This window comes from Azospirillum baldaniorum (genome assembly GCF_003119195.2).
Classification (GTDB): domain Bacteria; phylum Pseudomonadota; class Alphaproteobacteria; order Azospirillales; family Azospirillaceae; genus Azospirillum; species Azospirillum baldaniorum.
On sequence record NZ_CP022253.1, the window covers coordinates 1,364,298 to 1,475,890 of the forward strand.

Sequence of the window (111,593 nt, forward strand, 5' to 3'; positions counted from 1 at the left end):
AAGGTGAAGTCCGACAAGGCGCTGCCGGCACTGGACTGGGGCGACAGCGACGCCGCCCGCGTCGGCGATTGGGTGATGGCCGTCGGCAACCCCTTCGGGCTGGGCGGAACGGTGACCAAGGGCATCATCTCGGCCCGCGGTCGCGACATCCACAGCGGTCCGTATGACGACTACCTGCAGCTCGACGCCGCCATCAACCGCGGCAACTCGGGCGGCCCGACCTTCACCCTGGACGGCCGGGTGATCGGCATCAACACCGCCATCTATTCGCCAAACGGCGGCTCGGTCGGCATCGGCTTCGCCATCCCGTCGAACATCGCCAAGCAGGTCGTCGCCCAGCTCAAGGAGAACGGCCATGTCGAGCGCGGCTGGCTGGGCGTGAAGATCCAGGAGATCTCGCCGGAGATCGCCGAGTCGGTCGGCCTGTCCCAGACCAAGGGCGCCCTGGTCGCCGAGGTGACCCCGGACAGCCCCGCCGCCAAGGCCGGCGTGCGCCAGGGCGACGTGATCCTGGCCTATGGCGGCAAGCCGGTGAACACGCTGCGCGACCTGACCCGCCGGGTGGCCGACACCAAGGCCGGCGACACGGTGGACATGATCGTGGTCCGCAAGGGCAAGGAAACGACCCTGACCGCCCACATCGCGCCGCTGCCCGCCGAACAGCGCATGGCCGCCGCGGAAGGGACCGGTCCCGCCGCCGAGAGCGCGGTGGAGACCGTCAACGGGTTGAAGCTGGCCCCGCTGGACGGCGCCGCCCGCAGCCGCCTCGGTCTGGGCGAGGGCGTCAAGGGTGTGGTCGTCACCTCGGTGTCGCCGCAGGCCGGTGATCTGCCCGTCCGTCCGGGCGACGTGATCGTCAAGGTCGGCGACCACAGCGTGACCTCCCCCGCGGAGGTGACCAAGAGCCTGCACGAGGCCGAAAAGGATGGCCGCAAGGCGGTCCTGCTGCTGGTCAACCGCGGCGGCAACGAGAGTTTCGTCCCGCTGAAGCTCGTCAAGGCGTGACGCAGGGTAACACCGGCGATCCTCCCGTCTCCGGTGTGATGGGGTGGAGGATGTCCGCGGTGCGAACCCCCGCCGCGCGGACGTCCTCCCCCTTCGTGTCGTTTGGCCCTTTCCCCTCTCCGGAGGGGCGGGGGCATTCACCTTTGGACTCGCGGAAGGATGCGGTAGACTCATGCTCATGAAAGTCCTCGTCATCGAAGACGACCAGCAGGCCGCCTCCTATCTGGCCAAGGGGCTGAAGGAGGCCGGGCATGTCGTGGACGCCGCCAACGACGGCAAGGAGGGGCTGTTCCTGGCCGGCTCCGAGCATTACGACGTCATGATCGTCGACCGCATGCTGCCGGGCCGCGACGGGCTGTCGCTGGTCGAGATCCTGCGCGCCACCGGCAACGACACGCCGGTGCTGTTCCTCTCCGCGCTGGGCAGCGTCGACGACCGGGTGAAGGGGCTGAAGGCCGGCGGCGACGACTACCTGACCAAGCCCTTCGCCTTCTCCGAGCTGCTTGCCCGGATCGAGGTGCTGGTGCGCCGCCGCAGCGCCGCCCAGCCGCAGACCCGCCTGGCGGTCGCCGACTTGGAGCTGGACCTGCTGTCGCGCACCGTCCGGCGGGCCGGCAAGTCCATCGACCTGCTGCCACGGGAATTCGCCCTGCTGGAGTATCTGATGCGCAACGCCGGCAGCGTGGTGACCCGCACCATGATGCTGGAGAATGTGTGGGACTATCACTTCGACCCGCAGACCAACGTCATCGACGTGCACATCGCACGCCTGCGGCAGAAGATCGACAAGGATTTCCCCACGCCGCTGATCCACACGGTGCGCGGCGCCGGCTACAGCCTGCGGGCGCCGCAATGAGGATGGCGGGCCGGGAAGCGTGAAGGCGGCGATTCCCACCTTGCGCCTTCTGCGCACGACGCCGTTCCGGCTGGCCCTGCTGTATCTGGGCCTGTTCATCATTTCGGTCGGGGTGATCCTGGCCGTCGTCTACCGCTCCACCGCGGGCTTCCTGGAGGAGGAGATCGGCGCCACCATCGCGCTGGAGGTCGCCGGGCTTCAGGACCAGTACCGCAGCGCCGGCCTGCGCGGGCTGGTCGATTCCGTGCGCGAGCGCAGCGGCTATTCGCACACCAACTCCATCTACCTGCTGACCACGCCGGGCGGCGTCATCCTGGCCGGCAACCTGTCGGGCTGGCCCGACGCCACGGCGGGACCGGGCGGCTGGACCCATTTCAAGATTTCCGACTATGGCGGGGTGAACAACCGGCCCTCCACCGCGATGGCGGTCAGTTTCGTCCTGCCCGGCCAGTTCCGCCTGCTGGTGGGCCGCGACATGAGCGAGTTGGACCAGCTCCGCGGGCGCATGGTCGTGTCGCTGCGCTGGGTCTTCCTGGTGACGGTGGTGCTGGGGCTGGGCGGCGGCCTGCTGCTGGCGCGCGGCGCCATGCACCGGATCGAGGCGATCAACCGCACCACACACCGCATCATGGCCGGCGACCTGTCGGGCCGGGTGCCGCGCGGCGGCGGCGGCGACGAGATCGACCGGCTGGCCGGCAACCTGAACGCCATGCTGGACCAGATCGAGCGGCTGATGACCGGCATGCGGCAGGTGACCGAGAGCGTGGCGCACGACCTGCGCACGCCGCTGTCGCGCCTGCGCGCCCGCGTCGAGCTGGCGCTGATCCGCGAAACCGACGACCCCGAGGTCTACCGCGGCGTGCTGCAGGACACGATCCTGGAGGCCGACCGGCTGCTCGCCACCTTCACCGCGCTGCTGTCCATCGCCGAGGCCGAGTCCGGCGCCAACCGCAAGGGACTGGAGCCGGTGCGGCTGGCCGACGTGGTCCGGCTGGCCGCCGACCTCTACGAACCGGTGGCGGAGGAGAAGGGGCTGACCCTGGTCACCGACATCCGGGCGGAGCCGACCGTGCGCGGGAACGAGCAGCTGTTGGCCCAGGCGGTGTCGAACCTGCTGGACAACGCCATCAAGTACACGCCGGAGGGCGGACGCATCACTCTGCTGCTGGAGGGCGCCGGGCCGGGGCAGGTCGCCCGTGTCACCGTGGCGGACAACGGCCCCGGTATCCCCGCCGACATGCGGGAGAAGGTGCTGGAGCGCTTCGTCCGGCTCGATACCGCGCGGGCCTCGCCGGGGAACGGGCTGGGCCTCAGCCTCGTGGAGGCGGTGGCGCGGCTGCACGACGCGTCGCTGCGGCTGGAGGACAACGAACCGGGCCTGAAGGTCGGCATCGTCTTCCCGCCGGACGCCGGTTGAGGCGCTCCACAAGAAAAGAGCCCGCCGTTTCCGGCGGGCTTTTGAGGTGACATCAGCGAGAATGACTCCTTGGCGTCAGACATTATATGGGGCGCCAACCGTCCGCGCGCATTCGGATAAGCGTATTAGCACGAAGGTGCTAGTGGGCTGACGGTGCAACACTTTCCTGCGGGCGGCGTTTGTCCATCGGACCGGCATGCCGGTGGCAACACGGCGGGAAGAAACGATGGACGCGACCAGACAGGCTCCCCTTCATGCCTCTGCGCAAGCTGGGGAGCCGGCGACCGCCGGGCGGAACACCGCGACCGAACTGAAGCTGTTCACCTGGAAGATGCTGATCGCCGCCGGCGTGGTGGGGACGCTGTTCCTGGCTTGGCAGGTGGCCGACGCGCTGCTGCTGGTCTTCGCCGGCGTGCTTCTGGCGATCCTGTTCCAGCGCATCGCCGGGCTGGTGCGACGCTTCACCGGATTGCCGCAGGGCTGGTCGCTCGGCGTCGTTCTGCTGCTTCTGGCGGCGCTTCTGATCGGCGGTGGCGTCCTGATGGGCCAGTCGGTGGTCAGCCAGTTCGACCAGCTCTCCCAGCAGATCAGCGGGGCCGTTCAGCAGCTTCCCGGTTCGCTGCGCGACCAGATCATGAAGCAGGGGCAGGACGCCTCCTCCTGGCTGAACCGGCTGCAGACGGTCGCGTCCAGCGTGATGTTCTTCCTGGGCGATCTGGTGGTGGTGATGTTCACGGCCATCTACCTCGCCGCTTCGCCCGGCGTCTACCAGCGCGGCGTCATCCTGCTGGTGCCGCCGCGCGGCCACGAGCGGGCGCGGGAGGTGATGGACGTGATGGGGGACTCGCTGTGGAAGTGGCTGATCGGGCAGCTTTCAGCCATGGCCATCGTCGGCGTGCTGACCACCGCGGGCCTGCTGCTGCTGGGCATCCCGAGCGCTCCGGCGCTGGGCCTGCTGGCGGCGCTCCTGGAATTCGTTCCGCTGATCGGCCCGTTCCTGGCGGCGGTCCCGGCGATTCTCATCGCCTTCGCCCAGTCGCCCCAGGACGCGCTGTGGGTGGCGCTGCTCTACCTGGCGATCCAGCAGGTCGAGGGCAACGTCGTCATGCCGCTGATGCAGAAGAAGGTGGTGGACCTGCCCCCGGTCATCACCATCGCGGCCATCGCGGCGGGGGGCGTGCTGTTCGGGCTGATGGGCATGTTCCTGGCGACGCCCTTCGCGGTCGTGATGCTGGTGCTGGTCAACATGCTCTACATCGAGGACAAGCTGGGCGAGGGGCGGCACTTCCCCAGCGAGGACAAGGCGTAGGCTGTTCCCAGTCCTTAGACCACCTCCGCCCCGGCCTTGCCGGCGTCGGCGGCGGAACGCAGGGGAAGCTCCTTCAGGAACAGGGTCAGCACGAAGGACACCACGGCCAGCCCGGCGGCCAGCAGGAACAGCGTGGAGAAGCCGTGCTCGAACACCGACTGGGCGGCGGCACGGGCGACGGGGGCCAGATTGGCCAGGGCGGACGGGCCGCGTTCCATCACTTCGCGCCCGCTGATGCCGGGCAGGCCGGCGGCGTTCAGCCGGGCCTCGACATCGGCGGCGAAGACCGCGCCGAACACCGCCACCCCGACCGACCCGCCGAGCGAGCGGAAGAAGCCGACCGAGGCGGTGGCCGCACCCAGGTCGCGCCGGTCCACCGCGTTCTGCACGGCGACCGTCATCACCGGCATGACCAGTCCCAGCCCGATGCCCAGCGGCACCAGGATCAGCGTGGACCACAGCCCGCTTTCCGACACCGTCGGCGACAGGCCGAGCGCCAGATACATCAACGCGGCCAGCGCCAGCCCGGCCAGCGGGAAGACCTTGTAGCGGCCCGACTTGGAAATCAGCCTCCCGCCGCCCCCGGCGCCCAGCACCATGCCCAGAACCATCGGCAGCAGCAGGAAGCCCGACGTGGTGGCGCTGGTCCCGGCGACGAGTTGCGAGCGCAGCGGCAGATAGACGATGCCGGCGAACAGCACCATGGCCGACACCGCCACCACCGGGTTGGCGACGGCCACCACCGGCTCACGGAACAGGTGGAGCGGCAGGATCGGTTCCTCGACCCGCCGCTCGTGCCACAGGAAGACCCCGAGCATCATGAGGCCCAGGACGCACAGGCCGAGGATCGTCGGGGAGGTCCAGGGCAGGGCGACCCCGGCGCGCGACACCACGAACAGCAGGGAGGTCACCGTGCCCATCAGCAGGGCCGCCCCGAGATAGTCGATGGTCGGCTTCGTCCGTCCCGCCGGCAGGCGGTCGAGCGCCCGGCTGGTCATCAGCAGCGCCGCCGCCCCCAGCGGCAGGTTGATGAGGAAGATCCAGTGCCAGCTCAGCCGTTCCGTGAAGATGCCGCCCAGCAGCGGCCCGGCCACGCTGGACAGGGCGAAGATGCCGCCGATGTAGCCCTGGTAGCGCCCGCGCTCCCGCGGGGCGACCACGTCGCCGATGATGGTGAAGGCCAGCGCCATCAGGCCGCCGCCGCCCAGCCCCTGGATGCCGCGGAACAGGATGAGCTGCCCCATGCTCTGCGCCAGCGCGCACAGCACCGACCCGACCAGGAACAGGAAGATCGCCACCTGGAGCACCCGCTTGCGCCCGTAGAGGTCGCTCAGCTTGCCGTAGATCGGGGTGGTCGAGGTCGAGGCCAGCAGATAGGCGGTGACCACCCAGGGCAGGTTTTCCAGGCTTCCCAGGTCGTGGGCCATGGTCGGCAGGGCCGTCGCGACGATGGTCTGGTCCATCGCCGCCATCAGCATGGCGAGCGCCACCCCGCTGAACACCCGCATGATTTCGCGGTGGGTAAAGACGGCGTGGTCGTTGGAGGCGTCGGTCATGGTCTCGGTTCAGGCCGGAATGAGCGGTGGGGCGTACCATAGCCCCCGAGACGTTCCGCGCAAGGACTCCGCCATGAATGGCTGCTAATCTCCCTTTCCACCTTCCGGAATAGTCGCCGTACCCCGCCATGCTGAGCGTGCACAACCTGTCCACGACCGTGCTGAAGCCCGCCAGTTTCCAGGTGGAGGCCGGCGAGTGCGTCGCCGTTCAGGGGAAATCCGGATCAGGGAAATCCGTGCTTCTGCGCGCCCTGGCCGACCTCGACCCATCGACCGGAGAGGTGCGGCTGAACGGCGATCTTCGGGAGGACATGCCCGCGCCGCTCTGGCGCCGCCGGGTGACCTACGTCGCCGCCGAGTCGGGCTGGTGGGAGGATCGGGTTGGCGCCCACTTCGCCCAGCCGGACCGCGCCGCCGCGCTCGCCGGGGCGCTGGGCCTGCCGGGGGAGGTGATGGACTGGCCGGTGGTCCGCCTGTCCACGGGGGAGCGGCAGCGGCTGGCGCTGGTCCGCGCGCTGGTCCAGAGGCCGGAGGTGCTTCTGCTCGACGAGCCGACCGGCCCGCTGGACGCCGAGGCGACGGAGCGGGTGGAGGCTTTGCTGCGCGCTGAACTGGTCCGCGGGGCCAGGGTGCTGATCGTCACCCACGCGCCGGAGCAGGCCGTCCGCCTGGCCCGGCGGCATCTGCACGTGGCAGATGGAGTGGTGGCGGACGGCGTGGTGACGGAGGGGTAGGGCGATGCTGGTGACCCTGCATTACACCGACCTCGCCGTGGCGGCGCTGCTCCTGCTGGTCAACGGCGGCCTGTCCATGGCGCTGGATCTGGGGCTGGCGCGGCCGCTGCTGGTGGCGGCGCTGCGGATGGTGGTCCAACTGTCCTTGGTCGGGCTGGTGCTGACCCGGCTGTTCGCCCTGGAGTCGCCCTGGTTGACCCTGGTGGCGGCGCTGGTCATGCTGCTGTTCGCCGGCCAGGAGACGATGGCCCGGCAGGAGCGGCGGCTGACCAGCTGGTGGTCCTACGGCATCGGCACCGGGGCGATGGGGACCGCGGCGGGGATCGTCCTGCTGCTCGGCCTGTCCACCGCGGTGCGGCCCGATCCATGGTGGGACGCGCGCTACGCCATTCCGATGCTGGGCATGGTGCTGGGCAACGCGATGAGCGGGGTCGGGCTGGCCCTCCACACGCTGACCGCGACGGCGGCGCGGGAGCGGGCGGCCATCGAGGCGCAACTCGCGCTCGGCCAGACCCGCTGGACGGCCCTGCGGCCCATCCTGCGCCACGCGCTGCGCACGGCGCTGATGCCGACGATCAACAGCATGGCGGCCATGGGGGTGGTGGCTTTGCCCGGCATGATGACCGGCCAGATTCTCTCCGGCGTCGATCCGGGGGAGGCGGTGAAGTACCAGATCCTCATCATGTTCCTGATCTCCGGCGCGACCGGGCTGGGCGTGCTGGCGGCCTCGCTGGCGACGGTGCGGCGGCTCAGCGACCGGAGGCACCGGCTGCGGCTCGACCGGCTGGTGCGGCGGAAGCAAGCGTAAGGAACCCGGACGGGACCGCCGCCGTTGAACACCGATGGTGTTCACCAACGACGGTGGGGGAGCGGGTCATGGCGCACATCGTGGAAATCCGGAACGGCGCGATCATCGGCAACGACGAGGCCACCGACGAGTATCTGCCCGTCGGAACCCACATCGCCCAGGCCGATGGTTTCTATGTGAGCTTTGGCATGGATGTGGAGGGCCCCTACGCCCGCAACGAGGCCGAGGAGCGGCTGAACCACCTGAAGCGCGCCACCCAGGCGGATTTGGAGCGTCCGTAATAAGGCAGCGTCTTGCCCCCACCCCGGCCCTCCCCCGCTTCGCAGGGGAGGGTGCCTTCTGCGAAGCGGTACCGGTCCCCTCGCCTGCGTCAGCGGGGGAGGTAGGGTGGGGGCAAAACGCCGCTACGTCGCCTCCGTCTCCACGTCGCGGTGCTCCAGGCTGGCGCGCACGGTGCGGCGCAGGTCGTCGGGCTGGATGGGCTTGTGCAGCAGGGCGCATTGCGCGCCGGCGGCCTCGCGCAGCCGGTCCGACGAGGTGTCGCCGGTCAGCAGCACCCCCGGCAGGTCGGGTCCGAAGCGGCGGCGCAGCGTGTCCATCAGCATCAGACCGGTGTCGCCGTCCGGCAGGCGGTAATCGGTCAGCACGAGGTCGGGCGCCAGCGTGCCGTCCACCAATTCCAACGCTTCCGCCACCGAGCCGGCCTCGGTCACGCGGTAGCCCCAGCCGTCCAGCATCAGGGCCAAGGCCATGCGGATCACCGCATCGTCCTCGACCAGCAGGACGGAGGCGTCGCCGTCCACTTCGCCGCTTCCCGCGGCGGAGTCGTCCGGCGAGTCGCCGCAGTGCCGCTCGTCGAGAATGGCCCCCTGCGGCAGGGTGACGGCGAAACAGGACCCCTTGCCCGGCGCCGAGGTCACCTCGATGGTGCCGCCCAGCATGTGGACGAGGCGCCGCGCGATGCTGAGCCCCATGCCCAGCCCCTCCCGCCGGTCGCGGGCGACGTTGCCGATCTGGTAGAAGTCCTGGAAGATGCGGTCGATCTGGCTCTCCGGAATGCCGATGCCGGTGTCCCACACCTCGAACCGCAGGGCGCCGCCGCGGCGCCGCGCCCCGAACAGCACCCGTCCCTGCCGCGTGTAGCGTATGGCGTTGGTCAGCAGGTTGCGCAGCACCCGCTCCAGCAGGCCGCCGTCGGTGCAGACGCCCAGCCGCACCGGCACGGTGCGCAGCGTCAGCCCGGAGGAGGCGGCCACCGCCCGGAACTCCCCATGCAGCCGCTCCATGATCGATCCCACCTCCACCGGAGCGGAGTGGGGGGTGACGAGACCGGCTTCCAGCTTGGAGATGTCCAGCAGGCAGTCGAGCAGCCCGCCCAGCGAGGCCACGGTGTCGCGGAGCTGGGTGGCGATGCGCCGCGCGTCCTCGGGGATCGGCTCCTTCAGCAGAATCCCGGACAGCAGGGTCAGGGCCTGGGCCGGCTGGCGCAGGTCGTGGCTGGCCGCCGCCATGAAGCGTTCCTTGGCGTCCAGCGCCACGTTCAGGTCGCGCTCCATCGACTTGATGGCCGAGATGTCGGTGACGCTGGACACCACCGCCTCGGGCTGTCCGTCCGGGCCCGGCACGGGGTGGCTGGAGACGCGCAGCCAACGGGTGGGGGCCGCCGCCTCGTCGCCCTCGGCGATGCCGACGATCTGTTCGATGACCGGCTTCCCGCTGTCCACCGCCTTTGCGGCGGGCGGCAGCCCGGTCAATCGGGCGCCGTCGGCGCCGATGAAGCGCCGCCGGGCCGCGCGGCCCGCCCGGTCGCCCGGCTTGCGGCTTTCGAAGGGGCGGGCAATGGGATCGAGCAGCACGCCCGCCGGGCCGGCCATCAGCCGCTCCGCCATGGCGTTGGCGACCATCACCGTGCCATCGCCCGAGCGCATCACCAGCCCTTCGGACAGGGACTGGACCAGCGTGCGGTGCCGCCGCTCGCTCTCGGCCAGCGCCTGTTCCGCGGCGCGGCGGGCGGTCACGTCGCGGAAGGCCACCACCGCCCCGGTGATCGCCCCGTTCTGGAGGATCGGGGAGACGGTCAGCTCCGCCACGAAATCCTCGCCGCCCTGGCGGCGCAGGCGTCCGTCGCCCACCTGCCGGACCAGCCCGTCGGCCAGCGACAGCGTCAGGGCGCGCCGCCCCTCCTCCTCGGCGTCGCCGCCGATCAGCGCGGCGAAGGAACGGCCGACCAGTTCGCTGGCCCCGAAGCCGGTCATCGACTGGGCCGCGGCGTTCACGAAGGTGACGGCGCCGCGCGCGTCCAGGCCGCAGATGCCGTCGGCCACCGCCTGCAGGATGTGGTGGTAGGCGGCGCGGGTGCGCTCAGCTTCGTCGCGGGCGTCCTGAAGCTCGCTGACCCAGGCGTTGCGCTCCGTCACGTCGGTGATGGTCAGCAGCACGTCGCCCTTGTCGACGCCGTCCGGCCCGGCCTCCAGTTCGACGACGCGGGCGTCGGTCAGCCCGTCGATGGCGCTGTGGGCGCCGACGAAGGCGTATTCCTGGCGCGTCCATTGTCCGGAATCGCGCAGCCGGGCCAGCGCCGTGAACAGGCGCCCATGGTCCAGCGACTCCACCATCAGGGTCAGCGGGCGGCCCTTCAGCCGGCGCAGCGGCAGGCCGAACTGCCGCTCCGCGGCGACGTTGGCCTCGCAGATGATGCCTGCGGCGTTGACGGTGAAGCAGGCCAGCGGCACCGACTGGAAGAGTTGGAGATACTGGATGCGCGAGGCTTCCAACGCCTGCTGGGCGGTGCGCAACTCCTCGTTCTGGATTTCCAGCTCGGCCTGATGGACGTACAGCTCGTGCAGAACCTCCTTGAGCGTGGTCGCCGAGACCTCCGCCCCTTCGAAGCCGCCTGAGTTGAGAGCCTGTTCCGCGCGCTTGCGAAGCCGTTCGTTGCGGAATCCGTTCACGCCGCGCCTCCGGCCGCCGCGTCCTTGCCGGAGGGGGCTCCAGCTTTTTTCGGGCCGTTCCGCCGTCCGCTCGCGCGCAGTTCCATACGTTTCCGGTTGGTGATGTCGATGTGGCTGACCACCGCTCCCCCTGACAATCCGGCCAGACGGCAGGCGTGCATCATGAACCAGCGCTCCTCCTTGTCGGAATGACAAGGGTATTCGATGGTGAACTGCTCGATGTCGCCGGACAGAATCCGGCGCAGCCCGTCGTTCACGGCACGGGCGATGTCTTCGCCTTCGGTTCCTTCCTCGGCGTTGCAGACATCAAGATAATTGGTTCCCGGCCCGCAACGGTCCAGCGCCGGAGCGCCGTTCTTCTGGCCGAACATGCGCCAGGCGTGGTTGACCATGGTGATGGCGCCATCGGAATCGATGACCGCCACATGCTCGGGCAGGCTGTCCAGCACCGTCTGGAGACGGTGTTCCGCGGCCTTGGCGGCGGTGACGTCCACGAAGGTGACGACCACCCCGGCCACCTGGTTCTTCTCGGTCAGGTAGGGAAGGATCCGCGTCTGGATCCAGCGGTCGCCGCGCACCGGAACGTGGCGTTCCACCGGCTTGTGGTCGTGGAAGACCCGCTCGATGTCCTTGAGGAAATCCGGATAGTCGATGTTGGTGGACAGGTGCGAGATCGACCGGCCGACGTCGCGCGGGATGATGTTGATGAAGCGCGCCGCCGCCGGAGTGAAGCGCCGGATCACCATGCCGCTGTCCAGGAACACCGTGCCGATCTCGGTCGAGCGCAGCAGGTTGTCCAGGTCGTTGGTGACTTCCGTCAACTCCTCCACCTTCGCCTGATACTCGGCGTTGACGGAATACAGCTCCTCGTTGACGGACTGCAGCTCTTCGTTGGTGCTCTGCAATTCTTCGTTGGAGGCGAGAAGCTCCTCGTTGGTCGCCTGCAGTTCCTCGTTGGCGGTTTCCAGCTCCTCGATGGTGGCCTGGAGGTTCTCGCCGCGGGAAACCAGCTCCTGCTCCAGCCCGCGGATGCGCTCCGCGGTGTCGGTGTCGAAGTCGAAGTCGCTGTCCGGCAGGGCCAGCGCCGGGGCGCTGGGGTCGAGCACGATCAGAGCGAAGCGCCGGCCCGTCTTGCGCGCGACGAAGGGCTTGACGCGCAGGCTGACGGCGGGCAACCCCTCGCGGTCCTTCACCGGAATGTTGGACAGGGCGAACTCCTCGCCGGAGCGGAAGGCCCGCGTCAGCGCGGTTCCCACCACCATGGAGACCGAGGAGGGCAGCAGCTTCAGCGCGTTCAGCGTGGCCTCGCCCGGTGGCACCTTCAGGATCGCCGACGCCTCGCCGAACACATGCATGATGTTCATCTGCTCGTTGACCAGCAGGCTGGGCGGCACATAGGCCCGCATCAGGGTCGAGATCGCCTCGTCGATGGCGGCCCCTTCCTCCTGCGCCTGCGACATGGTCTCGTCGCCATGGCGGTGCACCGGCGCTGCGACGGTGGGGACGAGCAGCCGCGACAGCCGGTGGGTGCCGGTGCGCAGGCTTTGGAACAGCTTGTTCCGGCTGTCCAGGACGTGGAACTCCGCCGACAGGTCGCCCAGCGTCTCGCTGGTGCCGAGGAACAGGAAGCCGCTTTGCCGCAGCGCGTACTGGAACAGGCTGAGCACCTTCCGCTGAAGCGGCGAGTCCATGTAGATCAGCAGGTTCCGGCAGCTCACCAGATCGATCTTGGTGAAGGGCGGATCGCGCATGATGTTGTGCGCGGCGAAGACCACCATGCGGCGGATGTCGCGCGACACCAGATAATGGTCGCCGCGGGCGATGAAGTAGCGGGTCAGCCGCTCGTTCGACACGTCCTCGGCGATGGAGCGCGGGTACTCGCCCAGGCTGGCGATCTCGATGCTGTCCTGGTCGATGTCGGTGGCGAAGATCTTGACGTCGAAGGACCGCCCCATCCGTTCCTGCGCCTCGGCGAACAGGATGGCGATGGAATAGGCCTCCTCGCCGGTCGCGCAGCCGCAGACCCAGACGCGCACCATGTCGGTGGGGCTGCGTTTGGCCAGCAGGGTGGGGATCACCTTGTCGGCCAGCGAGGCGAAGGCCCCCTCGTCGCGGAAGAACCGGGTGACGCCGATCAGCATCTCCTTGTAGAGGCTGACCGTTTCGGCGCTGTTGCGGCGGAGCAGGGCGGCGTAGTCACTCATCGAATCGAGGCCGGCGGTGTGCATCCGCCGTTCGATCCGGCGGAGCAGGGTCGCCAGCTTGTAGTGCGAGAAATCCACCCCGGTGACGGAACGGATGGCCGCCACGATCTGCGCCAACGGGTCGTTGTCGCGGTCCTGCGGCTTGGCCGGGACGGGCAGGTTGCGGGACAGCACCCGGCCGGCGTGTTCGATCAGGCAGCCCGGCAGCTTGTCCGGCGTCTTCACGGCGTCGACCTGCCCGGTGGCGATCGCGCTGCGCGGCATGCCGTCGAACTGCGCCGATTCGGGGTCCTGGGCGGCGGCGAAGCCGCCCGCCGATTTGATCGCCAGCAGGCCGCGCGTTCCGTCCGATCCGGTGCCGGACAGCACCACCCCCAGCGCCCGCGGCCCCTGGTCCCTGGCGAGAGCGGTGAAGAAGATGTCGATGGGCAGGCTCATGCCGCCGGTGGTGTCCTTGGCGGTCAGGATCAGCCGCCCGTCCTCGATCGACAGATGCTTGGCGGGGGGCAGCAGATAGACGGTGTTGCGCTCCACCGCCATGCCGTCCGCGGCTTGCACCACCGACATGGCGGTGTGCTTGGCCAGCAGATCGACCATCAGGCTCTTGTGGACCGGCGAGAGATGCTGGACCACCACATAGGCGAGGTCGCTTTCCCCCGGCACATTGTCGAAGAAGCGCTGGAGCGCTTCCAACCCGCCGGCGGAGGCGCCGATGCCGACGATGCAGCAAACCCGATCCTGGCCTTCCGGATAGGGACCATAGACGGAAACCGTGTCCGCGCCCTCATCGGGTGACGTGGGCGCGTCGGCGATGGTGTGATCGTTGTCTTCTGGTTCCACGGAGCACTTCAGGTCTGCGGGAGTAAAGGACGGCCTACTGAATTATCTGCCGTCTGACCGTGACATTCAAACCCTCCCTCGCGCGGTGTCTTTCCTTTTCCGTGCGCACCGGCGGTTTTGAAACGGCGAAGGGTTAAGCGGCTATATAGGAAGCGTTCATGCCAGTCAATCCGGACAATCCGCCCCTTGAGGAGCCGCATCGCGCCGGCATTCGAAAGATCAGGCGTGGGGCGGGGTGTGTTCTGTCCTTGACGTTGCGCATATGACCAATGGATTTATGGCAATGTGTTTAATGATCTTCGATTTCAGCTTCGGCAGAGCGCTGAATCGAGACTTTCGAATGTGCGGTAATTTTCCATATCCATTTCCTTTCAACGCCCTGAGAGCGATTGCGTGAATTCGTTGTGTTCTGGTGTCTCATTCCTTTTTGCGATCGCCGGCTTCATGGCGGGGTTGAAAGATAAAAATCGATGGGATTTGCCACCAGCGCACAGCTTACCCAGAAGGTATGATGTGATACGGGCACAACACTGTGCAGGATCTGTTGCCTCGTTCGCTTATGTCGCTTTACGCGATTGGCGCTTTGCGCAATCTTTAATCCGTAGCCACTAATCATGAGAAACGTAGGAAAGGAGTGCGCCAGATGGAGCGCGAGGACGAATGTGCTCTCGACCGATATATCGCGGCGATTCCGCTTAATCTGAGAGTAGTGGCCAGGGCTGCTTACGAGGAGCTGTCGAACAATCCCTTCCTGCCGGTCTTTTCCAAGGACGAAATCGCGCGGTTGGTCTGCTCGCCAGGATTTCAGAGTTACTTGGAAAGTGAGAACCGGACCAGCGCCGGTTCGCTGATGATGCTCTGTTCGGCGGGGTTTGCGACGCGTCATTGACGATGCACTTGTGACGAGGCGCAGTTGTCACAACGCGACGCAGCCACTCTTCTGCAGGCCGGCGGTTGTCCCGCCGGCCTGAATTTTGTCCGAACGTTTTACCGTTCGAGGCCCAGCGGCGGCATGCGGGCCTCCACCGCGCCGCTGCGGGCCGCCTTGACCAGCGGGGCCAGTTCGGCCAGCGCCGGACGCAATCCGGCCAGCACCGCCACGGCTTCCACCAGATCACCCTTGCCCGAGGCGAGGTCGAGGATTTCCCGGATCAGCGGCTTCGGGCGCGGATAGCCGGTCACGGTGACCGGAGCATCAGGCGCCAGCTTCGCCGCCTGCTTGGCGAGCGTCAGCGCGGTGTCGACCCCGCCCAGCTCGTCGATCAGCCCGAGAGTCTTGGCCTGGGTCCCGGTCCACACGCGGCCCTTGGCGGCGTCCCGCGCCTGTTCGGGGGTAAGGTGCCGGGCCTCCGCGACGTGGGACAGGAAGGTGGAATAGCTGCTGTCGATGATGGCGTTCAGCCGCTCTTCCCCGGCGGGGCCGAAGGGGCGGAAGGGCGACCACAGCCCGGCGTTGGGCGCGGTGTCGAGGACGCCCCAATGCACGCCCAGCCGCTCCGACAGGCCGGCGACCGACATCTTGCCGGCGACCACGCCGATGGAGCCGGTCACGGTGGCGGGGGAGGCGACGATGCGGTCGGCGGCCAAGGCGATCCAGTAGCCGCCGGACGCCGCCGTGCCGCCCATGGTGGCGATCACCGGCTTGCCCGACTGGCGGGCCTTGACCAACGCGCGGCGGATCGTCTCGGATGCTGTCACGCTGCCGCCGCCGCTGTCGATGCGGAACAGGATGGCCTTGACGTCGGGATCGTCCACCGCGTCCTCGATGGCCGACACGATCGTCTCCGACCCGGCGGTGACCTCGCCCAGCCCGGGCTTGCCGCTGTCGCCGCCGGTGATGGTGCCGGTGGCGTGGATCAGCGCGATGGTCGGGCCGCTGCGGTTGGGCGGGCCGGCGATGTCCAGGTAATCCGCCGCCTCCATGGTGTCGGCGCCGGGCGCCGCCCCGGCGCGGCGCAGCGCCTCCTCCCGCGCCTCGTCGGCGTAGCCCAGCCGGTCGACCAGCTTGGCGTCCACCGCCTCGCGGTCGATCAGGGGGGCGCGGTCCATCGCCGCCTTGACGGCGGCGGAGGGGAGGCGGCGGCTCACCGCCACCCCGTCGACGATCTGGTTGGTCAGGTCGCCGAGCAGGGACTCCATCATCTCGCGGTGGGCGGGCGTGAAGTCCGTCCGCATGACGCTGTCGGCGAGGCTCTTGTACTCCTCGCGCTGGAGGACCTGCGGCTGGATGTCCAGCTTGTCCAGCGCGCCGCGGGCGAAGGGGATCTGGGCGGACAGGCCGGTCAGGCCGAGCAGCCCCAGCGGTTGCATCCACACCTCGTCGAAGGCGCTGGCCAGCAGGTAGGAGCGGTTGCCCGCCCCGGTGTCGCCGTAGGATTCGGCGAAGGCGATGGCGAAGCGGCCCGACGCGCGGAACCGCTCCACCGCCGCCCGCAACTCCTGCACCTGGGCGAAGCTGGCGCCGTCGCCGCCGAAGCGGGCGAGCATGCCCTTCACCCGCGGGTCGGTGCGCCCCCGCTCCAGCGCGTCGAGCACCTCCTGGAAGGTCGTCTCGTGGCCGAGGAAGCTGCCCAGCCGGTCCACGCTCCCTTCCGCCAGCGGGTCGCGGAGGTCCAGCTCCAGCACCACGGTCTCGGGCAGGGAGGGCTCGTGCCGGACCGCCAGGACGACCCCGGTGACCACGGCGGCCACCACGAGGAAACCGATGAGGGCGAACAGGCGGACAAAGAACCTCAGCATCCGGGGGGCTCCGGTGGTTGCGCGGCGTCAGCGGCCCAGCGTTTGGCGGTCGGGCGTTTAGCGGTCCTGCTTGTGGTAGTCGCGGTTCGGCATCATGTCCACCGCCGAGGCGACGCGGTTCGACATGTTGTAGAAGGCGGCGGTGTCGGCGATGTCGAAGATGTCCTCCTCGCCGAAGCCGGCGTCGCGCAGCGCCTGCCGGTCCGGCTCGCCCATGGTCCAGGGCTCCTTGGTCAGCTTCCACGCGAAATCGAGCATGGCGCGCTGGCGCGGCTCCAGCTTGGCCGCGCGGTAGTTGAAGGCGAGCATCTCGCCCAGCTCCGGATCGCCGGACAGCTTGCGCACCGCCTGTCCATGGGCGACGAGGCAGTAGTAGCAATGGTTGGCCGAGGACACGACCACCGCGATCATCTCGCGCTCCAGCTTGGACAGGCCGCTCTCGCCGACCATCAGCTCGTTGTAGAGCTGGGCGAAGGTGCGCAGCTTCTTCGGGCGCAGGCTGTAGGCGCGCAGCACGTTGGGGACGAAGCCCAGCTTCTCCTCGCACTTGGCGAAGAGGGCGGCCATGTCCGGGTCGAGGTCGGGCGTTTCTGGAACGGGCAGGGCCATGACGTGATCGGGCTGCGGCATCGCGGTGGTCTCCTCCGGCGTGTTCGGTTCGTTGCGGTCAATGCTGTTTTGGCCGACAGGGTAGCCGGGCGGCGGCGCTTCGCAAAGCCCCACCTCCGGTCAGGGCGACAGGACGCTTCGCCGGGGAGTTGCAACCCAGCCTTTCCTAAGTTGTGTCTCGCCAAGCGGCCGTTGCCCGTGCGAAGACTGCATCCCCTTGCAACGCAGTGGTCCCAGCGATGAACGATCCGGGTGGCAAAGGCGCGCCCAAGCTCGGCCTCCTCTCGGTTCTGGTGGTCGAGGACAGCGCCTTCATCCGCAACGTGCTGACCGCGACCCTGCGCACCATCGGGGTCGGCGCGGTGCATGCCGAGCCGGGTGGGGCGGAAGCCATCCGCTTCCTGGAGGAGCGGCGTGCCGCCCTGCCGCCCGGCACGGCGCCGGTGGACGTGATCATCACCGATCTGGTGATGCCGGAGGTCGACGGGCTGATGCTGTTGCGCTGGCTGCGCTGCAGCCCGAAATCGCCGGACCGCTTCCTGCCCGTGCTGATGCTGTCCGGCGCCGCCGACCGCCATTACGTGGAGCAGGCGCGCGACTTGGGCGCCACCGACTTCATCGCCAAGCCCTTTTCGGCGGCCATCATCGCCAGCCGCCTGCTGGCGGCCATCGCCCGGCCGCGGCGCTACGTGCTCGCCAAGGGCTATTTCGGGCCGGACCGGCGGCGGACGCAGCGGCCGGTGGCGATGGATTGCCGGATGACCGGCCCCAGGGAAATCCTGGTGGTGCACAGCGCGTCCAAGGCGGTGGGCATCGATCGCTTTCCGGTGGTTCATTTCGACCTGCCCAACCGGCTGGGCGCCAAGATGGGCATCGCGCCGAAGGACCCCGTGCCGACCCTGCCCGAGGAGGTGCTGGCGGCGGCGGAGGCGGAGATCCAGAACCGGGCCGGCGATTACGCGACCTGGATCGCTGGAGAGGTGGACGAGCTGGCCCGCCGCGTCGACCGGCTGGGCGCGGACTCCGCCGCGGTCCCGGCGCTGATGGCGCAGATCAACCGCTCCGCCCATGAGATGCGCGGGCAGGGCGGCATCTTCGGCTACCCGCTGATCACCCGTATCGCCAAGTCGCTCTACGAGGCGACGCAGGGCGGCTTCCCCGCCGCCACCGGCAACGAGCGCCTGCTGCTGAAGGCCCATGTGGACGCCATCAAGGCGGTGATGGCCGGGCGGATCAGCGGCGACGGCGGGGCCATCGGCCAGCAGCTTCTCGCCTCGCTGGACCGCGCCAAGAAAAAGTACGCCAAGCTGGAGAGCGAGGGCGATCCGGTCTGAGCGCCGTGTCTATTTCCAGCGTACGCCCGCCTCGCGGCGGATCTCCTCCATGCGCTCCAACGCCGGGTTGAAGCCGGTCAGGGAGAAGCGCACCTCCGCCTTGCCGCCCGCCGGGGCGGAGCCGACGGCGGAGACCTCCTTGCCGGGAGTCAAGCGTTCGATCAGCTTGGCGTTGGTCTCCGGATCGACCACCGCGCAGGTGTTGGTCTCCCACTCGAAGCGTTCGCACGGGTATTCGGGACGGAACAGTGCCCGGTCCACCCAGACGCGGACGATCTTCGACAGGTCCATCGTCTGCTCGTCCAGACGGAAGCGCATCCCCTCCAGCCAGCGCTCGCTGGAGCGCAGCCAGACGAGGCGCGACCGCCGGTCGCTGCCGGGGCGGGAGAGCAGTTCGCATTCGGCGCGACGCGGCTCGCTCCAGACCTGGCAGTAGAGGCGCCAGTCCTTGAAGGTCTCCGCATGCTCGCGGTAGGCCGGGGCTTGGGCTTGGGCTTGGGCGGCGGCGGGAAGGGCGGCGACCAGCAGAAACCCCGCGATCACCCCGCCACGCCACGCCGCCGTCCTGCGTCCCCGCATCGGGCTCAGCCCCGCGCGTAGGCGCGGTGGCGCAGCAGATGGTCGGCCAGAACGCAGGCCATCATCGCCTCGCCGACCGGGACGGCGCGGATGCCGACGCAGGGGTCGTGGCGGCCCTTGGTCAGGATGTCGGTATCCTTGCCCTGCAGATCGACCGTCTGACGCGGGGTGAGGATGGAGCTGGTCGGCTTCACCGCGAAACGCACCACGACGTCCTGCCCGGTGGAGATGCCGCCGAGGATGCCACCGGCGAGGTTGGATCGGAACTCCGGCTCGCCGTCGGGTCCGGCGCGCATCTCGTCGGCGTTCTGCTCGCCGGTCAGGGTGGCGGCCTCGAAGCCGTTGCCGATCTCCACGCCCTTGACGGCGTTGATCGTCATCATGGCGTGGGCGAGATCGCCGTCCAGCTTGTCGTAGAGCGGGTCGCCGAGCCCGGCGGGCAGGCCGGAGGCCACCACCTCGACCACCGCGCCGATGGAGGAGCCGCTTTTGCGGATGCCGTCCAGATAGTCGGCCCATTCGGCGGCGGCCTGCGGGTCGGGGCAGAAGAAGGGGTTGTTGTCGACCTCGGCCCAGTCCCAGCGGCTGCGGTCCACCTTGTGCGGGCCGATCTGCACCAGCGCGCCGCGCACGGTGACGCCGTCGCCCAGCACCTTGCGCGCCACGGCACCCGCCGCCACGCGGCAGGCCGTCTCGCGCGCCGAGGAGCGCCCGCCGCCGCGGTAATCGCGGATGCCGTACTTCTTCCAGTAGGTGTAGTCGGCGTGGCCGGGCCGGAACTTGGACGCGATCTCGCTGTAGTCCTTGGACCGCTGGTCGGTGTTCTCGATCATCAGCGAGACCGGCGTGCCGGTGGTCCGCCCTTCGAACACGCCGGACAGGATCCTGACCTGATCGGGCTCCTGGCGCTGCGTGGTGTAGCGCGACTGGCCGGGGCGGCGCTTGTCGAGCCAGGGCTGGATGTCCGCCTCGGTCAGGGAGAGCAGCGACGGGCAGCCGTCCACCACCACGCCGATCGCCGGCCCATGGCTCTCGCCCCAGGTGGTGAAGCGGAAAAGCGTTCCGAAGCTGTTGCCGGCCATGGCGAGGACTCCCGATGCGACACGATGTTACCGCAAGTTTTGCGGTCGAGCGCGTTTCTTGCGGCGTTTCGGCCGGCGCGTCAAGCGCGAGGGGACTTAGAACGCTCCCTTCTGCTCACGCCGGCGGTCGAGCGCGACCTCGAACTGGCGCAGCAGCTTGTGCGTGGCTTCGAAGTAGAGCTTGCGCTGCGGGTTGTTCTTCATGCAGCGGGCGTCCAGGTGGGACACGCTGGTCAAGGCGGAGACGCAGTAGCCCAGCAGCCAGTAATGGGATCGGATCTTGCGCAGATAATCGCGGAAGGGTTCCGGCTGGCCGGCCATGAAGGCGGAGAAGCTCGCCTCGTAATCGGCGAGAATCTGCCGGATGTCCATCAGCGTGGTTTCCAGCAGCTTGCCCACCTTTTCGATGTGCATCAGAAGCTGGGTCTCATAGGGCTTGTGCATGCGGATATCGACCGGAATGCATTCCCGCAACTTCAGCCAGTTCAGGATGACCCGCGCCCGCGGCGCGATGCGGCGGAGCTGGTACTCGTAGAAGGTCGTGCCCTTCCAGGCGCTGAAGATCTGGTCCGCTTCGCTGCGGTCGATGCCGAAGGCCGAGACGAACAGGCCGGCCTCCTCAAGCTCGGGATTCCAGATCGCTTCCAGGAAGCGTTCGATGCTCTGGGCGCCGTTGCCGCCGCCGTCGATGGCCTTGCGGACGATGGGCTCGATGCGCGCCCGGATCAGGCGGCGGAGCTGCTGGTCCTCGGTGTCGCTGATCGCCCAGTGACGCTTGTCCACCGGGACCTTTTCACCTTCGAAGCACGCCTTCAGCAGGAAAGCGTCCAGCGACGGCACGCTGTCGATCAGGGTGAGGGTGCGCAGGTCCGCGGCTGCGGCTTCGCTGTTGGCCTCGCCGATGCCGAATTGTTCGGCCAGCAGGAGGTTGCTGTTGCGGGCGCGCAGATAGATGGCGAGGCCACCCGCTTCGGTGTGTTCGACGCTGTGCGGAATGTAGATGCCGGTTTCGACCGGGCGCGACGCGGCGTCGCCGTCCTCATCCTCGTCGGCGATGGGGTTGGCGTAGTCGTCGGCGTCTTCGTCGAAATTCGGATACTTGAAGAGAATGGCCTTGTTCAACCCACGGGCACGGAACAGGCGGTTTTCTTCGGGGATCTCGCGGGTGATGGTGATCAAATTCATCGAGACGCTGGAGCCGCCGTAGAGAATTTGCTCCAGAATCGGGGACACCGAATCCGATTGACGCCGTGCACGCATCCGACCGTCACCTTCCGCAACCTTCCGTATGTGTGAAGAATAGCGGTATGCTGCGGCGCGCAAAAGTAGGTAATACGACGTTCGGTAAAAAATGTCTCAAATGGGGTAAGGACGTTTCCGGCGGGCGTTCCGGAACGAACCGGACGCGCCCGCCGTCGCCATGGCCTGGGATCAGGCGGGCTTGCCCGCGCCGCCCAGCGACCCCAGGAGCTGCGACACCTCGGCCGCCGCGTCCACCGCGACCATGCCGACGGTGTGGTAGCCGGAGTCGACGTGCATGACCTCGCCGGTCACGCCGGTGCCGAGATCGCTCAGCAGGAACAGGCCGGCGCCGCCGACCTCGCCGATGGTGACGTTGCGCTTCAGCGGGGCGTTCAGCTCGTTCCACTTCAGAATGTAGCGGAAGTCGCCGATGCCGCTGGCGGCCAGCGTCTTGATCGGACCGGCGGAGATGGCATTGACGCGGATGTCCCGACCGCCCAAATCGACCGCCAGGTAACGCACGCTCGCCTCCAGCGCGGCCTTGGCGACACCCATCACGTTGTAGTGGGGCATCACGCGCTCGGCGCCGTAGTAGGAGAGGGTGAGGAGGCTGCCGCCGTCCTTCATCAGCGGGACGGCGCGCTGCGCCACCGCGGTGAAGGAGTAGCAGGAGATGTCCATCGTGCGCAGGAAGTTGGCCCGCGTCGTGTCGAGATAGAGGCCGTCCAGCTCGTTCTTGTCGGAAAAAGCGATCGCATGAACCAGGAAGTCCAGCTTGCCCCATTCCTTCTCGATGGCGGCGAAGGTCGCGTCGACGCTGGCCTCGTCGGTGACGTCGCAGGGCAGCAGCAGCGGGGCGTTGACCTGCTCGGCCAGCGGCTTCACACGCTTCAGCAGCGCGTCACCCTGATAGGTGAAGGCCAGCTCGGCGCCGTGCTGCGCCAGCGTGGAGGCAATTCCCCAGGCGATCGACCGATCGTTCGCCACGCCCATGATCAGGCCGCGCTTGCCGTCCATGAGCGGCTTCGGGTTGGACATCCGTACCTCGTGCATCCAGAGTATGCTTTGAAAAGTGGGCCGCATCCTACACGAAAGACCGGCCCGGTCAAACCAAGGCGGGAGGCGTCCTGTGGCTGAAACCGAAGGCACTTCGAAAGGGGCGTGGAACCCCTTTGTGCGCGTTCGGGAAATCGGCGGCTTCATCGCCTATTCCTCCATGCGCTTCTACAACGACAACTGTTTCCAGACCGCGGCGTCGCTGACCTACACCTCGCTGCTGGCGCTGGTGCCGCTGATGACCATCGGCTTCGCGATCTTTTCGGCCTTTCCCGCCTTCAACGCGCTGCAGTCGCGCATCCAGACGCTGCTGTTCAAGAATCTCGTGCCGGAGAACAGCGACGCCATCCTGCAATATCTGGCGGCCTTCATGGCCAACGCCGGGCAGATGCCGGTGTTCGGCATCGTCGGGCTGGCGATGTCCGCGGTCCTGCTGATCTGGACCATCGAAGGGTCCTTCGCCACCGTCTGGCGGGTGCGGGAGCCGCGCTCCTACGTCACCCGCATCCTGTCCTTCTGGGCGGTGGTGTCGTTGAGCCCGCTGTTCGCCGGCGCCAGCCTGTCGCTGTCCAGCACCCTGTGGGCGGTGCTCCAGTTCGCCCATCTGGAGGGCTTCGCCGACCCGCTGGTGGGGATCGGGGCGATCCTGCCCTTCATGCTGCAGCTGGTCGGCTGCACGCTGCTCTACGTCATCATCCCCAACCGGGACGTCGGCTGGATGGACGCCGCCTGCGGCGGGGCGGTCGCCTCGCTGCTGCTGGAGACGTCCAAGGCGGGCTTCGCCATGTACATGAAGGAGTTTCCGGCCTACCAGACCATCTACGGCGCGCTGGCGACCGTGCCGATCTTCCTGTTCTGGCTCTACATCGCCTGGTCCACGGTGCTGTTCGGCGCGGTCATCACCGCCTCGCTGCCCGAATGGCGGGCCGGCAAGATCACCCGCGGCGGGCCGGAGGGGCTGCTGCCCGCGCAGCGGCTGGGGCTGGCGTTGGCCGTCCTGCACGAGCTTCTGGAGGGCACGCGGCTCGGCGTGGGCTTGCGGCGGCGGACGCTGGTCGGGCGCGTGCCGGTCGGCACGGTGCTGATCGACGGCATCCTGGAGCAGCTCCGCGACGCCCATTGGGTGGCCCACACCACGCACAACGCCTGGGTCGTCACCCGCGACCTCAGCGAGGCCACGCTGTACGACCTGATGAAGGCGCTGGGCATCGGCCTGCGCGGCTCCGTCCGCGGGCTGGGCGGGCTGGAACTGCCTTGGCAGGATCGCACGGCCCAGCTGCTGGAGCAGGCGGAGCGCGACCAGGAGGAGACCCTCGGCGTGCCGATCAAGGACCTGCTGTCCGACCGGCCGCTGGAGGTGGAGCCGCTCGAAGCGGGGGCTCGGGAACCGGACCCGCAGGATTCCGGGACGGTAACGGGGGAGGGGTCCGGTGCGGTGCCGCTGCGTGCGAAGCGCTGGCCGTAAACGCCGGCATTGTGGGCGCTTAAACCCGGTACTTGGCGATGAGGTCCGCGGCGAAGCCGTCCAGGTTGTTGTCGGCGGGCAGGGTCTGGACGTAGGAGCAGCCGCGGCAGGCCTCGATCTCGTCGCGGCGGCCTTCCAGATGCTTCAGCCGGAAATCGCGCAGCCGCTCGCCGTTCCAGATCTCGCGCAGCGACTCCTCGGCGACGTTGCCGACGATGGTCCCCATGCGCCAGTCGGCGCAGCAGACCGACACCTCGCCGTTGAAGTTGATGGCCAGCTTCAGGAAGGGCTCGGAGCACACCTTGCGGGCGGTGTCGGGGGCGGCGGCGAAGGCGCTCTCCTCGGCCAGAGCCTCGCCGTGCAGGGGATGGACGAACAGGCTGTCGGCGATCGGCGTGAAGGTGTCGATGAAGCTCTGCCGCTCCTCCTCCGTCAGCTCCACGTTGATGATCTTGCAGTGCAGGTGGAAATCGCGGCCCAGCTCCGTCTTGCGGCGGTAAAGATAGGCCACGTTGTCCACGATGGTCTGGAAGCGGTCGAAGCGCCGGGTGACCCGCTTGTACATGGCGTCGCTGGCGCCGTAGACGGAGACGCGCATGGCGTCCAGCCCGGCGGCCAGCAGCGCGTCCGCCCGCTCCGGCGTCAGCAGGGAGCCGTTGCTGGTCATCTCGACATGGCGGGCGAGTCCCTGCGATTTCAGACGATGGACCATGTGTTCGATCCGCGTGTTCACCAGCGGCTCGCCGTCCTTGTAGAGATGGACGGATTTGATCGGCGCGTCGAATTCGGCGATGTCGTCGGCGATCTTGCGGAACAGGTCGAACTTCATGGCGCCGCGCGGCCGGCCGACTTCCTTCAGCAGGTCCGGGTTGCCGGTGGCGCAGAAGACGCAGCGGAAGTTGCAGCCGTTCGACGGGTCGATCAGCAGCGAGAAGGGCGTGGTCAGCGGCAGCACCTGCGACAGGTCGTTGCGGTCGCGATGGCGGCCGTAGGGAATGTTCGCGGGGGCGGCCGTTTCGGTGCTCACTTCGGTCATGACCTTCGCCGGGCAAGGCTGCGGGAAGCGTGTGACTAGCAAGGGATCACGCGCACCGTAAAGGAATCCTTCATTCCGGCAACCGGACATTGGCCGGGCGTCCCCAATGCCGCGGGCGCAAGGTGGATTCCAGGAGCATGCTCGACAGTCTTTCCCATCGCGTCGTCTACAGCGACCGCCGTTTCTACGCCTCCTTCCCCTCCGCGGCGACGCTGGCCGACGGGCGGGTGCTGGTGGCCTTCCGGCGCGCCCGCGATCACCGCTGGCTGCACGGGCAACCGGCGGAGGGCAACGGCGATTTCACCAGCGTCGACCATGTGGATTCGCGCTCCCACCTCGTGATCCAGCCTTTCACCCCGGATTTCGAGCCGGAGGGCGCGCCGCTGCCGCTGCCCACCGACCCGGAGGCGGGCGACCAGGACCCCAGCCTGCTGGTCCTGCGCTCGGGGCGGATCGTCCTGGGCAGCTTCGGCTGGTACCCGATGTCGGCGCGCCACGGCCTGCGGCTGCGCGAGAAGGGCGTCCACCTGCTGGGCAACGTCGAGACGTCGGGCACCTTCTTCCTGTTCTGGGGCGGCAGCACCCGGGTCAGCGACGACGGCGGGCGGCACTGGTCGGCGCACCGCTACCTGCCGGAACTGCCGGACCAGGGGCCGATCCTGCCCGGCCTGCGCCCGATGCTTGGCGGCGCCGTGCGCGGGCGGGCGGTGGAGGCGCCGGACGGCACGCTGCTGATGGCGACCTACACCGGCGGCCCCTACACCAGCTACCTGTTCGCCTCCCGCGACCGGGGGGAAAGCTGGACCTTGCGCAGCACCATCGCGCGCGACCCGGCGGGCCGGGCCGGCTTCTGCGAGACCGCCCTGCACCTGACCGCGGACGGGCAGTTGGTTGCCTTTCACCGCACCACCGGGCTGGGCGACCGCCTCGCCACCTCCGTCTCCCACGATCTCGGGGAGAGCTGGGCGCCCTGGATCGAGAGCGCGGTCATCGGGCATCCCTACGACGCCTGCCCGCTGCCGGACGGGCGGCTGTTCGTCGTCTACGGCTACCGCCACCAGCCCTACGGCGTGCGCGCCCGCGTCTGGGACAGCCGGCGGGAGACGCTGGAAAGCGCGCCGGAGATCATCGTCCGCGCCGACGCGCCGTCGCCCGACGTCGGCTATCCCTGGGCGACCGTGCTGGCGGACGGGCGGTTGGCGGTCTGCTACTACATCTGCGACGCGGCGGGCACGCGGCACATCCAGGCGACGCTGCTGCGCGTGAGCGGCTGATTGACGGACTCCCGCGCACCTCCTATCGTCCCCGGCCATACCGCAATCCCATGTTCCGGGGAGTAGAGTGTCCATGAAGCCCGCCCGCCGGCCGTCGAACCCGCTGTTTTCCTCCGGCCCCTGCGCCAAGCGGCCCGGCTGGTCGCTGGACGCCCTGGACGGCGCGCTGCTCGGCCGCTCCCACCGCTCGAAGCCGGGCAAGGCGAAGCTGAAGGAGGTCATCGACCTGACCCGCGCCGTCCTGGCGATCCCCGGCGACTACCGCATCGGCATCGTCCCGGCCTCTGACACCGGGGCGGTGGAGATGGCGCTGTGGAACCTGCTGGGTGAGCGCGGCGTCGACATGATGGCCTGGGAGAGCTTCGGCAAGGAGTGGGTGACCGACGTCACCAAGCAGCTCCGCCTGTCCGACGTGCGGACCATCCAGGCCCCCTACGGCGAACTGCCGGACCTGTCGCAGGCCGATTTCAGCCGCGACGTGGTCTTCACCTGGAACGGCACGACGTCGGGTGTGCGGGTTCCGGATGGCGACTGGATCCCGGCGGACCGCGAGGGACTGTCGATCTGCGACGCCACCTCCGCCGCCTTCGCCATGGACATTCCCTGGAGCAAGATCGACGTCGCCACCTGGTCCTGGCAGAAGGTGCTGGGCGGCGAGGCCGCGCACGGCATGCTGGTGCTCAGCCCGCGCGCCGTGGCGCGGCTGGAGAGCTTCCAGCCCGACCGCCCGCTGCCCAAGATTTTCCGACTGACCAGTGGCGGGAAGCTGATCGAGGGCGTCTTCGTCGGCGACACCATCAACACGCCGTCCATGCTCTGCGTCGAGGACGCCATCGACGGGCTGCGCTGGTCGCTGTCGGTCGGCGGCCTGACCCAGCTCATCCGCCGCTCGGAGCAGAACCTGCGCATCGTCTCGGAGTGGGTGGCGGCCTCGACCTGGGCCGGCTTCCTGGGGGACGATCCGGCGACGCGCTCCTGCACCTCGATCTGCCTGCGCTTCACCGACCCCGAGGTGACCGCCCTGACGCCGGAGGCCCAGGCCGACTTCGCCAAGAAGCTCGCAGCGCTTCTGGAGAAGGAGGAGGCCGCCTTCGACGCCGGTTCCTACCGCGACGCTCCTCCGGGCCTGCGCCTGTGGGGCGGTGCCACGGTGGAGAACGAGGATATGGAGGCGGTCCTGCCCTGGCTCGACTGGGCCTTCGCCACGGTCAAGGCGGAGACCTTCGGGCGCTGAGCCGCTGATGTTGCGTGAAAAAGGCCGCGCCATGGAGGCGCGGCCTTTTTCATGGCCCACTCAATCCCGCCAGAAGCTCGGCAGGATCAGCACCAGCACGGTGAAGACCTCCAGCCGGCCCAGCAGCATGGCGAAGCTCAGCACCCATTTCGCAGCGTCGGGCAGGGGGGCCATGGTGCCCGACGGGCCGACCACCGGCCCCAGCCCCGGTCCGGCGTTGGCGAGCGCGGAGGCGACGGCGCTGGCCGCGCTCAGGTAGTCCACGCCCATCGCGGCGACCAGGAGCGACAGGATGCCGAAGGCCGCCATGAAGGCGAAGGCGAGGTTGATGACCGAGCCAACCACATCCTCGTCCAGCACCTTGCCCTGATAGAGCGGGACCAGCACGCGGTTCGGCTTCAGCATCCGCTGCATCTGGTTCAGCATCGACAGCGCCAGCACCTGCCAGCGGAAGACCTTGATCGACCCCGCCGTCGATCCGGTGCAGCCGCCGATGAAGTAGAAGAAGAAGAAGGCGACGACGGCAAAGCTGCCCCAGGTCGAATAGTCGGTGGAGACGAAGCCGGTCCCGGTGATGATCGAGGTGACGTTCACCGCCGAATGGCTGAGCGCGTCCCGGAAGGGCAGGCCGACCACGGCGAAGGCCCATAGGGTCATGGCGACGCCGGCCACCAGAAGGATCGCCAGCAGCGCGTTCACCTGGCTGTCGCCGAAAACCGGCGCGTTGCGCTGGCCGCGCAGCAGGCGGATGTACCAGGTCAGGGGCAAGGCCCCGGAGATCATCGAAAAGGTCGCCACCCACAGCACCGCGTGGGAATCGAACCAGCCGAGCGAGGCGTCCTTCGTCGAGAAGCCGCCGGTGGCGATGGAGGCCATGGCGTGGTTGATCGCGTCGAACCACGTCATGCCAGCCAGATGGTAGGCCACCGCCGACAAGATGGTCAGCGCCAAGTAGATCATGGCGATGGCGCCGGCGGTGTCCTGCACCGTGGCGAAGGGCTTGTCGCCCTTGTCGGAGGACTCGGTGCGGAACAGCTGCATGCCGCCGACCCGCAGGATGGGCAGCACCGCGATCGCCATGACAATGATGCCGACCCCGCCGAACCAGTTGAGCAGCGAGCGCCACAGCAGGACCCCTGGCGGGGCGTCGTCCAGCCCGACGATCACCGTGCCCCCGGTGGTGGAAAGGCCCGACATCGCCTCGTAATAGGCGTCGGTGAAGGACAAGTGGGCGGCGGAGATCATGAAGGGCAGGGCGCCGAAGGTCGCCAGGACGCACCAGGACAGCGTGGTCAGCAGAAAATGCTGCTTCACGGTGAAGCGCGCGTGCTCCTTGCTCGACGTCGCCAGCACCATGCCGCCGCTGACCGCCAGCGTCGCCGCGCTGGAGCCGACGAAGGCCGTCCAGTCGCTGTTGCCCACGGCGGCATCGGCCAGGGCCGGCACCAGCATGCCGAGCCCGAGGATGGTCAGAAGGATGCCGATGATGTGGAAGACCGGTCCCAGCGCAATTCCATTGCCGACGCCATTGCCCAAGGCTGTGCCCTTCGCCGCCGCGGGGGCCGGTTGCGGCGCCCCGTCTTTTGCCGATGTGATGCGCTGATTATCCAAAGGGGCGGGTGCTGTCCATCCGCATCGGTGCGGCAAGCCAGTCCAAGGCTCACACGAAACCGGCTTCTCCCAACATGCGGTAGAACTCCCGCAGGGCGCGCTGCTGCGCCGCCGCGTCGGGCAGGTCCTCCACGTATTTCCGGTCGAACTGCGGCTGGCGGAGATGCTCGACCACGCGGCGTCGGACCATCTCCAGGGCCCGCCGGCTGCGCAGGATTCCCGGCGCGCAGACCTGCAGAAGGCGGTTCGCGCGCAGCCGCAGCGCGTCGCCGGGATCGTCCAGCCGCTCCACCACCCGGTCCTCGGTGATGTAGGCCACCAGAAGCGCGTCGAGGTCGCCGGTCAGGCGGGTCCGCGCCTCCTCCGGCAGCGCCGAGTCGGCGGCCTGGCAATAGAGCAGGGTCAGCGCTTCCAGATTGTCGCGCGGCGGCAGGCGGGGGTGGATGAAGCGGCCATAGCTCGCCGGGTTGCCGGTCAGCGCGTGCAGCAGCCGGGCGATGTCCCCGGCGTGTCCATGGCCGAGGTCGGAGTCGGCCAGCGCCAGCAGGAAGCGCACCCGGTCCTGCGCGTCGGGGATGCGGCCGGCCACTTCCGTGATGGCCTGCCTGCGGCCCGGCGCCCCGCCGCCCTCCAGGAAGCGCAGGTAGCGCAGGACCAGTGCCTCGGCCATCGGCCCGCCCCCGGCCGGCCCGTCGGGGCCGAGCGTGCGCTTCAGGATCTCCAGGAAGGCGTCCATCTCCAGCGACGGGTCGGAGCGGTAGAGCGGCTGCGTGCCCTTCAGTTGCCGGCGCACCAGATCCAGGATGACCAGCCGCGTCTGGTCGAGGTCGTGGAAGGCGAGAAGCTCGTTCAGTTGGACGGCGCGATCATCCTCCGCCCGTTTGGCCGGGGACAGGCGGCCCCGCGACAGGTCGATCAGGTTGCACAGCGCTTCCGCGAGGCTGCCCTGGACGCCCAGAAGCTCCTGCGCGACGGAGGGGGCGCCCAGGACGTCGGCGATCACCCCGTCAAGCAGCCCCAGCGGGCGGTCGGCCGCGGTCCCGCCCTCCCGCGCCAGTTCCCCCAGGAAGTCCAGCTTGGCCAGCCAGTTGCGCATCTGCACCAGCTCGCGCGACAGGACCACGCGGGCGAGGAAGTCGCGCTCCGCCGCCGGCAGGCTCGAATCCAGCCGGTCGAACATGGGGCGGAAGCCGGTGGCGGCGATGGCCGGCAGGTCCTTGCGCGCGGCGGCGACGCGCGCCCGGTCGGTCAGTTCGTGCATCAGCAGGTTCAGCGCGTCGCGTCGCCCGCGCCCGTCCGTCCCGGCCTTTTCCGCCTGGAGCGCGGCGACCCGACCGACTGCGGTGGGCACGAGGTTGTCGGTGTTGAGAAGCCGCGCCAGTTCCGCGTGGTTGTGCAGCACCTCGGTCGGGGTGACCACCGCGCGCTCCACGTAATTGCGCAGGACACGGTTCATCGCCATGCGGCTTTGCACGCCGTAGCAATGGTCGAGCGTGAGGCAGAGCGCCGGCGCCTCGTCGATGGGGGAGGCGGCCACCGTGCGGGAGACCTGACGGAACTCCACATGGACTTCGGTCTCGACATGGCGGCCGTCCGGGCGCCGCCAGTCGCGCACCACCCGCATGCCCTCGACCTTGCCGCCGGACAGCGCTTTGCGGCCGAAGACCAGCGCCTCCGCCTCGGTGTCGAAGCGGCCCTCCAGGACCCAGTGGTCATGGACGTAGATCTGCACTTCGTAGCTGGCGGACGCGCGTGCCATGGTGCCATTGCCCCGCTGCTGCCGGCACGGTTCGTACACAGGATGCCGGAGATTTCGCATCAAACTCAACAAAGATTCGATTGGAATGCATTCATGTTTCGAACCGTGCCGGACGGGCGCCTGTCGTCGGCGCAGGGGAGACGGGCATGGGCCGCGGGGCTTTTCCGTTTGCATGAGGAAGGGGGGTGGGGTATTGACCCGCTCCGTATGCCCGAGCACCGCATGCCCACCGGACGTGCGGGCTCTCGCCATGCCGACGGTTTGCCACCCATTCGACGAGACGACGCAGGCCATGCCCGCTGATTCCCTGAGCTCCGCCCTGTTGCCCGCCGGCCTGCACGACGTGCTGCCGCCCGAAGCGGCGCACGAAGCGGCGGCGGTGGCGCGCCTGCTGGCGGACTTCACCGCCCACGGCTACGAGCGCGTCGAGCCCCCGCTCGTCGAGTTCGAGGACAATCTGCTGTCCGGCTCCGGCGCCGCCATGGCGAAGCAGACCTTCCGGCTGATGGACCCGCTGTCGCAGCGCATGATGGCCGTGCGCGCCGACATCACCCCGCAGATCGTGCGCATCGCCACCACCCGGCTGAAGAACGGCGCCCGCCCGGTGCGGCTGTGCTACGCCGGGCCGGTGCTGCGCGTGAAGGGCTCGCAGCTCCGTCCCGAGCGGCAGATCACCCAGGTCGGCGTCGAGCTGATCGGTCCGCTGGAGGCTGAGGCGGACGCCGAGGTGATCCTGCTCGCCGCCCACGCCCTGGAAGGGGTCGGGGTGCGGCATCTGTCGGTGGACCTCTGCGTGCCGACCATGGTGGCGCGGGTCTGCCGCGGCCTGGGTCTCGGCGAGGAGGAGACCGCCCGCCTGCGCGAGGCGCTGGACAAGAAGGACGCCGCGGCGGTGAGCGCGGTCGGCGGTCCGGCGGCCTCGCTGCTGCAAACGCTGATGGCCGCCTCCGGCCCGGCGGAGCGCGCCATGGAGGTGCTGTCGGCGTTGCCGCTGCCGGAAACGGCGGAGAAGGACCGGCGCCGCCTGACCGACGCCCTGCGCCTGCTGCGCGCCGCGCGCCCCGATCTGACGATCACCGTCGATCTGGTGGAGCACCGCGGCTTCGAATACCAGACCGGCCTCAGCTTCACCCTGTTCGCGCGCGACGTGCGCGGCGAGCTGGGGGCGGGTGGCCGCTACCGCGCCGGGGTGCGTCCGGGCGTGGAGGAGGAGGGCGAGCCGGGGACCGGCTTCACCCTCTACATGGACACGCTCCTGCGCGCCGTTCCGGCGCCGGAGCCGGCCAAGCGCGTTTATGTGCCGCATGGCACCTCCTGGGCCGCGGCGGGCAAGCTGCGCGCCGAGGGCTGGATCACCGTGGCGGGGCTGGCCCCCGTGGCGGACGCGGCGGCGGAGGCCCGGCGGCTGGATTGCGGCCACCGGCTGGACGGCGGCACGGTCACGCCGCTGACCTGAGACTTCACGAGTGGCGACCCCCGCGCCGCGGGGGCGCCTTTGCATGGGCAACGTTTCTTTCTGCCTTCTTTTTTTGCGGAGACACACATGGCCAACGTGGCGGTGGTCGGCGCCCAGTGGGGCGACGAGGGCAAGGGCAAGATCGTCGACTGGCTGTCCAGCCGGGCCGACGTGGTGGTGCGCTTCCAGGGCGGTCACAACGCCGGCCACACGCTGGTGATCAACGGCGTGACGTACAAGCTGAGCCTGCTGCCTTCGGGCGTGGTTCGCTCCAACAAGCTGTCGATCATCGGCAACGGCGTCGTCTTCGACCCCTGGGCCTTCATCCGCGAAGTGACGGCGATCAAGAGCCAGGGCGTGGACGTGTCCCCCGCCACGCTCCAGGTCGCCGAGAACGTTCCGCTGATCCTCCCGGTCCACAGCGCGCTCGACAAGGCGCGCGAGGAGGCCCGCGGCGCCGGCAAGATCGGCACGACCGGCCGCGGCATCGGCCCGGCCTATGAGGACAAGGTGGCCCGCCGGGCCATCCGCCTCTGCGACCTCGGCGACGAGGCGGTGCTGAAGGAGAAGGTGGACGCCCTGCTGGCCCACCACAACCTGCTGCTCCGCGGTCTGGGCGCGCCGGAGATGACCCCGGCCGACATCCTGGACCCGCTGCGCGAGATCACCCCGCAGGTGCTGCCCTACGCGTCGGTCGTCTGGAAGACGCTGGACGAGCTGCGCCGCGCCGGCAAGCGCATCCTGTTCGAAGGCGCGCAGGGCCAGATGCTCGACATCGACCACGGCACCTATCCGTACGTCACCTCCTCCAACACGGTGGCCGGCAACGCCGCCGCCGGCAGCGGCATGGGTCCGCGCGCCGTCGGCTATGTGCTGGGCATCTGTAAGGCCTACACGACGCGCGTCGGCTCCGGCCCGTTCCCGACCGAGCTGTTCGACGACGTCGGCGAGCTGATCGGCCAGCGCGGCAAGGAGTTCGGCGTGGTCACCGGCCGCAAGCGCCGTTGCGGCTGGTTCGACGCCGTGATGGTGCGCCAAGCGGTGAAGACCGGCGGCATCGACGGCATCGCCATGACCAAGCTGGACGTGCTGGACGGCTTCGACGAGATCAAGGTCTGCGTCGGCTACCGTCTGGACGGGCAGGAACTGGATTACTTCCCGGCCAACGCCGGCGCCCAGGCCCGCGTCGAGCCGATCTACGAGACCTTCGAGGGTTGGAAGGACAGCACCCAGGGCGCCCGCTCCTGGGCGGAGCTGCCGGCCCAGGCGGTGAAGTACGTCCGTCATGTGGAAGAGCTGATCCAGGCCCCGGTGGCCCTGCTGTCCACCAGCCCGGAGCGCGACGACACCATTCTGATGAACGACCCGTTCCAGGATTGAGGATTGTCGGGTGGGTGGTTGGGTGGTTGAATTGAGCCCCCCTCCCGACCTTCCCCCGCTTTGCAGGGGGAGGAGAATAAGCCCTCCCCTGCGGAGCGGGGGAGGGTTGGGTGGGGGGCCGATGCGACCACTTTCCCCGCGTTAACAATTTGTTTGCCCTTTTCGAGCGACTAAGGCTGGCACACGCTCGCAGGCTCCGGGGATTCGAACGCCATGCCATCCGATGCCATGACCGCAGCCGCCGCGGATCGGATGATGGCGAACGCCGAGCCGGTCAAGCTGGCCGAGCGGTACGAAATCCACCCCAGCGCGCCGCTCGCCGCGCTCAACGCCATCGGCGGCAACGCCTACACGGCCAAGCCGCTGCGTGACAAGCGGTCCGAAGCCTTCGCCATCATCGGCCACGGCGCCACGCTGGCCCGCACCGACATCGCCGCCACCATCGCCAGCCTCGACAACCAGGCCCACATGCGCCTGCTCGATTGGGGCATGGTGGACTGGCCGGCGAGCCAGGGGCGCCGCCTCTGCATGATCTTCGAGCGTCCGGCGGGCAAACGGCTGATGAACAGCCTGACCGAGGCCACGGACCCGATCCCCGAAGACCATCTGACCCGGCAGATCATCCACCCGCTGGTCGCGGCGCTGAAGGAGCTGTCGAGCCGCGGCGTGGTCCATGGCGCGATCCGCCCGACCAACCTCTATTACCGCGATCTGGCTTCCAGCAGCCTGATGCTGGGCGAATGCCTGTCCACCCCGCCGGGCTACGGCCAGACGGTCCTGCTGGAGACGGTGGAGCGCGGCATGGCCTCGCCGGCCGGGCGCGGCACCGGCACCATGGCCGACGACCTCTACTCGCTGGGCGTGACGCTGCTGCTCCTGCTTCTGGGGCGCAACCCGGTGGGGGCGGCGGAGGACGAGGCGATCCTCCAGGCCAAGATCGAGCGCGGGTCCTACCCGGCGCTGGTCGGTCAGATGCGCCTGCCGCTGGCCATCAGCGAGGTGATCCGCGGTCTTCTGGTGGACGATCCCAAGCAGCGCTGGACGCTTCAGGACCTCGATCTCTGGGTCGCCGGGCGCCGCCTCAGCCCGAAGCAGCCGCAGGTGCCGCGCCGCGCCGCCCGGCCGCTGGAGTTCCAGGGACAGGACTACTGGCATTGCCGGACGCTGGCCCGCGCCTTCGCCCGCCATGTCGCGCCCGCCGCCACGGTCATCGAGGGCGGCGAGCTGGACAAGTGGCTGCGCCGCTCCATGGGCGACGACGCGCGGGCCGAAGCGGTGGCGAACGCGGTGCAGACCGCCTCGACCACCGGCAAGGGCGGCAGCATGGCCGAACGGCTGGTCGCCCGCGTCTGCATGGCGCTGGACCCCGGCGCGCCCATCCGCTACCGCGGCAAGGCGATGATGCCCGACGGCATCGGCACCATGCTGGCCGAAGCCTTCCTGCGCGGCGAGTCGCCGCAGCCGTCGGCCGAGGTCCTTGCGAACCAGCTTCCCATGTTCTGGGTGAGCGTGCAGAGCGACTTCAAGCCGGAGTTCGTGCCGATGGTGCAGAACTTCGATCAGGTCCGCGGTCTGCTGGACCGCACCGGCCACGGGCTTGGGGTGGAGCGCGTGCTCTACGAGATGAACCCCACCATGCCCTGCATCAGCCCGCTGGTCGCCAAGCAGATGCCGACCAATCCGGCGGAGCTGCTGCGCGCGCTTGACTGGATGGGGGCGGGGAGCGAGCGGCACAAGGACCCCATCGACCGCCACGTCGCTGCCTTCCTGGCGGTGCGGCACCGGCGGACCGACGAGATGCTCTACACCCAGCTCGGCTCCAGCATCGAGCCGATGCGCCGGGTGATCGCCATGCTGACCATCCTGGCCGACGTGCAGGCGCGCACCGGCACCGACGGGCTGTCGCACCTCGCCGCCTGGGTGGTGTCGCTGCTCGATCCGGCCTTCCGCCGCTTCCACAGCCGACCGCACCAGGACAATGTGCGCAAGCTGGCCGACTCCGCGGCCCACAACGGGCGCCTTGGCGACTTGCTGAAGATCGTCGACGATCCGGAGGCGCTGCGCCGCGACAAGCTGGAGTTCGAGGCCGCCCAGATCGCCTACCGCGAGGCCGACGCCGAGATCAACAAGCTGCGGCAGAGCATCGGCGACCGGAACAGCATCATCGAATCGTCCGGGCGGCAGGTGGCGGCCATCGTGTCGAGCCTGCTGTCGACCCTGCTGGTCGGCGGCATCATCCTCTTCTTCGCCTTCTGACGGCGGCCTTCAAACCAAGGATCGGGTGCACCCATGGCGCGCGGCGGCAAGAGCGGCGGAAAGAAGAAGAAGCGCAAGGGCAGCATGCTGACGCTGATCCTGCTGATCATCCCGGCGGGTCTGGTGGTGCTGCCCACCTCGATCCTGTTCGGCATCGGCATGATCCCGACCATCGTTGCCTACGTCACTGACCGCGACCCGGAGAAATCGGCGCCGATCACCGTCGGCGGGCTGAATTTCTGCGGCTGCATGCCCTACGCCATCGAGCTGTGGAAGCACAACCACACCATCGGCGCCGCCGGCAAGATCTTCATGGACCCGCTGGCCTGGCTGATCATGTACGGGTCGGCGGCGATCGGCTGGGCGCTCTATTTCGGCATTCCGCCGATGGTGGCGAATTTCGAGGTCATGCGTGCCGAGAAGCGGGTGAGCGCGCTGAAGGACGTGAAGGTCGGGCTGGTCCAGGAATGGGGACCGGAGGTCGCCGGCGACCTGTTCGACGAGGCCGGCGGCCTGTCGCCGGACGAGCAGGACCAACTGGCCGAACCCGCGGGGGCGTGAGGCCGCCCCCGCCCGCCATTGGCGGACGGGGGTAAAGGCTCAACCGGCCAGCTTCTGCTCCACCGCGGCGTTGCGGATGGCCTTCTGGAGCTTCTCGAAGGCGCGCACCTCGATCTGGCGGACGCGCTCGCGGCTGATGCCGTACTTCTGCGACAGGTCCTCCAGCGTGGTGGGGTTGTCGCGCAGGCGGCGCTCCACCAGGATGTCGCGCTCGCGCTCGTTCAGATTCTCCATGGCGGCGGTCAGCAGCTTGCGCCGCTTGCCCAGTTCCTCGTTCTCGGCGAGCGAGATTTCCTGGTTCGCCGTCTCGTCGACCAGCCAGTCCTGCCACTCGCCCTCGCTGTCGGCGCGCAGCGGCGCGTTCAGCGAATGGTCCGGGGCGCTGAGGCGGCGGTTCATGTTGACGACGTCCTGCTCCGGCACGTCGAGGGTCGTGGCGACGTGGCGCACCTGCTCGGGCGACATGTCGCCCTCCTCGATGGCCTGCATCTGGCCCTTGAGGCGGCGCAGGTTGAAGAACAGCTTCTTCTGGGCCGCCGTGGTGCCCATCTTCACCAGCGACCAGCTGTGCAGGATGTATTCCTGGATGGCGGCGCGAATCCACCACATGGCGTAGGTCGCCAGCCGGAAGCCGCGGTCGGGGTCGAACCGCTTCACCGCCTGCATCATGCCCACGTTGCCCTCGGAGATCAGCTCCGACAGCGGCAGGCCGTAGCCGCGGTAGCCCATGGCAATCTTCGCCACGAGCCGGAGATGGCTGGTCACCAGCTTGTGCGCGGCGTCCGAATCCTCGATCTCCTGCCAGCGCTTGGCCAGCATGTACTCCTCCTCCGCCGCGAGCATGGGGAACTTGCGGATTTCCTGGAGGTAGCGCGAGAGGTTGCTTTCGGAACTGATGACCGGAACGCTGGATATCGTCGCCATGTTGGACCCTCTCCGACGGCTGTTGTTCGTGCCTTCTGACGGGCACACGGCCGTTCACTGTTCTGCGCCGCCTCGCCGTCCGCTTGCCCGTTCGATCCGCCGGGGATGGTCCCGGATGCAAGCGTGAGCTTTGGTGGCTGTTGACGCGAAGAATAACCGACTTCTGCGCGCGGGTATAGTGGATTACAGCGATTCTAAGAAATCTGACAAATCTTTAATATCCGTGGGTAGCGGCGCCTGGAAGCGCACCGTCTCCCCTGTTGCGGGATGGCGGAAGGTCAATCCCACGGCGTGCAACGCCTGCCGTGGAAAGCCAACAAACCGCTCGCGATCGGGTTCCGGCAGGGCTGAGGCGTGCTTGCCGCCGGCGCGTCCGGCACGCCCCTTGCCATAGAGCGGGTCGCCCACGATGGGGTGGCCGATGTGCGCCATGTGCACGCGGATCTGGTGGGTGCGCCCGGTCTCCAGCGTGCATTCGACCAGCGCCAGCGCGGTGCCGAAGGAGCGGACGACGCGGTAGCGGGTGGCCGCGTGCTTCCCGCCGCCGGTGACCACGGCCATTTTCTTGCGGTCGGTGCTGCTGCGCCCGATGTTGCCCTCGATCCGCCCCTCACGGGGGGAGGGGACGCCCCAGACGAGCGCCTGGTAGGTGCGGCTGAGCGTGCGGCCGGAGAACTGCTCTGTCAGCGCGTGGTGCGCGCGGTCATTCTTGGCGACGACCATCAGGCCGCTGGTGTCCTTGTCGAGCCGGTGGACGATCCCCGGACGCCGCACGCCGCCAATCCCCGACAGGCTGTCGCCGCAATGGGCGAGCAGGGCGTTGACCAGCGTGCCGTCCGGATTGCCGGCGGCGGGGTGGACCACCATGCCCGCAGGCTTGTCGATCACCAACACGTCCTCATCCTCATAGACCACGTCCAGGGGTATGTCCTGGGCCTCGGGCTGTGCAGGTTCAGCTTCGGGGATGAAAACGTCGAAAGTTTGTCCGGGCTTGACCTTCATCGACGGGTCCGTGACTGTCCGCCCGGTGCCGTCCTGCACGCAGCCCTTCTCCAGTAGCGCCTGCACGCGCGAGCGCGACAGGCCGGGAAGCCCCGAAGCCAGGGCCTTGTCGAGCCGCTGGCCGCCGGCATCGTCGGGAACGCTCCAGCGCTGTCGCGTGCCTTCGCCGGTTTCGCCATCCTGCGTTCCGGTGTATTCGTCCTCATCGTCGTCGAATTCGGTGCGTTCGGGCATCGTTCGGCAAAACTCCTCACATTCGCGCGAGAGTGGACCCCAAACCGTGCAGTTCCTCAAGGCACTCATCGTCATCATGGGCGTGATGATCATCGCCGGCTTCGCGTTCCTCGGCGTCGAACTCTACAAGCGCATCAGCGATCCGGAGCGCCGGGCCGGCGCCGACACCGAGCGGGCCGCCGCCCCCGCGGGCCGGATGGAGGAGGTCACGTTGGGCCTGCCGGCGGGCGCGCGCCTGGGCGACCCGGTGGCGGTTGGCAACCGCGTCGTCTTCCGCGTCACCATACCGGACGCCGCGGACCGCCTCTATGTGATGGACCCGCGCACCGGCGCCATCGCCGTGACCGTCACCGCCGGAACCGCCGCGCCATGACCAACACTTTCATCCATGACTTCCGCAGCGACAATGTGGCCGGCGCCGCGCCGGAGGTGGTCAACGCCTTGGCCGCGGCCGCGATCGGGTCCGCCGACCCCTATGGGCAGGACCCGTTGACCGCCAGCGTCACCCGCCGCCTGTCGGCCCTTTTCGAGGCCGAGGTGACGGTGTTCCCGGTCGCCACCGGGACGGCGGCCAACGCGCTGGCCCTGTCGGCCCTGGTCCCGCCCTACGGCGCGGTCTACTGCCACCAGGAAAGCCACATCCACGTCGACGAGTGCGGCGCGCCGGAGATGGCCACCGGCGGGGCCAAGCTGGTGCCGCTGGCCGGGGACGGCGGCAAGCTGACCCCCGCCGCCCTGACCGCGGCGCTGGCAGGGGCGGGCATCGGCGTGGTGCACCGGGTGCAGCCCGCCGCCCTCAGCCTGACCCAGGCGACGGAGGCCGGCACGGTCTACCGCCCGCAGGAGGTGGCGGCCCTGTCCGACGTTGCGCACGCCCATGGCATGGCGGTGCACATGGACGGCGCGCGCTTCGCCAACGCGATGGCCCGGCTGGGCTGTGCCCCGGCGGAGGTGACCTGGAAGGCCGGGGTGGACGTGCTGTCGCTGGGCGGCACCAAGGGCGGCTGCCTCGCCGCGGAGGCCGTGGTGTTCTTCAACCCGGCGCTGGCCGAGGATTTCGGCTTCCGCCGCAAGCGGGCCGGGCACTTGGTGTCCAAGGGCCGCTTCCTGTCGGCGCAGCTCGACGCTTGGCTGGCCGACGATCTGTGGCTGCGGCTGGCCCGCCACGCCAACGCCATGGCCGACCGGCTGTCTCAGGGCCTCGCCGCCCTGCCGGGGGCGGAGCTGGCTTATCCGGTGGAGGCTAACGAGGTCTTCGTGCGCCTGCCCGCCGCGGTGGCCGACGGGCTGGAGGCGGCGGGCTACCGCTTCTACCGCTGGGAGGGCGATCTGCTGCGTCTGGTCACCGCCTTCGACACGCCGCAGGCCGTCGTGAACTCTTTTCTGAAAATCGCCAAAGATCTGTCAGAAAAGGCTTGATCGGGCAGGGTGGGTTCGCTAAAAACCCGCCACGCCGACGACGCCACGTCGTCAGACGACGAAAGACTGTCCCCTTCGTCTAGAGGCCTAGGACACCGCCCTCTCACGGCGGTAACAGGGGTTCGAATCCCCTAGGGGACGCCACTTTCGTTCGGCTGGCAACCGAGCATCGCCCGATGAAGGTCCCCTTCGTCTAGAGGCCTAGGACACCGCCCTCTCACGGCGGTAACAGGGGTTCGAATCCCCTAGGGGACGCCATCCTTACCGGCATCAACGATCCACGGCCCGCCTTTTCGGCGGGCCGTCGTCGTTTCCGCACCATGCACCGGCGCGATGCCGCCGCGTCCTCCTCAGGTCTTGCGGATCAGGAAGGACATGGAATCCGCGGTCTCGTAGAGCGCAACGCCGCAGCGGCAGCGCATCGCCGTGTAGTCGTAATCGTTGCCGCCGCATTTGTAGCAGTGCAGGGGTAGGCGGGCGCGCCGGTACAGCTCGATCCCGGCGATGTCCGCGTGCAGCGCCTTCACCTCCTCCGCCGTGAAGAAATCCTTGGACGCCAAGCCGGCGGCCAGCGCCTCGGTGAAGGGAACCCCCGTCGCCCGGATGTGCTGGAAGGCGAGCAGCACCTGGAGGCTGGTGGCCGGCGGCTGGGCGTAATCGGAACAGTAGGCCCGGTAGAGGTCGTGGTCCGGGTGGGAGGTGTGGACGTCCTCCAGGATGTACAGGCCGCCGCTGCGCAGATGGGGCAGGGACTGGGTCAGGCACCACGCCTGATGCTGGGGGATGTGGCTGCCGTCCTCGATGATGAGATCGAACCGGATGCCGTTGGCCCGCAGGCTGCGCCCGATGTGGTCGGGGTCGTTCTGGTCGAACCGCACATACTGGATGCGGTCGTCCTGCGGCCAGTCCGGCTGCGGCTCCAGGATGTCGGCGCCGATGATGAAGGCGTCCGGGAACTGGGAGCGCAGCCAGCGGATCGAATCGCCCCGGAACACCCCGTATTCCAGGATGATCCGCACCGGCCCCAGCGTCCGGAAGGCCTGACGGTAGGTGTCGATGTACTGATGCCAGTAATGCTTGTCGGAGTTCGTTCCGTCCGCGCTGCTCATCGGTGGTCCCCGCTGTCGGCAATGCCCGATCATACGGGAAATCGCCGGGCGGGGCCGCCGAATTGAGCGCGGAAGACGGTCGGCGTCAGCGTTTCGAAGCGCCGCCGGAGCGGGAGATGCTCAGCTCGGCGACCTCCTCCTGCTTGGCGGCGGGCAGGCCGGCCGAGCGCACCACGCCGGGGTCGTGGGGATGGACGCGACGGGGGTAGACGCTGTGGACCTTGACCACATAATCCTGCGTCTCGCGGTAGGGCGGGACGCCCTTGTACTGGAGCACCGCCCCTTCGCCCGCGTTGTAGCCGGCGAGCGCCAGCGTCACGTTGCCGTCGAAATAGGCCAGCAGCCAGCGCAGATACTTCATGCCACCGCGCAGGTTCTGCTCGGGGTCGAAGGGCTTGGTCACGCCGAAGCGCTCCGCCGTCTCGGGGATCAGCTGCATCAGCCCCATGGCGTTCTTTTCCGACACCACATCCACGCGGTAGCCGGATTCCACGGCGATGACCGCCAGCACCAGATCGGGGTCGAGCCCGTAGCTGGGGGCCATCTTGGTGACCATGGCGCGAATTTCCTTGGGCGGCATGCGGATCACGCCCCAGCGCACGCTCGGCGGTTCGCAGCGGTCGGGCGCCTTGCTCGCCGTGCTCCTGCTTGAGGCGCTGGCTGGCTTGACCATCTGCGCCGCGTCCTCGTTGCCCAGCTGGGCGGCGCGGCGCAGCCAGGAGCGGCCAAGCTCCTCGTCCTTCGACACCGCGCCACGCCCGGCCATGTGCATGCGCCCGGCGCGGTAGGCCGCCTCGGCGTAGTCCTGGCGGGCCGCCCGGCAATAGAGGGAGAGGGCCATCCGCTCGTCCCGGTTCACGCCTTTGCCAACCTCGTAACGCATGGCCAGCTCATACTGGGCGCGGGCGCTGCCCTTGCCGGCGAGCGCCTCCAGCGCGCGGATCGTGCGCTCGCCCGAGTTCTGGAAGACGGGGGGTGGGGCCGCCGTCTGCGCCGATGCGTCCTGGACCGATGCATTCTGGGCCGTGGCCGGCAGCGCCGTCAGAAAGGAGGCGATCAGCCCGCCGGCGGCCAGGGCCACCGCGCTTTTCACCGTCTTGACGCAGCTTTTGCCGATTGGTGAAGCCGTCCGGTCTTTCGGCGTATGCGGGAAGATCGGCGCGCTAGCGCCAACGTCCGGCTGTCCACGAAAGACGTAATGCGATATGGTTCCGGCCCAGAGAGGAAGCGGACCACAATGAAATAAGACTTCCGCTAAGGGACGGAAACGCCGCCTATACAGAGAAGAAGAACCGCTGACAGCGGACCTGCGGATGGATGAATGAGCGAATTCATCGTTGGCCATAGACATGGCTATCCCGCAAAGGAGATTTGAGGTCGGTTGGTGAAAGCCAGCCGGCCTTTTCCTTTTGAGCAAAGTCATGAAGCCTCCCGTATGTCCGGAGACGATACCTCATCCCCGATCGAATGCTACGGGAGCAATCGGACGATTCATGGCATTTAGGGGTAATCTCGCCAAATTGTTAAGGGGCTTAGCCTTTTTCCCAACTGGCAGCCCCTGTGGTGCGCCATTACGTACTGATGGACCGACGATTGTCGTTGGAGAATCCGGTTATGCCCCGCGCGCATTCGGCGCAAGGCGGGGTCCGGAGCGATGGTTCGGGCGTTTCCAGACGCGCCCGGCATGATCGGGACATCTTTCGGTACACAGGGAGGCAGCGTTCCACCGATGGCGAACCACGTCGCGAGTTCCTTGCGCCGTCCGGCAAGCAGCCCCGCGCCGCTTGACCCCGTCGCCCTCAAGCCGGTGATGGGAAGCCGCCGTGCGGACGAGGACGAGTTGAACGTTGCGGTCGAAGCCGACGATCCGGCCGTCGAAGACGCGGCGGAGGCGTCCTCGGCGCCGCTGGCGCCCCCCGATCCGGCGATCATCGCGCAGATCGAGGCGGAGATTCCCCGCCTGCGCCGTTTCGCCCGCGCCATGGTGCGGGACGCCACGCTGGCTGACGACCTCGTGCAGGAATGTCTGGAGCGCGCCTTGTCGCGCCTGCATCTCTGGCGGCCCGGCAGCAACCTGCGTGCCTGGCTCTTCACCATTCTGCGCAACCTGCACATCAACGGCATCCGTCGCCGGCAGGCGGTCGTGGACATCGACGGGGAAGGGCAGGCGGCGATCGGCGCCGCCCATGGCGGCCAGTTCGTCCGGTTGGAGCTGCGCGACCTGAAGCGCGCGCTCGGCCTGCTGCCGACCGAGCAGCGGGAGGTGGTCCTGCTGATCGGGCTGGAGGGCATCTCCTACGGCGAGGCCGCCGACATTCTGGGCATCTCCATCGGCACCGTGAAGTCGCGCCTGTCGCGCGGCCGTCGTGCCCTGCGCCAGCTCATGGAAGGGCACAGCCCGACCGATGACGATTGATCCGGATGATTGATCCGTCCGCGTTCCATAGCCGTTCATACCCTTAGCCGCTCATGCCGGGCGCACAGAGAAACCGGCAACGCTCCGGATGGGGCGTTGCCGGCCAGGTGCGAGGCTAACATCGAGAGGCTTTCGGGGTACTCGCGAGCCCGGCCCTTCGAGACGTGAAAGGCCGGACACGGGCGCGCTGCGGGAAACGCCCGCCCGGACGGTTCCGGGCGGGTGCTGGGTCTAGCGGCGCCTGACCAGGCCCAGAATCAAACTCGCTGCGAACAGGATCAGGAAAAGGAAGAACAGGATTTGCGCAATGCCCGAAGAGGCTGACGCAATTCCGCCGAAACCGAGTGCGCCGGCGATCAGCGCGATCACGAAGAAAACAAGTGCCCAATAGAGCATCCTAACCTCCCCCGCTCGGTCCGAAGCGCGTTACGGCTCGTCCGGCGCGCAGTCTGTTGAACGTCCTACTCTGTGAAGAGCGTGTCAGTACTGTGCAGAACACGCCTCCGCTCTGAAAGGTTCCCGCACCCCGTTCCAGTAAAGAGCTTTTTTTGGGTAGGGTCGGTTCCAAAAGGGGGAGGGGCATCCCGATAACGCTGGCTTGACCGCAACAACGGCCGACGAGCGCTGTTGTCCGGGTCGCCAGCCTGCTCGGTTCCGGCCGGGCGGGCGAAAAGGCGCAGCGCCGCTGCGGCGGTGCGAGACGCCGTATCGAGAGAAGAGGATGCCATGAACGCCAAACTGTCCCTCGCCGTTCTCGCCGCGACCCTGGCGGCCGCTCCCGCCGCGATGGCCCAGACCTATCAGAACAGCGCGCCGCAGGTTCCTTACGAGCGCTCCAGCCCGTCGGGCCTGCCGACCACCAGCCCGCAGGTGGAAAGCCTGCCCGGCGAGCGGGCCGACCCGTGGAGCGACCGGACCCAGAACCGGATGCCGGACGGCCGCATGCCCGACCGTGTGACCAGCGGCACCGCCGAATCCACCGTTGGATCCGGCGCCGCGGGCACCTACGGCAGCACCGGCACCTATGCGACGCCCGGCACCTACGGTTCGACCGGAAACATGAACAACAGCATGCCGAGCAGCGGCGCGATGGGGACCACCGGCTCGGCCACCGGCACCATGCCCAACACCATGCAGGGCAACCGGCAGGTCATCATGAACGTCGACCCGAACACCGCCCAGCGTGCCGAGCGGGGCCAGAACCGCAAGGAGCTGATGCAGACCTCTCTGCTGAACTACTTCAGCGCCGCCGGCTTCACCTCGGTCCGCGACTTCCGCAAGCAGGGTGAGAACTACGTGGCGGAGGCCCAGTCGGCCAACGGCACCTGGAGCACCGTGCTTCTCGATGCCAAGACCGGCACGATCTCCGAAATCCGTTGATCACTGATCCGCCGCGGCTCACTCCATCAGCCGCGGCCATGATCCGGTCAGGCGGCCGTAACCCGCCGTAACCGACGCGTCGTACAGGGGCAATGGCTGGCGCAGCCGTTGCCCCGCGTCGCGTCCAAGGGTGCGCACCGCGGTCGCCAGCCGTCCGTCCGGCGGCCAGGAGCCGCCGGGGCTGAAAGGCGCCGTCAGCGCGATGCCCTGCTCCAACCGCCCGCCGTAGCGGCTCTGCGCGCCCTCCGGACCCTCGGTCCAGGTGACCTGGGCGGACAGGCGGACGCCGCCGTCGAAGGCGCGCAGCAGTTCGAGCGTGCCGCCCCAATCCCCGCCGAGATAGCGCCCCAGCCGCAGCACACCCGTGGTGGCGGCCCCCGGTGCTTCCCAATAGAGGCTGGCGTGGCCCGTGTTCCGCCCGCTTTCCGGGGCAAGGCGCAGCGCGTCGTCGGGCGGACGCTTCCAGACGCGGTTGAGGTCGAGCCCGAGCGCCCAGCGCGCCGTCAGGGGGCGGTACAGCGCCTCGGTTCCCACACCGCCGAACATCTCCTCGAAATGGCCGACGGACAGGCGGGTGCTCCAGGTCTCGGAGGGCGTGGCCAGCCACGCCGCGTACAGCCGCTCGACCGTGGCGAGGCGGTCGGCGTAGCGCGGCAGGTCGCTGCGCACCGGATCCGCCGCCGGGATGGCGTTGGTGTCGAGAAGGTGGAGGTTGTGGCTGACGTTCACCCGCAGCCCACCGCTGAGAACCAGCCCGCGCAGCGGTTCCGCGGTCAATAGGGTGTCGCCGTAGGTCCTCTGCAACAGCGGCGCGCTCTGTTCGAACAGGCTGGCTTCCAGGGTCGGCGTGACGGTCAGGGCGAGCCGCGCCGGCCAGTCCGGCGGAGGGCCGGCGGAGCGGTCGATGCGGGCCGTCCGCCAGATTTCCTCGGGGCTGCCGCGGTGGCCGGCTGCCTGCTCCACGGCGCGACGCGACAGGGTGACGGCGGTGCCGTCCAGCCCGGCGTTGCCGGTGACGACGGTGAGCCATTCGACGTCCGGGGTCGCGCTGTCGGCCAGCAGGCGGGCGGCGCGACCCACCTCCTGCGCCAGCGGAGCGGTGCCGGCGCCTGCCGGGTCCAGCCACAGGGCCGCCCGGTCGCCGTCGACCAACGCGGTGCGGGCGGGCAGCCGGTGCAGCCGGGCCAGAGCCGCGATGTCCGGGGCGGGCAGCGCGGTGTCCGGCGCAGCGGGGCGGGCGCCGACCACAGGCGGCGGCGTGAGCGCGGTGGCTTCTCCTTCCTCCTGCGGGTCGAAGCGCGCGGCGAGGCGCAGCATGGCGCGCGAACCCTGCTCGACCCCGGCGCCCAGTTCCAGCCAGTTCAAGGGACGGTAGGCCAGACCGGCGTTCAGCGGCAGGCCGGGCTGGAAGTTCGGATCGTCCTGCTGTTGGGCGCGGAAGCTGTCGGCGCTGTATTCCAGCTTGACGCTGAGCCCCTCCAGCGGCGTGTGCCACTCGACGCCGCCGAACAGGGCCGCGCGCTCCCCGGTGAACCACGCCTCCGGCCCGCGGGACGACGCCTTCGCCGGGTCGCGGTCACGCTTGAATCGCCCGCCGAGAAAGCGCAGCGGGTTGCGGACATGCCCATAGTCGCCGAGCCCACCCCAGCCGATGCCCAGGCTGAGATCGACGTTCCACCAGCGGCGCGAGGCGACCAGATACTCTCCCGCGAAGCGGCCCTTGCCCGGCAGGTCCAGCCCGCTGCCGGTAACGTCGCGCCCGCCGACCGCCAGCGACGGCCACCACGGCCCTTCGCGCAGCAGGCGCAGCTTGGCGTCCACCCCCGGCTCGCTGAGGCCGTGCCAGCTCGGGTAGGTGCTGTCGCGGAGGGTGACCTCAAGGCCGGGAAGGAGCTGCGCCCTGGCGAAGACATGCCGGTGCAGGCCACCGAGAGCGGTCAATCCCGCAGTGACGGTGCCGTCTGGCATGCCGCGCGCGGTTGGTGTCTGAAGCAGCCCAACGGCTCCCCAGTCGGACAGGGTCGCCTCAAGCCCCTCCGCCCAAGCGGGCAGGGCGGTGAAGGACAGCGCGAGGACGAGGAGAACGCGATTCACGCCATGGTGGAGATGGTCGGGGAAAGTTCCCGATCCATGGCATCTTCATGCGTATGAATGCAACCTTTATCCCTCTCCCCTCTGGGGAGAGGGTGTCCGCGAAGCGGGCGGGTGAGGGGGATGCGCGTGGCGGAAGGTTCGGCAAAAGCTCAACCCCCTCACCCCAACCCTCTCCCCGGAGGGGAGAGGGGGCAAGCGGGCTGATGCATGAGAAGCGTTACAGCGGTTCGGCGGTGCAGGTCAGGCCCATCGTCTCCGCGGTGTTGGCAATGGCGGACAGGCAGGTGCCGGCGCGCTCCGGCGGGATCGAAACGGCGAAGCGGATGGTGTAACGGCCTCCCTCCCGCTCCGGCAGGGTCTGGGCGTCCAGCCGGACGATGTTCGCCTCGAACTGGGTGAAGATTTCCGACAGACGGGCGATCAGGCCGGGCTGGTCGCCGCCCGACACCTCCACCCGGTGGGTGATGCGGGCGAGCGGGCCGGGGTTGGGATCGAAGTCGAAGGGCGTCACCTTGATCTGCGCGCCGGCCAGCTCGGGCAGGCTGGCCAGCCCCTCCTGCACCTCCCCGACGGGGACGTCGTCGGGGAGTTCGCAGACCGCCGAGAACTCCGCCCCGGACCCCATCACCGCGAAGGTCGCGTCGCGCAGGTTGGCCCCCAGCCCGAAGAGATGGCCGGTGACCGCCGAGACGAGACCGACGCGGTCGGGGCAGAAGGTCGAAACCAGGGCGAGGGACGACACGGGCGGAACCTCCGATGCGGGAAAGAGAAGCGGCGGCGGTCAGGCCGCCGTGCCGCCCACGGTCAGGCCGTCCAGGCGCAGGGTCGGCTGGCCGACGCCCACGGGAACGCCCTGGCCGTCCTTGCCGCAGGTGCCGACGCCGGGGTCCAGCTTGGTGTCGTTGCCGATCATCGACACGCGGGTCAGGCTGTCCGGGCCGTTGCCGATCAGGGTCGCGCCCTTCACCGCCGGGCCGAGCTTGCCGTCCTCGATCAGATAGGCCTCGTTGGCGGAGAAGACGAACTTGCCGCTGGTGATGTCCACCTGCCCGCCGCCGAAGTTCTTGGCGTAGAGGCCCTTCTTGACCGACTTGATGATCTCCTCCGGCTCATAGGCGCCGGGGCGCATCACGGTGTTGGTCATGCGCGGCATGGGATGGCAGGCGAAGCTCTGGCGCCGCCCGTTGCCGGTCGGGCGCATCCCCATCAGCCGGGCGTTCATGCGGTCCTGCATGTAGCCGACCAGGATGCCGTCCTCGATCAGCGTCGTGCACTGGCCGGGGGTGCCCTCGTCGTCCACGGTGATCGAGCCGCGGCTGTTCTCGATGGTGCCGTCGTCCACGATGGTCACACCGGGGGCGGCGATGCGCTGGCCCATCAGCCCGGCGAAGGCCGAGGTCTTCTTGCGGTTGAAGTCGCCCTCCAGCCCGTGGCCGATGGCCTCGTGCAGCAGGATGCCCGGCCAGCCGTTGCCGAGAACGACGGTCATCTCGCCCGCCGGGGCCGGAACCGAGGACAGATTGACGAGCGCGGAGCGCAGCGCCTCGTCCACGAAGGCGCGCCACGTCTCCGGCTGCATGTAGTGCTCGTAGGTGACGCGCCCGCCGCCGCCGTGGCCGCCCGTCTCCATGCGGTCGCCCTCGGCCACCACGACGGAGACGTTCAGCCGGACCAGCGGGCGCAGGTCGGCCACCCGCACGCCGTCGGCGCGGATGATCTGCACCGCCTGCCACTCGCCGCTGATCGAGCAGGAGACCTGCCGCACCCGCGGGTCCTTGGCGCGGGCGTAGGCGTCGATCTCCGCCAGCAGCTTCACCTTGGCCTCGAAGGGGACCAGGGGCAGGGGGTTGTCGGGGATGTAGAGCGCGCGGTTGGTGCCGGCGGGCGGCTCGGCGAAGGTGCCGGCGTGCCCGGCCTGGACGGCGCGCACCGTCGCGGCGGCGCGACGGATGGCGTCCTCGGACAGGCTGGAGGCGTGGGCGAAGCCGGTCGCCTCGTCGGCGATGGCGCGCAGGCCGAAGCCCTGGGTGGTGTCGAAGCTGGCCGCCTTGAGCTTGCCGTCGTCCCAGCCCAGCGATTCGCTCTGCGAATATTCCAGATACAGTTCGCCGTCGTCCGCCCCCCGCAATGCGTCGGCCACCACCCCCTCGACACGGGAACGGTCCAGGCCGGCGCGGTTGAAGAACAGATCGTCGGTGACGGCAAGCGCGCTCATGGGGACTCCGGGGTATCGGTCTATCGTAGGACAACGATGCGGCACCGGCGCTCTCGCACCCGCACGCGCGATGTGGTCTAAAGATCAGACTTATAGTGTGGCGACGGGCGGCCCATCCGGCAAGGCTCGTCGTCCATGGGCGGATGGGGCTCGGAAGGGGAATGGCCACTATGACCGACGACGCGCTGGCGATGGGCCGCACCGGCAACGGAGACGCGCGCTCCCTGGCCCACCCCCTGAAGAACCACGCCCTGCGCGTGACCCTGACCAACGAGGTGCACACCCGCCCGCCGGAGGTCCTGTCCACCCCGGTGCGCGCCACCATGCTGGCGATGCTGTCGGGGGAGGGCGCGTCGGAGGCCGACCGGCTGCATCTGGAGAAGCTGTGCGACTGGGCCGGCGTGCCGCGCCCGCCCGCCGGGGCCACCCATTACAGCGGCTCCTTCGGCAGCTTCCGCCTGAAGTGGGAGCGGCACACCGAATTCTCCACCTGGACCGTCTTCCGCCCCAACGCCGTGTCCCCGGCGAACGTGTTGGTCGATCCCTTCCTGGAACCGGCGCTGAACGCGGTGCCCAAGGAATGGCTGGCCGGGTTGCCGGGCGAGTTGATGGTCGGCGTCCATGTCGCCGTCCTCGACGCCGAATCGCCGGAGCCCTCGGCCAACATGCTGGCGGCGATGTTCGGCTCGCCGAGCTACATCGGGACGCGGATCTCCGGGCGGGCGGCGACGGCCTGGACCGACTTCCGCATCCATGGCGACGGCTTCTCGCGCATCCTGATCGCCGACCATGCGATGACCTCCAACCAGGCGGGCCGCGTCGTGCAGCGCCTGCTGGAGATCGAGACCTACCGGGTGATGGCGCTGCTGGCCTTGCCGGTGGCGCGCGGCGTGCTGCCGCGCATCGGCCCGATCGAGGCCGATCTGGCCGACCTGACCACCCGCATCGCCACCCTGCGCGGCCTGGACGACGAGCGCGAGTTGCTGGACCGGCTGACCCTGCTGGCCGCCCAGACCGAACAGATCGCGGCGGAGACCGCCTACCGCTTCGGCGCGGCGCGGGCCTACTACAACCTCGTGGAAAAGCGCATCGTCGAGCTGCGCGAGATCCGCATCGAGGGGCTGCCCACGGTGGGCGAGTTCATGGACCGCCGCCTCGCCCCGGCGATCCGCACCTGCGAAGCGGTGGAATCGCGCCTGCAGGCGCTGTCCCAGCGCGTGGCCCGCGCCAGCGACCTGCTGCGCACCCGCGTGGAGATCGCCGTGGAGGGGCAGAACGCCGAGCTTCTCCTCTCCATGGACAAGCGGGCGCAGCTCCAGCTCCGCCTGCAGGAGACGGTGGAGGGGCTGTCGGTGGTGGCGATCAGCTACTACCTCGTCGGCATCGTCGGCTACGCCGCGAAAGGCGTGAAGGGACTCGGGATGAAGGTCGATCCCGACCTGCTCGTCGGGCTGATGATTCCCATCGTCATCGCCTTCGTCTGGTCCGGCGTGCGCCGAATCCGCAAGGTCATCACCAGCGGACACTGACGGCTCCGGAGCTTTTCCGTTCTAACACGGTGGTGGGTTACCGCAGCGCAAACGGCGGCCGGATGGCGCCGTCCGCGCAAGGTCGCTTGCGTCCCACACCAGGGACGTGCAAGCCTAAAAACTTGATTTTCCGAGACAATTCGCTGTACCATCAAACTGCGACAGCTTGTCGCAGTGCGAAGCCGATACGGAAGCTCAACTTCTGTTCTGATGCGGGCTTGAAACCGGCATTGCGCCTATGTCCTTCGTGTAGGGACGCCTGACTTGTACCCAAGCGCAGTGCAGGGTTAAGCTCGCGCTGCGGGGACCGCGCCGCCCACAAACGGCACGATCCCTGCATAGACCGGCACCGTCGCAACGCCCGGACGCGCAACCGCCCGACAGGGGTGGAACGCACCAGGGAAACAGGGGCGAAGGCGGGTCCGGCGGGAAGGGACGACCGCCGTCCGCGACCGTGGGCGGCGGGCAACGAAGAGGGTGGGGATGAAGACGCAGACCCTGAACGCTGCCGTTCTGGCGGCGCTGACATCTTTGTGTGGATTTGCCGCGACCGGTTCCGCCGCCGAACCCCACCCCTGGCAATTGGGGCTTCAGGAGGCGGCCACCCCGGTCAAGCACGCCATGGACTCGTTCCACGACCTGCTGACGGTGATCATCGTCGCCATCGTCATTTTCGTGGCGGGGCTGCTGGGCTGGGTGGCGCTGCGCTTCAACGCCAAGAAGAACGCCGTGCCGTCCACGACCTCGCACCACACGGTGCTGGAGATCGCCTGGACGGTCATTCCGGTCATCATCCTGATCGTCATCGCGGTGCCCTCCTTCAAGCTGCTCTACCAGGCGGAGCGGGTGCCGGAGTCGGAGATGACCATCAAGGTCACCGGGCGGCAGTGGTACTGGGACTACGAGTATCCCGACCACGGCAACATCGCCTTCTCCAGCTACATGATCCAGGATTCGGAGCTGAAGCCCGGCCAGAAGCGCCTGCTGGAGGTCGACAACCGCGTGATCCTGCCGGTCGGCACGACCGTGCGCGTGCTGGTCACCGCGGGCGACGTCATCCATTCCTGGGCGGTGCCGAGCTTCGGCGTGAAGAAGGACGCCGTGCCGGGCCGTGCCAACGAGACCTGGGTGCGGATCGAAAAGGAAGGCGTCTATTATGGCCAGTGTTCCGAGATCTGCGGCGTGAACCACGCCTTTATGCCGATTGCGGTCGAGGCCGTGTCGAAGGAGGCCTTCAACCAGTGGGTCGAGAAGGCCAAGACCGCTTACGGGACCCCCGACACCAAGCGCGACGTCGCCCAAATTCCATCCGCTGGGCTGCCGTCCGCCGGGGCCGTCCAGTAAGCCTCATGCTTTGGATGCAGCGGCACCTCAAAGAAAAATCATTCCGCCGACGCGAGGGTTAGAGACATGGCAAACGCCAATCCGGGGGAAGCGCAGGGACACGGCCACGGGCATGACCATGACCACCACATGCCGGGCTTCGTCGAGCGTTGGTTCTTCTCCACGAACCACAAGGACATCGGAACGCTCTACCTGATCTTCTCGGTGATCGCCGGGCTGATCGGCGGGCTGTTCTCGGTCATCATGCGGCTGGAACTTCAGTCGCCGGGTCTGCAGTTCGTCAGCGACGGGCAGGTCTGGAACGTGCTGATCACCGCGCACGGCCTGATCATGGTGTTCTTCGTGGTGATGCCGGCGCTGATCGGCGGCTTCGGCAACTGGTTCGTGCCGCTGATGATCGGCGCGCCCGACATGGCCTTCCCGCGGCTGAACAACATCAGCTTCTGGCTGATCGTCCCGGCCTTCCTGCTGCTGCTGGGCTCCGCCTTCGTGGGGCAGGGCGCGGGCACCGGCTGGACGATCTACCCGCCGCTGTCCTCGCCGCTGGGCCACAGCGGGCCGTCGGTGGACATGGCGATCTTCGCCCTTCACCTCGCCGGCGCATCGTCGATCCTGGGCGCGGTGAACTTCATCACCACCATCTTCAACATGCGCGCGCCGGGCATGACGCTGCACAAGATGCCGCTGTTCGTCTGGGCGATGCTGGTGACCGCCTTCCTGCTGCTGCTGGCCGTGCCGGTCCTGGGCGGCGCGATCACCATGCTGCTGACCGACCGCAACTTCGGCACCAGCTTCTTCAACCCGGAGGGCGGCGGCGACCCGATCCTGTTCCAGCACCTGTTCTGGTTCTTCGGCCACCCCGAAGTCTACATCATGATCCTGCCGGCTTTCGGCATCATCAGCCACATCGTCTCGACCTTCTCGCACAAGCCGGTGTTCGGCTACCTGGGCATGGCCTACGCAATGGTCGCCATCGGCGTGGTCGGCTTCGTGGTGTGGGCGCACCACATGTACACGGTGGGCCTGGACGTCGACACCAAGGCCTACTTCACCGCCGCCACGATGATCATCGCGGTGCCGACGGGCGTGAAGATCTTCTCCTGGATCGCCACCATGTGGGGCGGGTCGATCGAGTTCCGGGTGCCGATGCTGTGGGCGCTCGGCTTCATCTTCCTGTTCACCGTCGGCGGCGTGACCGGCGTGGTGCTGGCCAACGGCGGCATGGACATCGTGCTGCACGACACCTACTACGTGGTCGCGCACTTCCACTACGTGCTGTCGCTGGGTGCGGTCTTCTCGATCTTCGCCGGCTGGTACTACTGGATCGGCAAGATGTCGGGGCGCCAGTATCCGGAGTTCTGGGGCAAGGTTCACTTCTGGACGACCTTCATCGGCGTGAACCTGGTCTTCTTCCCGCAGCATTTCTTGGGTCTGGCCGGCATGCCGCGCCGCATCCCGGATTACCCGGACGCCTTCTGGGGCTGGAACATGATCTCCTCCTTCGGGGCGTATCTCTCCTTTGCGTCCACGCTTCTCTTCGTGTGGATCGCGTACAAGACCCTGCGCAGCGGCGAGAAGGTCGAGGCCGCCTATTGGGGGCCGCAGGCCGGCACGCTGGAGTGGACCGTGAGTTCTCCCCCGCCGTTCCACGCCTTCGAGACGCTGCCGCAGGTGAAGTGACGCATCGTTCGTGACCATGACGCCGGGGGAGCCTGGGAGGCTTCCTCCGGCCGGAGGATAGTGAAGTATGACGGACCTGAGCATTGAACGGGTCTCGACAGGTCCGGTCTCCGGATCGACGCCGGGTGACTACATCGAACTGCTCAAGCCGCGGGTGATGTCGCTCGTGGTGTTCACCGGGCTGGCCGGCATCGTTCTGGCGCCCGGTCACATCCACCCCGTGCTGGCGGCGGTGGCGGTGCTGTGCATCGCGGTCGGGGCCGGGGCCTCGGGTGCCATCAACATGTGGTACGACCGCGACATCGACGCGGTGATGTCGCGCACCATCCGCCGCCCGATCCCGTCGGGGCGGGTGGAGCCGGAGAACGCGCTGGCCTTCGGGGTGATCCTGGCGGCAGCGTCGGTCGTGGTGATGGGGCTGGCGGTCAACTGGGCGGCGTCGGCGCTGCTGGCGATGACCATCGGCTTCTACGTCTTCATCTACACGATGTGGCTGAAGCGGCGGACGCCGCAGAACATCGTGATCGGCGGGGCGGCCGGCGCCTTCCCGCCGATGATCGGCTGGGCGGCGGTGACGGGCGGTGTGGAGTTGCCCTCCATCCTGCTGTTCCTGCTGATCTTCCTGTGGACGCCGCCGCATTTCTGGGCGCTGGCGTTGTTCCGCAACGGCGACTACACGCGCGCCGGGGTGCCGATGATGCCGGTGGTCGCCGGTCCGGACGCGACCAAGCGGCAGATGCTGGCCTACACGCTGGTTCTGCTGCCGGTCGCCGTGGCGCCGTACTTCCTGGGCATCGGCGGTCCTGCCTATCTGATCGGGTCGAGCCTGCTGGGCGCCTTCTTCGTGCTGTGCGCGGTCCGCGTGCTGCGCGCCACCGACGACAAGCCGGCCAAGCAGATGTTCGGCTTCTCGATCCTCTACCTGTTCCTGCTGTTCGCCCTGCTGATGGGCGAGCATCTGGTGACCGGAATCCTGACGACCGGAGGCGGGGCATGACGATCATGGATGAGTCTTACGAGGAACGCCGCAAGCGGCTGCGCGGGCGCAACTACGCGGTCCTGGCCGCGCTGATCGGGCTGGTGGTGATGTTCTATGTCATCACGCTGGTGCGGATGGGTGGGCACTGACCACGGGACGTCAAGCTGACAGACGGCAGGGAGGAAGCGGCGCCATGAACGACCGGCGAGAAGGCGACAAAGGGCTCCGGCGGAAGAACCGCCTGTTCATGGCCGGGCTGTTCGGCCTCGTCTTCGGGATGGTCGGGCTGGCCTACGCCTCGGTGCCGCTCTACGCGCTGTTCTGTCAGGTGACCGGCTTCGGCGGCACCACCCAGCGGGCCGACGCCGCGCCCGCGCGGCAGGTCGACCGCGTCATCAAGGTCCGCTTCAACGCTGACGTCAACCAGTCGCTGCCCTGGCGCTTCAAGCCGGAGCAGAAGGAACTGACGGTGAAGCTGGGCGAGATGGGGCTGGCCGCCTATCAGGCCGCCAACCGGACCGACCGGCCCACCGTGGGCACCGCGCTCTACAACGTCACGCCGGACAAGGTCGGCAAGTACTTCAACAAGATCGAGTGCTTCTGCTTCACCGAGCAGGTGCTGGAGCCCGGTCAGTCGGTGGACATGCCGGTGGCCTTCTTCGTCGATCCGGCCCTGGCCGACGATCCGGCGATGGAGGATGTGACCACCATCACCCTGTCCTACACCTTCTTCCGCGCCAAGGACGAGACCCAGGTGCTGGCGCAGCACGCGACGCAGGCCGCGGGTGCGAAAGGCACCGGGACCGCGGCGAACTGAAAAAAGAGACAGTCTGAACGAAGAAATCGGGCGAAACAAACCGGGGTTGGAAAGAGACGATGGCCGACATCACGCACGCGCAAATGCCGCATCCCCCAGCCTCCGCGCACGGCGCGGGCGAGGGCGCCGGCATCCCGCATCCCTACCATCTGGTGAAGCCGAGCCCGTGGCCTCTGCTGGGCGCCTTCGCGGCCGGTCTGTTCGCGACGGGCATGGTCATCTACATGCACGGCGGCGGCTGGCTGCTGGCAGCCCTCGGCTTCCTGTCCATCCTGGGCGTGATGTTCGGCTGGTGGCGCGACGTCATCAAGGAGGCGGTGCGCGAGAAGGCGCACACCCCGGTGGTGAAGATCGGCCTGCGCTACGGCATGGCGCTGTTCATCGCCTCGGAGGTGATGTTCTTCGCCGCCTTCTTCTGGGCCTTCTACGACGCGGCGCTCTATCCGAAGGTGTTCGCCGAGAACCCGCACGGCGTCTGGCCGCCGCCGAACATCACGGTGCTGGAAACCTTCCACCTGCCGCTGATGATGACGCTGATCCTGCTGCTGTCGGGGGTCACCGTCACCTGGGCGCACCACGCCATCCTTGAGGGCCGCAACAAGGAGGCGTCGCGCGCGCTGGGCCTGACCGTCCTGCTGGGGGTGATGTTCACCTTCTTCCAGGGTTGGGAATACGCCCACGCCGCCTTCGGCTTCAAGCAGGGCATCTACCCGTCGACCTTCTACATGGCGACCGGCTTCCACGGCTTCCACGTCATCATCGGGACCATCTTCCTGGCGGTCTGCTGGTTCCGCACCATGAAGGGCCACTTCACCCCGCGGAGCCATTTCGGCTTCGAGGCGGCGGCTTGGTACTGGCACTTCGTGGACGTGGTCTGGCTGTTCCTGTTCGTGTCGATCTACTGGTGGGGTTCGCTGGGCGCCGCCAGCGGCCACTGATCGATCTCCCCTGTCGCCTTGCGAAGCCCTTCTCCTCCACCGGGGGAGAGGGGCTTCCCATTCCTGGAAGGAGGCGAATGATTTGAGCACGTACTACTCCAGCCCATCGCCCCTGACCGCGGGCCTGCGCTGCGCCTGCCCGCGCTGCGGACGGGGCAAGCTGTTCCACGGTTATCTGACGGTCAACGAGCGCTGTTCGGTGTGCAACCTGAACCTCGCCCGGCAGGACAGCGGCGACGGGCCGGCGGTCTTCCTGATCTTCATCCTGGGTTTCCTGGTCGTGCCGGTGGCGCTGTGGGTGTCGATGACGGTGGACTGGCCTTTGTGGCTGCACGCCATCGTCTGGAGCATCGTCGTGCTGGGGCTGGCGCTCGGCATGCTGCGCCCGGCCAAGGCCTATGTGGTGGCGCTGCAGTACCGCCACCGCCGCAACGAGCTGGAGGACCCGGACGAGTGACCATGACCGCCGCCGCCGAACCCCGCCGCTTCCGCCCCTCGCTGTGGGCGACGCTGATCACCGTTCCCGCCGTGCTGGTCATGCTGGGGCTGGGGACATGGCAGATGCAGCGGCTGGCGTGGAAGGAGGATCTGGTCCGCCGGGTGGAGCAGCGGCTGCACGCCGCCCCCATCCCGCTGCCCCCCACCATCGCCGATCCGGAGGCGTTGGAGTTCCGTCCGGTGACCGTCACCGGGCGCTTCCTGAACGACAAGGAACTGCTGCTGGTGGCCCGGCCCCGGCAGGGGCAGGCTGGCTACGAACTGCTGACCCCGCTGCAGCGCCCGGCGGAGGAGGGCGGCGGCGTGGTGCTGGTCAACCGCGGCTTCCTGCCCATGGACAAGCGCGACGCGGCCAGCCGCCCGGAGAGCCGGGTGGAGGGGCCGGTGACCGTCACCGGTCTGGTCCGTCTGCCGCAGCCCGCCGGCTGGCTCCAACCGGGCAACCGGCCGGGGGCGGAGTCCTGGATGCGTCTGGACCTGCCGGCCATGGCCGCTGCCGTGAAGCTGGAGAGTGTCGCCCCGCTGGCGGTCGAGATGACTCCCGACCCGGCGCGCGGCAACGCGCCGCTGAACGGAATTCAGCCCTTGGTCGAGCTGCCCAACAACCATAGGCAATACGCGTTCACCTGGTATAGCCTCGCCGCGACGCTGGTCGTCGTCTATGTGCTGTCCCAACGCCGGAGGACCAACCCGGCATCCTAGGAGTTGCGCCTCATGACAGCCGCCTATCGGGAGTTGGAACGCCGCTTCGCCCGCATCGCCGCCATCGGCGACGCCCTGGGCATCCTGAGTTGGGACAGCCAGACCATGATGCCCGACGGCTCCAGCGACGGGCGGGCCGAGCAGACCGCCACCCTGACCGTGCTGGCCCACGAGCTGCAAACCGACCCCCGCGTGGCCGACTGGCTGGCGACGGCGGAGGGCGCGGGCGGGCTGGACGCATGGCAGGCGGCCAACCTGCGGGAGATGCGGCGCACTCACCGCCACGCCACCGCCGTTCCCGCTGACCTGATCGAGGCGACCAGCAAGGCGATCTCGGCCTGCGAGATGACGTGGCGCAGCGCGCGGGCGGAAAGCGATTTCGCCAAGCTGCTGCCCAGCCTGTCGGAGGTGCTGTGCCGCGTGCGCGAGTGCGGCGAGGCCAAGGCGGCGGCCATGGGCCTGTCGCCCTACGACGCCATGCTGGACGAGCACGACCCCGGCGCCCGCTCGGAGCGGATCGACGCCCTGTTCGCCGGTCTGGCCGGCTTCCTGCCGGAGCTGATCGGGCGCGTCCTCGACCGGCAGGCCGCCGAACCGGCGCCGCTGCGGCCCGTGGGGCCCTTCGCCGTCGCCAACCAGAAGGCGCTGGGCGAGCGGCTGATGCGCGCGGCGGGCTTCGACTTCACCCGCGGACGGCTGGACGTGTCGCTGCATCCCTTCTGCGGCGGCGCCACCGGCGACGTGCGCATCACCACCCGCTACGACGAGGACGACTTCACCAAGGCCCTGATGGGGGTGATGCACGAGACGGGCCACGCCCTCTACGAGCAGGGCCGCCCGCGCGACTGGTTGAACCAGCCGGTCGGGCTGGCCCGCGGCATGGCGGTGCATGAGAGCCAGTCGCTGATCGTGGAGATGCAGGCCTGCCGGTCGCCGGAGTTCCTGTGCTGGCTGGCCCCGGTCGCGCAGGAGGCGTTCGGCGGCTCCGGCCCGGCCTGGGAGCCGGACAACCTGCGCCGCCTCTACAGCCGGGTGGAGCGCGGCTTCATCCGGGTGGACGCCGACGAGGTGACCTACCCGGCCCACATCATCCTGCGCTATCGGCTGGAGAAGGCGCTGATCGCCGGGGATTTGGCGTTGGCCGACCTGCCGGGCGCCTGGAACGACGGCATGAAGGAATTGGTTGGGGTTGTACCGCCGGACGACCGGCTGGGCTGCCTTCAGGACATTCACTGGCCGTCCGGTGCCTGGGGCTACTTCCCCAGCTACACACTGGGCGCCATGACCGCCGCCCAGCTGTTCGAAGCCGCGGCGAAGGCCGATCCGGACATCCGCCCGGCGCTGGCGCGCGGCGACCTCGGGCCGCTGGTGGCGTGGCTGGGGGCGAATGTGCACGGCAAGGGGTGCCTGTACGCATCGGGCGACGAGTTGCTGATTGCCGCCACCGGGCGCCCGCTCGACGCGGCGGTGTTCCGGCGGCATCTGGAAAGCCGGTATCTGGGCGCTTGAGCGGAGCCTTTGCCCCCTCCCTAACCCTCCCCCGCTGCGCAGGGGAGGGGACTGCCGCCGCTTCGCGGAAGGCACCCTCTCCCGCGAAGCGGGGGAGGGCCGGGGTGGGGGCAAGGGGGCGCCGAAACATGTTCGCTGATGCGGAAGAATCCGCAAAATCCACCGAACGCAAAAGGCTGACCCGTAACCCTCCTTCGTTTCGGCACGGCGCTTCGCGCCATCAAGCAATCAATCCGAAAAACAGCCTCAAAACAGCGCAAGCACTCGACGCGCCTTCATTGTCTCAAATGTCTTCAAAATCCGCTCTTCCGGACATGGTCACACATGCCTTGGATTGCCGGAATTAAGCAACATTCCTGGAAATATTTCGTTAACCATAAACCGCCAGCTTCCGGCCCAACGCGAATGGCAACGAGGGCTGAGCACAATGGGCATCGCCAAGGGCTTCCTGCACACGGACGGCAACCAGATCGTCGATTCGTCGGGTCAGAACGTCAAGCTGACGGGCGTCAACTGGTTCGGCGGCGAGGGCTTCGTCTTCAACCCCAACGGCATGGACATGCGCGGGTACTGGGGGATGATGGAGCAGATGAAGGAGCTGGGCTTCAACACCATCCGCCTGCCGTGGAGCGACGCGGCTCTGGACGCCGACCGGGCGACGGGCATCGACACCTCCAAGAATCCCGACCTCGCGAATAAGTCCCCGCTTGAGGTCATGGACAAGGTGATCGACTACGCCGGGCGCATCGGCATGAAGGTCATCCTCGACCACCATCGCTCCAGCGACGGTGCGTCGGCCAACGAGAACGGCCTGTGGTACGACGACAAGTACCCGGAGTCGAAGATGATCGAAAACTGGAAGATGCTGGCCGAGCGCTACAAGGGCAACGACACGGTGGTCGGCGCCGACCTGCACAACGAGCCGCACGGGCAGGCGACCTGGGGCGGTGGCGACAAGGCCACCGATTGGGCCTGGGCCGCGGAGCGCATCGGCAACGAGATCCAGTCGGTCAACAAGGATTGGCTGCTGCTGGTCGAGGGCGTCGAAATCCACCAGAATCAGTGGGAGTGGTGGGGCGGCAACCTGCGCGGCGCCAAGGACCGCCCGATCGAATTCGATCATCCGGACAAGCTGGTCTACTCGGTCCACTCCTACGGCCCGTCCATCCACGAGATGGAGTGGTTCAAGGCCAGCGACTACCCGAACAACCTGCCGGGCCAGTACACCGACAATTGGGGCTGGCTGCTGAAGGAAGACAAGGCGCCCGTGCTGGTCGGCGAGTTCGGCGGCAAGCTGGAGACCGATCAGGACAAGGCCTACATGGCCAAGCTGATCGATTACATGAACGGCGACCTGGACGGCAACGGCACCAACGATCTCGGCGCCGGCAAGGAAGGGGCGAGCTGGACCTACTGGTCGTGGAACCCGAACTCGGGCGACACCGGCGGCATCCTGAAGGACGATTGGCAGACGGTCGACCAGACCAAGTACAACGCCATCAAGGAAGGCCTGTTCGACGGCGGCAGCCCGGCCAAGGCCGCCTGGGCTCCGGCCAAGGCCCAGGCGCTGGGTGAGGGCGACATCAACGTCCTGTCCCACACGGTGACCCAGCCGCAGGCGGCGGACCACAGCACCGCCGCGTCGGTCAACGCCGCGCTCGCCGCCCAGACGGTGGAGCTTCCGCCGGTCGATGCCGCGCACGATCCGTCGGCGCTGCACCACGACCCGCTGGACGTCCACACCGGCGCCTGATCGGGAGCCTGACAATCCCCTCTCCCACCGCGGGAGAGGGGTTTTGTTTGCAACGCATCCGGAACCCGCCGCTTGCACGGCGTGTGGTAGGGCGCTAACTATGCCCGTTCCACAAGAGTCGCCGGCCCGTCACAGCGTCGGCCACCTTCAGGCGTCGGAGAGTGTGCGTTGAAGTACGTCAGCACGCGGGGCCAGGCCCCGGTCCTGGGTTTCGAGGAAGTCCTTCTGGCCGGTCTCGCGCGTGACGGCGGCCTCTATGTCCCGGATAGCTGGCCGCAGTTCTCGGCCGACGAGATCCGCGCGATGCGCGGCCTTCCCTACAGCGAGATCGCCGTGCGCGTCATGCTGCCCTTCCTGGGCGGCGCCATCGCCGAGGACGACTTCCGCGCCATCGTGAAGGACGCCTACGCCAGCTTCGACCACGCCGCGGTGGTGCCGCTGGTGCAGCTCGACCAGCGCACCTGGGTGATGGAGCTGTTCCACGGCCCGACGCTGGCCTTCAAGGACGTGGCGCTGCAACTGCTCGGCCGCCTGTTCGACCATGTGCTGGCCAAGCGCGGCAAGCGGGTGACCATCGTCGGCGCCACCTCAGGCGACACCGGCTCCGCCGCCATCGAGGCGTGCCGCGACCGCCAGAACGTGGACATCTTCATCCTGCACCCGAAGGGCCGCACGTCGGAGGTGCAGCGCCGCCAGATGACCAGCGTCCTGTCGGACAACGTGCACAACATCGCGCTGCACGGCACCTTCGACGACTGCCAGGATCTGGTGAAGGCGCTGTTCAACGACATGGCCTTCCGCGACAAGATGGGCCTGTCGGCGGTGAATTCGATCAACTGGGCGCGCATCATGGCCCAGATCGTCTATTACTTCGCCGCCGCGGTGGCGCTGGGCGCGCCCGACCGCAAGGTGGCCTTCACCGTGCCCACCGGCAATTTCGGCAACGTCTACGCCGCCTACGGCGCGCGGGCGATGGGGCTGCCGGTGGAGCGGCTGGTCGTGGGCTCCAACGCCAACGACATCCTGGCGCGCTTTTTTGCCAGCGGCACCATGTCGGCGGCTCCGGTCGTGCCCACATTGAGTCCCAGCATGGACATCCAGATCTCCTCCAACTTCGAGCGGCTGCTGTTCGACCTGCTGGGCCGCGACGGCGCCGCCGTGCAGGCCGCCATGGACGGCTTCCGCGCGGAGGGCAAATTCGCCGTCACCGACGCGCAGCTGGCCGAGGCGCACGCGATCTTCGCCGCGGGCCGCGCCGACGACGCCCGGACCATGGACGTCATCAAGGAGGTCTGGGAGAAGACCGGCGGCTATCAGGTCGATCCGCACACCGCCGTCGGCATCCATTCCGCGGCGACCGCCCCGGTCGATCCGTCGGTGCCGGTGGTGGTGATGGCGACCGCCCACCCCGCCAAGTTCCCCGACGCGGTGGAGACGGCCACCGGCCGGCGCCCGGTCCTGCCGCCGCGCCTCGCCGACCTCTACGAGCGGGAGGAGCGGCTGTCCGAGCTGCCCAACGACGTGGCGGCGGTCCAGGAGTTCGTCGTCGCCCGCGCCCGCGCCGCCAAGGAGGCCGCATGAGCATCCGCGTGACCACGCTGCCGAACGGGCTGCGCGTCGCCACCGACACGATGCCCGGCGTGCAGTCGGTCTCGCTCGGCTGCTGGGTCGGGGTCGGCACGCGCAACGAGTCCGCGAGCGTCAACGGCGTGGCGCATCTCGTCGAGCACATGCTGTTCAAGGGCACCGAGCGGCGCTCCGCCTTCCGCATCTCCGAGGAGATCGAGAATGTCGGCGGCCAGCTCAACGCCTATACGACGCGCGAACAGACCGCCTATTACGCCAAGGTCCTGCACGAGGACGCGGCGCTGGCGCTCGACCTCATCGCCGACATGCTCCAGAACTCCGTCCTCGACAGCGAGGAGCTGGTGCGGGAGCGCACGGTGGTGCTTCAGGAGATCGGCCAGTCCGCCGACACCCCCGACGACATCATCTTCGACCATTTCCAGTCCACCGCCTATCCGGGGCAGGCGCTTGGCCGGCCCGTGCTGGGGTCGGCGGACATCGTCGGCGCCCTGTCGCGCCCGGCGCTGGTCGACTACATCGACGGCCATTACGGCGCGCCGGGCATCGTCCTGGCCGCCGCGGGGCGGCTGGAGCACGACCGGCTGGTCGACATGGCCCTGTCGGCCTTCGACGGGCTGTCCTCCCGTCCGGCGCCGGAGTCCGAGGACGCGCGGTACGCCGGGGGCGACTTCCGCGAGGCGCGGGACCTGGAGCAGATGCACCTCGTCCTCGGCTTCGACGGGGTGGGGGTGCACGATCCCGATTATTACGCCCATTCGGTGATGTCGACGCTGCTCGGCGGCGGCATGTCCTCCCGCCTCTTCCAGGAGGTGCGGGAGAAGCGCGGGCTGGTCTATTCCATCTACACCTTCTCCGGCGCCTACCGCGACGGCGGGCTGTTCGGCGTCTACGCCGGCACCGGCGAGGACGAGGTGGCGGAACTGGTCCCGGTCGTCTGCGACGAGCTGATGCGGGTGACCGAGGACGTGACCGAGGAGGAGGTGGCCCGCGCCGCCGCCCAGCTCCGCGCCGGGACGCTGATGGCGCTGGAAAGCTCCATGTCGCGCTGCGAGCAGCTCGGCCAGCAGCTTCTGGTCTACGGGCGCCCGGTGCCGGTGGAGGAGATCGTCGAGAAGATCGGGGCGGTCGACCGCGAGTCCATCGTCCGCGTCGCCCGGCGCCTGCGCGAGAGCCGCCCCACCGTGGCGGCGCTCGGCCCGATCGGACGGCTGGAGGAGTATGACCGCATCGCCGCGCGGTTCCGGTAAGGGACGCGCCAGGGTGGGAGGGGCAGCATGATCCGCCTGCTCGGCAGTGGTCTCATCAGCCCGCCGGCGGTCCGGCTCGACGGGCCGATCTGCTACATCCGCCCGCCACTGCCGCGGGACTGGCGGGAATGGGCCGACCTGCGGGCGGATTCCCGCGCCTTCCTGACCCCCTGGGAGCCGACCTGGCCGGCGGACGCCCTGACCCGCGCCGCCTTCGGGCGTCGGCTGCGGCGGCAGGCGCAGGAGTGGCGCGACGACCAGGGCTACAGCTTTCTCGTCTATGACCGCGCGACCGACCGGCTGGTCGGCGGGCTCGGGCTGACCAACCTGCGGCGCGGCGTGGCCCAGATGGCGACGCTCGGCTACTGGGTGGGGCAGCCCTACGCGCGCAACGGCTACATGTCCGGCGCGACCCGGCTGGTTCTGGATTTCGCCTTCGGGCAGTTGGGGCTGCACCGGGTCGAGGCGGCCTGCCTGCCGACCAACGCGCCCAGCCGCGGCCTGTTGGAAAAGGTCGGCTTCACCCATGAAGGCTACGCGCGCGGCTATCTGCGCATCGACGGGGTGTGGAGGGACCATGTCCTCTACGCCATCCTGCGCGAGGAATGGCGGGGTTAGCCCGTCCGGTCGGGGTGCCCGCCTCCGAATTCCCAAGAGGTCGTCCCGGCCGGCTTAACCCGCGGTTAAGGGAGCGGGCGCAGGCTGACGGCATGTCCTTCGCATCGCATGAGGCGGATATGTCGTCGAACCCCACCTATCCGAACGCCACTTGGACGAAAGAAGATTCCCTGACCTACGCCGTCGAACTGGACGGACGCCGCGTCGATCTGCGCTATGAGGCGTCGGGTTTCCAAAGCGGCTGGGCGGTCTACGCCGGTGACGAGCTGGTCGAACGGTGCAGCGAACTGATGCAGGCGCGCGGTCTCGCCTTGGCGATCGCCAGCAAGGGTGCGTGAATTATAAATTCCGACATGAGATCCCGCCGCTTGCGGTGCGGCGGGTCGTGTTCGTAATCGGGAGCGGACGCCGTCAGGCGTGCCCGGCCTCCGCCGACAGCATGGACAGGCTGACGCCGAGCTTGGCGATCGAGCGTTCCCACTTGGTGTCCAGTTCGGGATCGAACAGCAGGGTCTCGTCGCAGGGCACGTTCAGCCAGCCGTTCGCCTGGATTTCCGCATCCAATTGTCCCGGCCCCCAGCCGGCGTAGCCGAGCAGCAGGATGTTGCGGCGCGGCCCGCGGTCCTCGGAAATCGCGCGCAGGATGTCGATGGTCGCGGTCAGCGCCACCTCGTCGTCCACCACCAGCGTGCCATCCCGCACATAATCGGTCGAATGCAGGACGAATCCGCGCCCGGACTCCACAGGCCCGCCATAATGGACGGGCATGTTGGCGATCGGCTCCTGGATTTCGATCTCGAGCTGCTCCAGCAAATCCTCGAAGGTGACCGACCCGAACAGGCGATTGACGACGAGGCCCATGGCGCCGTCTTCGTTGTGGGCGCACATATAGATCACGGTCCGCTGAAAACGCGGGTCCGTCATGCCCGGCATGGCGATCAGCAACTGGCCGGTCAGATAGTCCGAGGACTTGGTCAGGTGCGGCATGGGCGCTATCCTTAGTGTCGGGGGACGGGCGGGCCGTTGGGCGGCCACCCGAAGCCGTCTTCGCCCGAGTGTGACAGCACGGGCCAAGCTTTGTCATCCATATACAGCCGCGGCCGATGGGCGGCCCGCTGCGTCTTGATATGAGAACAGTCGGTGCGATGAAAAGGTTTGTTCCGTTCCTGCTCGCCATCCTGGCCTTGGCCGCACCCGGAATGGGGAGGGCGGAGACCGGCTCCTGGGTCAAGTCCGGCCCGGTGGAGGCGCGGCTCGTCGCGTCGGTCCAGGGGGTGGGCGATCTCGCCAAAATCCCCCTGGGGCTGGAGGTCCGGCTGGAACCCGGCTGGAAGACCTATTGGCGCACGCCGGGCGACGCCGGCTTCGCGCCGCGGCTGGACTGGTCGGAATCGCGGAACCTCAAGGCGACGGAATTGATTTACCCGGCCCCGCACCGCTTCACCGTGCTGGGCTTCGAGACGGCGGGCTACGACGCGGAGGTGCTGTTCCCCATCGCCGCCACCCCGGCGGAGCCCGGCAAGCCGCTCGATCTCGCGCTGAAGGCGGAGCTGCTGGTCTGCTCGACCATCTGCGTGCCGGAGATGGTGGCGCTGTCCCTGTCCATCCCCGAGGGGCCGGCGACTCCGGGGGCGTCGGCCAACGACATCGCCCGCGCCCAGTCCCTGGTGCCCGGCGACGGGCGGGCGTCCGGCCTGACCGTCACGGCGGTGCGCGGCCAGGGCGCCGTGCTGGAGGTCGAGGTCACCGCCCGCGAGCCGATGGTCGCCCCCGACGTGTTCGTGGAGACCGACCCGCCGGTGACCTTCGCCGCGCCCAAGAGCCAGTTCCTCGACGGCGACCGGCGCGCGATCCTGCGGATGGACGCGACCGACCCGACGCCCGGCCTGGACCTCGCCGGACGGGCGATGACGCTGACCGTGGTGGACGGCAACCGGTCCGTGGAGGCTCCGGCGACCGCCGCGGCGGGGCTGGGTGGAGGTGCCGGGGCGGCTCCGGCGGGGCTGCTGGCCATGCTGGGCGTCGCCCTGCTGGGCGGGCTGATCCTGAACCTGATGCCCTGCGTGCTGCCGGTGCTGTCGCTGAAGCTGCTGTCCATCGTCCAGCACGGCGGACGGGCGCCTGCGGCGGTGCGCGCCGGCTTCCTGGCCTCGGCGGCGGGGATCCTGACCTCCTTCCTGATCCTCGCCGGGGCGCTGGTCGCGGTGAAGGCGGCGGGCGGTGCAGTGGGCTGGGGCATCCAGTTCCAGCAGCCGCTGTTCCTCGTCTTCATGGTCGTGCTGGTGACGCTGTTCGCCGCCAATCTGTGGGGCCTGTTCGAGCTTCCGCTGCCGCGCGCCGTGGCCGACCGGCTGGGTGGGCCAGAGGGACAAGGATTGGGTGGACAGTTCGCCACCGGCGCTTTCGCCACGCTGCTCGCCACGCCCTGCTCCGCGCCCTTCCTGGGGACGGCGGTGGGCTTCGCGCTGTCGCGCGGGGCGCCGGAGGTGTTCGCCATCTTCGCCGCGCTCGGCGTCGGGCTGGCGCTGCCCTATCTGCTGATCGCCGCCTTCCCGCGCGCCGCGCGCCTGCTGCCGCGCCCGGGGCGCTGGATGGTGGCGCTGCGCCGGGTTCTGGGCGGAGCGCTGGCCCTGACCGCGTTGTGGCTGCTGTCGGTGCTGGTCGTCCAGGTGGGCGAGGTGCCGGCGCTGGCCGTCGCCGTGCTGATGGGCGGGCTGGTCGCCGCGCTGTGGCTGGGCCGCCGGCTGGCGGAGACGGCACGCTGGGCCGGGGCGGCGCTGGCCGGGTTGCTGGCCTTGGTGGCCTTCGCCGTTCCCGCCGTCTTCGGCCCCTCCGCCGGGGCGGCTCCGGTGGCCGAGAGCACGGCGGCGCGCTGGACCGTCTTCGACGAGGCGGCGATCCGCGAGCAGGTGGCCGTCGGGCGCACCGTCTTCGTGGACGTCACCGCCGATTGGTGCATCACCTGTCAGGCGAACAAGAAGCTGGTGCTGAACCGCGGCACCGTCGCGCAGCGGCTGGAGGACGCCGGGACGGTGACCGCCATGCGCGCCGACTGGACCCGACCGGACGAGAGCATTGCCCGCTATCTTGCCCGACACGGCCGCTATGGTATTCCCTTCAACATCGTCTATGGTCCGGGGGCTCCGGACGGCATCGCGCTTCCGGAGCTGCTGACCGAGGGCGCCGTCCTCGACGCGCTCGACCGGGCGTCCGGCAAGATCAAAAGCTGAAGCACAAAAAATTTGGGAGTTCAGGAGACATGACCATTCAAGTGGGTGACGCCATCCCGTCCGTCACGCTGAAGCATCTGACCGACAACGGGATGCAGGACGTCACCACCGACGCGCTGTTCAAGGGCAAGACGGTGGTGTTGTTCTCGGTGCCGGGCGCCTTCACACCGACCTGCTCCGCCAAGCATCTGCCGGGCTTCGTCCAGAAGGCCGAGGACCTGAAGGCCAAGGGCGTGGACGACATCGTCTGCCTCGCCGTCAACGATCCCTTCGTGATGCGCGCCTGGGGCGAGAAGAACGGAGTCGGCGGCAAGGTCACCATGCTGCCCGACGGCAACGCCGCTCTGACCCAGGCGCTGGGCCTGACGATGGACGGCACGGGCTACGGCCTCGGCCTGCGCGGCCAGCGCTTCGCCCTGGTCGCCAAGGACGGCAAGGTCACCCACCTCGCCGTGGAGAAGCCGGGCCAGTTCGAGGTGTCCTCGGCCGAAGCGGTGCTGGGCGCGCTGTAAGGGCGGTTTTAGCCCTCTCCCCTCCGGGGAGAGGGTGGCCCGGAGGGCCGGTGAGGGGGATGTGCGTGTCGGTGCGTCCGGCAAATGCGCAACCCCCTCACCCTGACCCTCTCCCCAGAGGGGAGAGGGAATTGTGCATAGGTTCTCGTTCAAGTCACCTTCGTACGGTCCCAGGTGGTGTCGGCCACGCCGCGCTCCCTGAGCTTCGCCTTCTGCACCTTGGCGGTCGGCGTCTTGGGGAAAGCGTCCACGATGTCGATGTAGCGGGGCTGGGCGTAGCGCGGCAGTTCGCGTTCGGCGAAGGCGGCCACGGCCTCGGGCGTCAGGGTGGCGCCCGGTGCGGCGACCAGCGCGACCATGATCTCGTCCTCCGCCCCCGGAATGCCCGCCGGCACGGCATAGGCTGCGACCTCCGCCACACCCTCCAGCCGCGACAGCACGGTCTCCACCTCGTAGGACGAGACGTTCTCGCCGCGGCGGCGGATGCAGTCCTTGATGCGGTCGACGAAGGTGACGTAGCCCTCCGCGTCCATCACCGCGGCGTCGCCGGTGTGGAACCACAGATTCCGCCACGCCTCCACCGTCTTGTCGGGCATCCGGTGATAGCCGGACAGGAAGCCGAAGGCGGCCTTCGGGCGTACCATGACCTCGCCGACCTGACCGCGCGGCACCGGGAGGTCGGTCTGCGGGTCGCGGATCTCCACATCGAAGTAGCGGTCGTAGACCTTGCCGCAGGTGCCGGGGCGCGGCTTGCCCATCTCGGCGTAGAGCGGGATGTTCACCTCGGTCATGCCGTAGAGGCTGATGACGTCGCGGACGCCGAAGCGCTCACGCAGCACCCGTTCGGTGTCCGCCGGGTTGGGGGCGGCGCCGACGAGGCGCAGGGGGTGGTCCCGGTCGTCGGGGCGCGGCGGTTGGGCCACCACGAAGGCAGTGACGGCGCCCAGCGAGTTGGTCACCGTGCAGCCGTGGCGCCGGATGTCGTCGAGCCAGGAGGACGCGCTGAACCGCTCGCGCAGCACCGCCGACCCGCCGGAGATCATCGCGGCGTAGAGCTGCATGTAGAGCCCATTGGCGTGGAACAGCGGCAGGCAGATGTAGAAGCGGTCCTCGTCGGTCAGCGCGAAATTGTCGATGGAGCCCAGCCCGAACAGGAAGCCATGGCCGTGCGGCATCAGCACGCCCTTCGACAGGCCGGTCGTGCCCGACGTGTACATGATGCAGGCGTCGTCGCCGGCGCGGGGCAGGGGGCCGTCGTAGGGGGCGGCGTCGCGCCAGCTCTCCAGCGCCGTGTGCGGCGATCCTTGGGCGGCGCCGGGCACCACCAGCCCACGCAGCGCGGTCAGGCGTGGCGTGATGTCGGTGATGCGGTCGGCCAGGGCGGCGTCGACCACCGCCAGGGCGGCCCCGGCGTTCTCCAGCTGGTGCTCCAGGAAGCCGCCCTTCAGCTCGGTGTTCAGCGCGACCATGACGGCGCCCAGCCGTCCCAGCCCCAGCCACACGCGCACGAAGTCCAGTCCGTTCGGCAGCATCACCGCCACCGTGTCGCCCGGCTTCACGCCCAGCCCCGCGAAGAAGCCGGCCACGCGGCCCGCCTGCTCCTGGGCCTCGGCGTAGGTCAGCGAATCGCCGTTGTTCTCTTTGCCGGCGATCATCGTGACGAAGGTTTTGCCGCCGCGTTCGGCGGCCTGATGGGCCAGCACCTCGGGCAGCACCCAACGGGCTTCGTTCCGCAAATGCGGATACATCTCGGTCTCCTCCCAACGATCTTTCGTCGTTTGTTGTCGGAGGGAGCCTAGCGGGGCGGTGGGGCCGCCGTCCACAAACCCTTGAGGATGGCGGCCATTCGCCGGACGGGTCAGCCCCGCCCGGTCTGCCGGACCTCGGCGACGCCCTGGCGGGCCAGCGCGTCGGCCCGCTCGTTCTCCGGGTGGCCGGCATGGCCACGGACCCAGTGGAACTCGATCCGGTGCTGCCGCTTCGCCTCGTCCAGGCGGCGCCACAAATCCTCGTTCTTCACCGGCTTCTTGTCGGCGGTCTTCCAGCCACGGGCCTTCCAGCCGTGAATCCACTGGGTGATGCCGTTCTTCACATACTCGCTGTCGGTGTAGAGCCGCACCTCCATGGGCCGCTTCAGAGCTTCCAGCGCCTGGATGGCGGCCATCAGCTCCATGCGGTTGTTGGTGGTGGCCGGCTCGCCGCCGTACAGCTCCTTCTCCACCCCGTTGTAGCGCAGGATGGCGCCCCAGCCGCCGGGGCCGGGGTTGCCGCTGCACGCGCCGTCGGTGAAGATGTCGACAACCTTCGGCGCGCTCTTGTCACCGTCGGTGCCGGTCTCCGTGGTGTCCGTCATGGCGTCAGACCTGATAGCTGCCGCCGTCGTCGAGCGCGTAGTCGCCGAGCCCGCGGACGGTCTGGTGGAAGCGCAGCTTGCGCAGATACTCCAGCGGGTCCTTCGGACGCACGAAGGCCCCCGGCGGATGGTTCAGCCAGTCGTAGAGGCGCGTCAGCAGGAAACGCAGGGCGCTGCCGCGGCACAGCCAGGGCAGGGCGGCCATCTCCGCCGGCGACAGAGGGCGGACCTTCTGATAGCTGGTCAGCAGCATTCGCGCCTTGGTGGCGTTGAACGACCCGTCGACCTCGAAGCACCAGGCGTTCATGCAGATCGCGATGTCGTAGGCCAGGAAGTCGTTGCAGGCGAAGTAGAAGTCGATCAGGCCGGACAGCCCGTCGCCGCGGAAGAACACGTTGTCGGGGAACAGGTCGGCGTGGATGACCCCGGACGGCAGGCCGGCAGGCCAGTTGGCCTCCAGTGCTGCAAGCTCCGCCTCCAGCGTCGCGCGCAGGTCGCGGGCCACCTCGTCGGCGCGCGGCGCGCATTTGCCGGCAAGATCCTTCCAGCCGTCCAGGGACAGGGCGTTGGGGCGCTCCATCCGGAAGTCGGCGACGGCCAGATGCAGGCGGGCCAGCGCCGTCCCCAGTTCCGCGCAGTGGTGCGGCGTGATGCGGCGCGGCCACATGCCGGCCAGGAAGGTGACGATCACCGCCGGGCGCCCGGCCAGCTCGCGCAGGGCCAGCCCGTCCGTCCCCTGGACCGGCAACGGGCAGGCGATGCCCTTGTCGGCGAGATGCTCCATCAGACCCAGGAAGAAGGGCAGATCCTCCCGCCGGGTGCGCTTCTCGTAAAGCGTCAGGATGTAGGGGCCGCGCTCCGTCACCAGGAGGAAGTTGGAATTCTCCACCCCCTCCGCGATGCCCTTGCAGGACAGGACGGCGCCCAGATCGTACTGGGCGATGAAAGCGTTCAGCTCGTCGTCGGTGACTTCGGTGTATACGGCCATGCCAGCGCCTTACCGGGATTCGGGACGCCGGTCAATGCCGCCGCGGCCGTTCACAACACGATGCCGTCGTAAAGCGCCGCGAGAGGAAGCTCCGCCCCGATGGAGGCCAGCGGCAGCGTGGCGTCCTCCGTGAAATCCTCGACGATCCAGCGCCGTCCGTCGCGGCGCCAGAGCTGCGCCCGGACGGCACGGCTGTCCACCAGCAGCACCTCCTGCACGGAGGGGATCTGCATGTAGTCGGGCACCTTGGTGCCGCGGTCGTGGCTGGCCGTGCTGTCGGACAGGATCTCGACCACCAGCACCGGATTCGGCGTCGAGCGCTGGCCGGGCTGGTGGGGCGAGCAGGTGACGGCGATGTCGGCCTCGTAAAAGCGGTCGTTGCGGTCGTCGCGTTCGATGGCCGTTTCCGTCAAGACTCGACAGGGTGGGCGGAGACGCATGCCGATAGCAATGATGATCGCCGCCGTCAGCCGGCTGTGCGCCTGGGAGCACGCGTTCATCGCCCGCGGCTGTCCACCGACCAGCTCGTAGCGGGTGTCCGGCTCCTGCCGGTCGGCCCAGGCCAGGAACTCGTCGATGTCCATCTTCTGGATGGCGGGCGCGCCCATGAACGTCTCCTTCGCGAAGGCCGGTCCCTGGATTATGCGGGTCTTTGCATTATGCGTCTGCCGGGACCGGACGGGAAGGGGCGCCGCCGTCCAGCAGCGGCTTCGGCAGCTTGAAGGTGATGTCCTCGAAGGCGGTGCGCAGCTCCTCCACCGTCACGGCGTAGCGGGCGCGGGCGGCCTCCATGACCTCCTCCACCAGCACTTCGGGGGCCGACGCTCCGGCGGTGATGCCCAGCGTGGCGACTCCGTCGAGCGCCGACCAGTCGATGTCCGCCGCGCGCTGGACGAGCTGGGCGCGCTGGCAGCCGTGAATCTTCGCCACCTCGACCAGCCGCTTGGAGTTGGAGGAGTTCGGCGCGCCTAGTACCAAGAGGGCATCCACCTTCGGCGCGATGGCCTTCACCGCCTGCTGGCGGTTGGTGGTGGCGTAGCAGATGTCCTCCTTCTTCGGTCCGCCGATGGACGGGAAGCGGGCCTGGAGGGCGGCGACAATACTCGCCGTCTCGTCCACCGACAGGGTGGTCTGGGTGGCGTAGGCGAGGTTCTCCGGGTCGTCCACTTGGACCGTCGCCACATCCTCCACCGTCTCCACCAGCACCACGGCGCCCGGGGGTAGTTGGCCCATGGTGCCGATCACCTCCGGATGGCCGGCGTGGCCGATCAGGACGATCTGGCGCCCCTCGTTGAAGTGGCGCTCGGCCTCGCGGTGCACCTTGCTGACCAGCGGGCAGGTGGCGTCGAGGTAGAACAGGCCGCGCTGCTCCGCCGCCGCCGGGACCGACTTCGGCACGCCGTGGGCGGAGAAGACCACCGGCACGCCGTCGGGGACCTGATCCAGCTCGTCCACGAAGATGGCGCCCTTGGCCTCCAGGCTCTGCACCACGAATCGATTGTGGACGATCTCGTGCCGGACATAGACGGGGGCGCCGAACCGCTCCAGCGCCACCTCCACGATCTGGATCGCGCGGTCCACGCCGGCGCAGAAGCCACGGGGGGCTGCGAGCAGGATGGTCAGGGGCGTCTGGGTCATGCGCGTCGTTCCGGTGTCTCGAAAAAGGGGTGTAAGGGTTCGTTCGTCGCAGCGGCGGCGTGGCCTTGTGCCGGCCCCACCGCTTCTCTAAAGTCGTGGCAGAACACACCCTTCCAACCGTTAGGCCAGACCGATGGACCGCCGCCGCGACCGTAATATAGGAACCCCCGCCCGGAAAAGCCCGCGGGCGCTTGCATTCGCGAGTCTCGGTGTTCTGGTGCTCACCGGCTGCTCTGGACTCGGGGGCGGATCGAACACCGCGGCGGACGCGGCCCTGGCCTGTCCGAAGGTGTCCATCGTCCGCGATCTGGCGGAGGTCACCCAGTTCCGCAACGGCGGCGGGCGCGACCTGACGGACGTGACCTCCCGCGCGGCGCTGGCCGACTATTCCGGCAATTGCGACTACACCAGCGACGGCGTCACGGTGAACGTGAACGTCTTCCTGATCGCGGAGCGCGGGCCGGCCATGCAGGGCAACACGGCGAACTACCGCTATTTCGTCGCCGTCGCCAAGCCGGGCGAGGAGGCGCCGACCACCAAGACGGAGTTCGACACCTCCGTCACCTTCGATGCTGGCAAGCTCCGCTCCGGCAGCCGCGAGGAACTGGCCCCGAAGATTCCGCTGCCCAAGGACGCCAACGGCAAGGATTGGAAAATTTTCCTGGGCTTCCAGCTGACGCCGGAACAGCTCGCCTTCAACCGGGCGCAGATGAAGCAGTAATGTCGAAGGGATGGCGGCAACGCCCGCCCCGGGCGGGCGTTGCCTGTCTTATCACTTCAAATGGAACTTGCCTTGCACATTTGAAGAATCCAGCTTTGCTGGATAAGATCTAATCACTGTGTCATTGCGCTTTCAGCCTAGAAAGGATGCGACCAGAAATGTCGCGTTCTTATTTCCATAGAATGTGGTCGCAGCGTTGCTGTTGACGGCGTACATTTCGACGTAGTCAGTGCTGCCATTCAGATAGAGAATGTCTTCGACCGCTGCTGTATGACCGGTTTGCATGGAGGCAGACCCACCCCAATATGCCCCGCCCACTCCATTTTTATAAATCATGACGCCGTAGTTGTGTCCGGAGGCAATCGCCACATTTGTTTGGGCGCGGATGCGGTAATAACCGGAAACCGACGGTTTGAACCATTTGTTGGCCACATCGAATCCATTGCCATCGTTGAAGTCGACGCTGGAAAGATTGACTTTTGTCCAGCTGTTGGCTGCGATGCCGGTCTGGTCGGTGCCGCCCAAGTGCGCACGGCAATACACCTTTGGGTTCTCGTGCATCTGGTCGAACAGGGCACGTTCGTCCGCGATGGCTTCGTTGCTGATCGTTACGGTGGTGCTGTCCAGGAACACGCGCGCAACGGGAAGCTTGCCGGAGGGGATGGTCGGCGGGGTCAGGCTGTTGGCGGTGCCGGCCACGACGCTGGCGGTGCCTGTCGTGCGGTCCACCACCACGCGGTCGATGCGGAAGCCCGACGCCGGAGGCGCGAAGGGGCCGACGACCTGTGCCTTCACCTCGGTCAGGGTCGTGCCGTTCAGCAGGTAGCCGGGGTCGAGCGCGATGGTCAGGTCGGGCGACACCTGGGCGTGTGGGGCGAAGGGGCCGACGATGCGCTGGGCGACGGCCCAGTTGGCGGTGCTCTGCGACAGATCGGTCGGGTTGAAAGTCTGGACGGACATGGAACGCTCCTTGGCGAATTTGGTGGCGCGGCGAGGGGCGGTTCGGCAGGGGATCTCGCTGCGGACGAGTGAAGGACTATCATCCTATTACTGAACAATGAAGACTATAATCCTCGAAATTTTAGATTAAATTCCTTGACATGCTGCGCGTGAGGCGGGCTCATCCCATGTCCGATTCGCTTGCAGGTGGCTGGCAAATGGCTGAAGCGATGCGGAGCGAAGGACACTTGCGTTGTGTCCCGGGTCGGTTAGCCTTCGATGACGCGCACAGAAATCAGCGCTCGAAGGAGAAGGCCCATGCCCAGCGCACCGGTCGCCGCGACCAAGGAACCCATCGTCATTGAGCTGGAAGCCGGCAAGACCTACTGGTGGTGCCGCTGCGGGCGCAGCGCCAAGCAGCCGCTGTGCGACGGCAGCCACGCCGGCACCGGGCTGGAGCCGATGAAGTTCGCCCCCGCCACCTCCATGAAGGCGCGCTTCTGCGGCTGCAAGGCGACCAAGAAGCCGCCCTTCTGCGATGGCAGCCATCTGGACCTGACGTGAGCGTTGCCGGGACCCCGGCGAACCCCGATTGACATTCGCAAAGGTCCCGGTAGGTTAAACGGCACAAGCCGACGATCCCTCGCGGGAGAGATCATTGCCCGGCCACCGGAAAGCCGGATGCCGGGCAATGGCGCCGAAGGAGCAACCGCCCCGGAAACTCTCAGGCAAAAGGACCGCAAGGGGGATAAGGCAACTCTGGAAAGCAGCCCGGTCCGCGCATCGCGGGGAACGGCTCACCGAAGGAGTAAACCGGTCGTTGAGGGTTGGACCTCGCCGGTGAATCTCTCAGGTCCAGGACAGAGGGGGCAGGACTCGCGCCAATCCCGGCGCGGGTTGTGCGACCCTATGTCGGAGGACCCGCGTGACCGAGGCTTCTGAGTCCCTCAAGACAACGCCGCTGCACAGCCTCCATCTGGAGCTGAAGGGCAAGATGGTGCCCTTCGCCGGCTACGACATGCCGGTGCAGTACCCGCTCGGCATCCTCAAGGAACACCAGCACACCCGCGCCAAGGCCGGGCTGTTCGACGTGTCGCACATGGGGCAGGTGCGCCTGACCGGCGAAGACCCGGCCGCCGCGCTGGAGTCGCTGGTTCCCGGCGACATCAAGGGGCTGGCCCGCGGGCGCATGCGCTACACCCTGTTCCTGAACGAGCAGGGCGGCATCCTGGACGACCTGATGGTCACCAACGCCGGCGACCACCTGTTCCTGGTCGTCAACGCCGCCCGCAAGGACCACGACGTCGCCCACATGCGCGAGCGCCTGAAGGGCAAGGCCGAGGTGGAGCTGCTGGACGACCTCGCCCTGATGGCGCTGCAAGGGCCGGAGGCCGCGGCGGTGCTCGGGCGTTTCATCCCCGAAGCGGCCACCATGAAGTTCATGAGCTACCTGCCGACCACCTTCGACGGCATCCCGGTCATCATCACCCGCTCCGGCTACACGGGCGAGGACGGCTACGAGATTTCCTGCGACAAGTCCGACGCCGAGACCATCGCCCGCGCCCTGCTGGCCGAGGACGAGGTCGAGGCCATCGGGCTGGGTGCCCGCGATTCGCTGCGGCTGGAGGCCGGCCTCTGCCTCTACGGCCACGACATCGACGAAACGACGACTCCGGTCGAATCCGGGCTGGAATGGGCGCTGTCCAAGCGCCGCCGGGAGGAGGGTGGCTTTCCCGGCTACGCCATCATCAAGGACCAGCTCGCCAACGGCGCCCCGCGCCGCCGTGTCGGCCTGCAGCCGGAAGGCCGCCAGCCGGCCCGCGAGCACACCGACGTCTGCGACGCGGACGGACAAAAGATCGGCGAGGTGACCAGCGGCGGCTTCGGCCCCACCGCCTCGGCCCCGGTCGCCATGGGCTATGTGGACCGCGCGCACGCCGCCGTGGGCACGCCGGTGCAGCTCATGGTCCGCGGCAAGCCGCTGGCCGCCAAGGTCGCCGCCATGCCCTTCGTGCCGCAGCGCTACTACCGCGGCTGACCAAACAAACACCGAATGAACAGGGGACAATCATGACCATCAAGTACACCAAGGACCATGAGTGGGTCCGCGTCGAGGGCGATGTCGGCACCGTCGGCGTCAGCGACCACGCCCAGCACCAGCTCGGCGACGTCGTGTTCGTCGAGCTGCCGGACGTCGGCCGCCAGCTCGCCCAGGGCAAGGAAGCCGCCGTCGTGGAGTCGGTGAAGGCCGCCAGCGACGTCTTCGCCCCGGTCTCCGGCGAGGTGATCGAGGCCAACGCCGATCTGGAGAACGACCCGTCGCTGGTCAACGCCGGGGCCGAGACCACCGGCTGGTTCTTCAAGCTTCGCCTCAGCAACCCATCGGAGCTGGACGGGCTGATGGACGAAGCCGCCTACAAGGCCTTCGTGGAAGGGCAAGCCTGAGATGCGTTATCTGCCCCTGACCGAGGCCGACCGGCGCTCCATGCTGGAGGCCATCGGCGTGCCGTCGGTGGACGAGCTGTTCCGCGACGTGCCCGAGGCGGCCCGCCTCTCCGGCCCGATCGAGGGGCTGTCCAACCATATGGGCGAGCTTGAAGTCGATCGCGCCCTGTCGGCGATGGCGGGGAAGAACCTGCCCGCCGGCAGCGTGCCGAGCTTCCTCGGCGCCGGCGCCTACCGCCACCACATCCCGGCGACGGTGGACCATCTGGTGCAGCGCGGCGAGTTCCTGACCGCCTACACCCCGTACCAGCCGGAGGTGAGCCAGGGCACGCTGCAGGTCCTGTTCGAGTTCCAGACCCAGGTCTCGCTGCTGACCGGCATGGACGTCGCCAACGCCTCCATGTACGACGGCGCCACCGCCTGCGCGGAAGCCGTGATGATGGCCAACCGCGTCACCCGCCGGAAGAAGGCCGTGCTGTCCGGTGGTTTGCACCCGCATTACCGCGACACGACGACGACCGACGCCCGCTTCATCGGCTTCGAGACGGTGGTGATGCCGCCGGCCCCGACGGGCGGCGAGGACCTGCTGGCCGCGGTCGACGGCGACACCTCCTGTGTCGTCGTGCAGAACCCGGACGTGTTTGGCCATGTCCGTGACTACACCGAGCTGGGCAAGGCCTGCCAAGCCAAGGGCGCCCTGCTGATCGTCGTGGTGACGGAGGCCGTGTCGCTCGGCCTGCTGACCCCGCCGGGCGATATGGGCGCGGACATCGTGGCGGCTGAGGGGCAGTCGCTGGGCAACGCGCTGAACTTCGGCGGCCCCTATGTCGGGCTGTTCGCGGTGAAGGAGAAGCTGGTCCGCCAGATGCCGGGCCGCCTCTGCGGCCAGACGGTGGACGCCGACGGGCGGCGCGGCTTCGTGCTGACGCTCTCCACCCGCGAGCAGCACATCCGCCGCGAGAAGGCGACCTCGAACATCTGCACCAACTCCGGCCTGTGCGCGCTGGCCTTCTCCATCCACCTCAGCCTGCTGGGGGAGGAGGGCTTCACCCGGCTTGCCGAGATCAACCACGCCAAGGCCGTTCAACTGGCCGACAAGCTGGCCGCGGTGACGGGTGTCGAGATCGTCAACGACAGCTTCTTCAACGAATTCACCGTCAAGCTGCCGAAGCCGGCCGCGGAGGTCGTGGAAGCTCTGGCGCAACGCGGCATCCTGGGCGGCGTTCCGGCCTCCCGCCTGTTCGGCGGCGGGCTCGACGACCTGCTGATCGTGGCCGCCACCGAGACCAACACCGAGTCCGACATGGACGCCTTCGCCACCGCCCTCGCCGAGGTTCTGTGATGAGCATGAACAACCAAGGTCGCCCGACCGGCCTCGCCGAAGGCTCTGACAGCGCCGTTCCGCAGACCGTCACCGGCAACCGCGGCCTCCAGATCGAGGAGCCGTTGATCTTCGAACAGGACAGCGTCGGGCGGTGCGGCGTCGACTTGCCGGAGGTTCCGGCGGTGGCGTCGCGCCTGGGTGCCGTCAAGCCGCGCGGCCGGATCGGCCTGCCGGGCCTTGCCGAACCGCAGGTGGTCCGCCACTACACCCGCCTGTCGCAGAAGAACTACGCCATCGACAGCGGCCTGTATCCGCTGGGCTCCTGCACGATGAAGCACAACCCGCGCCTGAACGAGAAGATGGCACGGTTGCCGGGCTTCGCCGATGTGCACCCGCTCCAGCCCGAAAGCACGGTGCAGGGTGCCTTGGAACTGATGGCGGAGCTGGGCCGCTGGCTCGCCACGCTGACCGGCATGGCGGCGGTGACGCTGGCCCCGGCGGCGGGCGCGCACGGCGAGATGTGCGGCATCATGGCGATCCGCTCCGCCCATGACGCCAAGGGGGATAAGGGCCGCACCAAGATCCTCGTCCCGGAAAGCGCCCACGGCACCAACCCGGCGACCGCCGCCGCCTGCGGCTACGCCGTCGAGGCGATCCCGGCGACCGAGGACGGGCGCGTCGATCTGGAGGCGTTGAAGGCCAAGCTCGGCCCCGACGTCGCCGGCCTCATGCTGACCAATCCGAACACCTGCGGCCTGTTCGAGCGGGACATCATCACCATCGCCGAGGCAGTGCACGCGGCGGGCGCCTATTTCTACTGCGACGGCGCCAACTTCAACGCCATCGTCGGGCGGGTGCGCCCGGCCGACCTCGGCATCGACGTGATGCACATCAACCTTCACAAGACCTTCTCCACCCCGCATGGCGGCGGCGGTCCGGGCTCCGGCCCGGTGGTCTTCGCGGAGTCGCTGGCCCCCTTCGTCCCGGTGCCCTACGTGGTGCAGGACAAGGACGGCGCCTTCCGTCTGGTCGAGCAGGCCGGCGACGGCCCGGCCTTTGGGCGGATGAAGGCGTTCCACGGCCAGATGGGCATGTTCGTCCGCGCGCTCGCCTACATGATGAGCCACGGCGCCGACGGTCTGCGGCAGGTGGCGAACGACGCGGTGCTGAACGCGAACTACCTGCTGGCCCGCCTTCAGGACGTGATGACGCCCTCGTTCGAGGGGCCGTGCATGCACGAATGCCTGTTCGACGACCGCTTCCTGAAGGGGACGGGGGTGACCACGCTCGACATCGCCAAGGCGCTGATCGACGAGGGCTTCCACCCGATGACCATGTACTTCCCGCTGGTCGTGCACGGCGCCCTGCTGATCGAGCCGACCGAGACCGAGTCGAAAGCCAGCCTGGACCAGTTCGTCACCGCCCTGCGCGCCCTGGCGGAGCGGGCCAAGTCCGGCGACGTGGCCTATTTCCAGGGCGCCCCGCGCCTGACCCCGCGCCGCCGCCTCGACGAGACCGCCGCGGCGCGCAAGCCGGTGCTGCGGTGGAGCCCTGCGGTGGAGCCGGAAAAGGTCGCGGCGGAGTAGAGCTTTGCCCCCTCCCTAACCCTCCCCCGCTGCGCAGGGGAGGGGATAAAACTCCCTCCCCTGCGCAGCGGGGGAGGGAAGGGGCCCGTGCGAAGCATGGGAAGGGTGGGGGCAACAGGCAAGCGCGGTGGGGGGCAACGCGCCCCTCACCGCTGATCCAGCTTCACCTCGATGCGCCGGTTGCGGGCCAGCGCGTCGTCGCTGGTGCCGGGGTCGAGCGGCTGATACTCGCCGAACCCGGCGGCGGCCAGACGGCCCGCCGGAATCCCCTGGTCGATCAGGTACTTCACGACCGAGATCGCGCGCGCTGCCGACAGCTCCCAGTTCGAGGCGAACTGGATGCGCACCGGGCGCGCGTCGGTGTGGCCGTCCACCCGCAGCACCCAGTTGATGTCCGGAGGGATGGTCCGGCCGATCTCGATCAGCGTGCGCGCCAGTTCCGCCAGCCGTTGCTTGCCGGCCTCCTCCAGAGTCGCGGAGCCGGAGGGGAACAGAAGCTCCGACTGGAAGACGAAGCGGTCGCCGACGATGCGCACGTCGGGCCGGTTGCCCAGAGCCTCCCTTACCCGCCCGAAGAACTCCGAGCGGTAGCGGGCGAGGTCCTGCACCTTGGCGGCCAGCGCCTGGTTCAGCCGCGAGCCGAGTTCGGCGATCTGGACCTGCTGCTCCTCCGCCTTCTTCTCCGAGATCTCCAGCACAGCGCCGATGCGGGCGAGCTGCTCGCGCAGGGCGGCCATCTGCCGGTTCAGCAGGTCGACCTGCTCGTTCGCCTTGCCGGTCGCGCCTTGCTCGGCGGATAGGGAGGTCATCAGCTCAGTGATTCGGATGTCGCGCTTCTCGATGTCCTTCTGCGCGAGCATCGTCTTCTCATCGGCGCTGGCGAGCCGCGTTTCCAGCGCCTTGGAGCGGTCGCGCTCCCCGCCCAGCTCGGCCAACAGGGCTTGGCGCTGCTCCTCGGTCAAGCGCTGTTGCGCGGCGGCGGCGGCCAGTTCGCCTTCCAACTTGGTCCGGGCCTCGCGCAGCGCCTTCAGGTCGGCCTGGAGGCTGGCGGCCTCGGCCAGCTTCAGCTCGATGGTTTCCTTGTCGGCGCGGATTGTGCGCTGCAACTCCTCCGCCGCGCGGGTGGCGTGGTCGAGGTCGCCCTGCAGCGTGGCGATGCGGCCGGTCATGGTGTCCCGCGCCGCGACGGAGCCCTGAAGCTCCGCGGAGAGCTGGGCGACGTTGATGCGCAGGTCGGCGTTGGCGTCCCGCTCCAGAGCCAGCAGGTCGTTCAGCTCCGCCACCTTGCGGTTCAGGCTGCCGAGCTGCTCGTCACGCCCGGTCAGGGCGGTCGCCATGTAGAACTGGGCGACGACGAAGATCATCAGCAGGAAGATGACCACCATGACGAGGGACGACAGCGCGTCCACCCATCCGGGCCATGCGCTGGCCTCGCGGTGGCCGTTGCGGCGGCTGATGCTGGGCATGGCGGGGTGTCCCTCCGGCGATTGCAACCCCTCTCCCGCCGCGGAAGAGGGGAGACAGGTCAGCGCTGTTCCGATTCCTCGGCCAGGGCGGCGATGGTGCGGGCCAGCAGCTTGATCTCGCTGCGGATCTCCTGCACCGCCTGGACCCGGCCGGTGGACGACTCCTCGACCATGCGGGCGAGGTAGATGTCCATGTTGCGCAGATGCTGGCGCGAGGCGTCGTCGAAGCCGCCGATCGCCGCGTCGGACAGCCGGTCGAGCAGTCCCTTCATCTCAAGCTGGCTCTCGCCGAGCCGCAGGAGGAGCTGCTGTTCGGCGCGCATCTGGTCGGTCAGGGTGCTCAGCCGTTCGGTCAGGGCCATCAGGTTGGCGTTGGCCGAGCGGCGGCCCTCCTCGGCGGTGGCGACGGTGCGCTGCAGCGAGTCGAGGTTTTCCGCCGTCTGCTCCAGGAGCGCCGTCAGATAGGCGGGCATCGACTGGTCGCCGGTCTCCAGGCTGCCGCCGGCTCCGCTCGATAGGCGGGTGGCGCCGGACAGCCAGTCCTCGACATCCTGGAAGAAGCGGTTGTGCGCCTGGCTGGCCTGAAGCTCCAGGAAGCCCAGCACCAGTGAGCCCGCCAGACCGAACAGCGAGGAACTGAAGGCCGTGCCCATCCCGGTCAGCGGCGCCTCCAGCCCGTGCTGGAGGTTGCTGAACATCGCCCCGACGTCGCCGCCCTGCACCGACAGCCCGCCGATCACCGAGCCGACCGACTGCACCGTGTGCAGCAGGCCCCAGAAGGTGCCGAGCAGGCCGAGGAAGATCAGCAGACCGATCAGATAGCGCGACAGCTCCCGCGACTCGTCCAGCCGCGAGGCGATGCCGTCGAGCAGCGAGCGCATCGACAGCGCCGACAGGGTCAGCCGGCCGCGCCGTTCCCGCAGCATGCGCGCCATCGGGGCGAGCAGCACCGGCTCCGGCGCGGCGACGGCGGGGTTGCCGGACTGGAAATGCTCCAGCCACGCCACCTCGGGCCGCAGCATCAGAACCTGGCGGAAGATGAACAGGATGCCGGCGAGCAGCGTGCCGAGGATCAGCCCGTTCAGCGCCGGGTTGTTCATGAAAGCGGCGCGCAGGGCCGGGAACAGCAGGGCCGTCACGCTTCCCACGACCACCAGGAAGAGGATCATCCGTGTCAGGAAGCGCTCCGGGCGCGTCATCGGGGAAGGCTCCTCAAGAGGGTGGGACGACGGGGCGATGGCGGCCATGGGCACTCTCGTCCAGGGAAGGGGGCAGGCGGTACGGCTTACAGAGAACAGCTCACTGATTCAGGAACTCGACGTCCAGCCGGTCCGGCGCGCCGCCAGCCGCCTCCATGCCCATCGCGCGGATGTCGACGCGCGTGCTGGCGATGCCGGCGGTCCCCAGCCGTTCGCGGACGGCCAAGGCGCGGGCCAGCGACAGCTGCCGCGCCTCGCGCGCCGTCTCCGGCGTGCCGCTGGCGTAGGAGCGGATCTGCAGGCGAAGCTGCGGGTTGGCGTTCATGCGCTCCGCGATGGCGTTCAGACGGGTCTGGGCCGGTTCGGGCAAGGCGGTGGCGGTGCCGTCGAACAGCACGGTCAGCGGCTCCATCCGGGGCAAGGCGGGCGCCGCGGGCGCCTTCGGAGTCGGCGGCGGCAGGGCGGCGGTCTGCGTCCGGTCGGGAGGCGGCGATGCCGCCGGCCGGTTCGCGGCCGGCACCGGCGGCGCGCCTTCCGGCATGGCCGGCGGGGGCGGGCTGGCGCCCACGGAAATCTGCGGCAGATCCGGCGCCGTCATCAGGGTCGGGGCCTTGAAGACGGGCGGGGCCGGCGGGGCCGGCGGCGGGAAGATGTCGGGCCGCGGCGGGATCGGCAACGGCTGCGCGTTCTCCAGCGTCAGGCCACCCGCATTGGCGGCGTTGGCCGGGGCCGGGGCGGCGGTGCTGGTCGGGGGCGGCGCTGTGCCCGGCGAGGAGCAGGCGGTCACCGCCAGGGACAGAGCCACGGCCGCGGCGGCGGAGAGGACGCGTGGGGGTACCGACCGCCCGGCGGGCGCGTTCGGAGAACGGCTCATGCGTCCGACAATCCTCATGGTGACCAGCGCGTTGTTCCCAGTGACACGGAAAAGCGTTGGTACCATAGCCCTTCGATCGGCGTAGGGACAACGCCCTTTGGGCCGCGCGGCGTGTTTCCCCACCAAAGCGCGGCCCTCGCTACCCCAACGTCATGAAGGGCTTATGGCTCGGCCGGAGGTCAGCCCTGACCGGCGTCCGCCGCACCGGCCGTCCCGGCGGGGGCTGAGCGCACCTTGCGTTCCGTCGCACCGCGCAGGATCTTGGCGATCGGCAGATGGAAGTGGGCGTTGGCCGCCAGGATCGTGCCGCCGAACACCGGGTTGCGCCCGCCGCCGATCTCGCCGACGAAGCCGCCGGCCTCGGTGACCAGAAGCTGGCCGGCCGCGGCGTCCCAGGGGGCGAGACCGCGCTCCCAGTAGCCGTCGTAGCGGCCCGCCGCGACGTAGGCGAGGTCGAGCGAGGCGGCGCCGAAGCGGCGGATGCCCGCGACCTCCTTCATCAGGGCCTCGGCCTCCACCAGGAAGCCGGCATGGTCGCCGCGGCCTTTGAAGGGAATGCCGGTGGCGATCACCGCGTCGGCGAGGTTGCGGCGCTCCGACACGCGCAGGCGCTGGTGGTTCAGGAAGGCGCCCTGGCCCTTCTCAGCCCAGAACATCTGGTCGTGCACCGGCTCGTACACGACGCCGGCGACGATCTCGCCGTTCTTCTCCGCGGCGATGGAGATCGCCCAGTGCGGGATGCCGTGCAGGAAGTTGGTGGTGCCGTCCAGCGGGTCGACGATCCAGCGGGCGGTCGGGTCGCTGCCCTTGCTGGCGCCCGTCTCCTCCATGAGGAAGCCGAAATCCGGACGGGCCTTCTGCAGCTCTTCGCGCAGCAGCTTTTCCGCCTTCATGTCGGCGGCGGACACGAAGTCCGCCGGACCCTTGCGCGACACCTGGAGGTGCTCGACCTCGCCGAAGTCGCGGACAAGGCCGCGGGCCGCCTTTTCGGCGGCGCGGACCATCACGTTGATAAGGGCGGAGCGGGTGGCCATGGGCGTGCTTTATCTCGTGCGGAACCGGAAAAAGAATACACCGGCCCCTGCCTTAAGCGAGAGCCGGTGCGCAGAAAATCAGCCGGGACGGTCAGTCCTTGGCGCGCTCGACATACTCGCCGGTCTGGGTGTCGACGACGACGCGGGTGCCCGACTCGATGTGCGGCGGGACCAGGATCGACACGCCGTTTTCCAGCTTCGCCGGCTTGTAGGAGGAGGAGGCCGTCTGGCCCTTCACCACCGGGTCGGCCTCGGTGATCTGCAGCGTGACCTTGCCGGGGATCTCGACGCCGAGCGGCGCGCCCTCGAAGGACTGCACGGTGACTTCCATGCCGTCCTGCAGGAACACCTTCTGGTCGCCGATGATCTCGCCGGGGATGGCGGTCTGCTCGTAGCTTTCCTTGTCCATGAAGGTGTAGCTGTCGCCTTCGGCGAACAGGAAGGTCATCTCGTGCTCGTCCAGGCGGGCGCGCTCGACCGTCTCCTGGGTGCGGAAGCGCTCGATCGACTTGTTGCCGGTGCGCACATCCTTCATTTCAAGCTGGATGAAGGCGCCGCCCTTGCCGGGCTGGACGATGGCGGTCTTCGTGATGACCCAGAGCTTCCCGTTATGCTCCAGCACATGGCCGGGACGCATCGTGTTGGCGTTGACCTTCATGACATACTCGTGATTTCCAGGAGACAGGCGGCGCGGAACCTAGCAGCTTGCCGGGCCGGTGGCAACGCCGGGTGGGGCTCAATCGGCGTTCTGCGCCTTCTTTGTCCATTTTCGCCGCCGTTCCCACTCTGCTAAGCAGCGTCATCGCTCCGTCAGTGAAGGCCATCATGTCCCCCGTCACGCCCGCCTGGGCTCCCGAGACTTTCGCCCGCCGCCGCCCCCATCTGGCCGTGCGCGGCCGCGTGCTGGGCGCCGTCCGCCGCTTCTTCGAGGAGAACGCCTTCCTGGAGGTGGACACCCCGGCGCTCCAGGTCTCGCCGGGGATGGAGCCGCACCTCCAGGCCTTCGCGACGGAACTGGTGGGGCCGCACCCCGACGACCGGCTGCGGCTGCACCTGCACACCAGCCCCGAATTCGCCATGAAGAAGCTGCTGGTGGCGGGACTGCCGCGCATCTACCAGATCGCCCACGTCTTCCGGAACGGCGAGCGGTCGGCCACCCACGCGCCGGAATTCTCCATGCTCGAATGGTACCGGGCGGGGGAGGGCTACCGGACGCTGATCCGCGACTGCGAGGACTTGGTGCGCGAGGCGGCGGTCGCCGCCGGGCGGACGCGATTCGACTTCCGCGGCATGACCTGCGACCCCTTCAAGGAGTGGCGGGTGCTGACCGTGCAGGACGCCTTCCGCGAGTATGCCGGGATCGACCTGCTGGAAACCTTCGACGGCAGCCACGATCCCGACCCGGCCCCGCTGGCCGCCATGGCGCGGGCCATCGGCATCGCTCCGCACGACGGCGACCGCTGGGAGGACATCGTCTTCCGCATTATGTTCGACCGGATCGAGCCGCATCTCGGCGCGGGCGTGCCCTGCGTGCTCACCGACTATCCCGTCTGCATGGCCGCCCTGTCGCGCCCCAAGCCCGAGGACCCGCGGCTGGCCGAGCGGTTCGAGCTGTACGCCTGCGGCCTGGAACTCGCCAACGCCTTCGGCGAGCTGACCGACGCCCGTGCCCAGCGCGCCCGCTTCGAGGCCGACATGGATTTGAAGGAGCGCATCTACGGCGACCGTTTCCCGGTGGACGAGGATTTCCTCGCTGCGCTGGAGCATGGCATGCCGGAATGCAGCGGCATCGCGCTGGGCTTTGACCGGCTGGTCATGCTGTGCAGCGGGGCGGAGCGCATCGACGAGGTGCTGTGGCTGCCGGTGGCGGGGGCCTGACCCCACCCGCCACCCGGTACCGGCGTCTTCAGGCGGTGACGTCGATCACCACGCGGCCGCGCACCCGACCGTCGAGGATCTGGCCGGCCAACTCCGGCAGCTTCGACATCGGCTCCACCGTGTACATCGCCTTCAGGTGGTCCTTGTCGAGGTCGCGGGCCAGCCGCGCCCAGGCGCGCTCGCGCCGCGCCGCCGGAGCGGCGACCGAATCGACGCCGATCAGCGTGACGCTGCGCAGGATGTGCGGCAGCACCGTGCCCGGCAGGTCGGCGCTGCCCGCCAGCCCGCAGGCGGCGATGGCGCCGCCCCAGACGGTCTGCGACAGGGCGTTGACCAGCGTGATGCCGCCCACCGAATCGACGCCGCCGGCCCAGCGCTCCTTCTGGAGCGGCGGGCCTTTCTCCTGAAGGGTGGCGCGGTCGATGAAGCCGGTGGCGCCCAGGCCGGACAGGTACTCGTGGGTCTCGGGCCGTCCGGTGGAGGCGGTGACCGGGTAGCCGGCCTTGGTGAGCAGGGCGACCGCGACGGAACCGACGCCGCCGGCCGCCCCGGTGACCAGAACCTCCTTGCCGCCGGGCTGGATCGTGCCCCAATCCTCCAGAGCGTCGACGCAGAGCGCCGCGGTGTAGCCGGCGGTGCCGATGCCCATCGCCTCCTCCGGCGAGAAGACGTCGGGCAGGCGGATCAGCCATTCCGGCTTCACGCGCTGGAACCGGCTGTAGCCGCCCCACTGGGTTTCCGACAGGCCCCAGCCGTTGACGATGACCTTGTCGCCGGCCTTCCAGTCGGCGGAGCGCGATTCCACGACCGTGCCGGCGAGGTCGATGCCGGCGACCATCGGCAATTTGCGGGCGATCCGGCCCTTGCCGGAGACGGCGAGGCCGTCCTTGTAGTTCAAGGTGGAGTAGGCGACCTCGACCAGCACGTCGTGATCGGGCAGGTCGGTCAGGCTCAGCGGCTTGAAGCCCCCCTTGGGCTTGCCGTCGGCGTCTTCGATGATGAAGGCGGTGAAGGTGTCGGCCATGCGGATTCCTCTCCCGGGTCGGGTTCTTGATTGGGGGAAAGCCTAGCACGGACGCGGTGATGGACAAGAGGCGGGGAGGGTGGAGCGAACGGGCGGCGCCCGCGCGCTCCACCGGGGTGCGGATCAGAAGGTGATCCTGGTCTGGAGCGCGATCACGTCCACGTGGGCCTTGTAGTCGGCGGACAGGTTGCCGCGGAAGGCGTCGCTGCCCGTCAGGTTGTCGCGCAGGTCGATCTTGGCCTTGTTGGCGAAGATGTGGCTGTAGCCGATGTCGGTCCGGATGTTGTCGGTGACTTGGTAACCGGCGCCGATCGACACCCAGTAACGGTCCTCGTCCGGGATGCGCGGCGTGCGGTACTGGTCGCTGACCGGGGTCTGGTCATAGGCCACGCCGAAGCGCAGGGTCAGCTTCTCGTTCCACTTGTAGGCGGCGCCCAGCGCGAAGAACCAGGAATCGTCCCAATTCTCGTCGGTCACCGTGTCGGTGCGCAGTGGGTTGCGGTAGCGGATGCGCAGTTCCTTGAAGCGTGACCAGTTGGTCCATTGCGCGTCGGCCATCACGGCGAAGGAGCTGGTCAGCTCATGGTAGGCGCCGAAGGAGATGATGTCCGGCGTGGCGACCTTCGCCCGCACCGGCGAGCCGGCGAAGCTGGCCTGGAGCGCCGGAGTCGCGGGAACGCCCTCGAACTTCGAATCGCCGTCCAGCTCATGGAAGACGGAGGAGCGGTAGGAGACGCCGAAGCGGGTGCCCTTGGCCGGCTCGTACAGCATGCCGGCGGTGAAGCCGACGCCCCAGTCGTCGCCCTTCACCTCGCCCACGCCGTCGCGCGAGCCCGGCGCGATGGGAACGCCGGTGGCCGCCAAGATGGAGCCGAAATCCACGGCCTGGCTCAGACGGGCCTTGGCGTACTGGAACTGCAGGCCGCCGGCGATGGTCAGGTCCGGCATCAGCCGGTAGGACACGGTCGGGGAGATGTTGATGGTCAGCAGGCTGGAATGGATGCCGTGGTAACGGCCGGTCCAGCTTTCCGGATAGTCGGTGGACAGGCCCCAGGGCGCGGTGATGGCGAGGCCCAGCTTCACGTCCGGCGACACTGTGTAGGCCAGATAACCCGACGGAATCACCGCGTCCATGCCGATGTCTCCGGGGTCGGAGGTGCCCTGGATGGTGCTGCCGCCCAGCCGCGTGGCACGGGTGCCGCGGGCGTTGCTGGTCTTCGAGGTCGGGAACACGCCGCTCAGCACGCCGACCGCCTGATTCCCCTCGATGGTCCCCAGGGCCGCGGGGTTGAAGAAGAGGCCAGTGGCATCGCCCATGCCGTTGGCGGTGGCGCCCGCGAAGGAGGTTCCCTGGCCCGAGGCGCTCTGCTCCTTCAGCAGATAGCCGGCGGCCCCGGCCGGCAGCGGGGCCGCGATGGCGACAACGGCGACGGCGGCGAGCAGATTCCCCTTCAGTGACCCTTTGGACATGCGTTTCTCCCCAATTTCGTTATTTGACGCAATGATACACAGATTGACGTTAACGTAAAGTGGCCCCGCTGAAAAAATGTTGGGCCAACAAATCATGCGCCCGCGGGTGTACTTGGGGGAGGGGAATGCCCGCTACGGTCGATTCGCCGCGGCATGAGGACGCGGGTGTGAAAATCGGGATATTGGGGGCGCTCAGCCCAGCCAGCCGGCGACCATGGCCATGCCGGCGCCGATCACCCCTTGGGCGTCGGTCCAGATCAGCTTCGCCGTGATGGCGATGGAGGCGACGACCAGCATGGGCCGCACGATGGCGGCGCCGTTGCGGATGACCATGTGCGCGCCGATCTGCGCGCCGATCATCTGGCCCACTCCCATCAGCAGTCCGGCTACCCAGGCGATCTGGCCGCCGGCCAGGAAGAAGAGGAGGGCGGCGATGTTGCTGGTGAAGTTCAGCACCTTCGTGTGGGCGGTCGCCTTGCGCAGGTTGAAGCCGAGCAGCGAGACGAAGGCGATGGCGAAGAAGGTGCCGGTGCCCGGCCCGAAGAAGCCGTCGTAAAAGCCGATCCCCATCCCGGCGAGCAGGGCGAATCCACGCTCCCCGATGCGCTGCTGCGCGTCGATCTCGCCGGCCTTCGGCGAGACGAGCAGCCAGATGGCGATGCCGATCAGCAGCACCGGGATGACGTTGCGCAGGAATCCCGGATCGATCATCTGGACGATGATGGCGCCCGCCGCGGAGCCGGCGAAGGTGCAGCCGATCATCACCGCCATGTCGCGCGGCTTCACCTCGCCGCCGCGGGTGAACTTCACCGCGGCGGAGAAGGAGCCGAAGCTGGATTGCAGCTTGTTCGTCGCCAGCGCCTGCGCGGGCGACAGGCCGGCCCAGAGCAGGGCGGGGAGGGTCAGAAGCCCGCCGCCCCCGGCGATGGCGTCGACGAAGCCCGCGACAAGGCCGACCGCGAACAGCGCGGACAGCGTCTCGATGGAAAGGAGGTCCATGATCCGGCGGCGGCCTTCGTTACCCTTCGGCCGCGGCGATGGCGGCGTTGAACGCCTTCACGGCGGTACCCGGCCCATCGGGATGGTTCCACACGGCGCCGACCACGGCCAGGAAATCGGCCCCGGCGCTCACCAGCGGCCCGCAATTCTCCTGGGTGATGCCGCCGATGGCGACGCAGGGAACCTCCATCAACTCCGACCACCACCGGAGCAGCTCCGGCTCCGCCTTGAATTCGGCGTCCTTGGTGGTGGTGGGGAAGAAGGCGCCGAAGGCGACGTAATCGGCTCCGGCCTCGCCCGCTTCCATGGCGAGATGGCGGCTGTCGTGGCAGGTCACGCCGACGATGGCGTCGTTTCCGACGATCCGCCGCGCCTGGGCGTAGGGCGTGTCTTTCTGCCCGACATGCACGCCGTCGCAGCCAGTCTCGCGGGCCAGTTCGGGATGGTCGTTCAGGATGAAGGCCACACCGCGGTCCTGGGCGATCGGGCGCAGGGCGTCGCAGGCCCGGCGCACGGCGTCGTCGGAGCAGTCCTTCAAACGCAACTGGACGCAGGCGACATCGCCAGCGTCCAGCGCTTCGGTCAGTTTCGGCGCGAACGCCGCCGGTTCCAGGACCGGCGGCGTCACGAGGTAGAGCCGACAGGCGGTTTCGGTCACCCGAGGCGATCCTTACTCTTTGCCCTGGTAGATCTTCATGATCCGGTCGAGCAGCTTCAAAGCGTCTTCGCGCGGGCGCTGGAAGGCGTTGCGGCCGATGATCGAGCCGTTGCCGCCGCCGTCGCGGATCGCGCGGGCGTCCTCGAACACCGCGTCCTCGCCCTTGGTGGCGCCGCCCGAGAAGACCACGATGCGGCGGCCGTTGAAGGCGCACTGCATGATGTGGCGGACGCGGTCGGCCTGGGTGGCGATCGGGATGTTCTTGGACTCGTAGACCTTCTTGGCCTCCGCCTGCTCCAGATGGGCCGACGGCAGCTTCACCTTGATGATGTGGGCGCCGAGCAGCGCAGCCATGTGGGCGGCGTAGCCGATCACGTCGATGGCCAGTTCGCCCTCCTTGGAGATCGTGCCGCCGCGCGGGTAGGACCACAGAACGGTGGGCAGGCCGACCGACTTGGCCTCCTTCGACAGCTCGCGGATCTCCTCGTACTGGTCGTACATGGCGTCCGAGCCGGGGTAGATCGTGAAGCCGATGGCCGAGCAGCCGAGGCGCAGCGCGTCCTGCACCGAGGCGGTGACCGCCTGGTCGGCGTCCTCCTTCTGGCGCGACAGGCTGTTGGCGCTGTTCATCTTGAGGATCAGCGGGATCGAGCCGGCGAAGGTCGAGGCGCCGGCCTCCAGTGACCCCAACGGGGCCGCGTAGGCGTTGCAGCCGGCGTCGATGGCGAGCTGGTAATGGTAATGCGGGTCGTAGCCCGGCTCGTTCGGCGCAAAGCTGCGCGCCGGGCCGTGCTCGAAGCCCTGGTCGACGGGGAGGATCACCAGCTTGCCGGTGCCGCCCAGCTTGCCTTCCATAAGAATGCGGGCAAGGTTGGCCTTGACGCCCGGGGTGTCGCTTTCGTAGTTCGCAAGAATTTCCTTAACACGACGAGTGAGCTTCATCTGGCTCTTCCCCTTGGGGTTTCTGTCGGAAATGCGGCCCTCATAGCCCAGCGCGGGACTCTTTGCAACGTCGGCAGGGGTGTAACGCGGCCTCCCGCGGCGGCAAAAGGGCCAATCCGAGAGGGCGGGTTCGGGCTTCGCCAAAGGGCGAGGTGAGGGCCGGCGGGCGGCGGCGTTCCGCCCGCCCATTTATGTCACAGCACGGATTGGACGATGACGTAGAGGCCGTAGCCCGCACCCACCGCCACGGCCCAGGCCCCGGCGGCCAAGCCGGCCCAGACGACGAGCAGGCGGGCGCCGCGGATCTTCTCCACCTGAGGCGCGGGAAAGCGCGCGCCGCGCGGAAGCCCGTCCGGCCTCTCCGGATGGAGCAGGGTGGAGTCCTCGCCCTTCAGCGGTGTGGCGTCCGCCTGGGGCCGCAAAGGCGTGGTCGTGGTCATGGGGGTGGTACCGCATCGTGATGATGAAATCACCATACACCACTTTTGATCGTGCGGATTCGGGGAAAAAGCGGTATCGCCTTGGGACTATTCCGTGACATGGCCTTCGTTTCGCCCGTTCAGCCAATTCCGGCAGACGCGCCGGGGATCGTGGGCACCGCGCAGGTCGAGGGCTTCGGGAAGCGTCGTCAGCAGGCGGGCGCTGCGCTGCGCGGCGATGTCGGCCAGCCGCTCCGCGACATCCAAGCGCCCGGTGAACAGGATCGCACCGATTCCGGCGGACAGCGCGCCCAGGGCATCGCCGGGCCGGTCGGCGCAGTCGAGCACCGCGGTCATCGCAACCGACGGGTGCCGGGCGGCGGCGCGGGCGGCAACCTCGCGAAACCAGCCGGCCCCGGCGGAGGCCGCCGCACCGGGCGCGCTGACCAGCAGAAGGGAAACGCCGAGGTCCGCCGCCGCGGCGCAGGCGGCGTCGGCGTCGGTCAGGCTGTGGATGCGGATGGGGCGGAGATGCGGGGGCAGGACGGTCATGGGAGCAGGGGGCATGACGGGAAAAACAGGGCAGGCATTCCCTTGGCCCGATTCCGGGAATTGAGGCAGGTCAAACCGCGGGGGCGGAGGCGAGGCTATCCTTCCAACCTACGCACTCCTGGGGTCGCCGCCGATGATGGACTATAAGGGCTACAAGGCCCAGATCGATTTCGACAACGACGCCGGCATCTTCGTCGGCGCCGTCATCAACACGCGCGACGGCATCACCTTCACCGGCCGCTCGGTCGATGAGTTGCGCAGGGCCTTCCGCGAGGCCGTGGACGATTATCTGGCGATGGCCTGCGACATGGCGGGCAACACCGAGCAGCCCTATTCCGGCAAGCTCGCCATCCGCGTCAACCCGATGCTCCACCGCGCCATCGCCACCTGTGCGGAACGCGAAGGCAAGAGCGTCGCCGCCTGGGTCGCCGATCAGTTGACGCAGGCCACGGGAATCAACGCCGTCAAGGCTGGGTGACCGCGACCGCTGTCGCAACAATCTGCTCATGAAAAAAGGGCGCCCCGTTCAGGGCGCCCTTTCTCTTTGCAGCAAGCCGCGGACGGCTTACTTGGCGTTGGCCATGGCGACGGCGGTGTCGCTCATGCGGTTGGAGAAGCCCCACTCGTTGTCGTACCAGGTCATGATGCGGACGAAGTTGCCGTCGATGACCTTGGTTTCGTTCAGCGCGAAGATCGAGCTGTGCGGGTCGTGGTTGAAGTCGGTGGAGACCAGATCCTCGGTGTAGGCACCCAGGATGCCCTTGAGCGGGCCGTTGGCGGCCTCGGCGATCGCCTTGGTGATCTCCTCCACCGAGGTGGCGCGCTTGGCGGTGAACTTGAAGTCGACCACCGAGACGTTGGGCGTCGGCACGCGCATGGCCGTGCCGTCCAGCTTGCCCTTCAGCTCGGGCAGCACCTTGCCCACCGCCTTGGCCGCGCCGGTCGAGGTCGGGATCATGTTCAGCGCCGCGGCGCGGGCGCGGTGCAGGTCCTTGTGGTTGGTGTCGACGATGCGCTGATCCCCCGTGTAGGAGTGGATCGTCGTCATGAAGCCCTTCTCGATGCCGATCAGCTTGTTCAGCACGAAGGCCACCGGGGCCAGGCAGTTCGTCGTGCACGAGGCGTTCGAGACGATGCGGTGATCGGCCTTGAGCTGGTCGTGGTTGACGCCGTAGACCACCGTGATGTCCTCGTCGGTGGCCGGGGCGGAGATCAGCACCTTCTCCGCACCCGCTTCCAGATGCTTGGCGGCGTCGGCGCGCTTGGTGAAGATGCCCGAGCATTCCATGGCGATCTGGATGCCCAGATCCTTCCACGGCAGCTTGGCCGGGTCACGCTCCTGCACGACCTTGATCGCGTGGCCGTTGACGATCAGGGCGCCGTCCTTGACCTCAACGGTGCCGGGGAAGCGGCCGTGGACGCTGTCGTACTTCAGCAGGTGGGCGTTGGCCTTGAGGTCGGCCAGGTCGTTGATCGCCACGACCTCCACGTCGTTGCGGCCGCTCTCGTAGATGGCCCGCAGAACCAGACGGCCGATACGGCCAAAACCGTTGATCGCTACCCGAACAGCCATTGTTTTTCCTCCAGTCTGGCATTCCCCGACCCCGAACCATCCGGCTTGGGGCGGTAACTCCCGGCCCCGGATGTGTGGTCCGGGGCGGCAATTGTCAGCCCCGGACCGTCGGCCCGGAGCCCGATCCCGCGAACGCTCGCTCTTTTACAGGCGCGCCTTCGCCGCGGCGACCACGGCCTCGGCGGTAATGCCGAAGTGCTTGTAGAGTTCCTGATAGGGAGCCGACTCGCCGAAGCCGCTCATACCCACGAAGGCGACGGCCGTGGCGCCCGGATAGCCGAGCCAGCGGTCCCAGCCCTGACGGATGGCGGCCTCGACCGCGACGCGGACGCCGCTGCCGAGAACGGAAGCCTTGTAGGCGTCGTCCTGCGCCTCGAACAGCTCGAAGCTCGGGATCGACACCACGGCGGCGCCGATGCCCTCGGCCTGCAGCGCCTTGCGGGCCTCGGCGGCCAGCGAGACTTCCGAGCCGGTGGCGAGCAGCGTCACCTTGCGCTCGCCCTCGGCCTCCAGGATCACGTAGCCGCCGCGGGCGGAGCGGTTCTCCGCCGCATGCTCGGTGCGCAGGGTCGGCACGTTCTGGCGGGTCAGCGCGAGGACGGAGGGGCCGTTGACGCGCTCGAGCGCGATCTGCCAGCACTCCGCGGTTTCCACGGCGTCGGCCGGGCGCAGGGTCAGCAGGTTCGGGATGGCGCGCAGAGCGGCCAGATGCTCCACCGGCTGGTGGGTCGGGCCGTCCTCGCCGAGGCCGATCGAGTCGTGGGTCATCACGAAGATCGAGCGCTGCTTCATCAGCGCGGCGAGACGGATCGACGGGCGGCAGTAATCGGCGAACTGCATGAAGGTGCCGCCGTAGGGGATGACGCCGCCGTGCAGCGCCATGCCGTTCATGACGGTGGCCATGCCGTGCTCGCGCACGCCGTAACGGACGTAGCGGCCGTTGAACTCGCCGCGGCCCTTCACGTCGGCGGTGTTCTTCGCCTTGGTGTTGTTCGACGGGGTCAGGTCGGCGGAGCCGCCGATCATCTCCGGCACCGCCGGGACCAGGATGTCGAGCACGTTGCCCGAGGCGACGCGGGTCGCCCAGCTCGGCTTGTCCTCCGACACCTTCTTCTTGAAGGCGGCGATCAGCTCGTCCAGGCCGGCGGGAACGCCGCGGTCCATGGCCGCCTCGAACGCCTTGCGGGCGGAGGGGTCCATCGCCGCGACGCGCTGCGTCCAGTCGGCGTAGGCGGCGTCGGCGCGGGTGCCGGCGGCGCGCCAGGCGTCCAGCACGTCCTGCGGGACGACGAAGGCCTCGTGCGGCCAGCCGAGATTCTCGCGGGTGGCGGCCACCTCGTCGGCGCCCAGCGGCGAGCCATGGCAGCCGTGGGTGTTGGCCTTGTTCGGGGCGCCCTTGCCGATGATGGTGCGGCAGGCGATCAGCGTCGGCTTGTCGGAGGTCTGCGCGGCCTCGATGGCCTTGGCGACGGCTTCGGGATCGTGGCCGTCGACGGTCGCCGTGTTCCAGCCGTAGGAGCGGAAGCGGGCCGGCGTGTCGTCGGTGAAGCTGAGGTCGGTCGAGCCGTCGATGGAGATGTGGTTGTCGTCCCACAGCACGATCAGGCGGTTCAGCCCGAGATGGCCGGCCAGCGAGCAGGCCTCGTGGCTGACGCCCTCCATCAGATCGCCGTCCGACGCGATGACGTAGGTGAAGTGGTTGATCAGGTCGTCGCCGAAGCGGGCGTTGGTGATGCGCTCCGCCAGGGCGAAGCCGACGGCGGTGGAGACGCCCTGGCCCAGCGGACCGGTGGTCATCTCGATGCCCAGAGAGGGGTCGACCTCAGGGTGGCCCGGCGTCAGGCTGCCGAGCTGGCGGAAGCGCTTCAGCTCGTCGATGGTCATCCGCTCATAGCCGGTCAGGTAGCCCAGCGAGTAGATCAGCATCGAGCCGTGGCCGGCCGACAGGATGAAGCGGTCGCGGTCGGCCCAGGCCGGCTGCTTCGGGTTGAACTTCAGAAAGCGCGTGAACAGCACCGTGGCCACGTCGGCCATGCCCATCGGCATGCCGGGGTGGCCGGACTTCGCGGCCTCCACCGCGTCCATGGAAAGCGCGCGGATGGCGTTCGCCATGGTGGTGATGGGGGCGGGCGGGGTGGCGGCGGAAGCAGCGGACATCGGGCAGGGTTCCTGAAGAAATGTTCCCGTGGGCAGGCGGGCAATTCGAACGGGGTTGGGCCGAGCGGGGTCGGGCAACACCGATTGGGCGGGAAACCAGGGGTTCCCGCAGGACGCGCGCACCATGCAGAAGCCGTGTGCGCAGGTCAACACGGGAATGGGGATGGCGGCCCGGCTTTCCGCGCATTTTGGAGGGGCCGTTTCCACCGCAATCTGCGGCGTAATTCCGGTTGACGGCGCGGCATGGCCGGCCCAACTGTAGCGCTCGGCATTTTATGCATGTGCGAACTGCTGCCCGCCCGCCGTCCATCCGTCCGTCAAGGTTCCCCGCCCATGGATTCCCTGAAAGCCTCGCTCGACCGCCTCTCCAAGGCCGTGGATCGTCTGGAGCATGCCGCGTGTGCCCGCGAGGAACGGGTGGCCAAGCGCGAGCAGGAGCTGAGCGATTCCCTGCGCGAGGCCCGCATCGAGCAGGCGCGGGCCCAGGAGAACGCGGAAACCGTGTCGAAGCGTCTGGAGGCGGCCATCGGCCGTCTCGAAGCGGTTTTGGAGAATTGAGCCATGGCCCAGGTGGACATCGAGGTGAACGGGCGCGCCTACCGCGTCTTCTGCCAGGACGGCCAGGAGGCCCGCCTGCGTGAGCTGGCCGGCTTCGTCGACGCCAAGCTGAAGCAGGTGACCGGGGGCGGCAAATCCGGGTCGGAGGCGCAGATGCTCGTCCTCACCGCCATCGTCATGGCCGACGAGATGCAGGATGTGATGGCCGGTCGCGGCCTCGCCCCGCTGTCCACGGTCAACGAGGCCGAGGTGGCCGCCGCCGTGGACAATGTCGCTTTGCGCATCGAAGAGGTTGCCGCGCGGCTCGAGCGCGCCTAAGTTAGCTCTTGGAAGGTCGCTGCCTGGTTCGTCAGGTCGCAATAATCCCCAGGGCCGATAATCTTAGACTCTCGGGAGCTGTCCCTGTCCGGACCCTGGTCCGGGTACACGGCGCCCACCTGCTCTGCAGGTCATGGAGGATAAGCAATGCCAACGGCCAAGGCGGCACCTTCCGCCTCTCTCCTGATTTTCCCCGACGTTTCCAGGCGACGATGACCGACCCGCGCGCGGCCAAGGACGCCGCCCGAGCCCAGGCGCGCGCCCGGCGCGATTCCCTCAGCGACGACCAGATGCGCGCTTTTGCCGCGGATGCTCTGCGCGAGCGCTTCCTGGAGGAACTGGTCCGACCGGGGCTTCTCCCCGATGGCCCGGTTGCCGGTTACTGGCCGCTCGGTTCGGAACTCGACGTGCGGCCTTTGCTGCTCCATCTTAGGACGGGCGGGCTTAAGACAGGCGGGCGCTCCATCGCGCTTCCGGTGTCCGGGCCGCGCGGGCAGGCGTTGACCTTCCGTGACTGGGACCCGGCGCTGCCGCTGGCCGCCGGCCGCTACGGCATCCAGGAGCCGGGCGCCGACCGGCCCGAGGTGGTTCCGGCGGTGCTTCTGGTGCCGATGCTGGCCTTCGACCGCAGCGGGCACCGGCTGGGCTACGGCGCCGGCTACTACGACCGGACGCTGGACGCCCTGCGCGCAATCCGTCCCGTCCTGGCGGTCGGCATGGCCTTCGCCGCGCAGGAGATGGACGCGGTGCCCTGCGGGGCGCACGACGAGCGGCTCGATTGGATTCTGACGGAGCGCGAGACGCTCCGCTTTACGCAGTGAAGGTTGGGGACGATGCGGCTTTTGTTTCTCGGTGATGTGGTGGGGCGGTCGGGACGCGACGCGGTGATCGCGCACATGCCCATGCTGCGCGACCGGCTGGACCCCGACCTGACCGTGGTCAACGGCGAGAACGCCGCCGGCGGCTTCGGCATCACCGTGAAGATTGCCGAGGAGTTCTTCGCGGCCGGCGTGGACGTGGTGACGCTGGGCAACCACAGCTGGGACCAGAAGGAGCTGGTGGCGGCGATCGACCAGCAGCCGCGCATCATCCGCCCGCTGAACTACCCGGAAGGCACGCCGGGGCGCGGCTTCGTGCTTCTGCAGGCGCGGGGCGGGCGCAAGGTGCTGGTGATGAACGTGATGCTGCGCCTGTTCATGGACCCGATGGACGATCCCTTCGCGGCGGTGGACCGGGTGCTGCGCGCCCACCGGCTGGGTCCCAACGGCGCCGACTCCATCCTGGTCGACGTCCATGGCGAAGCGACCAGTGAGAAGATGATCATGGGCCATTTCTGCGACGGCCGCGCCTCGCTGGTGGTCGGCACGCACAGCCATGTTCCCACGGCGGACCATGTGGTGATGAAGGGCGGCACCGCCTATCTGACCGACGCCGGCATGTGCGGCGACTACGACAGCGCCATCGGCATGAAGAAAGAGGTCGCCATGGCCAAGCTGATCCGCAAGCTGCCGACCGAGCGGCTGAGCCCGGCGGAAGGCGAGGGCACGGTCTGCGGCTGCTACGTCGAGACGGACGACCGCACCGGCCTCGCCACCAGCATCCAGCCGGTTCGGCTGGGCGGGCGGCTGAGCCAGTCCATGCCGGTCCGGGGCTGAGCGGCGCCACCGGCTCCGGCCCCGCGGGGCGCAAAAGGGGCGCCCCAATACTGCCATATTGACTTTCTATATGGGTAGGTGTCGTCTCCGGCGCCTAGGGCGTGCGGTGGCGCACAAAGGCTGGTACATGTGTCCCACCGCTTACCAAGCTGTTTCACAAGACCTTGTATCTTTGAATCCATCTGGGGCTCGTTCGACGCATGGCCGGTCATAGCCAATTCAAGAACATCATGCACCGCAAAGGCGCGCAGGACGCCAAGCGGTCGAAGATCTTCAACAAGCTCGCCCGCGAGATCACCGTGGCGGCCAAGGGCGGCCTGCCGGACCCGGCGGCCAACCCGCGCCTGCGCGCCGCGATCACCGCGGCCCGCGTGCAGAACATGCCGCGCGACCGCATCGACCGCGCGATCAAGCAGGGCACGCCCGGCGGTGGCGATGACGCGAACTACGACGAGGTGCGGTACGAGGGCTACGGCCCCGGCGGCGTCGCGCTGATCGTCGAGGCGCTGACCGACAACCGCAACCGTACGGCGTCGGAAGTGCGCTCGGCCTTCACCAAGTATGGCGGTTCGCTGGGCGAGACGAACTCGGTCAGCTTCATGTTCAGCCGTGTCGGCGCGATCTATTACCCGGCCGCCGCGGCGGCCGCGGACGCCGTGTTCGAGGTGGCTCTGGAAGCCGGCGCCGAGGACGTGGCGTCCGACGAGAACGGCCACGAAGTCACCACCACGGTGGAGAATTTCGCGATCGTGCGCGACGCGCTGGAGGCCAAGTTCGGCGGTGCGGAAAGCGCGCGCCTGACCTGGAAGCCGCTGAACACCGTCGCTCCGTCCGAGGACGCCGCCGCCAGCCTGATGAAGCTGCTGGACGTGCTGGAGGACAACGATGACGTCCAGACCGTCGAAGGCAACTTCGACATCTCCGACGAGCTGATGCAGAAGCTGACGGCCTGATTTCAGGCCGCGGAGCGGAGGGAACCGGGGTGCTTGGGCAGGCCGGAAGGAACGGGGCGGCGCAACAGCCGCCCGTACGCCTGTTGGGGCTGGACCCCGGCCTCCGCCACACCGGCTGGGGCGTCATCGACGTGTCCGGCAACCGGCTGACCCATGTGGCGGACGGCGCCGTCCATTCCGACGGTGACCGTCCGCTGGCCGAACGGCTGTGCCAGATCCACGACGCGCTGACCGGGGTGCTGGAGCGCTACCGCCCCGACGAGGCGGCGGTGGAGGAGACCTTCGTCAACAACAACGCGGTGTCCACGCTGAAGCTGGGGCAGGCGCGGGCGGTGGCCCTGCTGGTCCCGGCGCTGGCCGGGCTGTCGGTGGCGGAATACGCCAACAACATGGTGAAGAAGGCCGTGGTGGGGCAGGGCCGGGCCGACAAGACGCAGGTGCAGGCCATGGTGCGCCTGCTGCTTCCCGGCTGCGCCATCACCACGCCGGACGCCGCGGACGCCCTGGCCGTGGCGATCTGCCACGCGCATCACCGCGCAAGCTGGCAGATGTGGCGGCGGAGCGACGTGCAGTCCCTCTCCCCTCCGGGGAGAGGGTGGCCCGTAGGGCCGGGTGAGGGGGATGCGCATGGCGGTATGTCCGGCACGCGCGCAACCCCCTCACCCCAACCCTCTCCCCAGAGGGGAGAGGGGGTGTTGCTGCCGGTTGCGAAGGACAAGCCGGCGCCTTTGCACACCAATCGGGCCGTTCAAATGCGGCGCGATTCCACCGAGGTGGAAAAGATCATATGGCAACGTTTGCGGAACGCGCAGATGGGGGCCAAATTCCGTCGGCAGGAACCTATTGTCGGCTTCATTGTGGATTTCGTCGCGCACGACCATCGGTTGGTGATCGAACTGGACGGCGGACAGCACGCCGATCAGGCGCCCTATGACGAGCGCCGGACGCGCATGCTGGAACAGGCCGGTTTCCGTGTGCTGCGCTTCTGGAACAACGACGTGAACGACAATCTGGAAGGCGTTCTCGAAACCATCCGCACGGTGCTTTCCGCGACCACCGTGTTGCGCCGTGATCCCCTCCAGCGTTTGAGGGACAAGGAGAATTCCCCATGATCGCCAAGCTCACCGGTGTCGTGGATTCGGTCGGGACCGACTGGGTGGTGGTGGACGTCAACGGGGTCGGCTACCAAGTCGCCTGCTCCAACCGCACGCTGTCGCGCATGACAGTGGGGGAGCGGCGGGCGCTGGTCGTCGAGACCTTCATCCGCGACGACCGGATCACCCTCTATGGCTTCGCCGATTCCGGCGAGCGCGACTGGTTCCGGCTGCTGACCACCATCCAGGGCGTCGGCTCGCGCCTCGCCTTGTCGATTCTCGGCGTGCTCGACCCGGACCAGCTCACCCGCGCCATCGCGGCGCAGGACAAGACGGCGCTCACCCGCGCCGACGGCGTGGGGCCGAAGGTGGCCGCGCGCATCGTCAACGAGTTGAAGGACAAGGTGGGCAACCTCACCCTCGGCGCCTCGGCTGCCGCCGCTCCGGCGGCGGGCGGCAAGGCGGCGCCGGCGGCGGGCGGCCCTGACAACATGGTCATGGCGGACGCCGTCTCGGCCCTCGTCAACCTCGGCTACGGGCGGTCGGAGGCGTTCGGCGCCGTCGTGGCCGCCGGGCGCAAGCTGGGCGACGGGGCCGGCGTGTCGGAGCTGATCCGCCATGGCCTCAAGGAACTCAGCCAATGACCGCCGACCAGAACGGCTCCGATCCCGACCGGCTGGTGCAACCGGGGCGGGGCGCCGGCGACTCCGGCGAAGCCTCGATCCGCCCGCTGTCGCTCGCCGAGTTCATCGGCCAGCGGCAGGCCCGCGAGAACCTGTCGATCTTCATCCAGGCCGCCCGTTCCCGCGGCGAGGCGTTGGACCATGTGCTGCTGTTCGGGCCGCCGGGCTTGGGCAAGACGACGCTGGCCCAGATCGTCTCGCGCGAGCTGGGGGTGGGCTTTCGCGCGACCTCCGGCCCGGTCATTGCGCGGGCCGGCGACCTCGCCGCGCTGCTGACCAACCTGCAGCCGCACGACGTCCTGTTCATCGACGAGATTCATCGCCTTAATCCCGCCGTGGAAGAGGTGCTCTATCCCGCCATGGAGGATTTCCAGCTCGACCTCATCATCGGCGAAGGCCCGTCGGCGCGGTCCATCCGGATCGACCTGCCGCCCTTCACGCTGGTCGGCGCCACCACCCGGTCCGGCCTGATCACGCGCCCCTTGCGCGAACGGTTCGGCATCCCCGTGCGGCTGCAATTCTACGAACCGGACGAGCTGGAGCTGATCGTCCGCCGCGCCGCGGCCGTGTTCAACATGCTCATCACGCCGGAAGGGGCGCGGGAGATCGCCAACCGCTCGCGCGGGACGCCGCGCGTGTCGGGACGGCTGCTGCGCCGGGTCCGCGACTTCGCCTCGGTGGCCGGTGTGCCGGAAGTGGACGCCCGCATCGCAGACGCCGCCCTGACCCGGCTGGAGGTCGACCGGCTCGGCCTCGACAGCATGGACCGGCGCTATCTCGGCATCATCGCCAACAACTACAACGGCGGCCCGGTGGGCGTGGACACGCTGGGCGCCGCACTCGGCGAGCAGCGCGACGTGCTGGAGGAGGTGGTGGAACCCTACCTGATCCAGCAGGGCTTCCTGCAGCGGACCCCGCGCGGGCGCATGCTGACCGACCAGGGCTTTCGCTATCTCGGCCTTAACCCGCCGTCGGCGCCGACCCGCCAGTTCGATCTGCTGGACCGGCTGTCGGAGGCGAACCCGGACCCGGAGGACGGCGATGTCTGACGGTACCGGGATGGCGAATCTCTCGGGCTGGTTTGACGAGAACGCGCAGCACAGGCTGCGCTTGCGGGTCTACTACGAGGACACGGACGCCGGGGGTCTGGTCTATCACGCCAACTACCTGCGCTTCTTCGAGCGGGCGCGCACCGAGATGCTGCGGCTGACCGGATTCACCAACGCCGGGCTGGCCGAAAGCGACGGTGTGTCATTTGCGGTACGACGGGCGGAGATCGATTTTGTCGCTCCCGCAAAGCTCGAGGATACGCTTGAAGTGGTGACGCGAATCACCGATACCGGCGGTGCCTCCTTCGCAGTTGCACAACTTGCCCGTCGCGACGGCCGCGACCTCGCGCGGGCGGTGATTCAGCTGGCGATGATCAATTTGGCCGGTAACCGGGCCGGACGTCCCGCGCGCCTTCCGGCGCCGGTCCGCGAGGCGCTCATCGATTTGTACAAAAGGCAGAAGCGAGACTGACTGCGATGGATCTGAATTCCGCCCAGGTGGTCGGGGCCGCGGCGAAGGCTCACGACATCACGATGTGGGGCCTGTTCTGGCAGGCCGACCTGATCGTCAAGGTCGTGATGCTGATGCTGCTGGTTGCCTCGGTGTGGTGCTGGGCCATCATCATCGAGAAGCTGATGCGCATCCGCCGCCTGAACGCGCAGGCGGACGCCTTCGAGGAGAGCTTCTGGTCCGGCGGCTCGCTGGACGCGCTGTACGACCGCATCGGCCAGAACCCGAGCGATCCGATGTCGGCGACCTTCGCCGCCGGCATGCGCGAATGGCGCCACGCCGCCGACCGCGGCATCGGCTCCATGAAGGGCTCGCTGCAGCAGCGGGTCGAGCGCGTCATGTCGGTGACCATCGGGCGCGAGATGCTGCGCGCCGAGCGCTACATGACCTTCCTGGCCTCGGTCGGTTCGACGGCCCCCTTCATCGGCCTGTTCGGCACGGTGTGGGGCATCATGAACTCCTTCACCTCCATCGCCGCGTCGGGCAACACCAGCCTCGCCGTCGTCGCCCCCGGCATCGCCGAGGCGCTGTTCGCCACGGCGCTGGGTCTCGTGGCCGCCATTCCCGCCGTGATCTCGTACAACAAGTTCACCACCGACCTCGGCCGCTACGCCGACCGGCTGGAGACCTTCTCGGGCGAGTTCTCGGCGATCCTGTCGCGCCACCTCGAGGAGCGGGGAGCCGCCTGACATGGGAGCCCAGCTCGCAGGAAAGGGCGGCCACGGTCGGGGCCGCCGCCGCGGATACCGCGCGATGGCCGACATCAACATGACGCCCTTCATCGACGTCATGCTGGTGCTGCTGATCGTCTTCATGGTCGCGGCACCGCTGCTGACCGTCGGCGTGCCGGTCGATCTGCCGAAGACCAACGCCGCCCCGCTGGAGGCGCAGAAGGACCCGCTGTTCGTGACCGTCCAGTCCGACGGCCGGGTCTATGTGCAGGAGACGGCGGTGGAGACGGCCAACATGGTGCCGCTGCTGATCGCCGTCACCAACAACAACCCAGACGCCCGCATCCTGGTGCGCGGCGACGCGAAGATCGCCTACGGCAAGATGCTGGAGGTGATGGGCACCATGAGCGCCGCCGGCTTCAAGAAGGTCGGGCTGGTCGCCGAGATGCCCAGCGGGCCGGGCGCCACCGGGCCGCGCGTCGGCGGCTCGGCGCAGCGCTGAGACGCCACGGCGAGTTGAAGGCTGACCCATGCGCAAACCCCTGATCGCCTCGGCAACGCTGCACGTCGCGCTGGTCGCGCTGTTCGTGCTCGGCATGCCGCCCAGCGATCGCAAGCTGGACATCCCCGAGTCCATCCCGATCGAGATCGTGGACATGGGCGAGGTGACGCAGGCCGCGCGCGTCGACAAGGGCGAGCCCAAGCCGTCGGCGCCCAAGCCGCCGGTTCCCGAGGCCAAGCCGAGCCCGCCGGCCCCCGCGCCGCCGGAGCCGGCCAGCGAGCCGCCGCCCCCGCCGCCGCCCCGGCCCGAGCCGAAGGTTCCGGAGCCGCCCAAGGTTGCCCAGGTGACGCCGCCCCCGGCGCGCGAACCGCCGCCGCCGCCCAAGCCGGCACCGCCCCCGCCGCCGCCCGATCCGGAGCCGGCGCCGGTGGTCAAGCCGCCCGAGCCCAAGCCGGAACCGAAGCCGCAGCCTCCGAAGCCGGAGCCGCCCAAACCGGAACCGCCGAAGCCTGAGCCTCCCAAGCCCGAGCCCCCGAAGCCGGAGCCGAAGAAGCCCGAGCCGCCGAAGCCGGAACCGGCCAAACCGGAACCGCCCAAGCCCGAGCCCAAGAAGCCCGAGCCGGCCAAGCCGGAGCCTCCGAAGGCCGAGCCGAAGAAGCCGGAGAAGCCGCCGGAGAAGACCGACGCGTTGGCCGACCTTCTGAAGAACGTTCAGAAGAACGCCCCGGCCAAGCCGGCGGCGTCCGAGAGCAAGGCCGACGCCAAGCCGACCCAGCACGCCGCCGCATCGGCGGCGCCCTCGACGGCGCCCTCAGGGGCGGCCAAGGCGGTGAACGGACCCGACAAGCCGTTCAAGCCGTCCGGGCGCGCCATCGACGGCATCCGCGGCGCGGTGAGCAAGAACTGGAACTTCGACCCGGGCCGCAAGGACGCCGGGAACATGCAGGTGGAGATCATCGTTGAGCTGGGCCGCGACGGTTCGGTCCTCAACGCGACGATCAACGAGAGGTACCGCTCCCGCTACATGTCGGACGCGGCCTTCCGGGCATCGGCCGACGCCGCGCTGCGCGCGGTGAAGCGGGCCAGCCCCCTGCCCATCAGCGAGTTTTCCGGCGACTTCACGCCCGCCCGGTATGAAGAGTGGCGTTACTTCGTGTTCAATTTCGACCCGAGGGACATGTTCTGACGATGACGAAGAAGACGAGGCTCCTGCTGAAGGCCGCCGGTTGCGCCGGCGCCCTGCTGCTCGCCCTCGGCGTCGCGGCGCCCGCCCCGGCCCGCGCCGAGGTGCGAATCGACATCACCAAGGGCGTGGTCGAGCCGCTGCCGATCGCCATCACCAGCTTCGCCGGTGCCGGCGGGCGCGAGGCGCAGGTCGGCTCGGACATCTCCAAGGTGGTCGCCGCCGATCTGGAGCGGTCGGGCCTGTTCCGGCCGCTCGACCCCAAGGGCTTCCTGCAGACCCCCGACCAGCTCCGCTCCGGCGAGCCGCGCTACCAGGACTGGCGCGCCGTCGGCGCCCAGGCGCTGGTCGCCGGCAACACCACCGCCATGGGCGACGGCCGCATGAAGGTCGACTTCCGCCTGTGGGACGTCGCCGCCGGCCAGTACATGCAGGGGCTGAGCTACACCGCGACCGCCGACAGCTGGCGCCGCATCGCCCACATTATCGCCGACGCCATCTACAAGCGGCTGACCGGCGAAGAGGGCTATTTCGACACGCGCATCGTCTATGTGGCCGAATCCGGCCCGGCCAACGCGCGCAAGAAGCAACTCGCCATCATGGATCAGGACGGTGAGAACCATCAGTTCCTGACCGACGGCAAGAACCTCGTCCTGACGCCGCGCTTCTCGCCGGCGACCCAGGAAATCACGTACATGTCGTACTTCAACAAGAAGCCGCGTGTGTACCTGTTCAACATCGACAGCGGTCGCCAGGAAGTCCTCGGCGACTTCGTCGGCATGACCTTTGCCCCGCGCTTCTCGCCGGACGGCAACAAGGTCGTCATGAGCATGGCGCAGAACGGCAACACCGACATCTACGCCCTGGACCTGCGGACCCGCCGCCAGACCCAGCTCACCGATTCGCCGGGCATCGACACCGGCCCCAGCTACTCGCCGGACGGCCAGCGCATCGTCTTCGAGTCGGACCGCGGCGGCAGCCAGCAGCTCTACATCATGAACGCGGACGGTTCGGGGCAGAAGCGCCTGACCTTCGGCGAGGGCCGCTACGGCACGCCGGTGTGGTCGCCGCGCGGCGACCTGATCGCCTTCACCCGCCAGCGGGGCAGCAGCTTCGCGCTCGGCGTGATCCGTCCGGACGGCACCGGCGAGCGCATCCTGACCGAGTCGTTCCACGTGGAAGGCCCGACCTGGGCGCCGAACGGCCGCGTGCTGAGCTTCTTCCGCGATGTTCCGGCCGGGGACGGCCGCGGGCGAAGCGCGAAGCTCTACACCATCGACGTGACGGGCGCAAACGAACGCCGTGTGATCACTCCGCTCGACGGCTCCGATCCCGCATGGTCGCCCTTGATTCCCTAGTGGAGTAGCCCTATTTTGCGCGCGCAAGAACGACGCTCAAGACGAAGGCCGGAAGTCGGTACTTCCGTCGGGGTCTGGCGGAAGTCGGCGGCGTTCTTCCTCCACAATCCGGTCAAAACATATCGTGTCGCTTAGGGGGTCATTTAACATGCGTATCAAGTATCTGAGCCTGATCGCGGCCGTCGCTCTGGTTGCCGCTTGCGAAACCGCTCCGAAGGATGCCGGCAACGCCAACGCCAATGGCGCCGCCACGTCCAGCCAGATCCGCCCGGGCTCGCAGGAAGACCTGGTCGTCAACGTCGGCGACCGCGTGTTCTTCGGTCTCGACCGCTACGACCTGGCTCCGGAGGCTCGCGCCACCCTGGACCGTCAGGCTTCCTGGCTGAAGCAGTACCCGAACGTCACCGTGACCGTCGAAGGCCACGCTGACGAGCGCGGCACCCGCGAGTACAACCTCGCCCTGGGTGAGCGTCGCGCCAACTCGGTGAAGAACTACCTCGTCGCCGGCGGCATCAACGCCTCGCGCGTCAAGGTCATCTCCTACGGCAAGGAGAAGCCGGCGGTCCTCGGCTCGAACGAGGCCTCCTGGGCGCAGAACCGCCGTGGCGTGACCGTCGTCGACTAACGACGGCGCCCGTCCGGGTTCCAAGGAAAACGCCGCTCCGGAGCGATCCGGGGCGGCGTTTTTCTTTTGGGACGGTGGGGAGGGTTGGGGTGTGGACAAAGTCCCCATCTCTGAATGCAGAACGCAAAAAACCACGCAAGCCGGTCAACGGCTGCGCTTCAGCAATCTCAAAGAAACAACGAAGGGGGAGGATGGTGCTGCCAGAGAGGATTGAACTCTCGACCTCTCCCTTACCAAGGGAGTGCTCTACCACTGAGCTACGGCAGCGCCGGGACGGTGTCTGTGGCCGGGAAGAACTTGCGGCCAACCGTCGAAGTGGCGCGGGTTATGCCATAGGCTTTGCGCCGATGCAAGCGATGAAGTGCCTTCGCGGCAAAGAAAAATGGGCGGGGAATTCCCCGCCCATGGTCACGTCCGTTTCCCGGTCGATCAGTCGGAGCCGCCCTGGTTCAGCGCCCCGGCCTCACCGCCCGCCACGGCGTTGCCGAAGGCGCTCGGCGGCGGCAGGACGGCCTCCGCGCGGAAGTCGGGGACGATGTTGGACAGGATCGTCATCACCCGCTCCGCGTCCCCGGCCCGCGCGGCCGTTTCCAGCTCGCCCAGGGCGCGGTTGATAAGGGCGTAGTCGATCACGCGGGGGGAGGCGAGGAACACGCCGTCGGCCTCCGTGCGTGTCGGAGCCTCGGTCGAGGTCAGGATCTCCTCGAACAGCTTCTCGCCCGGGCGCAGGCCGGTGAACTCGATCTTGATGTCGTGGCCGGGCCGGTAGCCGGCCAGCCGGATCATCTGCCGGGCGAGGTCGACGATCTTCACCGGCTCGCCCATGTCGAGCACCAGCACCTTGCCACGCTCCTCCAGGCGGGCCACGCCGTGGGCAGAGGCCTGGAGCACCAGTTCCACCGCCTCGCGCACCGTCATGAAGTAACGACGCATGTCGGGGTGGGTGACGGTCAGCGGGCCGCCCTTGGCGAGCTGGCGGGTGAACAGCGGCACCACCGACCCGCTGGAGCCCAGCACGTTGCCGAAGCGGACCGTCATGTAGCGGGTTGCCGTCTCGCCGCCGTCGCGCGGCGGCAGCATGTCGAGCGCCTGGCAGTAGCATTCGGCAAAGCGCTTGGTGGCGCCCATCACGCTGGTCGGGCGGATCGCCTTGTCGGTGGACACCAGGACCATCGCCTGACAGCCGTTGGCCCGCGCCGCGTCGGCGACATTGCGGGTGCCGATGACGTTGGTCAGCGCGCCTTCCGACGGGTTGGCCTCCACCAGCGGCACATGCTTCAGGGCCGCGGCGTGGAAGACCATGTGCGGGCGTTGCGTCTGGAACAGGCGGAAGATGCGGTCGCGGTCGCGCACGTCGGCGATCACCGCCTGGAGCGCCAGGGCGGGGAAGCGCTCCCGCACCTCCATCTCGATGCTGTAGAGGTTGAACTCCCCGGCATCGACGAGGGTCAGCGTCTCCGGCTGGAGGGCGGCGATCTGGCGGACCAGCTCGCTGCCGATGGTGCCGCCCGCTCCGGTGACGACGACGCGCCGTCCGGTGACGAGGCTGGCGATGGCGCCGCGGTCGAGAACCGCCTGGGGACGGCCCAGAAGATCCTCCAGCGCGATCGGGCGCACCTCGATCTTGCCTTCCCCCAGCGCCGACTTGAACTCGGTCAGGCTGGGCAGGCGGGCCATGGACAGGCCCAGCGATTCCGCCTGTTCCAGCAGGTCGCGCAGCACGGTGCCGGGCACGTCGGCCTGACCCTTGGCGACGATCAGGCGTTGCGGGCGGTCGCCGCGCTGCGCCAGATCCTCGACCACGCGGGGCAGGTCGTCGGGGCCGCCCAGGACGGGCACGCCGCGGATGGCGTGGCCGATGCGCCGGTTCTTGTCGTCCAGCAGGCCGACCACCCGGTAGGCGGCGCCGGCGTTCTGGTCCAGCGAGCGGATGAACAGTTCCGCCGCGTCGCTGACGCCCAGCAGGAGCACCGGAATGCGCGGCACCCCCGTCGAATCCCGGTCATGCAGGCCCAGCCGGCGGTCCTTCACGAGACGGTAGGCGAAGCGCGGGCCGCCCAGCAGGACGAGCTGCACGAACCACAGGATCACCGGCAGGGAGCGGGGCAGGGCCTCCAGCCGGGTCAGCAGGAACATGACCGCCAGGAAGCACAGCACGACCGTCGTGACCGCGCGCAGGAGCTGCGCCAGATCGGGGACGGAGGCGTAGCGCCAGATGCCGCGGTACAGGCCCGAGAAGCGGAACACCACCGCCGCGATCAGCACCAGGATGGGCAGTCCCGTCAGCAGCGGGTCTCTGTATTCCTGGAACGCCTGCTCGCCCACACGCAGATACAGAGCCACGACCAGGGCGGCGGCCGTCATCGTCAGATCGTGCAGGTAGACGAGGGACGCCCGCGGAGACGGGATACGCATGCGCTTTACCTTAGACTATCGCTTCGCCGGGGCCGTTCCCTTTCGGAAAATCCCAGCCCCATCCTGGCCGTTCAGCCGCGCACAGCTTTGAACCATTCGGCGGTCAGGCGCAAGCCGTACGCGGGGTAGCAGGGCGGACGCCAGTTCAGAGCGCGGCGGATGGCCCCGTCGTCGATCACCAGCGAGCCGGCGACGCGGTCCAGCATGGCCTCCCGCCGGGCCAGCCGCGCGGCGAGCGCCAGCAGGGACGGCGGCACGGGCAGAAGGCGCGCGGGCTTGCCCAACGCCTCCGCGATGGCCCGCACCAGCTCCGCCGTGGACATCGGTCGTCCGTCATGGACCAGGAACCGCCCGCCCGCCGCCTGCGGGTGGGTCAGGCATTCCTGGATGGCGTCGGCGAGATTGCCCACGAAGATCAGGCTGCGCCGGTTCTCCAGGGCGCCCAGCGGCAAGGGGATGCCGCGGTCCACCGCCTGCATCAGCCGCAGGAAGTTGCCGCCCACGCCGGGGCCGTAGACCAGCGGCGGACGGATCACCACGGCCTCCAGCCCGGTGCGGGCCGAGATCTCCGCCAGCGCCCGTTCGGCCTCCAGCTTGGAGATGCCGTAGGGGGAATGGGGATCGGGCTCCGTCTCCTCGCTCAGCTCGTCGGGGCGGCTCTCGTCGGCCAGCGCCTTGACGCTGCTGAGATAGACCATCCGCTTGACGCCCGCGGCGGCGGCGGCCTCGGCCAGCACGCGGGTGCCGGCGGTGTTGACGCGGCGGAAGGCGGCCAGCGGATCGGATTCGCGGTCGCGCATGACGTGGACGCGGGCGGCCAGATGGACCACCGCGTCCATGCCCTGGAGCGCGTTGCCCCAGGCGGTGGCGGGACCGATGTCGCCGATGGTGACGGTGTCGGCGGCGTGCGGAACCGGAATGTCGGGGCGGCGCACGACGGCGCGCACGCTGTGCCCGCGCTCCACCAGCAGGGGGATGACCGTCCGCGCGACGAAACCGGTGGCCCCGGTGACCAGGACGCGCATCACGCGGCCGCCCGCACAGGCCGCGCCAACAGGGCCAGCAGCAGCACGACCGCGCCACCTCCCGCCGGCAGCACCGTCCAGCCGAGCGCCAGCGACGCCACCGCCAGCAGCAGCAGCGTGCCGTTCAGCGCCAGGACCAGCCGAACCACCTGGGCGTGGTTGCGCCCGCGCTGGGTGGCCTTCTGATAGAAATGCTCACGGTGGGCCTGCCAGACCTTCTTGCCCTCGGCCAGACGACGCAGCAGCGTGATGGTGGCGTCGGCCAGGAAATAGGCGGGGATCAGCAGGGCGGCGACCCACAGCCCCGACGCCGCCAGGACCAGCAGCAGCCAGCCCAGCGTGAAGCCCAGCGGCACGCTGCCGACATCGCCCATGAAGAGCTTGGCGGGGTGCCAGTTCCACACCAGGAAGCCCAGCGCCGCTCCCGCCGCGGCCAGCCCGTAGAGGGCCAGCGCCGGGTCGAGCGCGCCGAGCGCCGCGACCAGCGCCAGCCCCGCGCCGATGGACGCCGCCTCGCTGCCGGCCAGACCGTCGATGCCGTCCATGAAGTTGAACAGGTTCACGAACCACAGCCAGCCGACCGCGGCCACCAGCCGGTCCGCCCAGAAGGGCAACAGTCCCTGGAAAACCAGACCGTCTCCGGGAAGAGGGCCGCCGGGAAGCGC

General features: G+C 68.6%; 104 protein-coding genes, 3 tRNA genes, 1 other RNA gene, 1 pseudogene and 1 riboswitch (2 of these 110 cut by a window edge). Of the genes and pseudogenes, 64 read left to right on the forward strand and 45 right to left on the reverse strand.

Annotation, left to right across the window (positions count from 1 at the left end; translation table 11 throughout):
* The 4 genes from Sp245p_RS06400 to Sp245p_RS06415 form a co-directional block, all read left to right on the forward strand.
* Positions 1–1,005, forward strand: the 3' portion of a protein-coding gene (locus Sp245p_RS06400; protein WP_109138412.1) for a DegQ family serine endoprotease. 552 nt of this gene lie to the left of the window's left edge; the window shows 1,005 of its 1,557 coding nt (coding positions 553–1,557); its start codon lies beyond the left edge, outside the window; the stop codon is at positions 1,003–1,005.
* 178 nt (positions 1,006–1,183) lie between these two features.
* Positions 1,184–1,861 (forward strand): winged helix-turn-helix domain-containing protein, encoded by a 678-nt coding sequence (locus Sp245p_RS06405; protein WP_035674886.1) that lies wholly within the window; start codon positions 1,184–1,186, stop codon positions 1,859–1,861.
* Between the two features lie 19 nt (positions 1,862–1,880).
* Positions 1,881–3,278 carry a sensor histidine kinase gene (locus tag Sp245p_RS06410; RefSeq protein ID WP_014240897.1) on the forward strand — a complete coding sequence of 466 codons (1,398 nt, stop codon included), beginning with the start codon at positions 1,881–1,883 and terminating at the stop codon, positions 3,276–3,278.
* Between the two features lie 226 nt (positions 3,279–3,504).
* Positions 3,505–4,587 carry an AI-2E family transporter gene (locus Sp245p_RS06415; protein ID WP_109138413.1) on the forward strand — a complete coding sequence of 361 codons (1,083 nt, stop codon included), beginning with the start codon at positions 3,505–3,507 and terminating at the stop codon, positions 4,585–4,587.
* A 14-nt stretch (positions 4,588–4,601) separates the two neighbouring features.
* On the opposite strand, the gene Sp245p_RS06420 is transcribed toward Sp245p_RS06415, so the two are convergent.
* A complete protein-coding gene (locus tag Sp245p_RS06420) occupies positions 4,602–6,143 on the reverse strand; it encodes an MDR family MFS transporter (protein ID WP_014240894.1) in 1,542 nt (513 codons plus the stop codon).
* Between the two features lie 128 nt (positions 6,144–6,271).
* On the opposite strand from Sp245p_RS06420, the gene Sp245p_RS06425 reads away from it, so the two are divergent.
* The 3 genes from Sp245p_RS06425 (at position 6,272) to Sp245p_RS06435 (ending at position 7,966) form a co-directional block, all read left to right on the forward strand.
* Positions 6,272–6,877, forward strand: coding sequence for an ABC transporter ATP-binding protein (locus Sp245p_RS06425; RefSeq protein WP_014240893.1), 606 nt, complete (start codon positions 6,272–6,274; stop codon positions 6,875–6,877).
* A 4-nt stretch (positions 6,878–6,881) separates the two neighbouring features.
* Positions 6,882–7,685: an ABC transporter permease gene (locus tag Sp245p_RS06430; protein WP_014240892.1), complete on the forward strand. Its 804-nt coding sequence runs from the start codon at positions 6,882–6,884 to the stop codon at positions 7,683–7,685.
* A 68-nt stretch (positions 7,686–7,753) separates the two neighbouring features.
* The gene (locus Sp245p_RS06435; RefSeq protein ID WP_014240891.1) at positions 7,754–7,966 is read left to right on the forward strand and encodes a hypothetical protein; all 213 of its coding nucleotides are present in this window, start codon (positions 7,754–7,756) and stop codon (positions 7,964–7,966) included.
* Positions 7,967–8,089: 123 nt separating this feature from the next.
* On the opposite strand, the gene Sp245p_RS06440 is transcribed toward Sp245p_RS06435, so the two are convergent.
* Together Sp245p_RS06440 and Sp245p_RS06445 are read right to left on the reverse strand one after the other, a co-directional pair.
* Positions 8,090–10,636: a hybrid sensor histidine kinase/response regulator gene (locus tag Sp245p_RS06440; RefSeq protein WP_014240890.1), complete on the reverse strand. Its 2,547-nt coding sequence runs from the start codon at positions 10,634–10,636 to the stop codon at positions 8,090–8,092.
* Complete coding sequence (locus Sp245p_RS06445) at positions 10,633–13,680, reverse strand: chemotaxis protein CheB (protein ID WP_014240889.1); 3,048 nt, start codon at positions 13,678–13,680, stop codon at positions 10,633–10,635. Before Sp245p_RS06445 ends, Sp245p_RS06440 begins: the two co-directional genes overlap by 4 nt.
* A gap of 643 nt (positions 13,681–14,323) precedes the next feature.
* Between Sp245p_RS06445 and Sp245p_RS06450 the strand changes: the two genes are divergently transcribed.
* The gene (locus Sp245p_RS06450) at positions 14,324–14,569 is read left to right on the forward strand and encodes a hypothetical protein (protein WP_041811141.1); all 246 of its coding nucleotides are present in this window, start codon (positions 14,324–14,326) and stop codon (positions 14,567–14,569) included.
* Between the two features lie 98 nt (positions 14,570–14,667).
* Here Sp245p_RS06450 and sppA read toward each other — a convergent pair whose 3' ends face one another.
* Both sppA and Sp245p_RS06460 read right to left on the reverse strand, forming a co-directional pair.
* Complete coding sequence (sppA, locus tag Sp245p_RS06455) at positions 14,668–16,419, reverse strand: signal peptide peptidase SppA (protein WP_014240887.1); 1,752 nt, start codon at positions 16,417–16,419, stop codon at positions 14,668–14,670.
* Positions 16,420–16,476: 57 nt separating this feature from the next.
* Positions 16,477–17,049, reverse strand: coding sequence for a peroxidase-related enzyme (locus tag Sp245p_RS06460; protein ID WP_014240886.1), 573 nt, complete (start codon positions 17,047–17,049; stop codon positions 16,477–16,479).
* A gap of 218 nt (positions 17,050–17,267) precedes the next feature.
* Between Sp245p_RS06460 and Sp245p_RS06465 the strand changes: the two genes are divergently transcribed.
* Positions 17,268–18,362, forward strand: a complete 1,095-nt coding sequence (locus tag Sp245p_RS06465) for a response regulator (RefSeq protein ID WP_014240885.1) — start codon at positions 17,268–17,270, stop codon at positions 18,360–18,362.
* Positions 18,363–18,371: 9 nt separating this feature from the next.
* Here Sp245p_RS06465 and Sp245p_RS06470 read toward each other — a convergent pair whose 3' ends face one another.
* From Sp245p_RS06470 to fabI, 4 genes are all read right to left on the reverse strand, one after another.
* Complete coding sequence (locus tag Sp245p_RS06470) at positions 18,372–18,941, reverse strand: invasion associated locus B family protein (protein WP_014240884.1); 570 nt, start codon at positions 18,939–18,941, stop codon at positions 18,372–18,374.
* Positions 18,942–18,946: 5 nt separating this feature from the next.
* Entirely contained in the window at positions 18,947–20,023 is a 1,077-nt protein-coding gene (aroC, locus tag Sp245p_RS06475; protein ID WP_014240883.1) for a chorismate synthase, read from the reverse strand.
* 96 nt (positions 20,024–20,119) lie between these two features.
* Positions 20,120–21,256 (reverse strand): hypothetical protein, encoded by a 1,137-nt coding sequence (locus Sp245p_RS06480; protein ID WP_246119774.1) that lies wholly within the window; start codon positions 21,254–21,256, stop codon positions 20,120–20,122.
* A gap of 198 nt (positions 21,257–21,454) precedes the next feature.
* Positions 21,455–22,303, reverse strand: coding sequence for an enoyl-ACP reductase FabI (gene fabI / locus Sp245p_RS06485; RefSeq protein ID WP_014240881.1), 849 nt, complete (start codon positions 22,301–22,303; stop codon positions 21,455–21,457).
* A gap of 136 nt (positions 22,304–22,439) precedes the next feature.
* On the opposite strand from fabI, the gene Sp245p_RS06490 reads away from it, so the two are divergent.
* Complete coding sequence (locus Sp245p_RS06490; protein WP_014240880.1) at positions 22,440–23,786, forward strand: YihY family inner membrane protein; 1,347 nt, start codon at positions 22,440–22,442, stop codon at positions 23,784–23,786.
* Positions 23,787–23,805: 19 nt separating this feature from the next.
* On the opposite strand, the gene Sp245p_RS06495 is transcribed toward Sp245p_RS06490, so the two are convergent.
* On the reverse strand, positions 23,806–24,822 hold the full coding sequence (locus Sp245p_RS06495; protein WP_014240879.1) for a radical SAM/SPASM domain-containing protein: 1,017 nt from the start codon (positions 24,820–24,822) through the stop codon (positions 23,806–23,808).
* Positions 24,823–24,959: 137 nt separating this feature from the next.
* On the opposite strand from Sp245p_RS06495, the gene Sp245p_RS06500 reads away from it, so the two are divergent.
* Both Sp245p_RS06500 and Sp245p_RS06505 read left to right on the forward strand, forming a co-directional pair.
* The gene (locus Sp245p_RS06500; RefSeq protein ID WP_014240878.1) at positions 24,960–26,096 is read left to right on the forward strand and encodes a sialidase family protein; all 1,137 of its coding nucleotides are present in this window, start codon (positions 24,960–24,962) and stop codon (positions 26,094–26,096) included.
* Between the two features lie 73 nt (positions 26,097–26,169).
* Positions 26,170–27,330, forward strand: coding sequence for a phosphoserine transaminase (locus tag Sp245p_RS06505; RefSeq protein ID WP_109138415.1), 1,161 nt, complete (start codon positions 26,170–26,172; stop codon positions 27,328–27,330).
* A 60-nt stretch (positions 27,331–27,390) separates the two neighbouring features.
* Here the strand turns inward: Sp245p_RS06505 and Sp245p_RS06510 are convergent, their stop codons facing one another.
* Both Sp245p_RS06510 and Sp245p_RS06515 read right to left on the reverse strand, forming a co-directional pair.
* A complete protein-coding gene (locus Sp245p_RS06510; protein ID WP_244947642.1) occupies positions 27,391–28,866 on the reverse strand; it encodes a TrkH family potassium uptake protein in 1,476 nt (491 codons plus the stop codon).
* Positions 28,867–28,990: 124 nt separating this feature from the next.
* A complete protein-coding gene (locus Sp245p_RS06515) occupies positions 28,991–30,700 on the reverse strand; it encodes a hypothetical protein (RefSeq protein WP_014240874.1) in 1,710 nt (569 codons plus the stop codon).
* A gap of 292 nt (positions 30,701–30,992) precedes the next feature.
* Between Sp245p_RS06515 and Sp245p_RS06520 the strand changes: the two genes are divergently transcribed.
* The 4 genes from Sp245p_RS06520 (at position 30,993) to Sp245p_RS06535 (ending at position 36,353) form a co-directional block, all read left to right on the forward strand.
* Entirely contained in the window at positions 30,993–32,156 is a 1,164-nt protein-coding gene (locus Sp245p_RS06520) for an ATP phosphoribosyltransferase regulatory subunit (protein ID WP_014240873.1), read from the forward strand.
* Between the two features lie 87 nt (positions 32,157–32,243).
* Positions 32,244–33,536 carry an adenylosuccinate synthase gene (locus tag Sp245p_RS06525; protein ID WP_014240872.1) on the forward strand — a complete coding sequence of 431 codons (1,293 nt, stop codon included), beginning with the start codon at positions 32,244–32,246 and terminating at the stop codon, positions 33,534–33,536.
* Positions 33,537–33,749: 213 nt separating this feature from the next.
* Positions 33,750–35,792 (forward strand): serine/threonine-protein kinase, encoded by a 2,043-nt coding sequence (locus Sp245p_RS06530; protein ID WP_014240870.1) that lies wholly within the window; start codon positions 33,750–33,752, stop codon positions 35,790–35,792.
* Positions 35,793–35,825: 33 nt separating this feature from the next.
* Entirely contained in the window at positions 35,826–36,353 is a 528-nt protein-coding gene (locus Sp245p_RS06535) for a hypothetical protein (protein WP_014240869.1), read from the forward strand.
* Between the two features lie 39 nt (positions 36,354–36,392).
* On the opposite strand, the gene rpoH is transcribed toward Sp245p_RS06535, so the two are convergent.
* Together rpoH and Sp245p_RS06545 are read right to left on the reverse strand one after the other, a co-directional pair.
* Positions 36,393–37,277 carry an RNA polymerase sigma factor RpoH gene (gene rpoH, locus Sp245p_RS06540; RefSeq protein ID WP_014240868.1) on the reverse strand — a complete coding sequence of 295 codons (885 nt, stop codon included), beginning with the start codon at positions 37,275–37,277 and terminating at the stop codon, positions 36,393–36,395.
* A gap of 183 nt (positions 37,278–37,460) precedes the next feature.
* Positions 37,461–38,513 carry an RluA family pseudouridine synthase gene (locus Sp245p_RS06545; RefSeq protein WP_014240867.1) on the reverse strand — a complete coding sequence of 351 codons (1,053 nt, stop codon included), beginning with the start codon at positions 38,511–38,513 and terminating at the stop codon, positions 37,461–37,463.
* Between the two features lie 46 nt (positions 38,514–38,559).
* On the opposite strand from Sp245p_RS06545, the gene Sp245p_RS06550 reads away from it, so the two are divergent.
* The 4 genes from Sp245p_RS06550 to Sp245p_RS06565 all read left to right on the forward strand — a co-directional run bounded on the left by Sp245p_RS06550 (position 38,560) and on the right by Sp245p_RS06565 (position 40,190).
* Positions 38,560–38,886: a hypothetical protein gene (locus Sp245p_RS06550; protein ID WP_014240866.1), complete on the forward strand. Its 327-nt coding sequence runs from the start codon at positions 38,560–38,562 to the stop codon at positions 38,884–38,886.
* Positions 38,883–39,932, forward strand: a complete 1,050-nt coding sequence (locus Sp245p_RS06555) for a threonine aldolase family protein (RefSeq protein WP_109138416.1) — start codon at positions 38,883–38,885, stop codon at positions 39,930–39,932. The genes Sp245p_RS06550 and Sp245p_RS06555 overlap by 4 nt, the downstream gene beginning before the upstream one ends.
* A 68-nt stretch (positions 39,933–40,000) precedes the next feature.
* Positions 40,001–40,076, forward strand: a tRNA-Glu gene (locus Sp245p_RS06560).
* A 38-nt stretch (positions 40,077–40,114) separates the two neighbouring features.
* A tRNA-Glu gene (locus tag Sp245p_RS06565) sits at positions 40,115–40,190 on the forward strand.
* 92 nt (positions 40,191–40,282) lie between these two features.
* On the opposite strand, the gene Sp245p_RS06570 is transcribed toward Sp245p_RS06565, so the two are convergent.
* Both Sp245p_RS06570 and Sp245p_RS06575 read right to left on the reverse strand, forming a co-directional pair.
* On the reverse strand, positions 40,283–41,041 hold the full coding sequence (locus tag Sp245p_RS06570; protein WP_014240865.1) for a class I SAM-dependent methyltransferase: 759 nt from the start codon (positions 41,039–41,041) through the stop codon (positions 40,283–40,285).
* A gap of 85 nt (positions 41,042–41,126) precedes the next feature.
* On the reverse strand, positions 41,127–42,122 hold the full coding sequence (locus Sp245p_RS06575) for a transglycosylase SLT domain-containing protein (protein ID WP_014240864.1): 996 nt from the start codon (positions 42,120–42,122) through the stop codon (positions 41,127–41,129).
* A gap of 648 nt (positions 42,123–42,770) precedes the next feature.
* Here Sp245p_RS06575 and Sp245p_RS06580 point away from each other — a divergent pair.
* Positions 42,771–43,457, forward strand: coding sequence for a sigma-70 family RNA polymerase sigma factor (locus Sp245p_RS06580; protein ID WP_014240862.1), 687 nt, complete (start codon positions 42,771–42,773; stop codon positions 43,455–43,457).
* A gap of 231 nt (positions 43,458–43,688) precedes the next feature.
* Here Sp245p_RS06580 and Sp245p_RS06585 read toward each other — a convergent pair whose 3' ends face one another.
* The gene (locus tag Sp245p_RS06585; protein WP_035674837.1) at positions 43,689–43,853 is read right to left on the reverse strand and encodes a DUF1328 domain-containing protein; all 165 of its coding nucleotides are present in this window, start codon (positions 43,851–43,853) and stop codon (positions 43,689–43,691) included.
* 330 nt (positions 43,854–44,183) lie between these two features.
* On the opposite strand from Sp245p_RS06585, the gene Sp245p_RS34830 reads away from it, so the two are divergent.
* Positions 44,184–44,837, forward strand: coding sequence for a hypothetical protein (locus Sp245p_RS34830; RefSeq protein WP_014240860.1), 654 nt, complete (start codon positions 44,184–44,186; stop codon positions 44,835–44,837).
* An 18-nt stretch (positions 44,838–44,855) separates the two neighbouring features.
* On the opposite strand, the gene Sp245p_RS06595 is transcribed toward Sp245p_RS34830, so the two are convergent.
* The 3 genes from Sp245p_RS06595 to tldD form a co-directional block, all read right to left on the reverse strand.
* On the reverse strand, positions 44,856–46,931 hold the full coding sequence (locus Sp245p_RS06595; RefSeq protein WP_014240859.1) for a YjbH domain-containing protein: 2,076 nt from the start codon (positions 46,929–46,931) through the stop codon (positions 44,856–44,858).
* Between the two features lie 217 nt (positions 46,932–47,148).
* Positions 47,149–47,673: a glycine cleavage system transcriptional repressor gene (locus tag Sp245p_RS06600; RefSeq protein ID WP_014240858.1), complete on the reverse strand. Its 525-nt coding sequence runs from the start codon at positions 47,671–47,673 to the stop codon at positions 47,149–47,151.
* Positions 47,674–47,712: 39 nt separating this feature from the next.
* Complete coding sequence (tldD, locus tag Sp245p_RS06605; protein WP_014240857.1) at positions 47,713–49,146, reverse strand: metalloprotease TldD; 1,434 nt, start codon at positions 49,144–49,146, stop codon at positions 47,713–47,715.
* 170 nt (positions 49,147–49,316) lie between these two features.
* Here tldD and Sp245p_RS06610 point away from each other — a divergent pair, with 170 nt between their 5' ends.
* From Sp245p_RS06610 to Sp245p_RS06685, 16 genes are all read left to right on the forward strand, one after another.
* Positions 49,317–50,675 (forward strand): DUF3422 family protein, encoded by a 1,359-nt coding sequence (locus Sp245p_RS06610; RefSeq protein WP_014240856.1) that lies wholly within the window; start codon positions 49,317–49,319, stop codon positions 50,673–50,675.
* Between the two features lie 483 nt (positions 50,676–51,158).
* Complete coding sequence (coxB, locus tag Sp245p_RS06615) at positions 51,159–52,019, forward strand: cytochrome c oxidase subunit II (protein ID WP_014240855.1); 861 nt, start codon at positions 51,159–51,161, stop codon at positions 52,017–52,019.
* A gap of 66 nt (positions 52,020–52,085) precedes the next feature.
* Positions 52,086–53,699, forward strand: a complete 1,614-nt coding sequence (gene ctaD, locus Sp245p_RS06620) for a cytochrome c oxidase subunit I (protein WP_014240854.1) — start codon at positions 52,086–52,088, stop codon at positions 53,697–53,699.
* A gap of 67 nt (positions 53,700–53,766) precedes the next feature.
* Positions 53,767–54,696 (forward strand): heme o synthase, encoded by a 930-nt coding sequence (cyoE, locus tag Sp245p_RS06625; RefSeq protein WP_014240853.1) that lies wholly within the window; start codon positions 53,767–53,769, stop codon positions 54,694–54,696.
* Positions 54,693–54,827 carry a hypothetical protein gene (locus Sp245p_RS36225; RefSeq protein WP_014240852.1) on the forward strand — a complete coding sequence of 45 codons (135 nt, stop codon included), beginning with the start codon at positions 54,693–54,695 and terminating at the stop codon, positions 54,825–54,827. The genes cyoE and Sp245p_RS36225 overlap by 4 nt, the downstream gene beginning before the upstream one ends.
* Before the next feature lie 44 nt (positions 54,828–54,871).
* Positions 54,872–55,495, forward strand: coding sequence for a cytochrome c oxidase assembly protein (locus Sp245p_RS06630; protein ID WP_014240851.1), 624 nt, complete (start codon positions 54,872–54,874; stop codon positions 55,493–55,495).
* A 59-nt stretch (positions 55,496–55,554) separates the two neighbouring features.
* Complete coding sequence (locus tag Sp245p_RS06635; protein WP_014240850.1) at positions 55,555–56,433, forward strand: cytochrome c oxidase subunit 3; 879 nt, start codon at positions 55,555–55,557, stop codon at positions 56,431–56,433.
* Positions 56,434–56,515: 82 nt separating this feature from the next.
* A complete protein-coding gene (locus Sp245p_RS06640; RefSeq protein WP_014240849.1) occupies positions 56,516–56,890 on the forward strand; it encodes a DUF983 domain-containing protein in 375 nt (124 codons plus the stop codon).
* Positions 56,891–56,892: 2 nt separating this feature from the next.
* Positions 56,893–57,633 carry an SURF1 family protein gene (locus tag Sp245p_RS06645; RefSeq protein ID WP_014240848.1) on the forward strand — a complete coding sequence of 247 codons (741 nt, stop codon included), beginning with the start codon at positions 56,893–56,895 and terminating at the stop codon, positions 57,631–57,633.
* Positions 57,634–57,645: 12 nt separating this feature from the next.
* Positions 57,646–59,142 (forward strand): carboxypeptidase M32, encoded by a 1,497-nt coding sequence (locus Sp245p_RS06650; protein WP_109138419.1) that lies wholly within the window; start codon positions 57,646–57,648, stop codon positions 59,140–59,142.
* Positions 59,143–59,270: 128 nt separating this feature from the next.
* Positions 59,271–59,489, forward strand: a complete 219-nt coding sequence (locus tag Sp245p_RS06660; RefSeq protein WP_129557157.1) for a hypothetical protein — start codon at positions 59,271–59,273, stop codon at positions 59,487–59,489.
* Positions 59,490–59,569: 80 nt separating this feature from the next.
* Positions 59,570–60,895 (forward strand): glycoside hydrolase family 5 protein, encoded by a 1,326-nt coding sequence (locus Sp245p_RS06665; RefSeq protein ID WP_014240846.1) that lies wholly within the window; start codon positions 59,570–59,572, stop codon positions 60,893–60,895.
* 168 nt (positions 60,896–61,063) lie between these two features.
* Positions 61,064–62,476: a threonine synthase gene (gene thrC, locus Sp245p_RS06670; protein WP_014240845.1), complete on the forward strand. Its 1,413-nt coding sequence runs from the start codon at positions 61,064–61,066 to the stop codon at positions 62,474–62,476.
* Entirely contained in the window at positions 62,473–63,729 is a 1,257-nt protein-coding gene (locus Sp245p_RS06675; RefSeq protein ID WP_014240844.1) for a M16 family metallopeptidase, read from the forward strand. Before thrC ends, Sp245p_RS06675 begins: the two co-directional genes overlap by 4 nt.
* Positions 63,730–63,756: 27 nt before the next feature.
* Positions 63,757–64,347, forward strand: a complete 591-nt coding sequence (locus tag Sp245p_RS06680) for a GNAT family N-acetyltransferase (protein ID WP_014240843.1) — start codon at positions 63,757–63,759, stop codon at positions 64,345–64,347.
* Positions 64,348–64,466: 119 nt separating this feature from the next.
* The gene (locus Sp245p_RS06685) at positions 64,467–64,685 is read left to right on the forward strand and encodes a hypothetical protein (protein ID WP_129557158.1); all 219 of its coding nucleotides are present in this window, start codon (positions 64,467–64,469) and stop codon (positions 64,683–64,685) included.
* Between the two features lie 73 nt (positions 64,686–64,758).
* Here Sp245p_RS06685 and Sp245p_RS06690 read toward each other — a convergent pair whose 3' ends face one another.
* Complete coding sequence (locus Sp245p_RS06690) at positions 64,759–65,334, reverse strand: YqgE/AlgH family protein (RefSeq protein WP_014240841.1); 576 nt, start codon at positions 65,332–65,334, stop codon at positions 64,759–64,761.
* Positions 65,335–65,492: 158 nt separating this feature from the next.
* Between Sp245p_RS06690 and Sp245p_RS06695 the strand changes: the two genes are divergently transcribed.
* Positions 65,493–67,577 carry a protein-disulfide reductase DsbD family protein gene (locus Sp245p_RS06695; RefSeq protein ID WP_014240840.1) on the forward strand — a complete coding sequence of 695 codons (2,085 nt, stop codon included), beginning with the start codon at positions 65,493–65,495 and terminating at the stop codon, positions 67,575–67,577.
* A 29-nt stretch (positions 67,578–67,606) separates the two neighbouring features.
* A complete protein-coding gene (locus Sp245p_RS06700) occupies positions 67,607–68,089 on the forward strand; it encodes a peroxiredoxin (protein ID WP_038527122.1) in 483 nt (160 codons plus the stop codon).
* 149 nt (positions 68,090–68,238) lie between these two features.
* Here Sp245p_RS06700 and Sp245p_RS06705 read toward each other — a convergent pair whose 3' ends face one another.
* From Sp245p_RS06705 to ispH, 5 genes are all read right to left on the reverse strand, one after another.
* Positions 68,239–69,837 carry an AMP-binding protein gene (locus tag Sp245p_RS06705; RefSeq protein WP_014240838.1) on the reverse strand — a complete coding sequence of 533 codons (1,599 nt, stop codon included), beginning with the start codon at positions 69,835–69,837 and terminating at the stop codon, positions 68,239–68,241.
* 110 nt (positions 69,838–69,947) lie between these two features.
* Positions 69,948–70,442, reverse strand: coding sequence for a ribonuclease HI (rnhA, locus tag Sp245p_RS06710; RefSeq protein ID WP_014240837.1), 495 nt, complete (start codon positions 70,440–70,442; stop codon positions 69,948–69,950).
* Positions 70,443–70,446: 4 nt separating this feature from the next.
* A complete protein-coding gene (locus tag Sp245p_RS06715) occupies positions 70,447–71,430 on the reverse strand; it encodes a homoserine kinase (RefSeq protein ID WP_014240836.1) in 984 nt (327 codons plus the stop codon).
* Positions 71,431–71,480: 50 nt separating this feature from the next.
* Entirely contained in the window at positions 71,481–72,038 is a 558-nt protein-coding gene (locus Sp245p_RS06720) for a Uma2 family endonuclease (RefSeq protein WP_014240835.1), read from the reverse strand.
* Positions 72,039–72,087: 49 nt separating this feature from the next.
* A complete protein-coding gene (gene ispH, locus Sp245p_RS06725) occupies positions 72,088–73,068 on the reverse strand; it encodes a 4-hydroxy-3-methylbut-2-enyl diphosphate reductase (protein WP_014240834.1) in 981 nt (326 codons plus the stop codon).
* Positions 73,069–73,285: 217 nt separating this feature from the next.
* Here ispH and Sp245p_RS06730 point away from each other — a divergent pair, with 217 nt between their 5' ends.
* Positions 73,286–73,789, forward strand: a complete 504-nt coding sequence (locus tag Sp245p_RS06730; RefSeq protein WP_244439304.1) for a hypothetical protein — start codon at positions 73,286–73,288, stop codon at positions 73,787–73,789.
* Positions 73,790–73,921: 132 nt separating this feature from the next.
* Here Sp245p_RS06730 and Sp245p_RS06735 read toward each other — a convergent pair whose 3' ends face one another.
* Positions 73,922–74,749, reverse strand: coding sequence for a hypothetical protein (locus Sp245p_RS06735; RefSeq protein ID WP_014240831.1), 828 nt, complete (start codon positions 74,747–74,749; stop codon positions 73,922–73,924).
* A gap of 297 nt (positions 74,750–75,046) precedes the next feature.
* Between Sp245p_RS06735 and Sp245p_RS06740 the strand changes: the two genes are divergently transcribed.
* The 5 genes from Sp245p_RS06740 to gcvPB all read left to right on the forward strand — a co-directional run bounded on the left by Sp245p_RS06740 (position 75,047) and on the right by gcvPB (position 80,083).
* Positions 75,047–75,292, forward strand: coding sequence for a CDGSH iron-sulfur domain-containing protein (locus tag Sp245p_RS06740; protein WP_014240830.1), 246 nt, complete (start codon positions 75,047–75,049; stop codon positions 75,290–75,292).
* Between the two features lie 72 nt (positions 75,293–75,364).
* A riboswitch (glycine riboswitch) is annotated at positions 75,365–75,478 on the forward strand.
* Positions 75,479–75,653: 175 nt separating this feature from the next.
* The gene (gene gcvT / locus Sp245p_RS06745; RefSeq protein ID WP_014240828.1) at positions 75,654–76,766 is read left to right on the forward strand and encodes a glycine cleavage system aminomethyltransferase GcvT; all 1,113 of its coding nucleotides are present in this window, start codon (positions 75,654–75,656) and stop codon (positions 76,764–76,766) included.
* A 32-nt stretch (positions 76,767–76,798) separates the two neighbouring features.
* Positions 76,799–77,173, forward strand: coding sequence for a glycine cleavage system protein GcvH (gene gcvH / locus Sp245p_RS06750; protein ID WP_014240827.1), 375 nt, complete (start codon positions 76,799–76,801; stop codon positions 77,171–77,173).
* A 1-nt stretch (position 77,174) separates the two neighbouring features.
* Positions 77,175–78,515, forward strand: a complete 1,341-nt coding sequence (gcvPA, locus tag Sp245p_RS06755) for an aminomethyl-transferring glycine dehydrogenase subunit GcvPA (RefSeq protein ID WP_041811126.1) — start codon at positions 77,175–77,177, stop codon at positions 78,513–78,515.
* Between the two features lie 5 nt (positions 78,516–78,520).
* Positions 78,521–80,083, forward strand: coding sequence for an aminomethyl-transferring glycine dehydrogenase subunit GcvPB (gcvPB, locus tag Sp245p_RS06760; RefSeq protein WP_420867240.1), 1,563 nt, complete (start codon positions 78,521–78,523; stop codon positions 80,081–80,083).
* 146 nt (positions 80,084–80,229) lie between these two features.
* Here the strand turns inward: gcvPB and Sp245p_RS06765 are convergent, their stop codons facing one another.
* The 5 genes from Sp245p_RS06765 to efp all read right to left on the reverse strand — a co-directional run bounded on the left by Sp245p_RS06765 (position 80,230) and on the right by efp (position 85,314).
* Positions 80,230–81,549 carry a peptidoglycan -binding protein gene (locus Sp245p_RS06765; protein WP_014240826.1) on the reverse strand — a complete coding sequence of 440 codons (1,320 nt, stop codon included), beginning with the start codon at positions 81,547–81,549 and terminating at the stop codon, positions 80,230–80,232.
* Between the two features lie 59 nt (positions 81,550–81,608).
* A complete protein-coding gene (locus tag Sp245p_RS06770) occupies positions 81,609–82,796 on the reverse strand; it encodes a DNA repair protein RecN (RefSeq protein WP_014240825.1) in 1,188 nt (395 codons plus the stop codon).
* Positions 82,797–82,848: 52 nt separating this feature from the next.
* Positions 82,849–83,622, reverse strand: coding sequence for an OmpA family protein (locus Sp245p_RS06775; protein WP_109138420.1), 774 nt, complete (start codon positions 83,620–83,622; stop codon positions 82,849–82,851).
* 179 nt (positions 83,623–83,801) lie between these two features.
* Positions 83,802–84,656, reverse strand: coding sequence for an inositol monophosphatase family protein (locus Sp245p_RS06780; protein ID WP_014240822.1), 855 nt, complete (start codon positions 84,654–84,656; stop codon positions 83,802–83,804).
* Between the two features lie 91 nt (positions 84,657–84,747).
* Positions 84,748–85,314 (reverse strand): elongation factor P, encoded by a 567-nt coding sequence (gene efp / locus Sp245p_RS06785; protein ID WP_014240821.1) that lies wholly within the window; start codon positions 85,312–85,314, stop codon positions 84,748–84,750.
* Between the two features lie 167 nt (positions 85,315–85,481).
* On the opposite strand from efp, the gene epmA reads away from it, so the two are divergent.
* On the forward strand, positions 85,482–86,534 hold the full coding sequence (epmA, locus tag Sp245p_RS06790) for an EF-P lysine aminoacylase EpmA (protein ID WP_014240820.1): 1,053 nt from the start codon (positions 85,482–85,484) through the stop codon (positions 86,532–86,534).
* A 28-nt stretch (positions 86,535–86,562) separates the two neighbouring features.
* Here epmA and Sp245p_RS06795 read toward each other — a convergent pair whose 3' ends face one another.
* From Sp245p_RS06795 to Sp245p_RS06825, 7 genes are all read right to left on the reverse strand, one after another.
* The gene (locus Sp245p_RS06795; protein WP_014240819.1) at positions 86,563–87,558 is read right to left on the reverse strand and encodes an MDR family oxidoreductase; all 996 of its coding nucleotides are present in this window, start codon (positions 87,556–87,558) and stop codon (positions 86,563–86,565) included.
* A gap of 123 nt (positions 87,559–87,681) precedes the next feature.
* The gene (locus Sp245p_RS06800; RefSeq protein WP_014240818.1) at positions 87,682–89,028 is read right to left on the reverse strand and encodes an OmpP1/FadL family transporter; all 1,347 of its coding nucleotides are present in this window, start codon (positions 89,026–89,028) and stop codon (positions 87,682–87,684) included.
* A 192-nt stretch (positions 89,029–89,220) separates the two neighbouring features.
* Positions 89,221–90,027: a TSUP family transporter gene (locus tag Sp245p_RS06805; protein ID WP_014240817.1), complete on the reverse strand. Its 807-nt coding sequence runs from the start codon at positions 90,025–90,027 to the stop codon at positions 89,221–89,223.
* Positions 90,028–90,046: 19 nt separating this feature from the next.
* Positions 90,047–90,685 (reverse strand): thiamine phosphate synthase, encoded by a 639-nt coding sequence (gene thiE, locus Sp245p_RS06810; RefSeq protein WP_014240816.1) that lies wholly within the window; start codon positions 90,683–90,685, stop codon positions 90,047–90,049.
* Between the two features lie 12 nt (positions 90,686–90,697).
* Positions 90,698–91,627: a class I fructose-bisphosphate aldolase gene (locus tag Sp245p_RS06815; RefSeq protein ID WP_014240815.1), complete on the reverse strand. Its 930-nt coding sequence runs from the start codon at positions 91,625–91,627 to the stop codon at positions 90,698–90,700.
* Positions 91,628–91,821: 194 nt separating this feature from the next.
* On the reverse strand, positions 91,822–92,067 hold the full coding sequence (locus tag Sp245p_RS06820) for a hypothetical protein (protein ID WP_014240814.1): 246 nt from the start codon (positions 92,065–92,067) through the stop codon (positions 91,822–91,824).
* 87 nt (positions 92,068–92,154) lie between these two features.
* The gene (locus tag Sp245p_RS06825) at positions 92,155–92,598 is read right to left on the reverse strand and encodes a hypothetical protein (protein WP_014240812.1); all 444 of its coding nucleotides are present in this window, start codon (positions 92,596–92,598) and stop codon (positions 92,155–92,157) included.
* Between the two features lie 133 nt (positions 92,599–92,731).
* Here Sp245p_RS06825 and Sp245p_RS06830 point away from each other — a divergent pair, with 133 nt between their 5' ends.
* Complete coding sequence (locus Sp245p_RS06830) at positions 92,732–93,076, forward strand: type II toxin-antitoxin system HicB family antitoxin (protein ID WP_014240811.1); 345 nt, start codon at positions 92,732–92,734, stop codon at positions 93,074–93,076.
* An 87-nt stretch (positions 93,077–93,163) separates the two neighbouring features.
* Here the strand turns inward: Sp245p_RS06830 and gap are convergent, their stop codons facing one another.
* Both gap and tkt read right to left on the reverse strand, forming a co-directional pair.
* Positions 93,164–94,171, reverse strand: coding sequence for a type I glyceraldehyde-3-phosphate dehydrogenase (gene gap / locus Sp245p_RS06835; protein ID WP_109138421.1), 1,008 nt, complete (start codon positions 94,169–94,171; stop codon positions 93,164–93,166).
* Between the two features lie 144 nt (positions 94,172–94,315).
* On the reverse strand, positions 94,316–96,328 hold the full coding sequence (gene tkt, locus Sp245p_RS06840) for a transketolase (protein WP_014240501.1): 2,013 nt from the start codon (positions 96,326–96,328) through the stop codon (positions 94,316–94,318).
* A gap of 333 nt (positions 96,329–96,661) precedes the next feature.
* On the opposite strand from tkt, the gene Sp245p_RS06845 reads away from it, so the two are divergent.
* The 16 genes and pseudogenes from Sp245p_RS06845 (at position 96,662) to pal (ending at position 107,488) form a co-directional block, all read left to right on the forward strand.
* Positions 96,662–96,886, forward strand: coding sequence for a hypothetical protein (locus Sp245p_RS06845; RefSeq protein WP_014240503.1), 225 nt, complete (start codon positions 96,662–96,664; stop codon positions 96,884–96,886).
* 3 nt (positions 96,887–96,889) lie between these two features.
* On the forward strand, positions 96,890–97,204 hold the full coding sequence (locus Sp245p_RS06850; RefSeq protein ID WP_014240504.1) for a cell division protein ZapA: 315 nt from the start codon (positions 96,890–96,892) through the stop codon (positions 97,202–97,204).
* Positions 97,205–97,217: 13 nt separating this feature from the next.
* A non-coding RNA gene (ssrS, locus tag Sp245p_RS06855) (6S RNA) lies at positions 97,218–97,377 on the forward strand.
* A 39-nt stretch (positions 97,378–97,416) separates the two neighbouring features.
* Positions 97,417–98,025, forward strand: a complete 609-nt coding sequence (locus Sp245p_RS06860; protein WP_014240505.1) for a 5-formyltetrahydrofolate cyclo-ligase — start codon at positions 97,417–97,419, stop codon at positions 98,023–98,025.
* A gap of 12 nt (positions 98,026–98,037) precedes the next feature.
* A complete protein-coding gene (locus tag Sp245p_RS06865) occupies positions 98,038–98,859 on the forward strand; it encodes a TIGR00282 family metallophosphoesterase (RefSeq protein WP_014240506.1) in 822 nt (273 codons plus the stop codon).
* A 200-nt stretch (positions 98,860–99,059) separates the two neighbouring features.
* Positions 99,060–99,812: a YebC/PmpR family DNA-binding transcriptional regulator gene (locus tag Sp245p_RS06870; protein ID WP_014240508.1), complete on the forward strand. Its 753-nt coding sequence runs from the start codon at positions 99,060–99,062 to the stop codon at positions 99,810–99,812.
* Between the two features lie 29 nt (positions 99,813–99,841).
* Positions 99,842–100,351: pseudogene (gene ruvC / locus Sp245p_RS35640) on the forward strand (crossover junction endodeoxyribonuclease RuvC); the annotation flags it as partial.
* Positions 100,352–100,447: 96 nt separating this feature from the next.
* On the forward strand, positions 100,448–100,924 hold the full coding sequence (locus tag Sp245p_RS35645) for an endonuclease domain-containing protein (RefSeq protein WP_275042729.1): 477 nt from the start codon (positions 100,448–100,450) through the stop codon (positions 100,922–100,924).
* Complete coding sequence (gene ruvA / locus Sp245p_RS06880; RefSeq protein ID WP_014240510.1) at positions 100,921–101,550, forward strand: Holliday junction branch migration protein RuvA; 630 nt, start codon at positions 100,921–100,923, stop codon at positions 101,548–101,550. Before Sp245p_RS35645 ends, ruvA begins: the two co-directional genes overlap by 4 nt.
* Positions 101,547–102,638: a Holliday junction branch migration DNA helicase RuvB gene (ruvB, locus tag Sp245p_RS06885; protein WP_014240511.1), complete on the forward strand. Its 1,092-nt coding sequence runs from the start codon at positions 101,547–101,549 to the stop codon at positions 102,636–102,638. The genes ruvA and ruvB overlap by 4 nt, the downstream gene beginning before the upstream one ends.
* Positions 102,631–103,110: a tol-pal system-associated acyl-CoA thioesterase gene (ybgC, locus tag Sp245p_RS06890; protein ID WP_109138422.1), complete on the forward strand. Its 480-nt coding sequence runs from the start codon at positions 102,631–102,633 to the stop codon at positions 103,108–103,110. Before ruvB ends, ybgC begins: the two co-directional genes overlap by 8 nt.
* A 5-nt stretch (positions 103,111–103,115) precedes the next feature.
* Positions 103,116–103,838: a protein TolQ gene (tolQ, locus tag Sp245p_RS06895; RefSeq protein WP_014240513.1), complete on the forward strand. Its 723-nt coding sequence runs from the start codon at positions 103,116–103,118 to the stop codon at positions 103,836–103,838.
* Between the two features lies 1 nt (position 103,839).
* Positions 103,840–104,322, forward strand: a complete 483-nt coding sequence (gene tolR, locus Sp245p_RS06900) for a protein TolR (RefSeq protein ID WP_014240514.1) — start codon at positions 103,840–103,842, stop codon at positions 104,320–104,322.
* Between the two features lie 28 nt (positions 104,323–104,350).
* A complete protein-coding gene (locus tag Sp245p_RS06905; protein WP_014240515.1) occupies positions 104,351–105,508 on the forward strand; it encodes an energy transducer TonB in 1,158 nt (385 codons plus the stop codon).
* A 2-nt stretch (positions 105,509–105,510) separates the two neighbouring features.
* Positions 105,511–106,863 (forward strand): Tol-Pal system beta propeller repeat protein TolB, encoded by a 1,353-nt coding sequence (gene tolB, locus Sp245p_RS06910; RefSeq protein WP_014240516.1) that lies wholly within the window; start codon positions 105,511–105,513, stop codon positions 106,861–106,863.
* 148 nt (positions 106,864–107,011) lie between these two features.
* Complete coding sequence (pal, locus tag Sp245p_RS06915) at positions 107,012–107,488, forward strand: peptidoglycan-associated lipoprotein Pal (RefSeq protein WP_014240517.1); 477 nt, start codon at positions 107,012–107,014, stop codon at positions 107,486–107,488.
* 192 nt (positions 107,489–107,680) lie between these two features.
* On the opposite strand, the gene Sp245p_RS06920 is transcribed toward pal, so the two are convergent.
* The 4 genes from Sp245p_RS06920 to Sp245p_RS06935 form a co-directional block, all read right to left on the reverse strand.
* Positions 107,681–107,755, reverse strand: a tRNA-Thr gene (locus Sp245p_RS06920).
* A 162-nt stretch (positions 107,756–107,917) separates the two neighbouring features.
* Positions 107,918–109,903 (reverse strand): polysaccharide biosynthesis protein, encoded by a 1,986-nt coding sequence (locus Sp245p_RS06925; RefSeq protein WP_014240519.1) that lies wholly within the window; start codon positions 109,901–109,903, stop codon positions 107,918–107,920.
* 71 nt (positions 109,904–109,974) lie between these two features.
* On the reverse strand, positions 109,975–110,928 hold the full coding sequence (locus tag Sp245p_RS06930) for an NAD-dependent epimerase/dehydratase family protein (RefSeq protein WP_014240520.1): 954 nt from the start codon (positions 110,926–110,928) through the stop codon (positions 109,975–109,977).
* Positions 110,928–111,593, reverse strand: partial view of an MraY family glycosyltransferase gene (locus tag Sp245p_RS06935; protein ID WP_109138423.1) — the 3' portion only. The gene runs 366 nt beyond the window's last position; 666 of the gene's 1,032 nt are visible here — the last part of the coding sequence; the start codon falls outside the window, past its right edge; its stop codon occupies positions 110,928–110,930. Before Sp245p_RS06935 ends, Sp245p_RS06930 begins: the two co-directional genes overlap by 1 nt.

What these genes read in the sequence shown, in the direction of transcription:
- Sp245p_RS06405 (WP_035674886.1), top strand. Translation starts at nt 1,184, where the DNA reads ATGAAAGTCCTCGTCATCGAAGACGACCAGCAGGCCGCCTCCTATCTG.
- Sp245p_RS06415 (WP_109138413.1), top strand. Translation starts at nt 3,505, where the DNA reads ATGGACGCGACCAGACAGGCTCCCCTTCATGCCTCTGCGCAAGCTGGG.
- Sp245p_RS06420 (WP_014240894.1), bottom strand. Translation starts at nt 6,143, where the DNA reads ATGACCGACGCCTCCAACGACCACGCCGTCTTTACCCACCGCGAAATC.
- Sp245p_RS06425 (WP_014240893.1), top strand. Translation starts at nt 6,272, where the DNA reads ATGCTGAGCGTGCACAACCTGTCCACGACCGTGCTGAAGCCCGCCAGT.
- Sp245p_RS06430 (WP_014240892.1), top strand. Translation starts at nt 6,882, where the DNA reads ATGCTGGTGACCCTGCATTACACCGACCTCGCCGTGGCGGCGCTGCTC.
- Sp245p_RS06435 (WP_014240891.1), top strand. Translation starts at nt 7,754, where the DNA reads ATGGCGCACATCGTGGAAATCCGGAACGGCGCGATCATCGGCAACGAC.
- Sp245p_RS06450 (WP_041811141.1), top strand. Translation starts at nt 14,324, where the DNA reads ATGGAGCGCGAGGACGAATGTGCTCTCGACCGATATATCGCGGCGATT.
- sppA (WP_014240887.1), bottom strand. Translation starts at nt 16,419, where the DNA reads ATGCTGAGGTTCTTTGTCCGCCTGTTCGCCCTCATCGGTTTCCTCGTG.
- Sp245p_RS06460 (WP_014240886.1), bottom strand. Translation starts at nt 17,049, where the DNA reads ATGCCGCAGCCCGATCACGTCATGGCCCTGCCCGTTCCAGAAACGCCC.
- Sp245p_RS06465 (WP_014240885.1), top strand. Translation starts at nt 17,268, where the DNA reads ATGAACGATCCGGGTGGCAAAGGCGCGCCCAAGCTCGGCCTCCTCTCG.
- Sp245p_RS06470 (WP_014240884.1), bottom strand. Translation starts at nt 18,941, where the DNA reads ATGCGGGGACGCAGGACGGCGGCGTGGCGTGGCGGGGTGATCGCGGGG.
- aroC (WP_014240883.1), bottom strand. Translation starts at nt 20,023, where the DNA reads ATGGCCGGCAACAGCTTCGGAACGCTTTTCCGCTTCACCACCTGGGGC.
- fabI (WP_014240881.1), bottom strand. Translation starts at nt 22,303, where the DNA reads ATGTCCAACCCGAAGCCGCTCATGGACGGCAAGCGCGGCCTGATCATG.
- Sp245p_RS06495 (WP_014240879.1), bottom strand. Translation starts at nt 24,822, where the DNA reads ATGACCGAAGTGAGCACCGAAACGGCCGCCCCCGCGAACATTCCCTAC.
- Sp245p_RS06500 (WP_014240878.1), top strand. Translation starts at nt 24,960, where the DNA reads ATGCTCGACAGTCTTTCCCATCGCGTCGTCTACAGCGACCGCCGTTTC.
- Sp245p_RS06505 (WP_109138415.1), top strand. Translation starts at nt 26,170, where the DNA reads ATGAAGCCCGCCCGCCGGCCGTCGAACCCGCTGTTTTCCTCCGGCCCC.
- Sp245p_RS06515 (WP_014240874.1), bottom strand. Translation starts at nt 30,700, where the DNA reads ATGGCACGCGCGTCCGCCAGCTACGAAGTGCAGATCTACGTCCATGAC.
- Sp245p_RS06520 (WP_014240873.1), top strand. Translation starts at nt 30,993, where the DNA reads ATGCCCGCTGATTCCCTGAGCTCCGCCCTGTTGCCCGCCGGCCTGCAC.
- Sp245p_RS06525 (WP_014240872.1), top strand. Translation starts at nt 32,244, where the DNA reads ATGGCCAACGTGGCGGTGGTCGGCGCCCAGTGGGGCGACGAGGGCAAG.
- Sp245p_RS06530 (WP_014240870.1), top strand. Translation starts at nt 33,750, where the DNA reads ATGCCATCCGATGCCATGACCGCAGCCGCCGCGGATCGGATGATGGCG.
- Sp245p_RS06535 (WP_014240869.1), top strand. Translation starts at nt 35,826, where the DNA reads ATGGCGCGCGGCGGCAAGAGCGGCGGAAAGAAGAAGAAGCGCAAGGGC.
- rpoH (WP_014240868.1), bottom strand. Translation starts at nt 37,277, where the DNA reads ATGGCGACGATATCCAGCGTTCCGGTCATCAGTTCCGAAAGCAACCTC.
- Sp245p_RS06545 (WP_014240867.1), bottom strand. Translation starts at nt 38,513, where the DNA reads ATGCCCGAACGCACCGAATTCGACGACGATGAGGACGAATACACCGGA.
- Sp245p_RS06555 (WP_109138416.1), top strand. Translation starts at nt 38,883, where the DNA reads ATGACCAACACTTTCATCCATGACTTCCGCAGCGACAATGTGGCCGGC.
- Sp245p_RS06570 (WP_014240865.1), bottom strand. Translation starts at nt 41,041, where the DNA reads ATGAGCAGCGCGGACGGAACGAACTCCGACAAGCATTACTGGCATCAG.
- Sp245p_RS06580 (WP_014240862.1), top strand. Translation starts at nt 42,771, where the DNA reads ATGGCGAACCACGTCGCGAGTTCCTTGCGCCGTCCGGCAAGCAGCCCC.
- Sp245p_RS06585 (WP_035674837.1), bottom strand. Translation starts at nt 43,853, where the DNA reads ATGCTCTATTGGGCACTTGTTTTCTTCGTGATCGCGCTGATCGCCGGC.
- Sp245p_RS34830 (WP_014240860.1), top strand. Translation starts at nt 44,184, where the DNA reads ATGAACGCCAAACTGTCCCTCGCCGTTCTCGCCGCGACCCTGGCGGCC.
- tldD (WP_014240857.1), bottom strand. Translation starts at nt 49,146, where the DNA reads ATGAGCGCGCTTGCCGTCACCGACGATCTGTTCTTCAACCGCGCCGGC.
- Sp245p_RS06610 (WP_014240856.1), top strand. Translation starts at nt 49,317, where the DNA reads ATGACCGACGACGCGCTGGCGATGGGCCGCACCGGCAACGGAGACGCG.
- coxB (WP_014240855.1), top strand. Translation starts at nt 51,159, where the DNA reads ATGAAGACGCAGACCCTGAACGCTGCCGTTCTGGCGGCGCTGACATCT.
- ctaD (WP_014240854.1), top strand. Translation starts at nt 52,086, where the DNA reads ATGGCAAACGCCAATCCGGGGGAAGCGCAGGGACACGGCCACGGGCAT.
- cyoE (WP_014240853.1), top strand. Translation starts at nt 53,767, where the DNA reads ATGACGGACCTGAGCATTGAACGGGTCTCGACAGGTCCGGTCTCCGGA.
- Sp245p_RS36225 (WP_014240852.1), top strand. Translation starts at nt 54,693, where the DNA reads ATGACGATCATGGATGAGTCTTACGAGGAACGCCGCAAGCGGCTGCGC.
- Sp245p_RS06630 (WP_014240851.1), top strand. Translation starts at nt 54,872, where the DNA reads ATGAACGACCGGCGAGAAGGCGACAAAGGGCTCCGGCGGAAGAACCGC.
- Sp245p_RS06635 (WP_014240850.1), top strand. Translation starts at nt 55,555, where the DNA reads ATGGCCGACATCACGCACGCGCAAATGCCGCATCCCCCAGCCTCCGCG.
- Sp245p_RS06645 (WP_014240848.1), top strand. Translation starts at nt 56,893, where the DNA reads ATGACCGCCGCCGCCGAACCCCGCCGCTTCCGCCCCTCGCTGTGGGCG.
- Sp245p_RS06650 (WP_109138419.1), top strand. Translation starts at nt 57,646, where the DNA reads ATGACAGCCGCCTATCGGGAGTTGGAACGCCGCTTCGCCCGCATCGCC.
- Sp245p_RS06660 (WP_129557157.1), top strand. Translation starts at nt 59,271, where the DNA reads ATGTTCGCTGATGCGGAAGAATCCGCAAAATCCACCGAACGCAAAAGG.
- Sp245p_RS06665 (WP_014240846.1), top strand. Translation starts at nt 59,570, where the DNA reads ATGGGCATCGCCAAGGGCTTCCTGCACACGGACGGCAACCAGATCGTC.
- Sp245p_RS06675 (WP_014240844.1), top strand. Translation starts at nt 62,473, where the DNA reads ATGAGCATCCGCGTGACCACGCTGCCGAACGGGCTGCGCGTCGCCACC.
- Sp245p_RS06680 (WP_014240843.1), top strand. Translation starts at nt 63,757, where the DNA reads ATGATCCGCCTGCTCGGCAGTGGTCTCATCAGCCCGCCGGCGGTCCGG.
- Sp245p_RS06685 (WP_129557158.1), top strand. Translation starts at nt 64,467, where the DNA reads ATGTCGTCGAACCCCACCTATCCGAACGCCACTTGGACGAAAGAAGAT.
- Sp245p_RS06690 (WP_014240841.1), bottom strand. Translation starts at nt 65,334, where the DNA reads ATGCCGCACCTGACCAAGTCCTCGGACTATCTGACCGGCCAGTTGCTG.
- Sp245p_RS06695 (WP_014240840.1), top strand. Translation starts at nt 65,493, where the DNA reads ATGAAAAGGTTTGTTCCGTTCCTGCTCGCCATCCTGGCCTTGGCCGCA.
- Sp245p_RS06700 (WP_038527122.1), top strand. Translation starts at nt 67,607, where the DNA reads ATGACCATTCAAGTGGGTGACGCCATCCCGTCCGTCACGCTGAAGCAT.
- Sp245p_RS06705 (WP_014240838.1), bottom strand. Translation starts at nt 69,837, where the DNA reads ATGTATCCGCATTTGCGGAACGAAGCCCGTTGGGTGCTGCCCGAGGTG.
- rnhA (WP_014240837.1), bottom strand. Translation starts at nt 70,442, where the DNA reads ATGACGGACACCACGGAGACCGGCACCGACGGTGACAAGAGCGCGCCG.
- Sp245p_RS06715 (WP_014240836.1), bottom strand. Translation starts at nt 71,430, where the DNA reads ATGGCCGTATACACCGAAGTCACCGACGACGAGCTGAACGCTTTCATC.
- Sp245p_RS06720 (WP_014240835.1), bottom strand. Translation starts at nt 72,038, where the DNA reads ATGGGCGCGCCCGCCATCCAGAAGATGGACATCGACGAGTTCCTGGCC.
- ispH (WP_014240834.1), bottom strand. Translation starts at nt 73,068, where the DNA reads ATGACCCAGACGCCCCTGACCATCCTGCTCGCAGCCCCCCGTGGCTTC.
- Sp245p_RS06735 (WP_014240831.1), bottom strand. Translation starts at nt 74,749, where the DNA reads ATGTCCGTCCAGACTTTCAACCCGACCGATCTGTCGCAGAGCACCGCC.
- Sp245p_RS06740 (WP_014240830.1), top strand. Translation starts at nt 75,047, where the DNA reads ATGCCCAGCGCACCGGTCGCCGCGACCAAGGAACCCATCGTCATTGAG.
- gcvH (WP_014240827.1), top strand. Translation starts at nt 76,799, where the DNA reads ATGACCATCAAGTACACCAAGGACCATGAGTGGGTCCGCGTCGAGGGC.
- gcvPA (WP_041811126.1), top strand. Translation starts at nt 77,175, where the DNA reads ATGCGTTATCTGCCCCTGACCGAGGCCGACCGGCGCTCCATGCTGGAG.
- gcvPB (WP_420867240.1), top strand. Translation starts at nt 78,521, where the DNA reads ATGAACAACCAAGGTCGCCCGACCGGCCTCGCCGAAGGCTCTGACAGC.
- Sp245p_RS06765 (WP_014240826.1), bottom strand. Translation starts at nt 81,549, where the DNA reads ATGCCCAGCATCAGCCGCCGCAACGGCCACCGCGAGGCCAGCGCATGG.
- Sp245p_RS06770 (WP_014240825.1), bottom strand. Translation starts at nt 82,796, where the DNA reads ATGGCCGCCATCGCCCCGTCGTCCCACCCTCTTGAGGAGCCTTCCCCG.
- Sp245p_RS06775 (WP_109138420.1), bottom strand. Translation starts at nt 83,622, where the DNA reads ATGAGCCGTTCTCCGAACGCGCCCGCCGGGCGGTCGGTACCCCCACGC.
- Sp245p_RS06780 (WP_014240822.1), bottom strand. Translation starts at nt 84,656, where the DNA reads ATGGCCACCCGCTCCGCCCTTATCAACGTGATGGTCCGCGCCGCCGAA.
- efp (WP_014240821.1), bottom strand. Translation starts at nt 85,314, where the DNA reads ATGAAGGTCAACGCCAACACGATGCGTCCCGGCCATGTGCTGGAGCAT.
- epmA (WP_014240820.1), top strand. Translation starts at nt 85,482, where the DNA reads ATGTCCCCCGTCACGCCCGCCTGGGCTCCCGAGACTTTCGCCCGCCGC.
- Sp245p_RS06795 (WP_014240819.1), bottom strand. Translation starts at nt 87,558, where the DNA reads ATGGCCGACACCTTCACCGCCTTCATCATCGAAGACGCCGACGGCAAG.
- Sp245p_RS06800 (WP_014240818.1), bottom strand. Translation starts at nt 89,028, where the DNA reads ATGTCCAAAGGGTCACTGAAGGGGAATCTGCTCGCCGCCGTCGCCGTT.
- Sp245p_RS06805 (WP_014240817.1), bottom strand. Translation starts at nt 90,027, where the DNA reads ATGGACCTCCTTTCCATCGAGACGCTGTCCGCGCTGTTCGCGGTCGGC.
- Sp245p_RS06815 (WP_014240815.1), bottom strand. Translation starts at nt 91,627, where the DNA reads ATGAAGCTCACTCGTCGTGTTAAGGAAATTCTTGCGAACTACGAAAGC.
- Sp245p_RS06820 (WP_014240814.1), bottom strand. Translation starts at nt 92,067, where the DNA reads ATGACCACGACCACGCCTTTGCGGCCCCAGGCGGACGCCACACCGCTG.
- Sp245p_RS06825 (WP_014240812.1), bottom strand. Translation starts at nt 92,598, where the DNA reads ATGACCGTCCTGCCCCCGCATCTCCGCCCCATCCGCATCCACAGCCTG.
- Sp245p_RS06830 (WP_014240811.1), top strand. Translation starts at nt 92,732, where the DNA reads ATGATGGACTATAAGGGCTACAAGGCCCAGATCGATTTCGACAACGAC.
- gap (WP_109138421.1), bottom strand. Translation starts at nt 94,171, where the DNA reads ATGGCTGTTCGGGTAGCGATCAACGGTTTTGGCCGTATCGGCCGTCTG.
- tkt (WP_014240501.1), bottom strand. Translation starts at nt 96,328, where the DNA reads ATGTCCGCTGCTTCCGCCGCCACCCCGCCCGCCCCCATCACCACCATG.
- Sp245p_RS06845 (WP_014240503.1), top strand. Translation starts at nt 96,662, where the DNA reads ATGGATTCCCTGAAAGCCTCGCTCGACCGCCTCTCCAAGGCCGTGGAT.
- Sp245p_RS06850 (WP_014240504.1), top strand. Translation starts at nt 96,890, where the DNA reads ATGGCCCAGGTGGACATCGAGGTGAACGGGCGCGCCTACCGCGTCTTC.
- Sp245p_RS06860 (WP_014240505.1), top strand. Translation starts at nt 97,417, where the DNA reads ATGACCGACCCGCGCGCGGCCAAGGACGCCGCCCGAGCCCAGGCGCGC.
- Sp245p_RS06865 (WP_014240506.1), top strand. Translation starts at nt 98,038, where the DNA reads ATGCGGCTTTTGTTTCTCGGTGATGTGGTGGGGCGGTCGGGACGCGAC.
- Sp245p_RS06870 (WP_014240508.1), top strand. Translation starts at nt 99,060, where the DNA reads ATGGCCGGTCATAGCCAATTCAAGAACATCATGCACCGCAAAGGCGCG.
- Sp245p_RS35645 (WP_275042729.1), top strand. Translation starts at nt 100,448, where the DNA reads ATGTCCGGCACGCGCGCAACCCCCTCACCCCAACCCTCTCCCCAGAGG.
- ruvA (WP_014240510.1), top strand. Translation starts at nt 100,921, where the DNA reads ATGATCGCCAAGCTCACCGGTGTCGTGGATTCGGTCGGGACCGACTGG.
- ruvB (WP_014240511.1), top strand. Translation starts at nt 101,547, where the DNA reads ATGACCGCCGACCAGAACGGCTCCGATCCCGACCGGCTGGTGCAACCG.
- ybgC (WP_109138422.1), top strand. Translation starts at nt 102,631, where the DNA reads ATGTCTGACGGTACCGGGATGGCGAATCTCTCGGGCTGGTTTGACGAG.
- tolQ (WP_014240513.1), top strand. Translation starts at nt 103,116, where the DNA reads ATGGATCTGAATTCCGCCCAGGTGGTCGGGGCCGCGGCGAAGGCTCAC.
- tolR (WP_014240514.1), top strand. Translation starts at nt 103,840, where the DNA reads ATGGGAGCCCAGCTCGCAGGAAAGGGCGGCCACGGTCGGGGCCGCCGC.
- Sp245p_RS06905 (WP_014240515.1), top strand. Translation starts at nt 104,351, where the DNA reads ATGCGCAAACCCCTGATCGCCTCGGCAACGCTGCACGTCGCGCTGGTC.
- tolB (WP_014240516.1), top strand. Translation starts at nt 105,511, where the DNA reads ATGACGAAGAAGACGAGGCTCCTGCTGAAGGCCGCCGGTTGCGCCGGC.
- pal (WP_014240517.1), top strand. Translation starts at nt 107,012, where the DNA reads ATGCGTATCAAGTATCTGAGCCTGATCGCGGCCGTCGCTCTGGTTGCC.
- Sp245p_RS06925 (WP_014240519.1), bottom strand. Translation starts at nt 109,903, where the DNA reads ATGCGTATCCCGTCTCCGCGGGCGTCCCTCGTCTACCTGCACGATCTG.
- Sp245p_RS06930 (WP_014240520.1), bottom strand. Translation starts at nt 110,928, where the DNA reads ATGCGCGTCCTGGTCACCGGGGCCACCGGTTTCGTCGCGCGGACGGTC.